The organism is Pseudooceanicola aestuarii, from assembly GCF_010614805.1.
Lineage (GTDB): Bacteria > Pseudomonadota > Alphaproteobacteria > Rhodobacterales > Rhodobacteraceae > Pseudooceanicola > Pseudooceanicola aestuarii.
This window is the reverse complement of record NZ_JAAFZC010000001.1, coordinates 509,058-620,320: the sequence shown is the minus strand read 5'-3', so window position 1 is coordinate 620,320 and position 111,263 is coordinate 509,058. Positions and strand designations below refer to the sequence as shown.

The window sequence follows — 111,263 nt, the reverse complement described above, 5'->3', positions numbered from 1 at the left end:
AAGCCACCGGAAAGGGTGACACGGTGGCTGATGGTCATCAGATGCAGGCTCCAGCCGGATTTGAATGGATTTGGGCGACCAATAAGGCCACCCGTCAGGTCGATGCGAACGTGGGGATGGATGGGCCTCCTAGACAACCCAAATCATGCGGCGCAACCAAGACGGACCGCAACATATAGGCATCAGATCATCTTCGCGGAATCTTCACCCCGATCCCGCGACAACCTTATCCCGATTTACACAGACTTAGTGCGTCCAGGTGGTGCGGCGGTTGGTGGCGAAGTTCTCGCCGTAGCCGCCGGGGCGGACATTGACCTTGCGGCCCTGGGGTTCGACCACGGTCGCGGTGATGCCCTTTTCCTTGGCGTAGTCCAGCGCCGCTTCCTTGGTGTCGAAGCGCAGGCGGACCTGGGCCTGCGTGTCATCGGAGGAGGTCCAGCCCATCAGCGGATCAACCTCGCGCGCCGCGTCGGCGGTAAAGTCCAGCACCCATTGCCGGGTCCGGGCGGTGCCGGACTGGGTGGCGGTCTTGGCGGGTTTGTAGATCCGGGCTGGCATCGAAATCTCCTGCTGGGCGGGTCTGTGGCACCCCGTCTGTCTAGAAATCTTCGCGCCGCCGGGCAAGGGGCAAATCGTCCCGAGCGGGTCCGCGCATGCGCGCAGTCCTGACCGCCGTCCCGCAACCCGGCGCGAGGGGCGGAGAGCCGCCGGAGAACGGCCAGGCTGGTGCGTGCACGGGCGGAGTTTTCCAATCTTTTCCGGAGGCGGCAAGCCTGAAAATGTCGCCGCCGCCTCTCGCGCGCCGGAATGAGACCCTGCGGCAGGGTCAAAATCCGACCCGTGGGACGCCTGTGGCGATGCCTCCCCTTGAACCGGAACAAAAACGGACCAAAATCTGTCCGACCGGGAGAATCACCATGGCATATTCCACCAAGACCGAACCGGGGCGCCACACGCCGGCACCCGACATCGCCGCCCGCCCCAAGCTGGAGGGCGGCAAGAAGCTGGTGATGGCCACGACATTTTCGCCCGCCGGGGACCAGCCCCGCGCCATCGAAGAGCTGACAGGCGGCCTTCACGACGGAGACCGGGACCAGGTGCTGCTGGGCGCGACCGGGACCGGCAAGACGTTTACCATGGCCAAAGTGATTGAGGAAACGCAGCGCCCCGCCATTATCCTGGCCCCGAACAAGACGCTTGCGGCGCAATTGTACGGCGAATTCAAAGGGTTTTTTCCGGATAACGCCGTTGAGTATTTCGTAAGCTACTACGATTACTATCAGCCGGAGGCCTATGTCGCGCGCTCTGACACCTATATCGAGAAGGAGTCCCAGATCAACGAACAGATCGACCGGATGCGCCACTCCGCCACGCGGGCGCTGCTGGAACGCGATGACGTGATCATCGTCGCATCGGTCTCCTGTATCTACGGGATCGGCTCGGTAGAGACGTATTCCGCCATGACCCAGGATCTGAAAGTCGGCACCGAATATGACCAGCGGCAGGTGATGGCCGACCTGGTGGCGCAGCAATATCGCCGCAATGATCAGGCCTTTGCCCGTGGCTCCTTTCGGGTGCGCGGCGATTCTCTGGAAATCTGGCCCGCCCACCTGGAAGATCGCGCGTGGCGCATGTCCTTTTTCGGGGAGGAGCTGGAAAGCATCACGGAATTCGACCCCCTCACCGGGTCCAGAACCGACAGTTTCGACCAGATCCGCGTCTATGCGAATTCGCATTACGTAACGCCGAAACCGACGATGCAACAGGCCGTTATCGGCATCAAGAAGGAGCTGCGCCAGCGGTTGGACCAATTGGTTGGCGAGGGGAAGCTGCTGGAGGCGCAGCGCCTGGAACAGCGCACCAATTTCGATATCGAGATGCTGGAAGCGACCGGCGTCTGCAACGGGATCGAGAACTATTCCCGCTACCTGACAGGGCGCGCCCCGGGAGAACCGCCGCCCACCCTGTTCGAGTTCATTCCGGACGATGCCATTGTTTTCGCGGACGAATCCCACGTTTCTGTGCCCCAGATCGGGGGCATGTACCGGGGCGACTACCGGCGCAAGTTCACGCTGGCCGAACATGGGTTCCGGCTGCCTTCCTGCATGGACAACCGTCCGCTTAAATTCGAGGAATGGGACGCCATGCGGCCCCAATCGGTCTACGTTTCCGCGACCCCCGGTTCCTGGGAGATGGAGCAGACGGGCGGCATTTTCACCGAACAGGTCATCCGTCCCACCGGTCTGCTGGACCCACAGGTGGAGATCCGGCCGGTCGACATGCAGGTTGATGACCTGTTGGACGAGGTTCGGCGCGTCGCCGCCGATGGATACCGCACCCTCGTCACCACCCTGACCAAGCGGATGGCGGAGGATCTGACCGAATATATGCACGAACAGGGCATCCGCGTGCGCTACATGCATTCGGATATCGACACGATCGAACGTATTGAGATCCTTCGAGATTTGCGTTTGGGCGCCTTTGACGTTCTAATCGGCATCAACCTCCTGCGGGAGGGGTTGGATATCCCCGAATGCGGTTTGGTCGCCATTCTGGACGCCGACAAGGAGGGGTTTCTGAGGTCGGAAACCTCGTTGATCCAGACCATTGGCCGGGCCGCGCGGAACGTCGATGGCCGGGTGATCATGTATGCCGACCGTATCACCGGCTCGATGGAGCGGGCGCTGGCCGAGACGGAGCGGCGGCGGGAGAAGCAGATCGCTTATAACGAGGCGCACGATATCACGCCCGCGACGGTCAAGAAGAACGTGGATGACATTCTGGCGGGTCTTTACCAGGGCGATGTCGACATGAACCGCGTGACCGCACAGATCGAAAAACCGATGGCGGGAGCCAATTTGCAGGCCCATCTCGATGGGTTGCGGGAAGATATGCGCAAGGCCGCCGAGAACCTTGAGTTCGAGGAGGCCGCCCGCCTGCGCGATGAGGTCAAGCGGCTGGAAGCGGTCGATCTGGCCGTGCACGACGACCCTCTGGCGCGGCAACAAGCGGTAGAAAAAGCCTCGAACGCGGCAGTCAAGGGGCGCGGGCGTTCTACCGCTGGGCGACCGGGGCAGCGCGGTGGCAACGTGCAACGGCGCAAGCGGGGGGGCGGTTGACTCAATCGCAGGCTCGCCCGCCCAGCACCAGAAGAGCCAGAGCACGATCCAGCGCCGCGACGAGAATGGCCGCGCTTCCCCCCGCAGCCGGTGCGCCGATTCCGAACGTAGCAATCAACAGGGGCGTGGCGACGGCCCACGCGATACCCAGAAGAACATGCAGCCCTCGGTTGCGACCTTTCGCGGTGCGGAAAGGCTGCCCGCCAGCAGGCCGTTCATCGCAAGACTCGCGCCCATCGCAACGCCGACAACGTTCCGGACCTCTTCCATGAAAGCCTCCGAAAACCTGTAGGCGGGGCGCTGGCGTGCCTCCGCGGCGCCTCAATCGAAGTCGAAAATCTCGCTCAGCAGACTTTTGCGCTTTTTCTTGCGATAATATTTGCCGTCATGCCTGCGCCGGTCGTCGTCACGATACCCGCGTGGATCGGGGCGGTAGCTCTGGGCGGCCGCATCCGCGTGTTGGTGCATCGGGCGCGGCGGGGCGGCGTGGGCGGTTTCGCTCAACTGACGTTCGATGATTTTGTCGAGCTCCCCCCGGTCCAGCCAGACGCCTCGACATTTCGGACAATAGTCGATCTCGACCCCTTGTCGATCCGTCATCAGAAGTTCGGTGCCGTCTACCGGGCATTGCATCGCTGATCCTCCGTTAACCTTGTTCCAAGATGGGGACGGTCGGGATCGCGTGCAAGTTCGCCGCGTTAACCTCTCCTTAGCCGTTTCTTAACTTCGCTGCGCCACCCTGAGGGAAACCGAAAGGAGGGTGCCATGCGGTTCATACTGATCCTGATTTCGATGCTGCTTGCCAGCCAGGCTGTGGCGGGCCCCTGGCCTCGGGGCGCGGGGCAGACGTTTTTTGCGGCCTCTGTTCGGATGCAACAGAACGTGGACGGCGAATACAAGCCGAACATCGCCTATTACCATGAAACCGGTATCAGCCGGCGGCTGACCTTTGGTGCCGATATCGGCGGATCCATCGCCGGGCTAGACAAGGCAGTAGCCTTCCTGTCGACGCACCTGCCGACAACTGGCGCCTGGGCCATCGGGTTGGACATGGGGGGCGGCATGATATCGGAGGAGCCAGTGGTGCGCCCCGGCTTCTCGTTCGGGCGGAAACTGGCCCGCAAATCCGGCTGGTTGACCATCGAAGGTGCCGTCGAGTATTCGCCCAGGATCGCGGAAACGGACTGGAAGCTGGATCTGACCTACGGCTTTCAGCAGCGCGAGGGGCTGAAATACTACGTGCAGGTCCAAAGTGGCCAACCCCATGCACAGCCAACGTTCTTGCGGGTCGCGGGCTCTGTCACCTACCGGATCGCGCCGCGCACCTGGCTGGATGTGGGCGTGTCCAGCCGGGTGGTGAACAGCGATCCGGTACGGGTGAAATTGGGGATATGGCGGTCCTTCTGATCGGCCGAGAGCTGATCGGCCGCCGGGTCTGTCGCACGGCGGCCAGGGGGGTCACTGGAATTCGTCGATCCGAACCTTGATCGTCACTTCGCCGGTCACCGGTTTCTCCCAATTCAATAGAATCTGGTCGTTTTGCGCCCCTTGTTTCGCCTTCACATAGGGGACGCCATGGTGCGCCGCGTTCGAGGTTGTGGCGATCTTCCCGTTCATCACGATTCCTTCGACGTTTTGCGCCCAACCACCAAACGGCAGCTTCGGTGCGCAGGGGACCGTCCAGACATCAGCGGCGGTGTTTTGTTCATGCCGCAGCATTAGCGGGTTGGAGACCGAGGTTTCCACCGAGTTGAACATGTTGTCCGAAAAGGTGACGTTCTTGATCTTGTCGTAGGCCAGGTCGGAATGGCTGGTGTCGACCTTCTCCACCCGGTTGATGGAGCCGTGGATATTGCGGAAGATATTTCCCGTCACCGCCATGCCGTTGATATAATGGCCGGGACCGTGCGGCGTGACTACCAGGAAGGTGAACCAGGGCGCGACATCGCTGGACAGGAAGATATTGTCGGTCACGCTCAATCCGCTAAAGGAAAATTCCGAATTGAATTCCGGGGCGTGGTCATGCTCGTTTCCCCATTCGATAAAGCAATTGTCGATGTAATTTCCATTAATTGTGGCACGGCAATTGGTTCTGCTCAGGATGATGCCCGGTGTTCGAATGCCGTTCGTCGCATCATCGCCCTGGAAAAAGTGGTTCCCGGTAATGATCGATCCGGATCCGGCGATTACGGCGAAATGGCGCATATGCACGATACGGTTGTTGCGCAGCTTGATGTCATTGGCATTGCTGTTCAATGCGATTGATACCCGGTTCTGGCTGGACGTGCCGCTTTCATCGGACAGGAATTGGCAACGATCCACCAGCATTCCCTGACATCCGGTGCCGTGGCTGGTAATGCCGCGATCCTTGGGCCGGGTGATGAAGCAATCGCGTAGATGAAAGATCAGGCCCGAGGGCGGCAAAAGGATCGCGCTGCAATCTCCGCCACATTGGAATTCGATATCTGACATGCTGAATTTGTCCAGATGTTCGAACCCGCTGAAATCCAGCATGTAGCGGAACCGGGTAAAGGTGTAGGTTTGCGTGCCCTCGGCATCATGCAGCGGCAGCGATAGCGTCAGTTTCCCGGTCGCGTTGTTCTTTTGCTTTACATAGACCTCGCGACCTACCCCGTGGCCAGTGACCAGAGATCCGACCTCGATCGCCTCGATATTGGCGACATTGATCAAGGTATCGGAATTCGACGGGTTGTAGGTCGCTTGCGAGGTCACGATATGGCTGTCCCAGGCCGCGCCGCTTTTGCTGTCGAACTGGCCGTTGCGGATGTGGCGCCGCGTGGCATAGCTGGTCTTGTTGGCCAGGGCGGCCTGCATGTCGATCGGCTCTGTCACCGTGATGCGGCGCCCGCCGAGGTCCAGACTTTCATGATCCGAATTGTTCAGAAGCGACTGGAAGGCCTTCTTGAAAGCCAGTTCTTCGTCTCCAAAGGCGTCGATATAGGCGGGCAGGTGAAAGTCGCGGGTCAGGGACAGGATCTTGTCCACCGGCATGGTGATCTGCCCATCGAACACCACCCGGTTGTCGAAGGTCATGCTGTCGCCCAGGTAGTAGGTGCCCGGCGGCACCCGCACAACACGGCCGGCAGCGGCGGTATCCGCAGCGGCAAAGGCCGGCAGGTCGTCTGTCACCCCGTCGCCGCGCGCTCCGAAATCGCGCACATCGACAAAGCTCAGCATCTCACGCAGGAAGGCCCCGGTCACGTCCTCGATCACCAGGTCGTCGATCCGCAGGATTCCGCCATTCGGGCCGGCCAGGTCCAGGCCGAAATGGCCGTAGACCGGTTCTATTCCCCAAGCCATATCGACCCCGGTGCGATCGCCGGTCCCCACGATGGCGGAGACTTCGACAATGGCACCGTAATCCGTCAATGCAACGCTGGTGCCGATTTCGGTCAGCCCGCCGACATGCGCGTTCTGTGCATTTCCCGCCCAGCCCGCAATCCGCACTGAGGGGAGCGTGCCGCTCATCGCCTTGATGCGGGCGGTGATGCGCAGGTAGCAGCCCGGCAGGATCGGCGTCTGGCCCATGTAGCGTAATTTCTGAATTGTCTGGGATTTCAGAAGTTCCAGACATCCACCGAAATCCTGATCCGCCGGCACAAAGGCGGCGTTGGGGTCCATGGCGTAGCTGTCCGATCCCGGCGTCCCGTCGCCGCTGGACCATTGCGCCAGCCCCGCATCGAATGCGGTCGGCAGGAATGTGATGCCATCCGTGATCGCCTTGTTCATCCAGTACCCTTTCGCGGCCAGTGTCGGACCCGTCGTCCGGCGCAGAAGGGATAGGGGCGGGGCGGTTAACGCAGCCTCTGATCACCGTAACGATGGACGATCAGGCACTGACCCCCGGTCGGGTGAGCAGCGTTACGCCGTCGACCTTCCAGCCCATGTCGATCTGCACCATGCGGTAGTCCAATAGGTGGGCGACGTTCTGCGCGTCGGTGATCAAAACGCGTTGCACCAGCCGGTCACCCTCTTGGCGCAGGTCCAGAAAGGTCCAGTCGGACGGCCGCCAGACCATTGGGTATCCCTGTTCGACCATCCGGGCAAAGGCCTCGGGCGTTTGGAACATGCCTTGAATCATCGGACTGGCAAGCGCGAAAGCTCCAGCCGGATCATCGGCACGAAACTCTTGGAATTGTTCGGAAATCAAACGCTCGATGGCCCTGTCTTGGGCCGCGCCCGGTCCAGAGAGGGTCAGCGCCGTCAGTGTGGCAAGCAGCAGATGTTTCATCGTGAATCCTCCATCCATATGGAGAATCTACGGTGAAACGGGGCGATCGGTTTCCAAAAACCGCCCTGCTGGGCGTCTCAGACGTGGATCAGGTCAGTTCACCGGCCAGAGCCCGGTCGATCAGGTCCGCGGTTTCGCCGACACCGTAGAGCGCAATGAACCCGCCAAAGCGCGGCCCCTGGGAGGCGCCCAGCAGAACTTCGTACAACGCCTTGAACCAGTCGCGCAGCGGGTCGAACCGGTCGCGGCCCACGGCGTAGACCTCGCCTTGCAGCGCCTCGTCGTCCACCGGGCCGGTCCAGCCGCGCAGGCGGTCGCGCAGGTCTTCCAGCGCGTCACGCTCCAGCGCGGTGGGGGCGCGGAATGTCCGCTCGGGTTTCACGAAATCCTGAAAATACTGAACCGCGTGACCTGCGGCGGCATCCAGGTCGGGGTGGCTCTCCGGCGTCGCCTCGGGGGCGTAGCGGCGGATGAAGCCCCACAGCTGGTCTTTCTTCTCCGCCCCGGCGACCGAGGCGAGGTTCAGCAGCATGCCGAACGGCACCACCATCCGGGATTCGGGCACGTTGCCACCGTGGATGTGCCAGACCGGGTTGGCTGCCTGCGCCTTGGCGTCCTGCGTCGGAAAGGCACGCAATTGCTGGTGATATTCGTCCACCGCGCGCGGGATCACGTCAAAGAACAGCCGTTTGGCCGTCTTCGGTTTCTGGTACATGAAATAGCTCAGCGATTCCGTGCTGGCGTAGGACAACCATTCGTCGATGGAAATCCCGTTCCCCGAGGATTTGGAAATCTTCTGCCCCTGGTCGTCCAGGAACAGCTCATAGGTGAAATGCTCCGGTTTCCGACCACCCAGGATCTCGCAAATGCGGTCGTAGATCGGGGTGTTGGTGGAATGGTCCTTGCCGTACATCTCGAAGTCGACGTCCAGCGCGGCCCAGCGGGCGCCGAAATCGGGCTTCCATTGCAACTTCACGTTGCCGCCGGTGACGGGCAGGGTCCATTCCCGGCCGTCCTCGTCGTCAAAGGTGATCGTGTGGTCGGCCGCGTTGACCTCCTTCATCGGGACGTACAGCACGCGGCCTGTTTCGGGATGGATCGGCAGGAAGATCGAATAGGTCTGCGCCCGTTCGTCGCGCAGGGATTTCAGCATCACCTTCATCACGTCGTCATAGCGTTCGACGGCGCGTTTCAGCACATCGTCGAACTTGCCGGACTTGTAGAAGTCGGTTGCGGAGTAGAATTCGTAATCGAACCCGAAGGTATCCAGGAACCGGCGCAACATGGCGTTGTTGTGGTCGCCAAAGCTGTCATGGGTGCCGAACGGATCGGGCACGGCGGTCAGCGGCTTTTGCAGATGTTCGGTCAGCATTTCCCGGTTGGGGACGTTGCCGGGCACCTTGCGCATCCCGTCCATGTCGTCGGAAAAACAGATCAGCCGGGTGGGGATGTCGGAGATCACCTCGAACGCGCGGCGGATCATCGTCGTGCGCAGAACTTCGCCGAAGGTGCCGATATGCGGCAGGCCGGAGGGGCCGTAGCCGGTCTCGAACAGGACATGGCCCTTGGTGGGGGGCGTCTTCTCGTACCGCTTGGCCAGACGGCGCGCCTCTTCAAAAGGCCAGGCCTTCGACTCCAGGGCTGCGTTGCGGAACTCGGACATGTCGTACTCCATTCGGATGCCGCAGGTCTGCCCTCGGCCCCGGCTTCCTATTGCCCGCGCCGCGCAGGGTCAATATTCTCTGGTGTAACTGGACCCGCCCTGACTTTCGGGGCGCCGACCCCGGCAAAGGATACCCCATGCCCACCGATATCACCCATTCCCTGACCCCGCAGGATTGTCTTGTTGCCATGATGGTGGCCCTGTCGATCTCTGACAGTACCGTGCGCACGTCCGAGTTGTTGAAGATCGAGAACCAGGTGAACACGCTGCCCATTTTCGGCGAATACGACATCGACCGGATCAAGCAGGTGTCCAACATGGTCTTTGACCTCTTCGAGGAGGAAGACGGCATCGACGCCCTGTTCGGGCTGGTTCGGGAGAACCTGCCGGAACGTCTGAACGAGACCTGCTATGCCCTGTGCTGCGACGTGGCCGCCGCCGATGGCGCCCTGCGGGAGGCGGAGCTGCGGATGCTGGAGGAAATGCGCTTCGAGCTGGATATCGACCGTCTGCATGCCGCCGCGATCGAGCGGGGCGCGCGGGCCCGGCACTTGCACGAATAACCGCCGGAACCTCCTGAAAACGGGCGAAAAGCCGCCCGTTTTCCACAGCTTTCCGCCGCGTCATTGATTTTCGCGACGGCAGCGCCAATCTTCTGCGTATCAGATCAGACGGCCTATCCAAGGGCCGCAGTGAAGGCAGAGAGTCATGAAGCGTTGGCTATTTCTCGTCGCGGGCGTTGGCCTGCTATGTGTGCTCCCCGTTCTTGCCACCCTTGCGGAGGCGGACAATGGCAGAGCATCCACCAGCATCTACAATCCCGAAGAGGTTCTGCGCCCGGCCAGCAGATCGCACTGAGACGCCGCAGTGGCTTCACGTCGGTCCCTGCCCTGGAATGTAGATTTCTCCCGCTACAGCTGTTGCAAATATTTCGGTATAGGCAGCTATTTCTGAAACGACAGTCATACCAGATCTGACGGCCGCTTCAGAAATAACAGTCACGTCCCGTACAGCTGACCCCAGCGTTCGATCAGCGCCTGTTGCAGCCTGCGGGCACGTCCCGCCCAGGCGCGGCCACCTTCGGGCCGGTCCCGTTCGGCGCGGGTCAGGGTGGCGCGGCGGTCGACATCTGCGGATACCACCGCGAAGGCCAGGTCGCGGCCGTCCTCGGTGCGCATGTAGCCTGCCAGCCCGCTTACGAAATTCAGAGTCCCGGTCTTGGCCTCGACCTTGATCGGATGGTTGGGGTCGGGCCGGTAATCGGCACTTCGCAGCACGTAATCCTTCAATAGCGGGCGCAGCAGATCCCGGGCGCGAGGCGTGGCCAGCAGCCCGGCCAGGTCATCCATCCGCAGGCGGGATTTGTCGCCAAGCCCGGAGTGGTCCACTTGCGCCGGCGCGGCCAGGCCCAGGGTTTCCCGCCCCCAGCGGTTCATTCGCCGGGCCGATCCCGTGATGGAGGTAACGCCGGCGCCGCGCGCCATGCTGGCCGCCATCCCGATGGATTCCGCGACCAGGTTGTTGGAATATTTCAGCATCAGCTGCACGATTTCGGTCAGCGGGGCGCTGTTCAGGCTGGTCAGGACGGCCCCGCGCGGCAGGGCGGACACGGGTTTCGGCGCCTTCAGAACGATGCCGTGGGACCGGGCCAGGGTCTGGAAGACCTCGGCGGTGTAGGCGGCGGGGCGCCGGACGGGCAGCCAGCGCGACCCGCCCTTGCCAAGGGCCGAGGACGCGACAGTCCAATCGTCGGTCCCCTCCGCATCGGCATAGGTGTAGACCGGGCCCTGCCGCTGGACCACGCGCATCCGGGCGATCCGCACGTCGGGGCGGTACTTCGCCGTTCGCGCATCCATCGAGACATTCCAGGTGTCCTTGTCGCGAACCCATTGGAAATGCACGCGGTTGTAGTTCAGGTTCAAGCCCGAGACACCGGGATTGTAGCCCACGTATTCCGGTTGGGAAGGGTCGATGTCGCGTTCCTCCGGAAGCGCGCCGCCCCAGTATAGAAACCGCCCCGTCACCTCGTGAATGCCCGCGGCCTTCAGGTTCGCGGCCAGTGTGGCCAACCCGTCGGTGTCCAGCGTCGGATCACCGCTTCCGGCCAGCACCAGGTCGCCTTTCAGCCGCCCTTCGGCCACCGGTCCGGTGGCGATCAGGCGGGTTCGGAACCGGAAGTCGCCGCCCAATGTGTCCAGCGCATAGATCGCCGTCAGCGTTTTGGCCACGCTGGCCACCGGCAGGCCGATGCGGCTGTCGCGGCTTTCCAGCACCTGACCGGTTTCGGGATCGGCGACGACGAAGGCGGTGCGGCCGGTCAACCGGGCGTCGGCGATCAGCTCCTCGGCGGAGGGGACAGGGGTCTGGCCCAGGGCGGCGGGACGGGCGACGGGGCGCAGGGATCGGCCGGGGGGCTCTGCCCAAAGGGGCAGGGCGGTGCTGGCCAGCCCAGCGGTCAGAAAGGCGCGGCGGGAAAGGCGTGCGGTCATGTGGCGGACCCTAACGGATGCGCGGCGGCTCTGCCAAGGGTCGGGCGCCACAGCGCGGGCCGCGTGTCACGACGTGCCGGTGTCTGCATTCCAATCGCCTTTCTTGCGAATCATTGTTGAGGACAGGGCAACCATCGGCACATTGACAAAGCACCAGGCCGGCGCTGTCGTCCGGGCCAGCAACCGGCTTTCACGTCCGTCCAGCCGCGCATGACGATACAGCCGCGCCGGCCGCGACAGACGGGCCGCGATCCGGTCGCCGGGGCGGGCCAGCACGCCGACGGGGACGTTGTTCATGATCCATTGCCATTCCTGCCAACGGTCGAATTGCGACAGGTTGTCCGCCCCCATCAGCCAGACAAAGCGCACGCCGGGATACAGGTGTTGCAGCTTGCGGATCGTGCGCGCGGTGTAGCGGGTGCCGATCCGCGCCTCGATATCCGTGACGGTGACGCGGGGATCTCGCAACAGCGCCCGGCTGGCGGCGAGGCGACGGTCCATCGGCGCGGGGCCGCGCGTTTTCAGCGGATTTCCGGGAGAGACCAGCCACCACACCCGGTCCAGCCCGAACCGGCGCAGCGCCTGGTTGGTGATATGGACATGGCCGGCATGGGGCGGATCAAAGGATCCGCCCAGCAGGCCGATGGTCATGGGCGCGCGGGCCACGGGGCGCTGAAAGCTCACGGTCTTCTCCGCAGGGGGCGTTTGCGCGAACTCTCCCTGCCTGCGCGGGAAAGTCAACGTGCGGGGTGTCGGGCGCTGCCTGGTATTGTGCCACCACCTAGCCGATCACGCCGGGCCGCGGGGGGCCGGGCGTGTCGGTGCGGTCCTCCGACCGGTGCTCGGGGGGCGGCATCACCTCTCGCTCGGACCGCCGGGCAGCGGCTCCGGACGGTCCCGGCTCCCGCAGGCGTCCCCGCGTCTCGCCGTCCAGAAACAGGCCGATGGCCTTCAGCCCGGGCACATAATCGCAGATCACCTTGACGAAGACCAGGAACGGCACCGCCATCAACGCCCCGGCGACACCCCACAGCCAGGCCCAGAAGATCACCGCGACAAAGATCGCGGCCGCGTTCAGCCGCAGGTGCCGCCCGACCAGCCAGGGGGTCACCATCTGTCCCTCGATCGAGGTCAGGATCAGGTAGACGAGGGGCACCACCAGCGCCTGGCCCAGCGTGGCAAAGGTCACCATCGCAACTGCCGCCACGGCGACGGCACCGACCATGGCACCCAGGTAGGGCAGGTAGTTCAACAGAAACGCGGCCACCCCCCAGATATGCGCATAGGGCATGTCCAGCAGGTACATCGATACGCCCACCGCCAGCCCCAGTGCCGCGTTGATTACCGTGATCGCGGCCAGATACCGGGAGATCTGGCGCTCCACGTCATGGGTGATCCGCAGGGCGCGTTTCTTGTCGCCGATCCGGGGGAAGCTCTGCACCAGCTTGCGTTGGAACATGTCACCGGAGGCCAGCAGGAACATCGCTAGGATCAGCGCGATCACCAGCGCCGTGCCGGTCCCGGCAAGGGAGGAGATTGCCGTATCCACGATGCTGGCCCGGTCCATCACCACGGTGGTCTTCGCGTCGGCGCCTCCGCCTGCCATGTCCTCCATCTGCTCTGACGCTTCGCGAACCTGTTTCACCTGCGTGGCCAGGCTGCCCAGCTTCTCCCGCAGATCGTCCTGCATCGCGGGGATAGAGCGCATCAATTGCTCCGCCGGGCCGCGCAGCATGTAAAGGCCAGTGACCGTGGACAGCCCGATCGCCCCGATCAGGACCACGGCGGTGACGCCCACGGGCACCCCGCGCTTGGCGATCCAGCGGGTCGGCGCGCTGAGGGTCAGCGCGATCAGGAACCCCAACACGATCGGCAGCATCACGACCTTGGCCAGGGAAATCGACCAGAAGAAGAACAGAACCAGCAGCCCGCCCAACAGATATTCGATCCGATGCAACGAGGCGAGGCGCGCCTCTGCCCGTTCTGCGTGCCGGTCCTCGGTCTGGTGGTGGGGCACGGGCGGGTCTCCTTTGCGCTGGCGCCCGATCAACGCCCTGCCTTGCGTCGAAGTTCCGCACCGGTGGCACCGCCGTGCCGGGGGCGGCGGGCCGCATCACACCCGTCATGCGGATTGCTACCCGACCGGTGTTTCTGTATCTGGGGCCAACTTCTCATTCAGCGACGGAGCCACCCCATGGCCGCCTACCAATATGTCTATCACATGTCCGGCGTCTCCAAGACCTATCCGGGCGGCAAGAAGACGTTCGAGAACATTCACCTGAATTTCCTGCCCGGCGTGAAGATCGGCGTCGTCGGCGTGAACGGCGCGGGTAAATCCACCCTGCTGAAGATCATGGCCGGCATGGACAAGGACTTCCAGGGGGAGGCCTGGGCGGCCGAGGGCGCCAATGTCGGCTACCTGCCGCAGGAACCCGCGCTGGACCCCGATCTGGACGTGCGCGGCAACGTCATGCTGGGCGTGGCCGAAAAGAAGGGCAAGCTGGATCGGTTCAACGAATTGGCGATGAACTATTCCGACGAGACGGCGGACGAGATGGCCGCCCTCCAGGACGAGATCGACAGCAACGACCTGTGGGATCTGGACAGCCAGATCGACGTCGCGATGGAGGCCCTGCGCTGCCCCCCGGACGACGCCGACGTGGCCACCCTGTCGGGGGGGGAGAAACGCCGCGTCGCATTGTGCAAGCTGCTGCTCGAACAGCCCGACATGCTGCTGCTGGACGAACCGACCAACCACCTGGACGCGGAAACCATCGCCTGGCTGCAACAGCACCTGATCGACTACAAGGGCACGATCCTGATCGTTACCCATGACCGTTATTTCCTGGACGATATCACCGGCTGGATTCTTGAACTCGACCGCGGTCGCGGCGTCCCCTACGAGGGCAACTACTCCGCCTGGCTGGAGCAGAAAGCCAAGCGTCTGCAACAGGAAGCCCGCGACGACAAGTCCAAGCAGAAGACCCTGGAACGCGAACTGGAGTGGATGCGCCAATCCCCCAAGGCCCGGCAGGCCAAGTCAAAGGCGCGGATCAATGCCTACAATGAACTCGCCAACCAATCGGAGCGGGAAAAGCTGTCGCGCGCCCAGATCATCATCCCCAACGGTCCGCGCCTTGGCTCCAAGGTGATCGAGGTCGAGGGCCTGCGCAAGGCGATGGGCGACAAGCTGTTGATCGAGGATCTCAGCTTCTCCCTGCCGCCGGGCGGGATCGTGGGCGTGATCGGGCCGAACGGCGCCGGTAAATCCACCCTGTTCAAGATGCTGACCGGACAGGAGCAGCCCGATGCCGGCACCATCGAATATGGTGACACGGTGGATCTGTCCTATGTCGACCAGTCCCGCGACGATCTGAAGGACGACGAAAACGTCTGGGAGGCCATCGCCGACGGCCAGGACATCATCAAGCTCGGCGATGCCGAGGTGAACGCCCGCGCCTATTGCTCGGCCTTCAACTTCAAGGGCGGCGACCAGCAGAAGAAGGTCTCGCTGCTCTCGGGGGGGGAACGCAACCGGGTCCACATGGCGCGGTTGCTGCGCTCGGGTGGCAACGTGCTGCTGTTGGATGAACCGACCAACGACCTGGACGTCGAGACCCTGCGCGCCCTGGAAGACGCGCTGGTGGATTTCGCCGGTTGTGCCGTGGTCATCTCGCACGACCGGTTCTTCCTGGATCGGATCTGCACCCACATGCTGGCTTTCGAGGGCGACGCCCACGTGGAATGGTTCGAGGGCAATTTCGCAGATTACGAAGAAGACAAGAAGCGGCGCCTGGGCCCCGATGCGCTGGAACCCAAGCGGATCAAGTACAAGAAGTTCACCCGCTAGCTCCGGCACAGACATAGGCCCGGCGGCTGCGGCTGCCGGACCACCGGCCCGGTGCCGGACGGCCCGAGTGGTGAAAAACCGCCCGGGCCGCCAACATGTCTTCACAACGGCTGCGAATCCTGTCATGGTGCGGGTGCGTTACGACCTCTACCGACTCTGCTGTTTCTCTTCACCGGCTACAGTCTTCGTTAGACACTAGTTTGCCGAGCCGCCGCACTTCCGCGGGCGGCAATTGAGATACAGGAGACCACGGAATGGCCACTGGCACCGTGAAATGGTTCAACACCACCAAAGGCTACGGCTTCATCGCACCCGAAGGCGGCAGCAAGGACATTTTTGTCCACATCTCCGCCGTTGAGCGTTCGGGCCTGACCGGCCTTCAGGATGGCGCAAAGGTCAGCTTTGACCTGGAATCCGGCCGTGACGGCCGTGAGAGCGCGACCAACCTGGCGCTGCTCTGACCCGGGGTCCGGTGGCCTGACGTCGCCGGAACAACGCAAAAGATACGAAAGGGCGGGCCATCAGGTCCGCCCTTTTCGCATGCTTCGGCCACCCGTTCTGGCATTGTGCCGCCCCGTGGCTCCTCCGCGACAGGGCTACGTCTCAGTCCTTTGAGGGCGAATCCGGCGCGCAGAAAAGGCGGTAGAGCAGGGCAATCACCTCGGACGAGGCCTGGTCGGACAGGGAATAGTAAACCACCTTGCCCTCTCGCCGGGCGCGCACCAGCCCGTCCTCCCGCAGCCGGGCCAGCATCTGGCTGACCGCCGCCTGCCGTGTGTCCAGCAATGCCTCCAGCTCCGAGACAGAGCGTTCTCCCCCTTCCAGATGGCACAGGATCATCAGCCGTCCTTCATGTGCCAGGGATTTCAGGAATCCCGCGGCACGGGCCGCATTGGCGGCCATCTCCGCCTGCGCGAGAGAGCGGTCGTCGGTATCGTTCAATATACGGTCCTCGGGCGGGTCACGGGCAGCGCGTCGCGGTAAAGCATCGGGGCGGGATCGCGGCCTGATATCACGTCCGCCCCCAAAAGACCAAGTCCCGGACGCGCAGGGTCAGCCTTGATCCGGGGGCGCCCCGCCGAGAAAGGCATTGGGCGCGTCGTAGCGGCATGGCGCCTCCTGCATCTCCAGGTGCAGCGCCGTGCCCGTATAGGGATGCGCGCGGGCCAGGTCTTCGTTCACCTCGATCCCCAGGCCGGGCGCGTCGCCGGGGCGGACATGGCCGTTCTCCACGGTAATCGCCCCCTTGATCAGGTCGTGGTGAAATGGGGTCTCGATGGTTTCGATCATCAACAGGTTGGGACAGGTTGCGGCCAGCTGCACATTCGCCGCCCATTCCACCGGTCCGGCATAGAGATGCGGGGCGATCTGGGCGCCGAAGGCTTCGGCCAGAGTGGCAATCTTGCGCCCTTGCCACAGCCCGCCCGCTCGGCCAAGCGCGGGCTGCACGATCGCCGCCCCGGACTGAAGCGCGGCGCGGAATTCGGCCATTGTGGTCAGCCGCTCGCCCGTGGCGACCGGGATCGACGACCCCGCCGCGACCTGGGCCAGCCCCTCCAGATCGTCGGGCGGCACTGGTTCCTCGAACCACAGGGGATCATAGGCGGCAATCGCAGACGCCATGCGCAGCGCCCCCGCCCCGGTGAATTGCCCGTGCGTCCCGAACAGCAGATCCGCCCGCGTGTTCACCGCGCCCCGGATCGCGGCGCAGAACCGGGCCGACAGGTCCAGGTCCGACAAGGCGGGCATGTGCCCGCCACGGATCGTGTAGGGCCCCGCCGGATCGAATTTCAGCGCGGTATAGCCCTGATCGGCAAAGGAAATCGCGCATTCAGCGGCCAACTCGGGATCGGACCAGAACCCGTTCAGATCGTGATGGGGAAGCGGATAGAGGTAGGTATAGGCGCGCAACCGGTCATTCAGCCGCCCACCCAGAAGCGCATGAACCGGACGGTCCAGCGCCTTGCCCAGGATATCCCAGCAGGCCATTTCCAACCCCGAAAAGGCGCCGATAACCGTAGGGTCGGGCCGCTGGGTGAAGCCGGACGAATAGGCGCGGCGGAACATCAGTTCCACCTGGTCGGGCGCGGTGCCCTGCATATGACGGGCAAAGACGTCGTGGATCACCGCCTCCATCGCCGCAGGCCCGACAGAGCTGGCGTAGCATTCGCCCCAGCCCGTGATGCCGCAGGCGGTCGTCACCTTCACCAGGATCCAGTAGCGCCCGCCCCACCCCGGAGCGGGTGGGGCGGTAACGATTATATCGAGATCGGACAGCTTCATTTCATCATGATCACGTTGCGGCGGGCGGCGCCGGATTTCGTGTCCTCGATTGCCTCGTTGATCTGATCCAGCGTCCAGCGGCCGGAAATCAGCTCGTCCAGCTTCAGCCGGCCCTGGCGGTACATGTCCACGATCCAGGGAATATCCCGCTTGATCACCATGTTGCCCATCTTGGAGCCGACGATGCCCTGACCGGCATCCGCCATGATCAGCGGCGAATAGCTGGAAACCTTGTCGCCATGCGGCATCCCCACCATGATCACGCGACCGCCCCAGGCCAGATAGCGCGGCGCCTTGTCGTAGACCTCCGCCACGCCGACCGTGACCAGCACCGCATCGGCGCCCCGGCCCAGGATCTTCTTGACCTCCGCCCAGGGCTTGCCCTCGGCCAGCACGGTGTCGGTGGCGCCGAAATCGCGGGCGACCTGCAACTTGTCCTCCAGCACGTCGACAGCGACGATACGCCGGGCACCCGCGATCCGCGCGCCCTGGATGGCGTTCAGCCCGACGCCGCCCGCCCCGATGACCACCACGTCCTGCCCGACCTGCAATTCGGCGGCAAAGACGGCGGCGCCCACCCCGGTGATCACCCCGCAAGAGATGAGAGAGGCGACATCCTTGCCCACATCATCGGGAATCACGCAGATCTGGCTGTGATCCACCACGACCTTTTCGGCAAACGCCCCGGCAGCCATGGCCTGCGCCACCGGCGTCCCATCGGCTGTGCGCAGCGGGCTTTGCGCCAGATTATCGCGCGGGGTCTCGCAGATCGTCGGTTTGCCGGATTGGCAGGTGGTGCAATGGCCGCAGGCGTTGATCAGCGTCACGCAGACGGAATCGCCCACCGCGATCCCCTGAACCGCGTCGCCCACCGCCGTGACCGTCCCTGCGGCCTCGTGCCCGTAGACGGCGGGCAGCGGACCGCCGAAACCGCCCTGCTGAAAGGAGATGTCTGAATGGCAGACCGCCACCGCTTCGATCTCGACTTCCACTTCGTTCATGTCCGGTGCGCGCAGCTCCAGCTCCTCGATCACGAGGGGGGCGTTGAACTCGTGGCACACGGCGGCCTTGATTTTCTGCATGATGGTCTTCTCCCTGGTTGGAAAGAAGCCTTCAACGCCAGCGCGGCTGACGCAAGGGCGAATCTGACGGGCCTTCCCGCGACGTCAGGTCGCTGTCCGCGGGCGGGCCCGCAGGTAGAGAAGGATCGCCGGGATGACCAGCAGCACCGACAGGGCAAAGGGCGCCCCTGGCAGAAAAACCGGTGCGGCATCGGCGGTGAAGGCGCGAAAAACACCGGTATAGGCCAGCGGCGACAGGATCATCGCCAACGCGGTGACCGACGACAGCACCCCTTGCAATTCGCCCTGGGCATTGTCCGGTACGGATTTCGACAGCACCCCCTGAAGCGCCGGAACGGTCACGCCTCCCACCGCGGCCAGCGGCGTCAGCAGCAGTGCCAGCGCGCCGTTGGTGATGATCACCAGAAGCCCGTAGATCCCGATGTCCCAGGCAAAGCCCGCGATGACCGTGCGCGATTCACCCAGGTGGCGCAGCGCCGGCCGGATCAGCCCTGCCTGCACCGCCACATGAGCCAGCCCGTAAAACGCCAACGACACCCCCACCAGCCGCACGTCCCATTCGAATCGCGCCTGGGTGAAATAGGCCCAGATCACCGGGTACACCTCGGTCGCGACGTGATAGAGCAGGTAGACCCCGATCAGCGCCCCCATCCCCGGCAACCGGCCCAGATTGCGCAGTGCCCCGAACGGGTTGGCCCGGCTCCAGCGGAACGGGCGGCGCAGCGTTTCCGTCACCGTTTCGCGCAGGAACACCGCCACGAAAACCAGGTTGCAGGCCGCGATGGCGGCGGCCACCCAGAACGGAGCGCGGGTGCCCAGGTCGCCCAGCAGACCGCCCAGCAGCGGACCGACGATGAAGCCTGCGCCGAACGCGGCGTGAAACAGTCCGAAATTCGCGGATTTCTCGGTGTCTCTGCTGATATCGGCGATATAGGCCATGGCGGTGGCATGGGTCGCCGCCGCGATGCCGCCGATCATCCGCCCGACCAGCAGCATCCAGACCGATCCGGCCAGCGCCATGATCGTGTAATTCACCACCATCACCGCCAGCGATATCAACAGCACCGGCCGCCGTCCGAAGGCATCTGACAGCGCTCCGACCACAGGGCCAAAGAGGAACTGCATCGCCGCAAAGGCCGAGATCAGGATGCCGCCCCAGATTGCCGCTTCGGACAGGTCCGAGCCCATGACCTCCCGCAGGAGATCGGGCACCACGGGAAAGATCAGGCCGATCCCCATGGATTCGACAACCACGGTGAACAGAATGACGGTCATCGGAAGACGTTTCGACATGATTGGCCCTCGGGACAGCGGCGCCCCGGCAGGCGCCCGCGATACAACCGTGACCCGCCGCCGCTGTCAACGGCCGGCCGCCGGGCAAGAAATGACCTTCACCAAGTGAGCCGGCATCATCACCAAGGACGCCCGTCCGCGCGGTACGGGCGAGGTCCCGCTTCGGGAGGCGCTGGAACAGCACGTCACGCAGGCGCTCGATCCGCGCCAGCGGAAGATCAGCGAGGAGGCGGCTGCCGGATATGCCTCGGTCAAGCGTCGCCACGTCCCGCGCTGGCTCGACATGCCGATCTCGGACATCACACGGCAGAGATGGTCAACGAGAAGATCAAGGCGATGTCCAACATCCCAACGACGGCCAGTTCGCTGTTGCGGACGCTCTCCGCGATCTATGGCATCCAACTTGCCTGTCGGGACGAATGACCAAAAGCGCACCTTCCCGCTGTCGGATATCGCGGTCGATGTGTTCCACCGGACTCCGCGCGCCGACTGTGTTGCACAACTCAACTGCAGGCCGGACGGCCCCTTTCCCCGGACAGACTCATCCCTCTGCTTCCGTGACAGGTATGCCGAGCGCGGTGAGCCGTTCAGTACGGCGACACGGCTCTGGAACTCGGCGACCTGACGGTCGAGGTCCCGGGCGGTCAGGCGCTGTCCCAGCAGCTTCACACAATGCATTTGGTCTCGACGCGGCTTCGGCGGTGGTTTCCGCTCCATCGTATCCAGATCGTCCGGCCGAAGCGTTTCGACGCGCGCAGCGCCTCGTACCGTGCGATTGCTCCGGCAGTGTCGGGCTTCCAAGGCCTTGCGTTTGGGCAGGGGGTATGGGTCTGCTCATACCATCCAGATACCACGCTGGATTCACAAGATGAATCCCGCACGGGATTTGTGCAGCAGAGCCGGGAATCGCAAGCTTAGTCCAACAAATTGACCTTGTGCAGCAGAACGAAGCTTTATGCTGAAAGCAAATTCAAGGTGCAGGATATGTTGAGGAAGTCGGTTGAAATTCCGTTTTTCGAGCCGCTCTTGTTCTGATTTATTGGTATAAATCAAGGGGCTATCTGGAAAATGTGGCTGGGATGGTAGGATTCGAACCTACGGTACACTGTACCAAAAACAGTTGCCTTACCACTTGGCTACATCCCAACGTGGGGGCCTATTTACGGCCTTGAACGGGAAGGCGCAAGACCCGGCGGCGCAAAAAACTGCGACTTTCCCCGAGGTTTCGCGCGCCGGCAGATCCCTGCCGGGGGCCTTATTCGGTGGGGGCGTCGCGGGTCAGCAGATCCTTGTCGGCGGTTTCGCGGCGTTCCGCATCGATGATGGCGGACAGCTCGTCCTCGGAATGGGCATCGACATCGCCGACATCGGCGGGTGCGGTGGTCTGCGGGGCAGGGCGGGCGTGGGTTTCGGGCTGCGCGACGTCCAGCCCGTCGGCCACCGCGCCGGTCAAGCCGGGGGTCAGCAGGCGGTAGGTCGGCTCCGGCATGGCGATCCCGGCCTGCGACAATGCGGCCATGCAGAGGCGAATTGCCTCGCCGCGCGCGGCCAGAAGGCCGGTGGCGCGCTGGTCGATCCAACCGGCCAGCCGCAGTGTCACGGTGCTGTCGCCGATCCCGTCGATCCAGGCATCCACCGCCGGACGATCAACGGTGAACGGCAGGTCGGCCAACGTCCGTTGCGCGACCCGCTGGGCCAGCGCCAGGTCGGCGTCCGGCGCGATGCCGATGTCGAAGACGAATCGCCGCTCCGCATTGCGGGAATAGTTGACGATGCGGCTTTTGAACACTGTCGCGTTGGGGATGCGGATATGGTTGCCATCCCAGCTGAGCAGGATCGTCGCGCGCGAGGTCAGGCGGATCACCTTGCCTTCGTCGCCGTTGATCTCCACCGCGTCATTGGGCCGAAAGGGCTGGCGCACGGACAGCATCAGGGAAGCGATGAAATTCTCCACCGTGTCGCGCACGGCAAAGCCGATGGCCAGCCCGATGATCCCGGCGGCGCCCAGGATGGTGGACAACAGGGCCGTGGCGTTCAGGATATCGAGACCGATCACCACCCCCGCGATGACAAAGACCAACCGCAGGATCTGCCGGTAGATGTCGGCGATGAAGGCATTGGGCGCAATCCGGTCCCAGGGCTGTCGCATCCGGGCCAGCAACACCCCCACCGTGACAATCGCCGCAGCCACCAGCAGGGCGATGGCGAACAGCGGCAGATAGGCGATGACCTGCGCCAGCCGGTCCATCATCCGACCCACCGCAGGGTCCAGGCGGCGGGCCACATCAGTGGTTTCGGCGACCTCGTTGCGGATGGCCACCACCCCTTCGACCCGTGCGGCCAGATCGGTCAGCGCGGCGGCGGTGGCGGCGTCCAGCGTGGTGCCCCGTAGCGTCACGATGCCGGAGGACACCGCGACCGTCACATCGCCGTAGCCGTCCAGCTCGGCCAGGATGGCGCGGATGCGGCTGGCGATGGCGGCGTCGCGCGTGGCGTCGTCGGCTACGGTGATTGTGCCACCGGGCTGGCTGCCGTCCTGTGCGGACAGGGGAAGGGCAGGCAGGATCAGCGCAAGCGCCAGCAGCAGGGCAGGCGCCGTGCGGCGCAGAAGGGAAAAGATCACGTCAAAGGCGTCCGAATGGCTGAAACGAATGCCTTACCTTAACGCGCCATGGTGCTGCGGCAAGCGCAGGGTCAGTCGCGGAGTTCCTCGGCCCCGACGCCCCAAAGCGCCTCTTTGGGCGTCCAGCCGCGATAGCCGCCGGCGGTCAGGCGGCACCATCGGGCCACGCATTCACCCAGCCGGGCGACGACACCGGTTTCCAGCCGCGCGGTGACCGGCGCCTTGGAATCCGGGCGGAATTGCAGATCCGCCTGTTGCGAGGTCACGATCGCCGTGCGGGTGCCCGACAGCAACGAGTAATGCACCCAGCCGCCCATGCCGTCCCGGTCGCGGACGCGGCGCCAATGGCCATGCTCGGCCACGATTTGCAGCGGCATGTCACGGCGCACGAACACCCAGTCGATGCGGTGGGTCAGGCTGGGACCGCGCCGGACATTGGCCTTGCTGGCCTTCATCGAGACATAGCGCGGCAGCGGCAGGCCGGTCACCGGGCCGCGGGTGCGGGCGATGTTGCGGGCCTTGGGCGTGGGGGCGGCGGATGCGGCCACCGCCAGCGCAACGCCAGCCGGCGGGGCGGCGGCGGGCTCTATGGAGGTCGCGCTGTCGTCGGTCGCGGCAAGGGTCGCGGTACCGAACATCAGCATCAGCGCCACGGCGCTCAGCATCGGGTGGCTCATCGTTTTGCCTCTGTTCCTGCCTTCGGTCCACCGGGGTTCTTGTGCCCCGGCCTATTCTCGTACACTTTGCCCCCAACTGTGCCGCGTTGGAAGAAGCCGGAGGGGGAGCATGCCATCTCAACGTCTGAGTGTTGTCGTTACGCGACGCCTGCCTGAACGGGTCGAGGCGCGGCTGAGCGAGCTGTTCGACGTGACGCTGGGGCCGGATGACCGCCCCATGTCGCGCGAGAACCTGGTCCAGGCCGTGCGCAATGCGGATATATTGGTGCCCACGCTGCGTGACCAGATCGATCAGGCGCTGTTGGCGCAGGCCGGTCCGCAGCTGAAGCTGATCGCGAATTACGGCGCGGGGGTCGATCATATCGACGTTGCGACATGTCGCCAACGCGGCATCCTGGTATCGAACACGCCCGACGTTGTGACAGAGGATACCGCCGACATGACCATGGCGCTGATTCTCGCGGTGACGCGCCGCATTCCCGAAGGTCTGGCCCAGATGCAGGCCGACGATTGGGAGGGCTGGTCCCCCAATGCCATGCTGGGCGGGCGCATTGCCGGGCGGCGGCTGGGCATTCTGGGCATGGGCCGGATCGGGCGGGCCGTGGCGCGCCGGGCCAGTGCCTTTGGCATGCAGGTGCATTACCACAACCGCCATCGCCTGCGCGCCGAGATCGAGGAAGAATACCAGGCCCGCTACTGGGAATCGCTGGATCAGATGATCGCGCGGATGGACGTCGTGTCGGTCAATTGTCCGCATACACCGTCGACCTTCCACCTGCTGAACGCGCGGCGACTGAAGCTGATGAAGCCCGACGCGGTGGTGGTGAACACCTCCCGCGGGGAGGTCATCGACGAGAACGCCCTGACCCGGATGTTGCGCGCCGGTGAACTGGCGGGCGCGGGTCTGGACGTCTACCAATACGGGCGCGACGGCAATCCCCGCCTGAGGGAGTTGAAGAACGTCGTTCTGCTGCCGCATATGGGGTCTGCCACCCGCGAGGGCCGGATCGAGATGGGGGAAAAGGTGATCATCAACATCAAGACCTTCGCCGATGGCCACAGGCCGCCGGATCAGGTCTTGACCGGCATGGTATGACCCGATGAACAGGGCCACCCGATCCGCCTTGTCGCTGATCGCGGCCCTGTTCTGCCTTTGGCTGGCGGTGACGCCACGGGTGAACCCGCTGGTCGGCACCGCCGAACGGTTCCAGCGCGACATCGCCATCGCCACCGGCACCACCTATATCTCCCTGCGCGCGATCAACGCCGCCCTGTCCTTTGCCCAGGAGGCCGAGGTGGGCGGTTCGGTCGTTGTCACCGGCACGATCCAGCCCCTGAAATGGCTGGAGCCGGTGGATGACACCGTCGAACGCGTCTCGGCGCTGGTGTTCGGGATCGCAGTGATCACGGCAATCCTGTCGATGTCGCTGGCCCCCGTGGCGGCGACCGGGTTCGTCCTGATGGCGATCGCGCTGGCCGGACGCTGTACCTGCGAAATGCACCGCCATGGCTGGCCCGGCGCGCCGCCCGGCCTGCGCCGTGTGGTGCATGGGGTGGGAACGCTGGGGCTGGCCTTTGCGCTGGGGCTTCCGGCGGCCTCGGCGCTGGGGGTCTGGGCGGGCGACCTGCTGACCCACGCGGCGGCGGCAGAGGCCAACGCCACCATCACCGCCATTTCCGAGCAGGCGCTGGCTCTTGTCGGCCAGGGGGAGGACCGGGGCTGGCGCGAAACCTACGAGGCCTACAAGGGCGCCGCCGGAGCGTTCTGGAATTCCGCCGACGACCTGCTGGCGGCCTCGCTGTCGCTGACCGGGATTTTCGTGCTGCGGATGATCGTGTTGCCGACCCTGATTTTGCTGGTTTTCGTCGCCCTTCTGCGGCAGGCGGCCGCGCGGGTCTGACGCGATGCGCACGTTCCTGGCCATCGACCTGCCCGACGGGCTGAAGGACCAGCTGGCCGCGCGTCAGGACGATCTGAAGATCGGTCGCCATGTCCCGCCGGAGAACCTGCACCTGACGCTGGCGTTTCTGGACGATCAGCCGGTGGCTGCCTTGCAGGAGCTGAACGATGCGCTGGAAACATTGCGCGCCGATCCCTTTGCCCTTCAGATCGAGGGGTTCGCCACTTTCGGGCGCGCCGCGCCGCGCGTCGTCTTTGCCGACCTGGTGGACACCGGCCCGCTATTGGACCTGCACCGCCGGATCCGCAGCCGTTGCCATGGCGCGGGGATCGTGTTGCCCCGCGAACGGTTCCGCCCGCATGTGACCATCGCGCGGTTCGGCACTGGCGCGGGGCCGGACGAGACGCGGCGCCTGGCACGGTTCCTGGAGGGCAACGCCGGCTTTCGCCCCTGGCCCGTTCCCGTGGAGGAGGTGGTTCTGTTCCAATCGATCCTGTCGGGGGCGGCACCGGTCTACGAGGCGCTCAGCCGCTACCGGCTGGACGGGCGGCCGGTCTACGATCCCGACTGAAGCGGCGGCAGTTGCTTCGCCGCCCCCCCCCGGATCAGACCAGCCGGCCCCACAGGTCGTATTCGCCGGCCTCGTCAACCTCTACCGTGACGATCTGGCCCGGTTGCAGATGCGCGGCGCCCTCGTCGATGAACAGGTTGCCGTCGATCTCCGGCGCGTCGGCCTTGGTCCGGCAGGTGGCGATGCCGTCTTCGTCCACGTCATCGACGATCACGTCCTGACGGCTGCCGACCTTGGCTTCCAGCTTCGCCTCCGAAATCGCCTGCGCCTTCTCCATGAAGCGGTTCCAGCGGTCCTGCTTGACCTCCTCCGCCACATGATCCGGCAGGGCGTTGGAGCGGGCGCCAGCGACGTTTTCGTATTGAAAGCATCCCACGCGATCCAGCTGCGCCTCGTCCATCCAGTCCAGCAGGTGCTGGAACTCCGCCTCCGTCTCTCCGGGGTATCCCACGATGAAGGTCGAGCGCAGAGTGATGTCCGGGCAATCCCGGCGCCAGGCCGCGATCTCGTCCAGCGTGCGTTCGGCAGCCGCCGGGCGTGCCATGCGGCGCAGCGTGTCGGGATGGGCGTGCTGGAACGGGATGTCCAGATAGGGGAGGATCTTGCCATCGGCCATCAGGGGAATGGCGTCGCGCACATGGGGGTAGGGATAGACGTAGTGCATCCGCACCCAGACGCCCAGCTCCCCCAGATCGCGGGCCAGGTCAAGGAAGGGAAACTTGCTGTCCCGATCCTTCCAATCCGTCCCGTAGGCCGATGTATCCTGCGAGATCACCAGCAGCTCCTGCACACCGGCCTCCACCAGCTTTTCGGCTTCGCGCAATACCGCACGGGCGGGGCGCGACTGCAGGCGGCCGCGCATGTCGGGGATGATGCAGAACTTGCACTTGTGATTGCAGCCCTCCGCGATCTTCAGGTAGCTGTAGTGCCGGGGCGTTAGGCTGACCCCGGAGGCGGGCAGCAGATCGACAAACGGATCGGGATCGGGCGGCACGGCGGCATGGACCGCGTCCAGCACCTGTTCGTATTGATGCGGCCCGGTGACGGCCAGAACCTTGGGGTGGGCGCCGGTGATGAACTTGGGCTCGGCCCCCAGACACCCGGTGACGATCACCCTGCCATTCGCCGTCAGTGCCTCGCCGATGGCATCCAGGCTTTCGGCCTTCGCGGAATCCAGGAACCCGCAGGTGTTCACGATCACCGCATCCGCCCCGGTGTAATCGGGCGAGATAGCGTATCCCTCGGCGCGCAGCCGGGTCAAAATCCGTTCGCTGTCCACCAGGGCCTTGGGACAGCCAAGGGAGACCATTCCGATGGCGGGCTGGCCGGGGCGGCGGGTGTCGCCGAAACGCGGCGCGGGGGCAAGGTCGGGGCGAAGCTCGGGGGGGTTCTGCGTCATGATGGAGCGCCCTATACAGGAATGCCCGGCGCTGGGGAATGCCATGCTTGAGCCGCGTGGCGACCGCGCCTAGGGTTGGGAAACAGGTGATGGGGGTAGGGAATGGGACTGATCCGCTGGATGTTCCGGATCGTGGTGGTGGCGGTGATCGCCATCATGCTGATCGTGGGGGCTGCGTTTTTCCTGGTGCCCGGTCAACGGGTTGCCCAGGTGGCCGCCGACAGGCTGGGCGCCGCCACCGGCCGCAAGGTCGAAATCCTGGGCGAGACGTCCTTTACCGTCTACCCGGTCTTGGGGGTCAGCACCGGCGGGCTGCGTATCGCCAATGCGGAATGGTCGCGCAACGGGCCGATGGTGCAGGCCGAATCGGTGCAGATCGGGGTCGACCTGATGGCGCTGATCGGCGGCGATATCCGCCTGACCCGGGTCGAGGCGGTCAAGCCCGAGATCCTGCTGGAAATCTCTGCCGAGGGGGCGCCCAATTGGCAGCTGGACGGGCTGTCGGGGGGCGCAGACGCGGCACCCGGCACCGGAGCGGCCTCGGGCAGCGGTACACCCCGTGCCATCGGGCTGGACAATCTGCGGGTGACAGGTGCGGCGCTGCATCTGGTGGATCACCGCGCCGGCACCAGCGAGAGTTTCGGCCCGCTGGATCTGACCCTGCAATTGCCAGACCTCGCCGGGCCCGCCACGCTGACCGCCAGCCTGGTCCGGGGCGGTCCGCCCCTGGCTCTGACCGCCCGCGCCGCGCAGGTGGCGCAGTTGCTGGAAGGCGGGATCAGCGACATCAGCCTGGAACTGACCAGCGCCGACGGACGGCTGGGGTTCGAGGGACGCGCCGGGCTGGCGCCGGAAGCCCAGGGGCGGCTTGAGGTCGACCTGTCCGACACCGCGGGTTTTGTCGCGGCGCTTGGTCTGGCGGCGCCGGATCTGCCGCAGGGGCTGGGCCGTGCGGCGACGCTGGAGGGGGATGTCACCTATACCCGTGACGGGCTGCTCACTCTGCGGGACGGGGTGTTGACGCTGGACGGCAACCGTCTGACAGCGGCGGCGGATATCACCCCCGGCACGGTCACGCAGGTCAGAGCGCAACTGACGGGCGGTGATCTGGATTTCAGCGCGATGATGGCGGGCGATAGCGGCCCCGCAGCCCCGGCCGCCGCTGGTTGGTCCACCGCGCCCATCGACGCTTCCCCCCTCTCCCTTGTGGAGGGGGAAATCGCGCTTGCCGCAGGCTCCGTCGATCTGGGCATCACACGGCTGGGCCCCGTCCGGCTGCGCACGACGATCGAGCGTAGCCGCGCCGTCACCCGGCTGAGCGAAGTTTCGGCCTTTGGCGGGACGCTTTCCGGGGAATTCGTGGTCAACAACCGCGCGGGATTGTCGGTCGGCGGCGACCTTTCGGCGCAGGAGGTCGGGTTGCAGCCGATGCTGTCGGATCTGGCGGGCGTCACACGGTTCACCGGCGCGGCGCAGGCACAGGTGGATTTCCTGGCCTCCGGCCAGTCTCTGGCGGCGATGATGCAGTCGCTGTCGGGGACCGGCCGGTTGGAGACCGGGCGCGGCACGATCGAGGGGATCGATCTGGACCGGCTGATGCGCAGCGGCGACGCCACCGGCGGAACCACGATCTTTGATGCGACAGAGGCGACATTCACCATCACCGACGGTCTGCTGCGCAACGAGGACCTCGTGATGCAGCTGGCCGGCATCCGGGCAGAGGGTCGCGGCGATGTCGATCTGGCCGGGCAGTCGATCGACTACCTGTTCACGCCGATCTCTCTGAAAGCGCGGGATGGACGCGGGTTGGCGATCCCGGTGCGCATTCGCGGCCCCTGGTCCGGCCCACGCATCACCGCCGACCTGGAGCAGGCCATCCAGCTGAATTTCGAAGAGGAAAAGAAAGAGCTGGAACAAAAGGCCCGGCAGGAGGTCGACGGCAAGGTGCGCAATGCCCTGGGCATCGAGGCCCAGGAAGGCGACGACCTTGAAGACAGCCTGAAACGCGAACTGGAAGACCAGGCCAAGCGCGGTCTTCTCAAGCTGTTCAACCGCTGATCGGGTTGCTGGAAAGGGGCGCGGATCGGAAGGTCCGGCGCCCCTTCTTTCTGGTGCAACGCAGGCTGAGGGCAGGCCCGGCGCCCCGAAGGCGGCCGCGCCCCCGGAAAGGCCCGCAGTCCGGCCGTCAGATCAACGCTTGCGGTCGCGGCGCGAGGACATCGGCTGGAACGCGACGCCGACATGGGCTTCGCAATAGGGTTTCCCGGCCTGAACGGGCAGTCCGCAGAACCAGAATTCGTCAGTGGCGGGATCGCCTACGGGCCATTTGCAGGTCCGCTCTGTCAGCTCCATCAGGGTCAGCCGTTTGGCCTTCTTCTCGATCTCGCTGACCTTGGCCAGGGCCTCGGGGGAAATCTCGTTCGCCGAAGGTTGCGGCGGCAGGGGTTGGCCTGCGGGGATGATCTGCTTGCGCGCCGGGGTGGCGGCGGGCTGCGGCTGGGCCGGTTCCGGCGCCGCCGCCGTGGCATCGGTGGCGGCGGGCTGCGACTCCCGCCGGGGGGCGGGCTTGGCCTTTGGCTCCGGCTTGGCCGCGGCGGGCTGTTGGGCCGGTGCCGCGGCGGGCGCCGCAGTGGCGCCTCCGGCGCCGCCGCCGCCGGATCGGTTCGACAGGCCCAGGCGATGGACCTTGCCGATCACGGCGTTGCGGGTCACACCGCCCAATTCCTTGGCGATCTGGCTGGCCGACTGGCCCTCGCCCCACATCTTTTTCAGCAGTTCGACGCGTTCGTCGGTCCAGGACATGAAGGTCCTCCTTGGGTGCGAGGCGCGGCACGTTCCGGCCCCGTGGAATTCGGCAGGCCCCTATACTAGTCACCGGCGGGCCGGTTACAAGGCCGCGACCGCCTTTACGCGATCATACGCCAAGGCACCAGCGCATCACGGCCTTCTGGGCGTGCAACCTGTTCTCCGCCTCGTCGAAAATGACCGATTGCGGTCCGTCCATCACGTCCGAGGTTACTTCTTCCTCGCGATGCGCGGGCAGGCAATGCATGAACACCGCCTGATCACCGGCGGCCTGCATCAGCGCGGCATTCACCTGGTAGGGGCGCAGCAGGTTGTGGCGACGTTCCCGCGTGCTCTGCTTGTCATGCATGGAGACCCAGGTATCGGCGATGATCACGTCGGCGCCCTTCACCGCGCGGGTGGCGTCGCGGTCGATGTCGACATGGGCGCCATGGGCGCGGGCGAATTCCATCGCGGCGGCGGGCGGGTCCAACTGTTCGGGTCCGGTGTAGGTCATGTCAAAGCCGAATTGCCCGGCGGCGTGCAGCCAGGAGGCGCAGACATTGTTGCCGTCCCCGGTCCAGACCGCCTTTTTCCCGGCGATGGGACCGCGATGTTCCTCGAAGGTCAGGATATCGGCCATGATCTGGCAGGGGTGGCTGTTGTCGGTCAGCCCGTTGATCACCGGCACGGTGGCGTGATCGGCCATTTCCTTCAATACCGATTCGTCGAAGGTGCGGATCATGATCAGATCGACATAGCGCGACAGCACCCGGGCGGTATCGGCGATGGTTTCGCCATGGCCCAGCTGCATGTCCTGCCCCGACAGCACCATGGTCTGCCCGCCCATCTGGCGGGTGCCCACGTCAAAGGACACGCGGGTCCGGGTCGAGGGTTTCTCGAAGATCAACGCGACCATGCGCCCGGCCAGCGGCTGTTCGTCATCAGGCGCGCCGCGCGGGCGACCCTGGCGGGCGGTCTTCATGGCACGGGCGCCGTCGATCATCTGCCGCAGGTCGGCCGGATCTGTGGTATGGATGTCCAGGAAATGGTTCATGTCTTTCGGTCCCTTTGCGGGCGGAGGTCACGACGCGCGCCGCGACCCCCTAGGCAGGTGAAAGGCAAAGATGGGCAGGCGCCACATCTCAGCCGCCGGAAACGGCCTTGGCCGCGCGGTCGAGGCGGGCGACGGCTTCGCCGATCTCCGCCTCGGTCAGGTTCAGCGGCGGCAGCAGGCGCACCACGTTGTCGGCGGCAGGTACGGTCAGCACCTCGACGCCGTAGGCAGCCTTGACCACGTCGATATTGGCGGCCTTGCATAGCAGGCCCAGCATCATGCCGCTGCCGCGCACCCCGGCGAAAACCTGCGGATTGTCGGCCACCAGCCCCTCCAGGCGCTGGCGCAGCAGCCCGGCGCGGCGGTTCACATCGGCCAGGAAGGCCGGATCGGCGACTTCCTTCATTACCGCATTGCCCACGGCACAGCCCAGCGGGTTGCCGCCATAGGTCGACCCGTGGGTGCCCGCGCCCATGCCCGAGGCGGCGTTCTCCGTGGCCAGCACCGCGCCCAGCGGGAAGCCACCGCCGATGCCCTTGGCCACCATCATGATGTCGGGGGCGATCCCGGCCCATTCATGAGCGAACAGGCGCCCGGTCCGGCCCATGCCGCATTGGACCTCGTCCAGGATCAGCAGGGTGCCGGTTTCGTCGCAGAGCCCGCGCAGCGCCCGCATCTGGTCGTCTTCCAGCGGGCGGATGCCGCCCTCTCCCTGCACCGGCTCTACCAGGATGGCGGCGACCGTGTCGTCCAGCGCGGCTTTCACCGCGTCGATATCGCCCCAGGGCAGGTGGATGAAACCGGGCAGCAGCGGGCCAAAGCCCTTGGTCATCTTTTCCGATCCCGCGGCGGCGATCCCGGCGGAGGACCGGCCGTGAAACGACCCTTCGAAGGCAATGATCCCGGTGCGGTCGGGCGCGCCCTTTTCGTACCAGTATTTCCGCGCCATCTTCACCGCCAGCTCGCAGCTTTCGGTGCCGGAATTGGTAAAGAAGACGGTATCGGCAAAGGTCGCCTCTACCAGCCGCTGCGCCAGCTCTTCCTGCTGCGGGATTTCGTAGAGGTTCGACACATGCCACAGCGCCTGTGCCTGTTCGGTCAGCGCTGCGACCAGCGGCGGATGGGCATGGCCCAGAACGTTCACCGCGATGCCGGAGCCGAGGTCCAGGAAACGTCGGCCATCCGCTTCGATCAGCCAGGCGCCTTCGCCCTTCACGAAATGAAGAGGGGTGCGGGAATAGGTCGGCAGAACGGCAGGGATCATGGGATATCCTCGGATTTGGAGGCCCTGACAGAGCATGTGCTCAAAGGCCAAGTCAAGGTTCTCTGGGGAAGGGAAGCCGCGGCATAAGCGCGGCGATGACCGAAGCGGCACCCCCGGAGGTCCGGGGGCGGTGGATCAGGTGCGTCGGCGTCGACGCTGGATCACGGGCAATGCGGTCATGGCAGCGTCTATAGCGGGCGTCGCGACGCAGGGGAACCCCTGTTGCGCAGGTGCACGGATTTTGCTGTGCGGCAGGCATCGCCGGCGCGTTCGGGGCTGGGAGAGGCCGCGCGGGGCGGACCGGGTGGATCAGTCGTGAAAGCCCCTCAGCATTTCCTCGGCCGCCAGGGTGGGCGTCTTGCGGCCCTGCGCGACCTCCTCCGCCAGGGCGGCCATGCGGGCGCGGGCAGGGTCCGTCTCCAGTTGGGCCAGCAGGCCGTGCTTCACGTCTTCGGCGAACCAGTATCGGGCCTGTGCGGCGCGGGCGCCGTCGAAATGTCCGGCCTCACGGCGCCAGTCGACCAGCGCCTGCATCTCCACCCAGGCGTCGGTCAGCCCCGAGGCCTCCACCGCGGAGACCATCATCGCCTTGGGGAAACCCTCGGGATCCTGGGGGCGCTTGCGCAGCAGCCGCAGGGCGCCGGCGTAGTCGCTGCAAGTCCGGGTCGCGGCGGGTTTCAGATCGCCGTCGGCCTTGTTGACGAGGATCATGTCGGCCATCTCCATGATGCCGCGCTTGACCCCCTGCAACTCGTCCCCGCCCGCCGGCGCCAGCAGCAGCACGAAGAGGTCCGAAATCTCCGACACCACGGTTTCGGACTGGCCCACGCCCACGGTTTCCACCAGCACCACGTCGAAGCCGGCGGCCTCGCACAGGGCCACCGCCTCGCGGGAACGGCGGGCGATGCCGCCCAGGTGCGATTGCGACGGCGACGGCCGGATAAAGGCGTTGGGATCGCGCGACAGCAGCGTCATCCGCGTCTTGTCGCCCAGGATCGACCCGCCCGACCGGGTGGAGGACGGATCGACCGCCAGCACCGCGACCCGCAGGCCCTGGCCCGTCAACATGCGGCCAAACGCCTCGATGAAGGTCGACTTGCCGACCCCCGGCGTGCCCGACAACCCGACCCGGACCGCCTGCCGCCCGGTGCCGCGCAGCGTCTCGATCAGGGTGACGGCCTGGTCACGGTGATCGGCGCGGCGGCTTTCCACCAGCGTGATGGCCCGCGACAGGGCGCGTCGGTCGCCCGCGATGATCTTCCCGGCCAGCTCTTCGATATTCATCGGCACCTCCCAGCGTGCCCGGTTTATGCCTGTCCGTCGCAGCAGGGTCCAGACCACCCGCCGCCGCCGAAGGAACGCAGGCAGGGCGCGCGCCTGCCCGCCCGCCTTTCCGGCTCTGTCGCGGGGATCGCCGCTCGGGAGGGATCGCGCCCCCCATGGACCTTGCCCCCCGCGCCCCGCATATAAAGGGGCATGACCACGCCGTTTTCCCTGTCCTCCCTTCCCGCCCTTCCCATCGACGCGGCGCTGCCCGACCTGCTGACCGCCCTGCGCGACCGGGGGCGGGCGGTGTTGCAGGCGCCGCCCGGCGCCGGGAAAACCACGCGCGTGCCGCTGGCGTTGCTTGCGGCCGGCCTGGCGCCGGGGCGCATCCTGATGCTGGAACCGCGCCGTCTGGCCGCCCGCGCCGCCGCCACCCGCATGGCCGAAACGCTGGGCGAGGCGCCGGGCCAGACCATCGGCTACCGCGTGCGGGGGGAGGCAAAGACCGGCCCCTCCACCCGCGTGGAGGTGGTGACCGAGGGCATCCTGACCCGCATGATCCAGTCCGATCCCGAGTTGACGGGGATCGGCGCTGTCATCTTCGATGAATTCCATGAACGTTCCCTGAACGCTGATCTGGGCCTGGCGCTTTGCCTCGAAATCGCCGGCGCCCTGCGGGAGGACCTGATCCTGCTGGCCATGTCCGCCACGCTGGACGCTGCGCCGGTGGCCGCGTTGATGGGCGACGTGCCGGTGATCACCTCCGAAGGCCGTGCCTTCCCGGTGGAGATCCGGCACCGCGACACGCCTCTGCCCAAGGCGCGCGCCCGTTGGGGCGCTGTGGCCGACATGGTCGCACAGGCGGCGCGGGACCATGCGGGCGGGATCCTGGTCTTCCTGCCAGGTGCCGGAGAAATCGGACAGGTGGAGGCGGCGCTGAAGGGGCGATTGCCGGGTGATTGCCATATCCGGCCGCTTTATGGTGCGATGAAATTCGCCGATCAGCAGGCCGCCCTGCGCCCGCCGGCCACCGGGCGCAACGTGGTGTTGGCGACTTCCATCGCCGAGACGTCGCTGACCATTCCCGAGGTGCGCGTGGTGGTCGATGCGGGCCTGTCCCGCCGGGCGCGGTTCGATCCGGGGTCGGGCATGTCGCGGTTGGTGACGGAACGGGTGTCGCGGGCAGAGGCGGCGCAGCGCGCGGGCCGTGCCGGGCGCGTCGCCGCCGGCACCTGCCTGCGTGCCTGGACCAGGGGGGAGGAGGGCGCCCTCCCGGCCTTTCCCCCGGCGGAGATCGAGGCGGCGGACCTGTCCGGGCTGGCGCTGGAACTGGCGCTGTGGGGCGCGGGAGAGGGGGATCTGGCCTTTCTCACACCGCCGCCGGAGGGCGCGCTGGCGGAGGCGCGGGCGCTGTTGCGGATGCTGGGCGCGCTGGACCGCCAGGACCGGATCACCACCCATGGCCGGGCGCTTTCGGCGCTGCCGCTGCATCCGCGCCTGGCCCATGTGCTGGCCCGCGCCGGGCAGGCCGCCGCGCCGCTGGCCGCGCTGCTGGCCGACCGCGATCCGATGCCGCGTGGCGCGCCCGTGGACCTGTCGCTGCGCCTTGCCGCGCTGAAGGGACAGGACAGCCGCGCCGACCGGGGCGCGGTGGCGCGCATCACGCAGGAGGCCAGGCGCCTGGCCCGGCAGGCGCCGAAGACCACGCCCGCCCTTGGCCCGGCCGAGATGGCGGCGTTGGCCTATCCGGACCGCATCGGGCTGCGCCGCAAGGGCGATGCCCCGCGCTACCTGCTGTCGGGAGGCAAGGGCGCGGTGCTGCCCGACGACGACCCCTTGGCGCAGGCCCGGCTGATCGTCGTCACCGACACCGATGGTAACCCGCGCGAGGCCCGCATCCGTCAGGCCATCCAGATCACCGAAGGAGAGCTGCGGGCCCTTTTTCCAGACGACATCGCGGAGGTCGCGACCTGCGATTGGTCCCGCCGTGACCGGCGCGTCACCGCCCGGTTGCAGGACCGGCTGGGCGCGCTGCCGCTGACCGATCGCATCTGGAAAGACCCGGACCCGGATGCCCTGGCCGGCGCCATGCTGGACGGCATCCGCGACCTGGGCCTGACCCCTGCAAAAAGCGCCGCTGCCCGCCGGTTTGTCGCGCGGGTCCAGATGGTCGCCGAGACGCCGCAGGGCGCCGGCCTGCCCGACATGTCCGACGCCGCGCTGCTGGAGACGGCGGAGCATTGGCTGTTGCCGCATCTGGGGGGGCTGCGCAGCGCCGAGGATTGGAAGCGTTTTGACCTGCTGCCCGCATTGCGCGCCATGCTGGACTATCCGCAGATGCAGTTGCTGGACCGGGAGACACCGGCGCATTTCGAAACCCCGCTGGGCCGACGCATTCCCATCGATTATTCGGACGACACCCCCGGCATCGCGCTACGCCTTCAGGAGATGTTCGGCCAGACCCGCCACCCGGTGGTCGCGGGGCGGGCGCTTGTGGTCACATTGCTGTCGCCTGCCGGCCGCCCGGTGCAGGTCACGCGCGACATTCCGGGGTTCTGGGACAGCTCCTATGCCGATGTGCGCAAGGACATGCGCGGACGCTATCCCCGGCACCCCTGGCCGGAGAACCCGCGCGAGGCCGATCCCACCCTGCGCGCCAAGCGACGGGGGCAGGGCGATCGCACTTGACCCCCCGCGGCGAAGGGCCTATAGCCACGCGACGAGATTCCGGGCGCCGCCGTCGCGGTGCCCCTATGCTTTACCGGCGGGCGCGACCCGCCCTTTTGACCAGACGAGGAAAGAGCCATGTCGCGCCGCTGCGAACTGACCGGGAAAGGCCCGATGACGGGCAACAACGTGAGCCACGCCCACAACAAGACCCGCCGCCGCTTCCTGCCGAACCTGAACGACGTGTCCCTGCGCTCCGAAGCCCTGGGCCGCAACATCAAGCTGCGGATTTCCGCACATGCCCTGCGGTCCGTCGACCACCGCGGTGGCCTGGACAAGTTCCTGGCCAAGGCGAAGGATGTTGAACTTTCGGACAACGCGCTGAAAGTGAAGAAAGAAATCCAAAAAGCGCTGATCTCCGCCGAGGCGTAAGCCCCCGCGAACCAGTTGTTTCACCGCCTCCCTCGGGGCGGGTGCCAGCCTCACCTTTCGGTGGGGCTGAACGCGTTTGCGGGACATGACGCGGCGCCTGCCAGCCGGACCTGCGCCGGGACGTGGCAGGCCGGGGTGCATGGGCGGGGGACGGCCCAGCCCCACGGCGGCCCCTTGGAACCTGCGGGGGTGGGGCCTATGTCCCGAGGGCGCGGGCCGATCCGGCTGCGCCGGTGACGGAGGACGCGATGTTGCGAAAACTCGGGCTGGGGGGAATCGCCCTGCTGTTGTCGGTACCAGTGGTCAGCGAATTGGCCCTGGGCGGCTGGCAACCGTTCGACCGCGCCACCGCCCTGGTCTCGGCACGTCCGCTGACCGCCAAGCTGACGCGCGACTTCGCCGCCCTGACGCCGGAACGTCCGCGCCTTCCGCCCGGCTGGCACGACAGGGCGCTCTGAACCACCGGATCAGCCCGCGACGGGGGCCAGCAGAAGGCTGGACTGGCTGTTGCGGACGCCGGGCACGTCGCGGATATCGCGCAGCACCCGGTCGAAACTGACCAGCGAATCAGTTCGGATTTCCACCACAAGATCCCAGGCGCCGTTGGTCGCGTGAATGGTGGAGACCTCGGCGATCCGCGTCAGTGTTCGGATCACGTTACGCGACAGGCTGCCCTCCAGCTCCACCAGGGTGATCGCGCGCACCTCGCCCTCTGCATCCACATCCGTCTCGACGGTGAAGCGGCGGATCCGCCCCTCGGTCACCAGCCCCTCCAGCCGGGCGCGGGCGGTGGTGCGCGAGGTGCCGACAATCTGTGCCAGCTGCGTGACGGACATACGGGCATCGGCACGCAGGGCGGCGATGATCCGGCGGTCGATATCGGTGAGGGGCTGCATGTTGTCCAATTCGGTAAATTTCTCTTTTCGAATTGATAGATATTTTCGATATATTGGTCAATTTTTTGGTCGAATGGTATCGCATTCCCGCGTCACAATGGTCTCGAATACCCCTGACCCGTGCGGAGGACACATGCCCCCATCCCGAAGCTGCACCCTGATCGGCGCCCCGGTGGAGACCGGTGCGGCCCAGCCCGGTTGCCTGATGGGGCCGGCGGCGCTGCGCACGGCCGGGCTGGGTCGGGCCGTGACCTCATTGAATTGGGATCTGCGCGATGCGGGCGATCTGTCGATCCCGGCGCAGCGCCCGCTGGCCCATCCGAACGCAGCAATCCACGGGCTGGCTGAAACCTGCAACTGGATCGAGGTGCTGGAACAGGCGGCCTTTGACACCGCGGGCGCATGCGATCTGCCGATCTTCATGGGTGGGGACCATTCCCTGTCCGCCGGCACGGTCGCCGGGATCGCGCGTTATGCGGCAATGCAGGCGCGGCCGCTGTTCGTGCTGTGGCTGGACGCCCATCCGGATCTGCATAGCCTCGACACCACGACATCCGGCAACCTGCACGGCACGCCCGTGGCCTATGTCACCGGGCAGCCGGGCTGCGAGGCCTATCCGCCGCTGACCGCACCAGTCGATCCGGGAAACCTGTGCATGATGGGCATCCGGTCTGTCGACGGGCCGGAGGGCGCGCGCATCCGCGATCAGGGGTTCGCCGTTCACGACATGCGCGCCCTCGACGAAACCGGCGTTCTGGCTCCGCTGCGTGCTTTTCTCGGGCGGGTCATGGCGGCGAACGGGCTGCTGCATGTCTCGCTGGACGTGGATTTTCTGGACCCGGCCATCGCGCCCGCCGTGGGCACCACCGTGCCCGGCGGCGCCACCTTCCGGGAGGCTCACCTGATCATGGAGGTGCTGGGCGATTCGGGCCTGGTGACCTCGCTCGACCTGGTGGAACTGAACCCCTTTCTCGATGAACGCGGGCGCACCGCCTCCCTGATGGTGGATCTTGCCGCCTCTCTCCTGGGGCGCCGCGTTCTGGACCGACCCACACGGAGCTTTGCCGCATGACCCTACCCCACACCCGCCCCGAACCCTCCGCCCTGGCCTATGTGCCGTTCGTTTCGGTGGACAACATGATGCGCATGGTGAACGCGATCGGCGCGGAGACTTTCATCACCGGGCTGGTCGAGTACATCGAAAGCGACTTTCGCCGCTGGCCCGAATTCGACAAGACACCGCGCGTCGCCAGCCATTCCCGCGACGGCGTGATCGAACTGATGCCCGCCGCCGATGCAGAGAATTATGGCTTCAAATACGTCAACGGCCATCCCGCGAACATGCGCGAGGGGTATCAGACCGTCACGGCCTTCGGCGTGCTGTCCTCGGTCGCCAATGGCTATCCGCTGCTGCTGTCGGAGATGACGGTGCTGACAGCCCTGCGCACGGCGGCCACCTCGGCCCTTGCGGCACGGTTCCTGGCCCCACGCGATGCGCAGGTCATGGCCATGATCGGCAACGGCGCGCAATGCGAATTCCAGGCGCTGGCCTTTCGCGCGATCTGCGGGATCACCCGGCTGCGCCTGTATGACATCGACGGCAAGGCGACGGAAAAGGCAGCGCGTAATCTGCGCGCCCAGGGCTTTGACGTCACCGCCTGTTCCACAGGACAGGAGGCGGTCGAGGGCGCCCAGATCATCACCACCTGCACGGCGGACAAGCAATATGCCACGATCCTGACCGACAACATGGTCGGCGAGGGTGTGCATATCAACGCAATCGGCGGCGATTGTCCGGGCAAGACGGAACTGCACCGCGACATCCTGCTGCGCGCCGGGATCTTCGTGGAATATCCGCCCCAGACCCGGATCGAGGGCGAGATCCAGCAGCTGGACGACGATCACCCGGTGACCGAGTTGTGGCAGGTCATGACCGGCGCGGCCGAGGGGCGGCGCGATGCGAAACAGATCACCCTGTTCGACAGCGTCGGCTTCGCGATCGAGGATTTCAGCGCCCTGCGCTTTGTCCACGACCGGCTGAAGGACACAGGTCACTACGTCGATCTGGACCTGCTGGCCGACCCGGATGATCCGCGCGATCTGTTCGGAATGCTGATGCGGGCCGGCGGCGGCGCGGGTTAACCCAGCAGCCCGTCCACCCAGGCGGGCACCGTCTCTGTCGCCGGGCCGCGGATCGCGGTATCGAAATCCGACACGGTGGCAGAGGCATCCAGGTTGATTTCCACGCAATGGGCGCCGGCCTCGGCGGCGATCTGGACAAAGCCCGCCGCCGGGTAGACCTGGCCGGAGGTGCCGATCGCGGCAAACAGCGTGGCCTGCGACAGCGCGCCGATAATCTCTTCCATGTGGTAGGGCATTTCCCCGAACCAGACGATATCGGGCCGCGCCGTGGGGGCGGCACAGGCGGGGCAGACCTCTCCGGCGCGCATCTCCTGCGGCGCGGACCAGCGGTGGTCGCAGGTCGCGCAGAGCGCCCCGGCCAGCGCGCCATGCATGTGGATCACCGGGTCGGATCCGGCGGCCTCGTGCAGGGCATCGACATTCTGGGTGATCAGCGTAACGCGGCCGGGGTGGTCGCGTTGCAATAGGGCCAGCGCGTGATGCGCGTCATTGGGCTGTGCCTCGGCGGCATGGGCGCGGCGCATGTTGTAGAACCGCTGCACCAATGCGGGATCGGCGGCGAATCCTTCGGGGGTGGCGACCTGCTCCACCGGGTATTCCTCCCACAGGCCCCCCTTGTCGCGAAAGGTGCCCAGCCCGCTTTCGGCGGAGACACCGGCGCCGGTCAGGATAACGATATGGTCAGCGGGGGATGGAGGTTGGCCAGTCATGGCGCCATCCTGTCACGGTGCGGTGGCTTGCGGAAGATGCGCGATGAGATGGCGGAACTTCTCCCCCTGCACCGCGACGTGATCGCGCAGCAATTGGCCGGCCTGATCCGCCGCACCGCGCGCGATGGCCGCGACAATTGCATCATGCTCCGCCATCGATTGCGCCAGCCGCCCGCGCAGGTGCAATTGCATCCGGCGATAAGGTTTCAGGCGCCGGTGCAGGCGCCCGGCCTCCTCCGCCAGAAAGGTATTGCCGGATTGCGCGTAGATCAGGTGGTGAAACTGGCCGTTTCGCTCGTAGTAAAGATCCGCGTTGCCGGTGGCATGGGCGTCGCGGCAGGCCTCGTTCACTGCGCGCAGACGGGTGATCGCGGCCTCGGTCGCACGGGTCGCCGCAAGGCGCCCGCACACCGCCTCCAGCTCTGCCATGACCTCGAACATCTCCAGCATGTCGCGGGGGGAGGGGGCGCGGACAAAGACGCCGCGCCGGGGTTGCTGGGTGACCAGCCCGGACTGGGCCAGCCGGTGAAACGCTTCCCGGATCGGTGTGCGCGAAACGCCGTGCTCCTCGGCCAGGCGCACCTCGTCCAGGCGGGCGCCGGGGGCAAAGCGGCCGGTCAGGATCTGGTCCTCCAGCGCCGCGGCGATCTGATCCGACCGGGAGCGGCCGTCAGGGTGTTGCGTTTCGCTCGACATGGTGTTTTGTATACAATCTGAATTGCAATGTACGCAAGCATGGCCTTTCTGTCGGGGCCTTCAGGGTTGGGGAGTCCAGGAACATGAGCCTTCTGTCAGATGTGCTTGCCAGTGTTTTCACCCGCAACGCGCGTCGCGCGCTGCCACCGCCCGATGATGCGCGCAGCACCGAGGCGCTGATCGCGGACCTGCTGTCTTCCAACGCCGAGGTGTCGGGGATGACGACGGCGGCGCAGATCCTGGACCGCTATGCCGGGTTCGACGATGCGGCCCGGATCGCGTTCTTCGACCACCTGGCCAGTGACCTGGGCGTCGATTTCGCCACCACGCGCAGCGCGCTCGACGCGTTCGAGGCCGATCCCGGCCCGCGCAGCTATGGCGCCTTCCTGAAAGCGGCCGAACCCGCGCGACAGGAACTGGCCCGGCGGCTGAACCGGGTGCCCGGCGCCACGCCGCAGCTGGTGGCGATGCGTGCCGATCTGTTGCGCCTGATCCCGCGCCAGGACGCCCGCGCGCGGATCGACCTGGATTTCCGGCATCTCTTTGCTTCCTGGTTCAATCGCGGCTTCCTGGTGCTGCGCCGCATCAACTGGGAGAGCCCGGCGCAGGTGCTGGAAAAGATCATCGAATACGAGGCGGTACATGCCATCGATTCCTGGGACGACTTGCGCCGTCGGGTGCAGCCCACCGATCGCCGCTGCTTTGCCTTCTTTCACCCGGCGATGCCGGACGAGCCGCTGATCTTTGTCGAGGTCGCACTGACCAAGGGCATTCCCGGATCGGTCCAGCGCCTGCTGGCGGAAGACCGCGCCCCCCTCGCAGCGGAGGAGGCGGACACGGCGGTCTTCTACTCGATCTCCAATTGCCAGGACGGGCTGGCGGGCATCTCCTTTGGCAATTCGCTGATCAAGCAGGTGGCGGAGGATCTCGCCGCTGAACTGCCCGACCTGAAGACCTTTGTCACCCTGTCGCCGATCCCGCTGCTGACCCGCTGGCTGCAAGAAGAGGGGACCGACCCCACAACCCTGGACGACGCCGGTCTGCGCGCCGCCGCCGCGCGGTTCCTGCTGACCGCGAAACGCGCCGATGGCCTGCCATATGATCCGGTGTCGCGGTTCCACCTGGGCAACGGCGCCTATGTGCACGCAGTCCATTCGGGCGCAGATACCTCGGCCAAGGGGATGGCCGAAAGTGCGGGCGCCATGGTGAATTACCGTTACGACCCCGAGACCTTTGCCGAGAACCACGAACGTTTTGCCCGTGCGCAGGAGGTTGTCGCCTCCCGCGAGGTGCGGGCGCTGCTGAAAACACCCGCGCCGGCCTGAGCGCGACCAGAGGGAGCCGATACCATGGCCAATCCGCTATTTGACACCTTGTTCGCCCCGCTTGCCACGCGCGCGACGCCGTTCCTGACCATGGCGGATGGCACCGTGCTGACCGGGCGCGATTTCCTGGTCCTGGCCCAGGCCCAGGCGGGCGTGCTGGTCGAGGCCGGGTTGACCCCGGGCGACCGACTGGCCGCACAGGTGGAAAAATCCCCCGAGGCGCTGGCGCTATATGCTGCCTGTGTGCTGACCGGGGTGGTGTTCCTGCCACTCAACACCGGCTACCAGGCGGATGAGCTGGAGTATTTCATCACCGATAGCGGCGCGCGCCTGGTGGTCTGCGACCCCCGCGCCGAGGGCCGGCTACGCGCCATTGCGCCAGATGCCACGGTTCTGACGCTGGACGCCGCCGGTCAGGGCAGCCTGAGTACACGCGCCGCCGGGCGCACCGATCCCGTTTCCCCCGCCGACCGGGCAGAGGATGACCTGGCCGCGCTTCTTTATACGTCCGGCACGACGGGCCGGTCCAAGGGCGCGATGCTGAGCCAGGGCAACCTGTTGTCCAACGCGCTGGTGCTGGCCGACCTGTGGAAATTCACCGCCGATGACGTGCTGCTGCACGCGCTGCCGATCTTTCACACCCATGGTCTGTTCGTGGCCACGAACACGGTGCTGGCCTCCGGTGGGGCGATGATCTTCCTGCCGAAATTCGACCTTGACCAGGTGCTGGGCTTGCTGCCGCAGGCGACCAGCATGATGGGCGTTCCGACCTTCTACACCCGATTGCTGAGCGATGCCCGGTTTGACCGTGACGTGGTGGCACGTATGCGGCTGTTCACCTCCGGCTCGGCGCCGCTGCTGGCGGAAACGCACCGCGCTTTCGAGGACCGGACCGGCCATCGCATCCTGGAACGCTACGGAATGACGGAGACGAACATGAATACCTCCAATCCCTATGACGGCGATCGCCGCGCCGGCACTGTCGGTTTGCCGATGCCGGGGGTGGAGCTGAAGATCACCGATGCCGACAGCGGGGCGGAACTGCTACAGGGCGAGGCCGGGATCATCGAGGTGCGCGGCGCCAACGTCTTCCAGGGCTATTGGCAGATGCCGGAGAAGACGGCGGCCGAACTGCGGGAAGACGGGTTCTTCATCACCGGCGATATCGGGCGGGTGGATGCGGACGGCTATGTGCATATCGTCGGCCGGGCGAAGGATCTGATCATCTCGGGCGGCTACAACATCTACCCCAAGGAGGTGGAGCTGATCCTGGATGAACAGGATGGCGTGCTGGAAAGCGCAGTGATTGGCGTGCCGCATCCCGATTTCGGCGAAGGCGTGGTCGCGATCCTGGTCGCGGCCCCCGGCGCCACCCCGGACCTTCAGGCGATCCGCGCCGATGTCGCCGGCCGTCTGGCCAGGTTCAAGCAGCCGAAACATTACGAGATTGTCCCCGAACTGCCGCGCAACACCATGGGCAAGGTCCAGAAAAATGTCCTGCGCGATGATTGGGGTGATGTCTTCAAATAGCCGTCGCACGCGCCGGGGGCCGCAAACGCGGTCCCAGCTTTAGCGATATTCGCACCATCACATGACCCGCCGATGCAGGGCGCGCAACATTCCGCCAGGTGCCCTGCACGGTCGCGCCACGTCCGCAGGAAGGGGATGCCCCCCTCCATGGCGCCGGGGCGTTCACCTCATCTCCGGCGTGATCCCGGAACGACGCAGGGTGCCTTCAGGAGCACTGGGCGGCGGCAGCCTGGCCGAAAGCCTTGTATTTCAGCCAGAAGGCTTCGTGATTGAGGTTGTCGGACATCCGTACCTTCTGCGCCTGGTCGGGATCCTTGAAGAACCGCGCCGCCATGCGCTGGTCCGACCAGCTGAGCATCCCATTGGCCACGTGCTGGATGCAGCCGCACAAGGCCGTAGAGCCGGCCCGATCCGAGGCAAGACAGGCGCGTGAAATGGGCCCGGCCTGCGCCGTGGGGATGGAAAGAAGGAGTATAGCCGCTGCTGCGGCCAGACTGACCCTGGTCATTATGTTGCCTCTGTCCGTTACGTGGCCGGGGATTCGTTTTTATGCTCCGACCATCTGCTTAGGCAAAATCCTGCCGGAAACGGGCCAAAAATTCAATCTGCGGACAGGGGACCGGCGGCGCGCCGCCGATCCGGGAATTCTGGCGCCCGCACCGGTGGAACCGCTGCGGGCGTTGGGGTCAGCCATGCGCGGCGTCGTCGTACCAGGGGCCCAGCCGCACTTCGGTTGCGGCGCCGGTCTGGCCGAGCAGGCGGGCGAACTCCTGCGGGTCGCTGTCGCGGTAGTGATAGGGGTAGACATAGCTGGGCGCGAAATCCGCTACCGCATCCGCCGCCTGGGTCACATCCATCGTGTAGGGCAGGTTCATCGGCACGAAGGCCAGGGTGATATCCTGCATCGCGCGCAACTCTGGTGTGCCCTCGGTGTCGCCGGCGATGTAGATCCGGGTTCCGTCGATCGTCAGGACATAGCCGTTATCACGGCCCGGCGGGTGATACTTCAGCCGCTCCTCCGTCAGGTTGTAGGCCGGCACGGCATCGACCGTCATCCCCTTCCAGTCGTGATTGTCGCCATTTGCCATGACATGGGCCTTGGCCTTCAGCGCCTCCGGCAATTGCTCATGCACGGTTGGGTTCACGATCAGGTCGGTCTTGTCAGCGACGATGGCAGCGAGGGTCTCGGCATCGAAGTGGTCGCCGTGGTGGTGGGTGATGATCACCAGATCCGGCGCGTCAAAATCGGTATAGAGCGCGGCGCCTCCGACGGGATCATTGTAGATCACCCTCATCGGCGTGGTCATGACAAAGGAGGCATGGCTGACCGGATGCACCGTGATCTCGCCCCCTCCGGCGGTGGCGAAGACATCGCCCGAATGGGCGGCAGCTCGGGCGGCATAGGGCAGGATGACCGGCAGGCTGGATGCGGCAAGGCCGGTTGAGAGGGCAGTGGACAGGAAGGTGCGGCGTTTCATGTTCGGAACTCCATGACAGGTGAGTCGCGTGAAACCCTAGGACGCGGGGCGGCTACGTCATCTCACGTTTGCGTTAATCGGCGCCGGTTGCCGGCGCGCCTGTCGGGCCACGGTGCTTCAGATCGGACGGGCGGCATGGCGTGACCCATTGACGGGGCGTTGAAACCCTCGCATATCACGCCAATGACCGACCTGAAGCACATCCGCAACTTCTCCATTGTCGCCCATATCGACCACGGGAAATCCACCCTGGCCGACCGGCTGATCCAATCGACGAACACCGTTTCGGAACGGGAGATGAAGGAGCAGCTTCTTGATGCCATGGACATCGAGAGGGAGCGCGGGATCACCATCAAGGCCAACACGGTGCGCATCGAATACCGGGCGCAGGATGGTGACGTCTATGTGCTGAACCTGATCGACACGCCCGGCCATGTCGATTTCGCCTACGAGGTCTCGCGCTCAATGCGCGCGGTCGAGGGATCGCTGCTGGTGGTGGACAGCACTCAGGGCGTCGAAGCGCAGACCCTGGCCAATGTCTATCAGGCGATCGATGCGGATCACGAGATCGTCCCGGTGCTGAACAAGATCGACCTGCCCGCCTCCGAACCGGACCGGGTCCGGGAGCAGATCGAGGACGTAATCGGCATCGACGCCTCGGAGGCGCTGCTGGTTTCGGCCAAGTCGGGCCTGGGCATCGAGGACACGCTGGAGGCGATCATCCATCGTCTGCCGGCGCCGCAAGGCGATGCGGATGCGCCGCTGAAGGCGATGCTGGTGGATAGCTGGTACGATCCCTACCTGGGCGTGGTGGTCCTGGTGCGGATCATGGACGGCATCCTGAAGAAGGGCGATCAGGTCAAGATGATGCAGACCGGCGCGAAATATTCCGTCGACCGTATCGGCGTCTTCCGCCCGGCGATGCAGAACGTCGACTGCCTGGGGCCGGGGGAGATCGGATTTCTCACCGCCCAGATCAAGCAGGTCCGCGATACGCGCGTCGGCGACACGATCACCACAGAGAAGAAGGGCTGCGAGACGCCATTGCCCGGCTTCAAGCCGTCGATCCCGGTGGTGTTCTGTGGTCTTTTCCCGGTGGACAGTGCCGAGTTCGAGGATCTGCGGGACGCGATCGAGAAGCTGGCCCTGAACGATGCGAGCTTCTCCTACGAGATGGAGACCTCAGCGGCGCTCGGTTTCGGGTTTCGCTGCGGGTTCCTGGGGCTGCTTCATCTCGAAGTTATCCGTGACCGGATCGAACGCGAATACGATATCGAATTGATCACCACCGCACCCAGCGTGATTTATCACGTCTACATGCGGGATGGTGAGAAGATCGACCTGCACAATCCCGCCGACATGCCGGACATGACCCATGTCGACCATGTGGAGGAGCCCCGGATCAAGGCGACGATCCTGGTGCCGGACGAATATCTGGGCGACGTGCTGAAGCTGTGCCAGGACCGCCGGGGGATTCAGCAGGATCTGACATATGCGGGGTCGCGGGCGCTGGTTGTTTATGACCTCCCTCTCAATGAAGTGGTGTTCGATTTCTACGATCGCCTGAAATCGGTAACAAAAGGTTACGCCAGCTTCGACTATCAGGTGATTGGTTACCGACAGGATAACCTGGTCAAGATGCAGATCCTGGTGAATGACGAGCCGGTCGACGCCCTGTCGATGATGGTGCACCGCGACCGCGCTGAGATGCGGGGCCGGGCCATGTGCGAGAAGCTGAAGGACCTGATCCCGCGCCACATGTTCAAGATCCCGATTCAGGCGGCCATCGGGGGCAAGGTGATTGCCCGCGAGACCCTGGCCGCCCTGCGCAAGGACGTGACTGCGAAATGCTACGGTGGCGACGCCACGCGGAAACGCAAACTGCTGGACAAGCAGAAGGCGGGCAAGAAGAAGATGCGTCAGTTCGGCAAGGTCGAAATCCCGCAGCAGGCCTTCATTTCCGCGTTGAAAATGGATGATTGAGGCGATTCCCGCCGCCTCTTAACCTGGTCTAAACACATCGTCCGGCAGACTGGCCCCAATTCGAAACCTGGGGACACGTCATGGACGTTGCGATCTGGATCATCTTGAACGGCCTGTGCTGGGCGGCAGGGGGGCGTGCCCTCTCCGCCTTCAGGCGTCCATCTTCAGGAAATGGGCCACTGCGGCTTCGAATTCGCGCGGTTTTTCCGCGTGTAGCCAATGGCCGGCCCCGGGTATTCCGGCGAATCGTGCCGCAGGGAAGAGGGCCTTGATCCCTGGCCGATGCGCCACCTGGACGTAGTCGCTGTCCCCCCCGGCAAGAAACAGGGCAGGTCCATCGAAACTTGCCGATACCTCGGGGAAGGACAGGATTTTGGGCATCTCGGCCTCCAGCACATCCAGGTTCAGGCGCCATTGCCGGGCCCCCACGTCCAGCGACTGGGTGAAGAAGGAGCGCAAGGCGGGCTCCACGCCCGCTTCGGCCAGTTGCGCCTCGGCGTCGGAGCGCCGTTCGACCTGCCCCAGATTCACGCGGCGCATGGCGTCGATGAATTGCTGCTGGCTGTGGCCGTAACTGACCGGCGCGATATCGGCGATGATCAGGCGGCCCACCAGCTCGGGACGCGTGAGGGCCAGCATCATGGCGGCTTTGCCGCCCATGGAATGGCCCAGCACGTCCATCGGCGCGCCTTCGGATTCGATCACGGCGGCAAGGTCGGCAGCCAGGTCGGGATAGCCGTGGCTATCCGCCCAGGGGGAGGAGCCATGATTGCGCATGTCTACCGCCAGGACGGGCCGCTCTGCCGCGAGGCGGCGGGCGATCACCCCCCAGTTCCGCCCGGAACCGAACAGGCCGTGGGCGATCAGCAGGGGGCGGGCGTCGGGGCCGTCGTGGCGTATGAGGTTCAGCATGCCTGAGAAGTAGCCAAGCTGAGCGGCGGCGGCCAGAGGGATTGACGCAACTGCGTGGCGAATTACCTTGGCCGGGCCGGGAGGACATGCCGCATCGGATCGGCAGGTGGACCTCTCGGGCGGGGGTGCATCGGGTGGGGGCCATGTTCGACAATAATCTGTTCGAGAGGCGTCTTGCCAAGGTGGAGGTGGCGCTGCGGCGCAAATTTCGCCAGTCGGAGGGCGACCTGGAGGATCTGATGCGGCACGCCGGGCGGCGTCTGCCGCGCGCCGCCCACGAGGCTGCGCAGGGGCTGGTGCAGACCCGTCTTCAGGCCGGACATCCGAAGCTGGCGCCGCAGATTGACGCCGGCCGCGTGGACCGCCAGTTCCGAACGGTGGAGGCAGCCATTGCCGCCCACGATCCGGCGGAGGCGCGCAAGCGGCGCTGGATTGGCGCGGGGGCCTCCCTGGCATTCAACCTGCTGCTGTTCTTTGGACTGGTGATGGGGTTCGCCCTGTGGCGCGGCTGGATCTAACCTTGGCTGGGATCGAACGGCGCCCGGCGCAGCGCGTCGCGAAATACCAGTGTCACCGTGGTGAAGCTGACGAAGATCAGCAGGTACCATGACCCGATGAGGGACCAGCGCACCGGTTCCCAGCCGCTCTGCCCCGGATAGGCCCAGGTGCCGGTCAGCGTGCCGATGTTCTCTGCCACCCAAAGCCCGAGGGAAGCGAGGAACACCGCCAGCGGAAAGGGCACCCAGATCCACCGCGTGCCCAACCGCAGCCAGGCGCGGCTGCGCCAGAACAGGAAGATCGTAGCAGCGAACAGGACCAGCCGGATGTCGGGCAGGTAATGGTGGGTGATGAAATTGCCGTAGATGGCCACCGCCAGTGCGACGCAGGCGGCATAGGACGGGAAGGGCGCGAATACCATGTCGAACCCGCGGATCACCCGCGCAATATAGGAGCCGACGGAAGCATACATGAACCCGGTGAACAGCGGCACGTCGAAGAGTTTCAGCACCCCCGGTTCGGGATAGCCCCAGCTGCCGGCGCCGACCTTGAACCATTCCATCGCGGTGCCCGTCAGGTGGAACAGGACGATCACACGGGCCTCGTCCCAGGTTTCCAGTTTCAGGGCCAGCATCAGCGCCTGAAGGGACACGGCGATCAGGACCAGCGCGTCGTAGCGGGCCAATGCCCAATCGGGCTGCCATATCGCGCGGGTCAGCAGGATGGCGGCAAGAATCAGTACGCCGAACAGCGCGGCGTGAAGCTGTTTGCCCACCACCCAAAGGGCGGTGCGCAGCACGGGCCAGCGGCGCGGGCCGGGATCAGCGGGAGGGGATGCGTTCGGGTCGGTCATGCCGCCCTATCGGCTGTCGAGCGGCCGCTGTCCAGCGGGGATGGGTTGTCCGGGCCGATGTTCGCCCCGCAGGTGCGGGATCAGTCGAACTTGGCAGAGGGTGCCAACACCGTGGCCTCGCCCACCAGTACCTTCTTGCCGTCCACCATGCAGCGGCAATCCAGTTGCACGCGCCGTTTCTTGTGGTCGATGGCGATGACCTCGACCTCGGCCGTCACCATGTCACCGGGGCGCACGGGGGCCAGGAACCGCAGGGACTGGCCCATGTAGACGGTGCCATGTCCCGGCAATTGCTCGCCGATAACGGCGGAGATCAGGCCGGCCGTCAGCATTCCGTGCGCGATCCGCCCTTCGAAGATGGTGTCCTGCGCATAGGCATCGTCCAGGTGCACGGGGTTCCGGTCGGTGGAGACCTGGGCGAACATCTCGATATCGGCGTCGGTCACCACCTTTCGCAGGTGGCGGGTCATGCCCATTTCGATATCCTCGATGCAGATCGTGCCGCGTGGGAAATTGTCCAACATCTGCCCCTCCGTCTCCTGGTATATTGCCGCCGTGTGAAATATTGTGACCAATGCGATCGCATTGCTGCAACTTAATTACTTCGCACGCGCAGAAAATCAAGAGGAAATGCGCTTACCGCAGAAAGCCGATCGTGTAGGTCGGGTCGTATTGCTCTTTCTCCAGGAACCGGGTCAGCGCGGCTTCCTCGGGCGTGGCACGCGCGTGATCACGGGTATCGGTGCGCGTCTCCCGCGCGGCCAATCCGCCGGTGATGAACAGGCAGTCCAGCTCCTCGCCGAAGGCGCCCTTGATGTCGGTGATGATGCCGTCGCCGATGGCCAGGATCCGGTCGTCCGGCACATCGCGGCCAAGCGCGCGCAGCCGCATCCGTGCGAGGTCGTAGATCGGCGGATGCGGTTTGCCGAAATACAGGCTTTCCCCGCCCATCTCGGTATAGAGCGCGGCAATCGCGCCGGCGCACCATTCCCGCCGTTCGCCGCGATCCACCACGATATCGGGGTTGGCGCAAAGCAGTTTCAGCCCCCGCTGCTTGGCCATCAGCAATTGCGGGCGCAGCGTGGCAGGATCGGCCATCGGGTCGAACGGGCCCAGGCAGACGATCCCTTCGGCCGCGTCAAGGGGCACCAGCTCGATCGCCAGCGGGTCTTCCTGGATATGCAGAGGTTCGAAGAAACCGCTTTTTTCGGCGGCGTTGCCGATGAAAAAGAGTTTCTGGCCCACGACGCCGCGAAACATTGCGGCGCGGGCGCTGTCACCGGAGGTGGTGATCGTGTCCCAGGCGTCTTCCGGCACGCCGAACCCTTTCAGCTGGTGCTCCACGGGGGCGCGGGCGCGGGGCGAATTGGTGACCAGAACGACGGTGCCGCCACGCTTGCGATAGGCCTGAAGGGCCGCCACGGCATGGGGCAGGGCTGTCACACCGTCATGGACGCAGCCCCACAGATCGACGAACAGCGCGTCGTAGGGGGCGGAAATCTCGGCAAGGGACTGGATGATCCGGGTCATGGGGCACTCCTGAACGCGTTGCTTCGGGTATGCCGCATCGCGGCGCCCCAGACCAGCCCGTTCCCGCGATCGGGTGAGTGGTCCTGCCAGATCAGGCCGGGCGCGACACTTCGATCAGGTTGCCGTCCGGGTCGGTGAAGTAGAGCGACAGGATCGGCCCCGTCGCGCCGGATTTCTCCACCGGCCCTTCCAGGATCTCCACCCCGCTGTCGGCCAGATGCGCGGCCACCTGATCCAGTGGCCAGTCGGCGATCAGGCAAAGATCTCCCGATCCGATGGCGGCGCGGTTGCGCCGCTCCATCCCGAGGGTTTGCAGGTTGATCTTCTGCGAGCCGAAGGCCAGCGCCCGCCGTGTCCCTCCGGCAAAGGTGACCGGCGTCATCCCAAGAACCCGCGCGTAGAACGCCTGCGCCGCCTCGATATCGGTGACCGTCAGCACCAGGTGATCAATGTGAGAGATCATCGCCGCCCTCCCTCCCTGTCCTTGCCCGGTCGGCATCCTGCCACATCCCGGACCCATGCGACAGCGCCGCGCGGTCTCCCGGCGCGGCGCGTCCTCAGCTTTGGCCGATACGAATATCCCCGGCTGCGGTGAAGGCCGGCGCCGGGACCGGCGATCAGACCTTGAGGCTGGGGATGATCTGCTTTTTCCGGGACATGACGCCGGGCAGGACCACCAGGTCGCCCGCCACCTGCGCGCCAAAGCTCTTCTCTGCCACGTCCTTGACCAGGGCGTTGGGTACGAAGAGGGTCGCCTCTTCGTTCAGGATGTCGATCACGAACAGCAGCACCTGGTCCACTCCGTCCTCCGCGGCCACTGTGCCGAGGGAGGCCATCAGGCTGTCCTTGCGGTCCAGGACGATCTGCGGCGCGGTGGTTTCCAGCACGGAGACGCGGAACTTGGTCCCGTCGACGGCGTATTCCTTGCTGTCCATGCGGATCAGCTCTCCATCGGAAAAGGCGGAGACGTCGGATTTCGCCGCGAACATCTCGGCCGCATAGGCGGAGAGGTCGATGCCCAGTTCACCGGCCAGCTGTTCGGCAAGGTCACGGTCCTGCTGCGTCGTGGTCGGAGAGCGGAATTCCAGCGTGTCCGACAGGATGCATGACAGCATCAGCCCCTTGATCGGGTCGGGCATCTTGTCGGCGTTGGGGCCCATCAGATTGTGCATAATGGTGGCGGTGCAGGCCAGCGGCTTGATCGTGATGTCGATCGGACCGCGGGTTTCCAGCCCGCCGGTCAGCTTGTGGTGGTCGATGATCTGGACCACGTTCGCCTGATTGATTCCAGCGGGCAATTCGGCGGGGTTGTTGGTGTCGACCACGACGCAGCTGTCGTCGGCGGTGACATCGGCGATGATCTCCGGCTGGTCAAAGCCCCATGTCTTAAGGACAAAGCTCGCCTCCGTATTCGGGGTGCCCAGCAGCTTGGCCTGTGCGGGCTGGTTGCGGATCTCGCTCAGATACCAGGCCCAGATCAGCGGCGATCCGGTGCTATCGGTGTCGGGGGAAGTGTGGCCGAAAACCTTGAGGGTCATGGATCTCTCCGTTCCAGGTGGCGGATGTCGTTTCGCGCGCCCTTATAGGAGCGGCGCAATGCCTTGTCACCCGCCCGAAACCAGCCCGGGCGCTACGGTGCGATCGGGAGATTTCGGCCTGGCGGCAAGGGCGGGGGCAGCCGTGTCCTCCCGTGGCAGGGCGCGCACTTCGGGCCCGGCGCCAAGGGGGGCGGCCCTCGGCCCCTTCCTGTTCCGGGCGCGCCGGGCTAGGGTTCGGGTCATGGCCACGTTTCGCGAAACCGATCTCTACCCGCCGGTAAAGGCGCTGCTTCAGGCGCAGGGCTACGACGTCAAGGCCGAGATCGCGGGCGCCGACGTGGTGGCCCTGCGCCCCGACGATCCCGACCCGGTGATCGTGGAGATGAAGACCGGACTGACCCTGCCGCTGATCCACCAGTGTATCGCGCGCCAATCCGTGACTGACTGGGTCTACCTGGCCGTTCCTCCGCCCAAGGGCCGCAAGGCGCGGGCGCGGGCGCTGTCGCTGTGTCGCCGGCTGGGGCTGGGGCTGATCCTGGTGCGGCCGGCCGCGCCGGGGGACGGCACGGGCAGTGCAGAGATCGCCTGCGATCCCGCCCCCTATGCCCCGCGCAAGGTCAAGGCGCGGGCAGGTCGGCTGCTGCGCGAATTTCACCATCGGGTGGGCGATCCGAACACCGGCGGATCGACCCGTGTCACCCTGGTGACGGCCTATCGCCAGGACGCTTTGCGCTGTGCCGTGCACCTGTCCGGGGCGGGGCCCTGCCGCGGCGCCGTGGTGGCGGGTGCCACCGGTGTGGAGCGGGCCACGCGGATCATGCGGGACGATCACTACGGCTGGTTCGAGCGGGTGGCCACGGGCACCTACGCCCTGACCCCCAAGGGGCAGGCGGCGCTGTCGGACGGGGCGGCCGAAGGGCTGTCGGCCCCGGAGGCCCCCGCGACTGCCGAAGCGCGCGCCCCCGGCGCGCCGGCCCCCATGACCAGTTGATTGCCCCCGCCAGCCCTGGCGCCGGTCAGGCCGGGGCCTGCTGATGCTGCACCAACCGCCACGCGCCGTCGATGTCGCGCCAGCTGGAGGTGCAGATCGCCATGCAGGGCGCGTCCCCGTCCCGCAGCGCCCGCGCGCAATAGGCCAGCACCGCAAGGTCGCCGGCATCGTGGCGGCGGCGTTCGCTCATCGCGACTTCGCTCCACCTTGGGGCCTGCATCAGGCTTTCCATGATCGCCTCTCCTTGCAGAATGCCCATGCCGGGAAAGGCCACGAGGCAACCGGGCGCCAATCGACGCCGAATGGCATCCGTGGCGCCGGTCCACAGGGTTTCCTCGATCTTCCACAAGGCGGTTGGGTCTTCGGTGGCGGGCGGGGTGGGGTTCTTGGGTTGCAGGGTCATGGCGGATTTCCTCTGGTCGACCGGTGGCGGGGCAGCGTTCCGGCCCCGAGGGGTTGCATCCCGGCGCCCCGACTTGCAGAGGTAGCGCATGAACCCGCGCCCTGGTTCCCCTGTGCTGTCACGGAAGGGTGAAAAATACCGCTCGGGGTTTCTTGACAGGTTGCCGCCACCTCCTTACCTACACGTCGTTAGCACTCAGCAAGGTCGAGTGCTAAATGCTCGCTCCGGCGGGCATCGAGGGAGAAACTTTGAGCCAAGGAGCCTCAGAGATGGCATTTACACCGCTGCATGACCGCGTTCTCGTGAAACGCGTTGAGAGCGAAGAGAAAACCTCCGGCGGGCTGATCATTCCCGACAGCGCCAAGGAAAAGCCCGCAGAAGGCGAGATCGTCGCCGTGGGTGCAGGCGCACGTGACGAGGACGGTGATCGCATCGCCCTGGACGTCAAGGTCGGCGACCGCATTCTCTTCGGCAAATGGTCCGGGACCGAGGTCACGCTGGACGGTCAGGAACTCCTGATCATGAAAGAATCCGACATCATGGGCATCATCGGCGCCTGAACCGGCTGCTGATCGACCCTATCAACGATATCAAACGGAGAAACTGACATGCCTGCAAAGGACGTGAAGTTCGATACCGACGCCCGCAACAAGATGCTGAAAGGCGTGAACATCCTGGCCGACGCGGTCAAGGTCACGCTGGGCCCCAAGGGCCGGAACGTTGTTCTGGACAAATCCTTTGGCGCGCCGCGCATCACCAAGGACGGTGTTTCTGTCGCCAAAGAGATCGAACTGGAAGACAAGTTCGAGAACATGGGCGCCCAGATGGTGAAGGAAGTTGCTTCCCGCACCAATGACGAAGCCGGTGACGGCACCACCACCGCAACGGTTCTGGCCCAGGCCATCGTGCGCGAAGGCTCCAAATCCGTGGCCGCCGGCATGAACCCGATGGACCTGAAGCGCGGCATCGACCTGGCGACCTCCAAGGTCGTGGCACATATCCGTGCCGCTGCCCGCCCCGTCGACAATTCCGATGAAGTTGCCCAGGTCGGCACCATCTCTGCCAATGGCGAGGCCGAAATCGGCCGTCAGATCGCCGACGCGATGCAGAAAGTCGGCAACGAAGGCGTCATCACGGTTGAAGAGAACAAGGGTCTCGAAACCGAAACCGACGTCGTCGAAGGTATGCAGTTCGATCGCGGCTACCTGTCCCCCTACTTCGTGACCAATGCCGACAAGATGCTGGCAGAGCTCGAAGATTGCATGATCCTGCTGCACGAGAAGAAACTCTCCTCGCTGCAACCGATGGTGCCGCTGCTGGAATCCGTGATCCAGTCGCAGAAACCGCTGCTGATCATCGCCGAAGACGTCGAAGGCGAAGCGCTGGCCACCCTGGTGGTGAACAAGCTGCGCGGCGGCCTGAAAATCGCGGCGGTCAAGGCACCGGGCTTCGGCGATCGCCGCAAGTCCATGCTTCAGGACATCGCGATCCTGACCGGCGGTCAGGTCATCTCCGAAGATCTGGGGATGAAGCTGGAAAACGTCACCATGGACATGCTTGGCACCGCCAAGAAGGTCACCATCTCCAAGGATGAGACCACCATCGTCGATGGCGCAGGCGAGAAGGCCGAGATCGAGGCACGCGTGGCCCAGATCCGCAACCAGATCGAAGAGACGACCTCCGACTACGATCGCGAGAAGCTTCAGGAACGTGTGGCCAAGCTGGCAGGCGGCGTTGCCGTCATCCGCGTTGGCGGCATGACCGAAGTCGAAGTGAAAGAGCGCAAGGACCGCGTCGATGACGCTCTGAACGCCACCCGCGCGGCCGTGCAGGAAGGCATCGTCGTCGGCGGCGGTGTTGCTCTGGTCCAGGGCGCCAAGGCGCTGGACGGTCTGGAAGGCGCCAATGCCGACCAGAACGCCGGGATCACCATCGTGCGCAAGGCCCTCGAAGCGCCGCTGCGCCAGATCGCCGAGAACGCGGGCGTCGACGGCTCTGTTGTGGCTGGCAAGATCCGCGAAAGCGAAGATCTGAAGTTCGGCTACAACGCCCAGACCGACGAATATGGCGACATGTTCAAGTTCGGCGTGATCGACCCCGCGAAGGTCGTGCGTACCGCGCTTGAGGATGCGGCGTCCATCGCCGGTCTGCTGATCACCACCGAAGCCATGGTCGCCGACAAGCCGTCCAAGGACGGCGGCGGGGCCGCAGGTGGCGGCATGCCCGACATGGGCGGCATGGGCGGCATGATGTAATCTGCCGATCCATCCGGATTGAGAAAAGGGGGCCTTCGGGTCCCCTTTTTGCTGCGCGGGGCAGATTTCGGGCGGGCGAATGAAGGTGTGTCGCCCAGATTTCATGCAGATGGCGCAGGGTTGCGCGGAAAACCGGCCAGCGCGCCCCTCGTGGCGCTGCAATTGGCGGCCGGGTGATTACAATCGGTCGGACCGATGACGGGGAGGGAAAAGAGCCATGGCGCGACGGGCACAGGTGGATATTCGCAAGGCGCGGCCCGAGGACGAGTCGCGCGTGCAGACGATCCTGACAGAGGCTTTCGGCGGCCCGGCCGAGGCCCGGCTGGTCACGGCCCTGCGGCGCGACCGTGACCTGACGGTCGAGCGCGTGGCCATTATCGATGGCCAGGTCGCAGGCTACATCGGTTTTTCCCTGCACCGCAGCCCGCGCGACTGGATGTGCCTGGCCCCGGTTGCCGTCCTGCCCGCACAGCAGGGGCGTGGCATCGGTGCCGAGCTGGTCCGATATGGTCTGGACGCGGCGCGGCGCAAGGGCGCGCGGGCGATCACGGTGCTGGGCGACGGGCGGTTCTACCGGCGTTTCGGCTTTACCTATGCGGCGGCGGAAAACCTGGGCACGCCCTATGACCCGGCGCATACGCTGCTTTATCCGATCGCGCCGGGAACCGCCTTTGCGGCGGAACGGCTGAGCTACGCCGCGGCCTTCGACAGCTGACTTTCCAGCGGCGCCCTCGCAGGGTAGATCCCGGATCATGACGCGGGATTTTCATATCACCGGGGCAGATGTCCTGTGGCACGGCGCGATCACCGACAAGGCGCTGTCGGTGGCTGGTGGGCTGCTGACCGAGGCGCCGGCAGGCGTGCGGATCGACCTGCCCGGTACGCTGATCCTGCCGGGCATCGTCGATCCCCATGGTGACGGGTTCGAGCGTCACCTGGCACCGCGCCGGGGCGCCTTGCCGGATCTGGGCGATGCGCTGGCCATGGTCGGGGCGGAGCTGGCGGCCAATGGCATCACCACCGCCATGCTGGCGCAATTCTACAGCTGGGAGGGGGGGATGCGCGGCCCCGCCTTCGCCGCCCGGATGCTGGCCGCCCATGCCGCGCAGGTGGCTGATCAGCCGGTGGACATGCGTGTGCAGCTGCGCCTGGAGACGCATCTGCTGGACGATTTCGCCGCCTTTGACGCCTTGGCCGCGCAATATGACGTGGGCTATGTCGTGTTCAACGATCACATCCCCCATGCCGCGCTGGACAAGGGCAAGCGCCCGCCCCGCCTGACCGGGCAGGCTTTGAAATCCGGCCGCTCTCCGGAGGCGCATCTGGCATTTCTGAAATCCCTGCACGCGCGGAAATCCGAGGTGCCGGCGGCGTTGGATGGGCTGATCGCCGCGCTTTCCGGGCGGGGGGTATTGCTTGGAAGTCACGACGATGCCACGGCTCGGGACCGGGAGGTCTGGCGCGCGCGCGGGGTCGGAATTTCCGAGTTTCCCGAAACGACTGATGCTGCGGAAAGCGCAGAAAAGGCTGGCGAGGCGATCGTACTCGGCGGGCCCAACGTGGTGCGTGGCGGATCCCATGCAGGCAAAGTGTCGGCCGAAGGGCTGATCGCGAGAGGGCTGTGCCGGGCGCTGGCGTCGGATTACCACTATCCGGCGCCGCGACAGGCTGCGTGGAAACTGGCGGCCACGATGGGTCTGCCCGCCGCCTGGGCACTGGTGTCCGAAGGCCCGGCCGGGATGCTGGGCCTGGCCGATCGGGGGCGGCTGGCCGCCGGGTTGCGCGCGGACTTCATCGTGGTGGACCCGGCGAACGGGCGTCCGCTGGCGACCTTTGCCGCCGGGCGCCCGGCCTGGCTGGGCCCCCGCGTGGCGCAGGCGCTGCTGGCGGGTTGGGGACGGCCGGGCGCGCTCAGCCCTTCAGCGCGCTGACCCGGTTCACATGCCCCATCTTGCGCCCCGGCTTGGCCTCGGCCTTGCCATAGAGATGTAGCGCAACGCCGGGGGCCCGTGCCAGATCGGCCACGCGGTCCATGTCGGCGCCGATCAGGTTCTCCATCACCACGTCGGAATGGCGTTGCCCGTCGCCCAGCGGCCAGCCGGCCACGGCGCGGACATGTTGTTCGAACTGATCCACGGCACAGCCGTTCTGCGTCCAGTGTCCCGAATTATGCACCCGTGGCGCGATCTCGTTCACCACCAGCCCGGCGGGGGTAACAAAAAACTCCACCCCCAGCACGCCGACATAATCCAGCGCGTTCAGGACCCGCGCGGCGACCAGGACCGCATCGGTGCGCAGGCTGGCGGGGATCGGCGCGGGGATCGTGGTACTGCGCAGGATGCCGTCCTGGTGCACATTGGCGCCGGGGTCGAAGCAGGCCACCGCGCCATCCAGCCCCCGCGCGGCAATCACCGAAATCTCCGAGGTGAAATCGACGAACCCTTCAAGAATCGCGGGCTGGCCGTCGATTCCGGCCAGGGCGTCCGGCGCTGCGGCGGCCTCCGCGATCCGGGCCTGCCCCTTGCCGTCATAGCCAAAGCGCCGGGTCTTCAGGATTGCGGGCGCGCCGATCCGCGCCAGTGCCGTCTTCAGCGCGGCGGCGTCGGGCACGTCGGCATAAGGCGCCGTGGCAATGCCCAGGCCGGACAGGAAATCCTTTTCCGTCAGGCGGTCCTGGCTGATGCGCAGAGCCTCCCGGCCGGGACGGATCGGGCACAGGGTCTCCAGCCGATCCAGCGCGGCGGTCGGGATGTTCTCGAACTCGTAGGTGACGACATCGACAGCCGCGGCGAAACGTTCCAGCGCAGCGGTATCATCGTAATCGGCCTGGATATGGCGATCGGCGACATGGCTGGCCGGACAATCGGCGCCCGGTTCGAACACACAGGTTTTCAGGCCCAAGCGGCTGGCGGCCACGGCCAGCATCCGGCCCAATTGCCCGCCGCCGAGGATGCCGATGGTACGAATGTCATTCATCGCGGGGCGCCTCCGGGATGGAATTGGACAGTGCCTCTCGCCAGGCGTCGACCCGTTCGGCCAGCCCGGCGTCGTGGATCGCCAGGATCTGCGCCGCCATCAGCCCGGCATTGGCCGCGCCCGCCGCGCCGATCGCCATGGTGGCGACGGGGAATCCCTTGGGCATCTGCACGATGGAATAGAGCGAATCGACCCCTGACAGCGCCCGCGTCTGCACCGGCACGCCGATCACCGGCACCCGCGTCTTGGACGCCATCATGCCGGGCAGATGCGCCGCGCCCCCCGCGCCCGCGATGATCACCTGAAGCCCGCGCTCCACCGCCGATTTGCCGTATGACCACAGCCGGTCCGGGGTCCGGTGGGCCGACACGATCCGCGTCTCGTAACCGACGCGCAGTTCGTCCAGAAGGGTTGCCGCCTCTTTCATCGTGGGCCAGTCCGACTGGCTGCCCATGATGATGCCTACCTTGGGTTGGGTCATCGTATGCTCCCGCAGGGTTGAGACCTCGGGCTTATACGGGAATGGGCCGGACGTGCAATTGCCGCGCGGACATGGCGCTCAGGCGATGATGTCGGGCAACAGCCGGTCCTCGATCTGGGCGATCCGGTCCTTCAGCTGCAATTTCTTCTTCTTCAGCCGCTGCAAGGTCAGCGGATCGGCCCGGCCGGTCAGTTGCAGCGCGCGGATCGCCTCGTCCAGGTCGCGATGCTCGTGGCGGAAGACCTCCAACTCATAGCGCAGCACGTCGTCGGTCTTCATCGACAGGTCGGATTGATCATTCATGGCGGGGAAGTTGTGATGGCTGGTGCGCTGGCATGGCTGATTCGCTGAATGGCCCAAGAGAGCCCGAAGGATAGCCCCATCACGCTCGTGGGCAAAGCCCTTGCGCGGCTCTCGCCTGCTCACCATATTATTGGCAAGGGTCCGCCGCATATCGGGGGCCCGGTGCAAGACGTCGCTTTGATGCAAGGACGGTGAGATGACGAAATTATCCTTGGGGTCGCACCCCTACCTGCTGGGGTTCGAACAGCTGGAGCGGCTGCTGGAGCGCAGCGCCAAGGCCGGGAACGAGGGCTATCCCCCGTTCAATATCGAACAGACCTCGGAGATGTCCTACCGGATCACGCTGGCCGTGGCCGGGTTCGCCGAAAAGGATCTGGCGATCACGTTGGAGGACCGGCAGCTGGTCATTCGCGGTCGTCAGGCGGATGAGGCCGAGGACCGGATCTATCTGCATCGCGGCATCGCGGGCCGGCAGTTCCAACGCAGCTTTGTCTTGGCCGAAGGGGTCGAGGTCGGAGATGCGATCATGGAAAACGGTCTGTTGCACGTCGATCTGAACCGGGCGCAGCCCGAACGCGTTGTACAGACTATCGCTATCAGGAAAGGGTAGGACATGGACACTATTCAAGATTGGGACGCCGTTGCCGAAGGGACCGTCTATATCCGGGCGGTCGATGTCGCCGACCTGCCCGAGGAATTGCGCGAACAGGTTCCCGGTGCGACGCAGCTCTATGCTGTGCACAATGCCGAAGGGGAACGGCTGGCGCTGGTGAAAGACCGCGATCTGGCATTTGTTCTGGCGCGACAGAATGATCTGGCGCCTGTGACGGTTCACTGAGAATGCGGGCGGCGCGGCACCTCTGCGGGGCCGCCGCCGCCCTTCTGGCCGCCTGGGGCGCTGCGTTGCCCGTTCTGGCGCAGCCGGTGGAGGTAGCCACCGGCCCCGATCTTCCGGCGGAAGAGGCGCTGATGCTGCGCCGCGCGCTACAGAAAGCGCAATTGTTTCTGAAATCAGAGATAGGCGGCGGGGATGACCCCGATTACGCGGGCCTGCGGGTGTTGGGCAGCCACGATCCCGACTGGCTGACCGCCCGTCTGGCAGAGGAGCGCCTGGCCAGGACGGATGCCACCCGTCTGGCGACGGACGCCTGTACCGGCGGTGTGGCGCGCATTTCGGGCCGGGCCGGGCCGGGGTGGATATTGCTGTGCTGGCCGGGGCATGAAATGGGCCTGCCCCGGGTTGCCCTGCGGGTCGAGGACCGGCTGGCGCCCATGGCGGTGCATGAATTGACCCATGCGGTACAGCAGGCCCATGCCGGCGCCCGCGCCGGGGTGGCGCGTGATCTTCCAATCTGGTTCATCGAGGGCGTGGCGGAGGATCTCGAGCAACGTTTCGATACGCGGTCGCCGCGCACCGCGCGCCGCAGCCTGTCCCAGGCGGCGCGGCAGCTGGAACATCTGGGCAGCAGCCTGACGGAAATGTCCGGGGGCGCCCTGACGGCGGAGGATTACGACGTCGCCGCGCTGGCCCTTCGGGTTCTGGTCGCGCGCCACGGTGGCGACCCGATGGAGGTCTGGCGTCTGATCGGACAGGGGCAGGATGCAATGGCGGCGTTCGAGGCGGTGTTTGACGCCGATCCGCAGGATTTCGCCCGCCTGTTCGAGGCGGCGCGCCGCGATCCCGACGCGCTTCTGGCGCTGGCCGACGGGGCGTAGGGGCGGGGGCGGCGGTCCAGCCCGCCATGCCCCACAGACTGGTCCCGTCCCCCAGTCCCGAAGTCCGGGCGCGCAACAGGCCCCTGCGGTCCGATCCGCACCCCTTTCAGCTATACGCGTGACCCTGCTCTGCGCCGCCTCTTGCGCGGCCCATGGCCCCCCGTCACCGGGCCGCGTGGGTCAGGCGTCTTGCGGTTCGTCCGCCGCGACGCCTTCGCCCTCGGGTGCGCCATAGCCCAGGGGCAGCGTCTCGTCCTTGCCGGTCTGCTCTCCCTGTTCCGCCAGGAACCGTTCGGCATCCAGCGCCGCCATGCAGCCCATCCCGGCCGAGGTCACGGCCTGACGGTACTTGTGATCGGTCAGGTCGCCCGCAGCGAACACGCCGGGGATCGAGGTTTCCGTGCTGCCGGGCGTGACCTTGACATATCCGCCGTGGTGCAGCTCCAGCGTGTCCTTGACCAGCTCGTTCGCCGGGGCATGGCCGATGGCGATGAATACACCCTTGGCCGGGATCTCGGAAATCTCGCCGGTGTCGACATGTTTCACCCGCACGGCACTGACGCCCTTGGGGTTGTCCTCGCCCACCACTTCTTCAAGCGTATGGTGCCACAGGGTTTCGACTTTGGGGTGCTTCAGCAGGCGGTCTTGCAGGATCTTCTCGGCGCGCAGCTCGTTCCGGCGATGGATCAACGTCACCTTGGAGGCGAAGTTGGTCAGGAACAGCGCCTCTTCCACGGCGGTGTTGCCGCCGCCGATCACCACGATTTCCTGACCCCGGTAGAAGAACCCGTCGCAGGTCGCGCAGGCGGACACACCAAAGCCCTTGAACGCCTCCTCGCTGTCCAGGCCCAGCCACTTGGCGCGGGCGCCGGTGGCCAGGATCACGGCGTCGGCCTCGTAGGTGGTGCCGCTGTCGCCGCGCGCGATGAACGGACGGCTGGACAGATCCAGATCGGTGATGATATCGCCCACGATCTCGCAGCCCATCGCCTTGGCATGGGCTTCCATCCGCACCATCAGGTCAGGGCCCTGCACCTCGGTGTCGCCGGGCCAGTTTTCCACCTCCGTGGTGGTGGTCAGTTGGCCGCCGGGTTCGATACCCTGAACCAGGATCGGATCCAGCATGGCGCGGGCGCCGTAGACCCCGGCGGTGTATCCTGCGGGGCCGGAGCCAATGATGAGAAGTCTGGTCTTGCGCTGCGTGTCCATTCCGGCCCCCGAGGTCTCTGTCGCGTTCGTCCTATCTAGGCCTCCGCGCAGGGTGCTGCAAGGCGGCGGGGCCAGCGGGGTGCGGCGGCCGCAAAATCGCGGTGGGGCGAAGAAACGGGCATTTCCGCCGATCGGCACGACAATAAATTGCGGGCTGGCGAAACATTATTGCGTGCCCGTCGGGCGCTGCTATAAGAAACGAAATTCTGGAGGGCTGACATGCCGGGAACCCGTCTTGATCCCATTGACCGAAAAATACTGGCCGAATTGCAGGCGGACGGGCGCATGACCAATGTCGAACTGGCCCGCCGGGTCGGAATTTCCGCCCCCCCCTGCCTGCGCCGCGTGCGCACGCTGGAGGAGGCCGGGTATATCAAAGGGTATCACGCCCAGGTCGACGCTCGCGAATTGGGGTTCGAAGTGCAGGTCTTTGCCATGGTCGGATTGCAAAGCCAGGCGGAAAGCGACCTGTCCGCATTCGAGGCGCGGTGCCGCGACTGGCCGTTGGTCCGCGAATGCCACATGCTGAACGGGGAGGTCGATTTCATCCTGAAATGCGTGGCGCCCGATCTCTCGACCTTTCAGAGCTTTCTCACCGGGGAACTGACCGCGGCCGATAATGTCGCCAGCGTCAAGACGTCCCTGGTGATCCGCGGCGCCAAGGATGATCCCGGCGTGCCCTTCGACGTGCTGGAAGACCGGCTGAGCAAGACGGCCTGAAATGTGCCGTCCGCCCCGCCTGCCCGGTCTGCCGGCCCGGCGCGGGGTCAGTCCTCGTAAAGGGTCCGCACAGCCTTGCGGGTCATGCGCGGATGCGACAGCACCCCGAAATCCGCCGGCGTCTCAAGGTGCGGGAACAGCCGCATGAAGGCTTTCAACAGGTTCGGCCCCATCAATTCGGTCAGCCCGTAGCCGGGGTGGAACGTCTCTACCTCCAGCCCGCCGGCGATGACGGTGGCGTGGCGTTCGGTCATCAGATGATAAACCTCGATCGGGCTTTGCGGTTTCACGGAAATCACGCTGTCCCCGTCCACGAAATCGCGCGCCGGAGAGAAGATCGCCCCCTGGCCGCCGGCGCCGCGCAGCGCCTCGGGCCGGTTCAGGATCCGCGCGCCGGGACCGGCGACCAGATCGGGAAAGGGGCGGGCGGGGCCGAACCGTTCGCTGGTGATCCGCGTCATCCGCGATTGCACAGGATCGGCGGCCCGCGCGTTGGGCAGCATGGTCATGGACCCCAGCCAACTGACCATCATCGGCCCGTGCTCGACCGTGTTGACCTGCATGCCGGGGCGCAGGTCTTCGATGGCGACCGGGCCGTTCGGCGTGGCGATCAGCGTGCCACGGGCGAAACCGCCGCAGGCGTTTTCAAACGCGGAATGCACCGGGCCGGTCACCTGCGCCCGCTCGGTTACGCCGGATTTCGCCATGTAGGAGACGAAATAGCTGCGCGTCGCGATCGGAAGCGGCGAGGTCAGGCGTTGGGTCGTGTTCAGTCGGCCGCCCTTGCGCAGGGCGATAGAGGGAATTGTCACGTCGGTTCACCCTAATCTGGGTGTCCCACCGGGCCGGCCCCCACCGACAACCGCAGAAGGACATCTGCTTTGCGAATGGGCGGAATATGATCGGAGTTGCGGGCTGCGTCAAAGAAATACGGAAAATTCGTATCAGAATGAAGCGAAGCCGCATCAATCCTGACGCGGCTTCGATCATTGTTCACGAAGTGACGGAAAATACTGCCACATTTCTGCCCAAATCTCCCGAATCACCGGGATTGGTTCCGGATTGGAACCCCGGCCCCGGTGCCGTTCAGGCGACCGCCCGGCGCCGGGACCGCAGCTGTTGCAGCCGGGCGGAGGCCGGGGTGCCGGCCGCGCGCAGATGCGGCAGGGGCTGTGCCTCCAGCTGTTGCGCGGTGACAAGAAGGGAGGAGACCCATTTTTTCTGTTTGCTCGACATGATGTGCCCTTTTCGGTCTGGCCCCGTGGCTTGCCGGGGCTCTGTGCCTGTTACCGGGTCTGTTTCGCCGGGTAATCGGGCGATCCTGAGACAAAATGCGACTTTTCCGCGAATTGTTGCGAAATTAGATGCGAATGGCGGAGATCAGACGGCCGTAATCCGCCTCTCCCGCGTGGGTGGTCCGGCGGTAGGAGAAGAACCGCGCCGGATCGGAATAGGTGCAATGCCGGGTCCATTCGGCATGGCCCACCCCCGCGCGGCGCAGCCGGTGCAGGCCATAGCCAGGCAGATCGAACTGGTAGCGGCCGTCGCGGCCAGTGGCGAAGAACCGGGTGTTGTCAGTGTCCTCGGCCAGGAAATCGTCAAGGAATTCAGGCCCGACCTCGTAGGCGGATTGCGAAATTGACGGGCCGATGATGGCGGCGATGTCCGCGCGGTGGGCGCCCAGATGCTCCATCGCGTCCAGCGTGGCCTCCAGCACGCCGTCCAGCGCGCCGCGCCAGCCCGCATGGGCGGCGCCGATCACCCCGGCGGTGGCGTCGGCGAACAGGACCGGCTGGCAATCGGCGGTCAGGATGCCAAGGGCCAGTCCAGGCCGATCCGTCACCAGCGCGTCGGCACGGGGCCGGTCGGTCACCGGGGCGTCGACGGTGACGGCGGTGGCGGAATGCACCTGGTGCACCCCGGCGAGGTGGTCGGGAGCGACATCCAGCGCCGCGGCGACGCGGGCGCGGTTGATCGCCACGATTTCCGATTGGTCCGATGAGCCCGCGCCGCAGTTCAGCCCCGCGAACACGCCCGAAGACGCCCCGCCCCGCCGGGTAAAGAAGCCGTGGCGAAACGGGGACAGCGCGTCGGAGGTGAGGATTTCCAGGGTCATGATACAGCAGCAGGTTCGAGCCCGGGCGGGGGGCGGTGATCGGGGGAATAAAGGGCAAGCGCCTTGAAGAGCGTTCCCATTTCCTGCGGGTGGGTCAAGCGTCGATGTGCGGCCACATGATCCTCCAACGCTCTGCCGTCCAGCGATGCGGCAAGGGTTCGGGCGCGGGTGGTGATGCCCAGCCGCTCCAGCAGGACGCCCTGTGGCGTCAGCAGGCTGTGGGCGGCGGGGGTGGCGGCGCGGGCGACCTGTTCGAAATCCACATGGGCGGTCAGGTCGGCTTGTCCGGGTTCGGCCAGCGGGTCGGCGGGCGCATGATGGCGCAGCGCCTGCAAGGTATCCCCCAGCGACCGCCAGTCGCCGTAATCCACGAACAGGGCCGTGCCGCCCCGCGTGGCGAGGCGCTGCCCCAACTCCGCGGCGATGGCAGAGGCGGCGGGAGCCAGCTCCACGATGTCACCGGGGCGGGTGTCCTCCAGCCGGTGGTCCAGCGCGGCGGGCCGGGTCGGACCGCTCAGCCCCAGGGTCAGGGTGCCGTCCTGCTGTCCGACCATCCGTTCGCGCCAATGGTCGTCCGCGCGCTGGAACTGGCGCACGGGCAGCGCGTCCAGAAACTCGTTCGCGATCAGGAACAGCGGCAGGTCGGGCAGGTCGGTCACGCCTTCGACCCAATGGGGAGCATATCCGTCCAGCGCACGGGCCTGGGCCGCGCGCAGGGGTGGGGAGGCCTCCACCAGCACCAGCCGCATCGCGTCGTGAAACCCGGGCACCGCCCGCGTCGCGCGCAACATGTCGGCCATCAACGTCCCCCGGCCGGGGCCCAGTTCGGCCAGGCAAAAAGGTGCCGGGGCACCCTGGTCCAGCCAGCATTGCGCCAGCGACAGGCCCAGCAACTCGCCGAACATCTGGGATATTTCGGGGGCGGTGGTGAAATCGCCACCAGCGCCCAGAGGGTCGCCGGTGGTATAGTAGCCGTGCTGGGGATGCAGCAGGCAGTCGGCCATGTAGTCGGCCAGCGTGATCGGACCGGAGCGGACGATCCGCGCCACCAGTTGATCGCGCAGCGCCGTCATGCCGAGTGCGGCCCACGCCGCCGCGCCGCCCAAAGGATCAGCGCCAGTCCGACGATCACCATCGGAAGGGACAACATCTGCCCCATGGTCACGCCGATCGTGTCCGTCAGGCGCAGCACATGGCCATGCGGATTGCCGGGGGTGATGAATTGCGCATCCGCCAGGCGGAAGAATTCCACCACGAACCGCGCCGCGCCATAGCCCGCGACAAACACTCCGGTCAGCAGGCCGGGCCGTTTCAACGCCCCGGTGCCGAAGGCCAGCGCGATCAGCAGCGCCCCCAGGATCAACCCTTCCAGTCCGGCTTCGTACACTTGCGAGGGGTGGCGGGCGCAAGCCGTCCCGTCGGGGCAAAGCGCGCCCTGGCCCGGAAACACCACGCCCCAGGGCGCATCGGTCGGCCGGCCCCAGAGTTCGGCGTTGATGAAATTGGCGATCCGGCCCAGCAGCAGGCCGGGCGGGGTGCCCAAGGCCAGCACATCCGCCGCCGACAGGGTCGGAATGCGGTGCAGCCGGGCAAAGATCAACAGCGCCACCAATACACCCAAGGCGCCGCCGTGAAAGGCCATGCCGCCTTCCCAGATGCGCAGAATCTCCAGGGGGTGGGACAGGTAATAGGCCGGCTGGTAAAACAGGGTATAGCCCAGGCGCCCGCCCAGTATGATGCCCAGGATCAGCCAGGTCAGCAGATCGTCCAGCTGCGCCTGGCGCATCGGCGGCGTATTTCCCGGCCACAGCGTGACCCGGCGCAACGCGGTGCGGGCCAGCTGCCAGCCCAGCACGATGCCGACGAGATAGGCCATCGCGTACCAGCGCAGGGCGAACTCCATCCCGAACAGGCGCAGGGTGAAGATCTCGGGCGAGATATCGGGGAAGGGGATCGTGGCGAGCATCGGCGTATCTGTCGTGAGCGGCGCGCGGGATGTCAAGCGGGCGGCGTCGCTTCCGCCGCGCCCGGCCGATCCGCGCGGGGTTGAGGCGGTGGGCGTCCCGGCCCATATAGGAGGGGAATGTAACATTGCGGAGGCCAGCGATGCAGACGCGGTCCAAATTCCTTGACGACATGTCGCAGCTGATGACCAACGCCATGGGCGTGGCGCAGGGCGCGCGGGACGAGGCGGAAACGGCGTTCGGCTCCATGTTCGACCGGCTGCTGGCCAGCCGGGATCTGGTCACGCGGGAAGAGTTCGACGCCGTTCGCCTGATGGCCCAGAAAGCCCGCGAGGAGAACGAATCGCTGAAGGCGCGGCTGGACGCGCTGGAGCAGGCGGCGAAGTAACCGCCGCCCGTTCCAGGCCGCAATGACGCGCTGGGGCGTCATTATTTCGGGTGTGGACTGAAAAATCCCCTCAATTCGATGCACATTGGCGTCGAATGATGTATGTTACTTGACCCAAGGTTGACCTTTGCAGCGTAATTACCCCCGGAGGACACGGGAGTATGACAATGCGGCGGCGTCCAGTTTCTGCACATCGGACCAGTTGGTCCTCGGCGCGGCAGGCTGCCCGGCGCGAGGGGATCGACCTGCCGCGCAGCTGTGCCGGTTCCGAATTTCCCCGGAACTGCGGCACGGGAGAATTGACCGCCGGTTGGTGGATTTTGCCCGGCCTCGTCTTTGGCGTCCTTTTCTACGGGGCGCTCTTCCTGATCCTGATCTGACTCCCGCGAGATGCCCTGCCAGGGGGCCGCGCCACCGTCACGGAATCGTCATTGCGGATCCCGGATCTGCCGATTGCCGCAGCTTTGTGTGGTGGGTGCGGTGAAATCCACAACTTATTGGGTTTATCCCCAACTTATGGCTTTACAGGTTTGCTGCTGCCCCTCACCATATCTGGTAAGGGACGCGGGATATCGCCCCGTTTCTAGAGCAGGCACCTAGCGCTTGGGTGCGGCCAAGCCCCTTGCGCTAGTCAAACAAGAGGTGGCGCATGGCGTTGTCTGAACACTTCCTGAGCGAAGAACTGCACCCGATCGACATCGTGGAAACCCTGGCGGAGCACCACGAATGGGATTTTGACCGCATCGGTGACGACCAGATCGCCATGGCGGTCGAAGGCCAATGGCGGACCTATTCCGTCACGCTGGCCTGGTCCGGCCATGACGAGACTCTGCGCATGGTCTGCACCTTCGAGATGGAGCCGCCGGAAGAGGCACTTCCGGGGCTGTACGAATTGCTCAATCTCGTGAACGATCAATGCTGGTCCGGCGCCTTCACCTACTGGGCAGAGCAGAAGCTGATGGTCTTCCGCTACGGGTTGGTGATGGCGGGCGGGCAATGTGTTTCCACCGAACAGGTGGACACGTTGATCACCGCCGCGGTGCGGGCCTCCGAACGCTATTACCCGGCCTTCCAGCTGAATGCCTGGGGTGGCAAGACTCCGCAGGAGGCCGTGGAGGCGGCCATTGCAGAGGCCTACGGTCGCGCGTAACACTCGCCCCCGACACGGATCACAGGTGACGGGGGCATCCGCATGGCGAATGAACGCATTTCCGGGCGTGGGCTGGTACTTCTGGGCTGCGGCAAGATGGGCGGCGCCATGCTGCAAGGCTGGCTGAACACCGGGCTGGACCCGGCCGATGTCTGGGTGATCGACCCCGCGCCGTCGGACTGGCTGCGCGGCACGGGGGTCACCATCAACGGCCAGCTGCCCGCCGATCCGGCGGTGGCCGTGGTCGCGGTGAAACCGCAGATGATGGGCGATGCGCTGCCGCAGCTGGCGGCACTGGGCGGGGGGGCGACGCTGTTCGTCTCCATCGCGGCGGGCACGCCGATCGCCGCGTTTCAGGAGGCGTTCGGCCCGCAGGCTCCGATCATTCGCGCCATGCCCAACACGCCCGCCGCCATCAGCCAGGGGATCACCGCGATCATCGGCAATGACCGCGTGGGGGAGGCCGGGCTGACCCTGGCCGAAGATCTGCTGTCCGCCGTCGGCCAGGTTGTGCGGCTGGAGAACGAAGGCCAGATGGACGCCGTCACCGGGGTCTCCGGCTCGGGCCCGGCCTATGTGTTCCACATGATCGAGGCGCTGACCGCAGCCGGGCAGGCGCAGGGGTTGGGCGCGGATCTGGCCCTGCAACTGGCCCGCGCGACCGTCGCCGGGGCTGGTGCCCTCGCGGTGCAAAGCGGGACAGACCCGGCAGAGCTGCGCCGCAACGTCACCAGCCCCAATGGCACCACCCAGGCCGGGCTGGAGGTTCTGATGCAGGCGGAGGGGGGATTGCCGCCGCTGATGGCCCGCACCGTCGACGCCGCGACCCGCAGATCGAAGGAACTGGCAAATGGCTGAAATCATGTTCGACGATTTCCTGAAGGTCGATATTCGCGCCGGCCGCGTGCTGCGCGCCGAACCCTTTCCCGAGGCCCGCAAGCCGGCGATCAAGCTCTGGGTCGATTTTGGGCCTGAGATCGGAGAAAAGAAAACCTCCGCTCAGTTGACCGCGCATTACACCCCCGACAGCCTGGCGGGCCGCATGGTCATGGGCGTGGTCAACTTCCCGCCGCGCCAGATCGGGCCGTTCATGTCCGAGTTCCTGGTGCTGGGCGTCGCCGACCCTGATGGCGGCATAGTCCTGTTGGCCCCCGATCAGGAGGTGCAACCGGGGGAGCGGATGCAGTGAAACGTGTTCTCCTCTCCCGCCCGATGCCCGACGCCACGATCAAGGCCGCGCAGGCGCTGTTCGATATCGAGGTACGGGACAGCATCCTGCCGATGACGGCCGCGGAATTGCGCGCGGGCTTTGCCCTCTATGACGGGATGATGGTGACGCTGGGCGACTGCATCACCAAGGATATCCTGCATGATTTCGGCCGCCCGCGTTGCCGGATGGTGGCCAATTTCGGCGTCGGCTACAATCATATCGACGTAGAGGCCGCGCGTGGCCGGGGCGTTGCGGTGACCAACACGCCCGGCGCCGTGACCGACGCCACCGCCGATATCGCCATGACCCTGATCCTGATGGCCTGCCGCCGCGCGGGCGAGGGCGAGCGGCTGACCCGTTCGGGCAGGTGGGGCGGCTGGCATCCGACGCAGATGCTGGGCCTTCACGTAACCGGGCGGCGCGTCGGTATTCTGGGCTTTGGCCGTATCGGAGAGGCCGTCGCCCGGCGCTGTCACCACGGCTTTGGCATGGAGGTCGGCTATTGGAACCGGTCGGAGAAATCCGCCGATTTCCCCATCGCCCGACAGGATACGCCGCGCGCATTGGCCGAATGGGCGGACATCCTGGTCGTGGCCCTGCCGGGCGGGGCAGAGACCCGGCACCTGGTGGATGCCGCCGTGATCGGGGCGATGCAGCCGCATGCCATCCTGGTCAACATCGCACGTGGTGACATCGTGGAGGAGACGGCCCTGATCGCCGCGCTGGAGGCAGGGCAGATCGGCGGTGCCGGCCTTGATGTCTACGCGAACGAGCCTGAGGTGCCCGAGGCTTTGCGCGCGCTGGAGAATGCGACCCTGTTGCCGCATCTGGGCACCGCCTCGCTGGATGTGCGCGAAGCGATGGGCGCGCTGGCGGTAGAGAACCTGCGCGCCTATTTCGCCGGAGAGACGCCGCCGAACCTGGTGAACTGACCCGCGCGGGTGGGACAGGGTCAGGCGGCGCACGGGGATCCGGTCCGGCCGTCAGGTTTTTGGCCAGCCGCGACGTGGCGGCCGGCGGCCCTCAGCCCGGATCGCCCATTTCCTCTCGCCAGTGACGGCGGCAGAGGGAAACATAGGTTTCATTCCCGCCGATCTGCACCTGGGCCCCTTCGCGCAGGGCCTGCCCGTCGGGGCCGCGCCGCACCACCATCGTGGCCTTCTTGCCGCAATGGCAGATGGTACGGACCTCGCGCATTTCGTCGGCCAGCGCCAGCAGCGCGGCAGAGCCTTCGAACAGTTCTCCCAGAAAGTCCACGCGCAGGCCGTAGCACATGATCGGCACGCCCAGGTCGTCCACCGCGCGGGCCAGTTGCCAGACCTGGCGGCGGGTCAGGAATTGGGCTTCGTCGATGAACACGCAGGCGCAGGGCCCCGCCGCCAGCCGGGCCGCGATCCGGGCCAGCAGGTCATCCGCGTCGGTAAAGGTGTCGGCCGCGGCGCTGATGCCGATGCGCGAGGCCACGCGCCCCGGCCCGGCCCGGTCGTCCAGCCGCGCGGTCAGCAGATAGGTCTGCATCCCGCGTTCGATGTAATTGTGCGAGGCCTGAAGCAACACGGTCGATTTGCCCGCGTTCATCGTGGAATAATGAAAGTAGAGCTTGGCCATCGCCGCCCCTCCTGCGGGCAGGGCGCGGAACGGGGCCGGACAGGGCCGGCCCCGCGCGCGGTCAGATGATCGGGATCAGCGGCGATCCGCAGGCCGCCACTGCCATCAGCGGGATCAGCAGGGCAAGCCGAAGGGCGGTTCTGCGGGTCATCGGATCATCCTTGCAGGGCGTTGACGGCCAGTTCGCCTTCTTCGCGAGCCTCGATGGCGCGGGCGGCGGCCATGGCCCCGGCGGCGGTGGTGAAGTAGGGGATCTTGTCATACAACGCCACGGACCGGATTTCCCGGCTGTCGGACACCGATTGCGCGCCCTCGGTCGTGTTCAGGACCAGTGCGATCTGCCCGTCCTTCAGCTGATCCACGATATTGGGCCGGCCTTCGTAGACCTTGTTCACCAATTCGCAATCCAGCGCCGCCGTGCGGAGCCAATCGGCGGTGCCGCGCGTGGCCACGATGGTGAACCCCAGCCGGATCAGGCGCTGCGCCGCGTCGCGCATTCCGTCGGTCTTGTCCTCGTCGCGGATCGACAGGAAGACGCGGCCATCGCGCGGCAGATCGTTGCCCGCGCCCATCTGTGCCTTCAGGAACGCCCGGGCGAAAGTCTTGTCATAGCCCATGACCTCCCCGGTGGAGCGCATCTCCGGCCCCAGGATCGTGTCGACGCCGGGGAACCGGGCGAAGGGCAGCACGGCCTCCTTGACGGCGTAGCCCTCGATCTGGGGATCCACCAGGTCGAAGGTCGCCAGTTTTTCCCCCGCCATGACGCGCGCGGCGATGGAGGCGATGGGCGAATTCACCGCCTTGGCCACGAAGGGCACGGTGCGGGAAGCGCGGGGGTTGACCTCGATCAGGAAGATCTCTTCGACCCCTTCGGGGGTCTTCTTGACCGCAAATTGCACGTTCATCAGGCCGACGACGCCCAGTTCCAGCGCCAGCGCGCGCGACTGGGCCTTCAGCGCGTCGATGATCGGTTGGCTCAGCGAATGGGGGGGCAGGGAACAGGCGCTGTCGCCGGAATGCACGCCGGCCTCCTCGATATGTTCCATGATGCCGGCGACATGCACGTCGGTGCCGTCGCACAGCGCATCGACATCGACTTCGACCGCGCCGGACAGGTAGCTGTCCAACAGCACCGGGCTGTCGCCGGACACCACCACGGCGTCACGGATGTAGCGTTTCAGCCCGTCCATGTCGCGCACGATCTCCATCGCGCGGCCGCCCAGGACGTAGGACGGGCGGATCACCAGCGGGAAGCCGATTTCCAACGCGATATCCAGCGCCTCGGCATCTGAATGGGCAATGCCGTTGCGGGGCTGTTTCAGCCCCAGCCGGTTCACCAGGTCCTGGAACCGCTCCCGGTCTTCGGCCAGGTCGATGGCGTCGGGGGTGGTGCCCAGGATGGGGATCCCGGCCTCTTCCAGCTGGTTGGCCAGCTTCAGGGGGGTCTGCCCGCCGAATTGAACGATCACGCCATGCAGCGTGCCCTTGGATTGTTCGATCCGCAGGATTTCCATCACGTGTTCAAAGGTCAGCGGTTCGAAATACAGCCGGTCCGACGTGTCGTAATCCGTGGACACGGTTTCCGGGTTGCAGTTGACCATGATGGTTTCATAGCCCGCATCGGTCAGCGCGAAACAGGCGTGGCAGCAGCAATAGTCAAACTCGATCCCCTGGCCGATCCGGTTCGGACCACCGCCCAGAATGACCACCTTCTTGCGGTCGGTGGGGCGCGATTCGTCCTCCACCTCGCCCATCATGGGCGCCTCGTAGGTGGAATACATATAGGGGGTCTGGGCCTCGAACTCGGCGGCGCAGGTGTCGATCCGCTTGAACACGGCGGTCACGCCCAGGTTGGAACGGGCGCGGCGCACGTTGTCCTCGTCCCGGCCGGTCAGCTGACCCAGCCGCGCATCGGTAAAGCCCATCATCTTGAGCCGGCGGATGCCGTCCTCGGTCACCGGCAGGCCATTGGCGCGGATCTCTTCCTCGGCATCGACGATTTCGCGCAGGCGCGACAGGAACCACGGGTCAAACGAGGTGGCGCCCTGAATTTCCAGGTCCGACAGGCCATGGCGCATGGCCTGGGCGATGACGCGGATCCGGTCCGGCGTCTGGGCCGACAGCGCCTTGATCAGGGCGGCGGGATCGGGCGCGCCCTCGATTTCGATCTCGTCCAGCCCGGTCAGGCCGGTTTCCATGGAAGCCAGCGCCTTTTGCAGCGATTCGTGGAAGCTGCGGCCGATGGCCATGACCTCGCCCACGGATTTCATCGCGGTGGTCAGGTGCGGTTCGGAGCCGGGGAACTTCTCGAAGGCAAAGCGCGGGATCTTCGTCACGACATAGTCGATGGTCGGTTCGAAGCTGGCTGGCGTGACCTTGGTGATGTCATTGTCCAGCTCGTCCAGCGTGTAACCCACGGCGAGTTTTGCCGCGATCTTGGCAATGGGAAAGCCCGTCGCCTTGGAGGCCAGCGCGGAGGAGCGGGAGACGCGGGGGTTCATCTCGATCACGACCATGCGGCCGTCTTCGGGGTTGATCGCCCATTGCACGTTGGAGCCGCCGGTCTCCACCCCGATTTCGCGCAGCACGGCGATGGAGCCGTTGCGCATCGCCTGATATTCCTTGTCCGTCAGGGTCAGCGCCGGGGCCACGGTGATCGAATCGCCGGTGTGCACGCCCATCGGATCGACGTTTTCGATGGCACAGACGATGATGGCGTTGTCGGCGCGGTCGCGCACGACTTCCATCTCGAATTCCTTCCAGCCCAGCAGCGATTCATCCACCAGGATCTGCCCGACCGGCGAGGCCTCCATGCCGGTGCGGCAATAATATTCGTAATCGTCGCGGTTGTAGGCCACGCCGCCGCCGGTTCCGCCCAGGGTAAAGGCGGGGCGGATGATTGCGGGCAGGCCGATGTCTTCCAGCGCGTCCATCGCCTGTTGCAGCCCATGGGCGATGTCGAACTTGCCGGTGTCGCGTTTCGGCGCGGCGACGATGGTGGCCTTGGGGTTTTCGATGCCCAGCCGGTCCATCGCCTCCCGGAACAGCTTCCGGTCTTCGGCCATTTCAATGGCTTCGCGCTTGGCGCCGATCATTTCCACGCCGTATTTCTCCAGCACGCCCATGTCGGCCAGCGCGAGAGAGGTGTTCAGCCCGGTCTGGCCGCCCATGGTGGGCAGCAGCGCGTCGGGGCGCTCCTTCTCGATGATGCGGGCGACGGCTTCGGGGGTGATCGGTTCGATATAGGTGGCGTCGGCCAGGCCCGGATCGGTCATGATGGTCGCGGGGTTCGAATTCACGAGGATGACGCGGTAGCCTTCCTCCCGCAGGGCCTTGCAGGCCTGGGCGCCGGAATAATCGAACTCGCAGGCCTGGCCGATGATGATGGGCCCCGCGCCGATAATCATGATGGAGGAGATATCGGTTCTTTTGGGCATCGCGGCAACCTTCGATATGGGCAAGCGGAAAGGCGCCCGAGAGGGGGCGCAAATTGCCGTGCGTTATATCTGTGGTGGCCCTGCGTGCAAGACCCGGTTTGCCGCATGCGCCACCGGTCGCCTCCCGGCGCGTCGCTATTGCGCGGCCTGGGCGGTCGGATGGGACTCGGCGGGCAGCAGGTAATCGCGGGTCAACGGCACCGCATCCTGCCGCCGCGCGATCTGGATTTGAAAAACAACCTGCGTCGACAGGCGAAACGTCAGCTCGCTTGCCAAAAGGTAGAGGCGCCACATCCGGCAGAACCTGTCGTCATAAAGCGCGCGCGCGGCGTCGATATTGGCCATGAACCGGTCATGCCAGACCTTCAGGGTTTCGGCGTAATGCAGGCGCCAGATCTCGATATCGGTGGCAAATAGCTCCTGGCGCTCCACCGCGGCCATCGTCTCGGACAGGGCCGGCACGTAGCCGCCGGGAAAAATGTACTTGCGGATGAAATCGTTCGTCGTCCCCGGTGGAGAAGCCCGCCCGATGGTATGGATCAGCGCCACCCCATCCGGGGCCAGAAAGTCATGCACATGGCGGAAATACTCGCGGTAATGCGGCGTGCCCACATGTTCGAACATCCCGACCGAGACGACGCGATCGAACTGCTGGTCCAGCTGGCGGTAATCCTGAAGGCGGATGTCCACGCGGTCTTCCAGCCCGGCGTCGCGCACGCGGGCGGTGGCGATCTGGTGCTGTTCGCGCGACAGTGTGACGCCAGTGACGCGCAGGCCGTAATCGCGCGCCAGGGTCAGGGCCATGCCGCCCCAGCCACAGCCGATATCCAGCACCCGCAGATCGGGGCGCAGCAGCAGCTTGCGCGCGATATGATGTTTCTTGGCCTCCTGGGCTTGCTCCAGCGTCATGCCGGGGCGGGGCCAATAGGCGCAGGAATACTGCCGGTCGCTGTCGAGAAACAGATCGTACAACGCGCCGGACAGGTCATAATGATGCGCCACGTTGTCCTGCGCCCGCCCGACCGGATTCCACTGCGCCACCCGCCGCAGGGCGCGGCGCAGCGCGGCCAGCGGGCGTTGCCATTCCATGCCGTCGCGGCGCAGGCGGTTGGACAGCGCCAGGGTCAGCAGGCCGCGCAGGTCATCGCCGTCGATCAGCAGGCGTTCGTCCATGTAGGCTTCGCAGGTGGCCAGTTCGAGATTCATCACCAGCTTGCGTGGCAGATCCGCGTCGCGCAGCGTGATCGCCACATCCGGCCCCGTCGCCGGATCACCGAACGGCCGCCGCGTCCCGTCGGCCAGGGTCACGGTCAGGCGGCCGGTTCGGATGCCCGCATCCAGAAATCGGAACAGAAGATTTTTCCACATGTGCACCACCCCTGAATTGGGGGGCCGCCGGAGATTCAGCGGTTGGTCGGCATCTGGTCCTGTCAGATCGCCGACAAAAGGCGGCGGACCCCGTAGAATTGGATCACGGCGATATTAAATGGCCCTGCGCAAAGGGCAAGTTTCCGATCCGCCCCCACGCTTTGCTTCGACGCCCTGTTCGCTATCCCGGCGCTCCGAGCCGGCCCAGCCGCATCCCCGGATTGCGCCGACGCCGCGCGGCGCGCGCCACATGCACGAACAGCGCCCCGTACATCGCCACCCCCAGAACCGAGGGCCACATCAGCCAGGCGCTGTGCTCCCGCAACAGCCCGAAGACCTGGGTGGAGCCGCCAATCCCCACCGCCAGCACCCACAGCCAGGCCGCCCGCCGCGTCAACACGATGAACAGCGCCGGCAGCAGCAGCGCGACCTGCACAAAATAATGCGACCACGACAGCGGCCCCAGCATCGGCACCGCGATAGACAGCAGCAGGAATTGCACCGGCAGCCGTTCATCGCGGGGCAGGTGGCGGGTCAGGGTCAGGCTGGCCAGCAGCGACGCCGCCAGCAGCGCCTTGAACAAAACGCCCGACCATGCCGGTTCGGCCAGCCGGTAGACCTGCGGGATCCGGCCGTCATGGGTGGCACCGCGCCACAGCTCCAACAGCTGGTGCAGCACCGCCTCCGGCGACAGGTTCACCGCGTTCAACAGCGCCAGGTCACTGACCTCGGCCGCGCGGGCCAGGAAGGTCATGTTCAGCTGCCACCCCGCCAGCAGCAAAGAGGCCAGGCCGAAGCCGCCCGACACCACCACCATGGCCGCCAGCGCGCGCCAGTTGCGATCGGCCAGCAGGATCACCACCAGCACCACGGGCGACACTTTCAGCGCCGCTGCCAGCCCCAGGGCCGCACCGCCCAGCACCGCACGCCCCGACGCCACCGCCCAAAGCGACGCGACCGTCAGGAACATCACGGTGATCTGCGGCTGGTTGTGCATCAGCGACAGGAACACCGGAGAGGACGTCATCAGGATCGCCACCAGTGCCGCGCCCCAGTGCCGCAATGGCGGAGCGTGCAGGCGACAGGCATCCCAGGCCATCCAGCCCGCCGCGACGATCATCGCCAGGTGCATCGCCAGTACCCCCTGGTGCCAGGCCTGCGGAGCCATCCATCCGGTCACCGGCGACAGCAGCACCGCCCAGATCGGCGGGTAGACAAAAGGCAGCAGGGTCTGCCCCTCCACCCCCTGAGCGCGGGCCATGTCGTACCATTCCGCCGGCACCCCTTCGGCAAAGATCCGGCCGGGGGCGGAATAGACGAGGTCGGGCCGCCCGTCCGCCCAGGCGGTGGCGGCCATCCACAATGCCGACAGATCCGCCGGCCAGACCCCGTGAAACCGCCAGAAGGTCAACACCGCCCAGGCGGCGCCTATCGCCAGGAAAAGGGCAAGGTTGCCGTTTCGTGTCATCTGCTGCCCCGCCTGTCCTGTCTGCCTGCCGCCGCAATCGCCGTCTCTGCCTGTCCCGGGGCCTCCGATCCGGGTCACGGGCGGCATGTGCCGCCGGGCGCCCCCTTCGATGCCCATGCGAAATCGGCCCGGTTGGCCCCGGCTCCCTTGACTTTCGCGGCGCGGCAATGTTCACCACGCAAGCCCGTTATACCGGAAGGATTCCAGGAAATGCACCTCTATCGCACCCATACTTGCGCCGACCTCGACACCTCCAACGTCGGTGATACGGTTCGCCTGTCCGGCTGGGTGCACCGGGTGCGTGATCACGGCGGCGTCCTGTTCATCGACCTGCGCGACCATTACGGCGTGACGCAGGTGCTGTGCGACCCCGACAGCCCCGTCTTTGCCGAGGTGGAGAAGGTCCGCTCCGAATGGTGCATCCGCATCGACGGCGTGGTCAAGGCGCGCGACGAAAGCCTGGTGAACCCCAAGCTGCCGACCGGCGCGATCGAAGTGTTCATCCGTGACATCGAGGTTCTGGGCGCCGCGAAGGAACTGCCGCTGATGGTCTTCGGCGATCAGGAATACCCCGAGGAAACGCGCCTGCGCTATCGCTATCTGGACCTGCGCCGGGAGGCGATGCAGCGCAACATGACCCTGCGGTCGGACGTCGTCGCCTCCATGCGGCAGCGCATGTGGGGGCAGGGGTTCCGCGAATACCAGACGCCGATCATTACCGCCTCCTCTCCCGAGGGCGCACGCGATTTCCTGGTTCCCTCGCGTTTGCATCCGGGCAAGTTCTACGCCCTGCCGCAGGCACCCCAGCAGTTCAAGCAGCTGCTGATGGTCTCGGGCTTTGACAAGTATTTCCAGATCGCGCCGTGTTTCCGCGACGAAGACCCCCGCGCCGACCGCTCCCCCACGGATTTCTACCAGCTGGACATGGAAATGTCCTTTGTCACCCAGCAGGACGTGTTCGACACGATCCAGCCGGTGCTGCGCGGCATCTTCGAGGAATTCGGCGGTGACAAGACCGTCGATGCAGAATGGCCGCAGATCTCCTACAAGGACGCGGCGCTGAAATACGGCAGCGACAAGCCCGACCTGCGCAACCCGATCGAAATGCAGATCGTATCGGACCATTTCCGCGGCTCCGGCTTTGCCATCTTTGCCAAGCTGCTGGAGCAGGACGGCACCGAGATCCGCGCCATCCCCGCGCCCACCGGCGGGTCGCGCAAGTTCTGCGACCGCATGAACGCCTTTGCCCAGAAGGAAGGGCTGCCCGGCATGGGCTATATCTTCTGGCGGGAGAAGGATGGCGAGATGGAGGCCGCAGGCCCGCTGGCCAAGAACATCGGCCCGGAGCGGACGGAGGCGATCCGCCAGCAGCTGGGGCTGGGCGTCGGCGACGCGGCGTTCTTCCTGGGGGGTAAACCCTCCAGTTTCGAGGCGGTGGCCGGGCGCGCACGCAATGTCATCGGCGAGGAACTGGGTCTGACGGACAAGAACCGCTTTGCCTTTGCCTGGATCGTGGATTTCCCGATCTACGAACAGGACGAGGAAACCGGCAAGATCGACTTTGAACACAATCCCTTCTCCATGCCGCAGGGCGGGATGGAGGCGCTGGAGGGCGATCCGCTGAAGGTTCTGGGCTTTCAGTATGACCTGGCCTGCAACGGCTACGAGCTGGTGTCCGGTGCGATCCGGAACCACAAGCCGGAGATCATGTTCAAGGCGTTTGAAATCGCGGGCTACCCCAAGGAAGAAGTCACCAAGCGGTTCGGCGGCATGGTCAACGCGTTCCAATACGGCGCCCCGCCGCACGGCGGTTGCGCGGCAGGTGTGGACCGGATCGTCATGCTGCTGGCGGAAGAGGACAACATCCGCGAAGTCATGCTGTTCCCGATGAACCAGCGGGCAGAAGATCTGATGATGGACGCCCCGTCGGAACCCAGCAGCGACCAGCTGATGGAGCTGAACCTGCGCGTCATCCCGCAGGAATAACCGCGCGATGCACTGGCCCGCGATCCGCGACGGCCGGGCCCGCATCGTCGAAACGGCGCCCCCGAAAGGGAGGCGCCGTTTTTCTTGACGCGGCCCGCGATGCGGGCGCGGTTGGATGTGGGGTCGGACACCGCAGGGGGGATCACAAGGGAGGAGACGGTCACGTCCGCCCGAACGCGCCGCCCCCAACCGACCCAGGTCGCGCCGTCAGGCGCTGCCACGCCCGTAGACGGGCACCCGGATCAAGCGTTTGACCTTTCGGTCAATCCTCCAGCGCATCTTCGCGCTTTTCCTCGATCAACTCGCCTTCGCGGGCCTTGCGCTTCAGGAAGCGGGCGCCAAAGGCATCGGTGTCGTCCACGTCGATCACCTTCTGGGCACGGGCAAAGACCTCGTCTTCTTCCTCTTCCATGTGGTGTTCGTAATCGTGTTTCAGCTGCTTGAACGTGGTCAGCCAGGCGGGGGAGGACATGTCCGTCTCCCGCAGCTTTTCCATCTGTTCGTCCATCTGCTCATGCTCATGCACCGAATGGCGCGCGGAATCCTGACCCCAGGTTTCCGACATCAGCTTGGAATAGAAGGTCTCTTCCTCGGCTGCGGCATGGGCCTTCACGTCGTGGTAGAATTCGTCCCAGGCCCGGCGCCGGTCGGCGCTGTCACCTTGGGTATCGGCAATTGCGTCCAGAAGTTCCCGGTGGCGGTCATGGTCCTTGCGGATCGCATCGTAGATCGAGGTCATGAATGGCTTCCTTCAAACAGGCTCTGCCATCCAACGCCCTGTAGCAGGCGCGGTTCCCTTGTCGATCCGCGAAAGTCGGGACGCCGTCCGGTCAGGCGCGGTGCGCGCCCTCGGTCAGCCCGCGCACGAAATCCAGGACCTCCGCCACCGGCGCGCCGGATGCGATCTGATCCACGATGGCCGATCCCACCACGCAGCCATCCGCGATGGAGGCGATCGCCTGCGCGGTTTCCGGTGTCCGCACCCCGAAGCCGACGATGACCGGCAGGTCGGTAGAGGCCTTGATCCGCGCGACCTCGGGCGCGACGGCATCGGCCTGCGCCTCCGCGGCACCGGTAATCCCGGTAATCGACACGTAATAGACAAAGCCAGAGGTATTTTGCAGCACCCGGGGCAGGCGCTTGTCATCCGTGGTCGGGGTCGCCAGCCGGATGAAGTTCAGCCCGGCCGCCTGCGCGGGCAGGCAGAGTTCGTCGTCTTCCTCGGGCGGCAGGTCGACCACGATCAGCCCGTCGATCCCGGCCGCCTTCGCGTCGTCCAGGAACCGGGCGACGCCGCGATTGTAGATCGGGTTGTAATAGCCCATCAGCACGATCGGCGTGGTGTCGTCCTCCTCGCGGAAGGCACGGGCCATGGCCAGGGTCTTGTCCAGGGTCATGCCGGCCGCCAGCGCCCGCTGGCCGGCGCGCTGGATGGTGGGGCCATCGGCCATGGGATCGGTGAAGGGCAGGCCCATCTCGATCACGTCGACCCCGGCGCCGGGCAGGCCGCGCATCACCTCAAGGCACCGCGCCTCGTCGGGGTCACCGGCCATAAGGTAGGCGACGAAGGCCTTGCGGTTCTCTGCCCGCAGGGCGGCGAATTTGGCGTCGATGCGGCTCATGTCATGGTCCCCGTTTGGTCGCATCGGGTTTGGCGGAATTGACCCCGCGTGGCAAGCCCCGGCCCCGTCATCTTTCCCGAAATACGCAAGGCGCGCTGCCGGGATCTCACGACCGGTGCAAGGGGCGGCAACTGCCTGCGCGCCCTGTCGGTCCCGCATCGATCCGCGTGCTGGGCGCTACGGCCCCTTGCGGCGGCGCCAGCCCTTGCCTACAAGGCGTCGGACTTCAGTCAGGGGATGCAGACATGGGTTTCAGAATGGGCATCGTCGGATTGCCGAACGTGGGCAAATCGACGCTTTTCAACGCGCTGACGAAAACCGCCGCCGCGCAGGCCGCGAACTTTCCCTTTTGCACCATCGAACCCAATGTCGGAGAGGTCAACGTGCCCGACGCGCGGCTGGACCGCTTGGCGGAGATCGCCAAATCCGCCAGCATCATCCCGGCGCGCATGACGTTTGTCGATATCGCGGGGCTGGTCAAAGGCGCCTCCAGGGGGGAGGGTCTGGGCAACCAGTTCCTGGCCAATATCCGCGAAACCGACGCCGTGGCCCACGTGCTGCGCTGCTTCGAGGATGACGACATCACCCATGTCGACGGCCGGGTCGATCCTGTCGCCGATGCGGAGGTGATCGAGACCGAATTGATGCTGGCTGATCTGGAAAGCATCGAGAAACGCCGCGCCAACCTGGTCCGCAAGCTCAAGGGCAACGACAAGGAAGCACAGCAGCAGGAGCGCCTGCTGGCCGCCGCCCAGGCCGCGATCGAGGATGGCCGCCCCGCCCGCGTGGTCGAGGTGGACGCCGAGGATGCGAAGGCCTGGAAAGGCCTGCAATTGCTGTCGACGAAACCGGTGCTCTATGTCTGCAACGTGGCTGAGGACGAGGCCGCCGAGGGCAATGCCCATTCCGCCCGCGTCGCGGAGATGGCCGCCGCGCAGGGCAATTCCCATGTCATCATCTCAGCCCGGATCGAGGAGGAGATCGCCCAGCTCGACGCCGAGGAGGCAGAGATGTTCCTGGGCGAAATGGGGCTGGAGGAACCCGGCCTCGACCGGCTGATCCGCGCCGGCTACGATCTGCTGCACCTTGAGACCTATTTCACGGTCGGTCCCAAGGAAGCCCGCGCCTGGACCATCCGCACCGGTACCATGGCGCCCCAGGCCGCAGGCGTGATCCACGGCGATTTCGAGAAGGGCTTCATCCGGGCCGAAACCGTGGCCTATGATGATTTCGTCGCCAATGGCGGAGAGGCCGGCGCCAAGGAGGCCGGGAAAATGCGGGCCGAGGGCAAGGGTTACACCGTGCGCGACGGCGACGTAATGCATTTCCTGTTCAACACCTGAGCCACAGCAATCGCGCGCGCGCCGCGCCGTGACAACATCGGCGACATGATGAAAGGCCCGCCGGATCAGGCGGGCCTTTCGCATTTCGGGTCCCCTCCAGGCCTTGGGCCAGATCAGGGATCTCGTTTCAGGTTCTGTGTGCCCTGTTACCGGACCACCTGCACCACGGTGCGGTCGGCGTTCACCACGGCGGGCACGCCGTTCACGGTGACATACCGGTAGTCGCTGTCCGGCACGGGGGTCAATTCCACGCCCTCGGGAATGCCGGCGCCGGCGACCACCTCCCCATCCAGGTAGACCGTTTCGACCGGGTTGTCCTGGATGTAGGTCACGGTGTCCTCGGGCACCGAGGCCTCGCCCAGGATGCTGCCGGTCGCGGTGCCCAGAACCAATGCGCCGGCGATTGTGGCCGGGCCTCCGGCCAGCGCCGCGGCCACGCCCCCGGCCGACAGGCCGCCCACGGCGGCGCCGGTATTGGCGGCGGCCTGCTTGTCGTAGGTTTCGATCTTCAGGGTGCCGGTGTTCTCGTAGACGGTGACCGTCTCTCCGCCCTCAAGAGAGGCGGTCAGGTAGGGGCTGTAGGCCCAGCCCTCGGTCCCGTTGAAGCTGACGGCGCACCATTGGCTGTCGGCGATACATTGATCCACGGTGACGTCGCCCTCGAACGGGATGACGTCCACGATCTCCGACTGCGGGCTGGGGCCGGCGCGCAGGTTCAGATCTGTGGTGGCAGTGGCGTTGGTCGCGGCCATCAGGCTGGTGCCCGACAACAGGACAGCGGCGGCGCCCAGGCCGGTGAGTCTGGATGCGTTGGAAAACATGGATCGTCTCCTTGCGTGATCTTGTCGAACGGGCGGGTGCCCATCCGTTCCTGTAGGCGGCAACACGGGGACGGGCGGGGTTGTTCCGCCCTCTCGTCGGATCAGGCGGGTCATTGCCACGGGTGGGGGCATCTTTCGGGGGCGGGGCAGGTGCCGCACGGGCCAGAGCCCACCGCCGCCCGGTCCGGCGCTGCGAGGTTGGTCAGCCAGGGTCGCGAAGGTCGGGAAATCCCGTCAGCCGGGCGATCAGGTCGGCTGTGCCGCGCGCGGAGAGCTTTTGCATCATGCGGCCGCGATGGGCCTCTACGGTACGGTGCGACAAGGACAGGCGGCGGGCGATTTCCTTGGCGGTCAGCCCCTCCACCATCAGCATGGCAACCTGGCGTTCACGCACCGTCAGATCGACCACCGGGCGCTGCGCCGACAGGTCGGAGAAGCACCAGATGCAGCGGGCAAACGGATCCTGCGGCGTCAGGGTCCGCCCCTGCGCCCGGCACCAGAACAGGCTGTCATCGGCGCGTTTCATGATCCGTTCGTCATGATGCACCCCGGTCTCCCGGATCTGCGGCAGCACGATTTCCCCGATCTCCGCATATTCGCGCGCCGACGGGTACAGTCGCGCCATCGAACGACCCTCCAGCGCGCCGGCGGCATAGCCGAACAGCGCCGTGAATGCCCCGTTGCAGCGGTCGATTTGCCGGTGCCGCGTCAGGGCCAGCCCGATGGGTGCCTGTTCAAAGGCCTCGGCGGCCAGGTCGTCCATGATGATCCTCTTGCGGCCCGATAGGGTAGTTGCCCCAATATGCAGCGCCGCGTGGCCAAGGCATAGTCCCCGGGACAGAGGAGGATAGATCATGACCGACGCACAGATCGTGGGCTGGGGCCATACGCCCTTTGGCCGGCACAAGGACATGGACATGCAGGACCTGGTGGTCGCCGCCGCGCGCGAGGCGATCGACCATTCCGGCGTCGACGCCGCGCGGATCGACGGCATCTGGATGGGGCATTTCAACTCCGGGCTGGTGGGTGACGGCTTCCCGTCCTCCCTCGCGCTGGAAGTCGACGAGGCCCTGCGCTTCACCCCCGCCACGCGGGTGGAAAACGCCTGCGCCTCCGGTTCCGCCGCGATCCACGCGGCCCGCAACGCGATCCTGGCCGGGGAATGCAAGGTCGCGCTGGTGATCGGTGCCGAGAAGATGACCGCCCGCGACACTGCCGGCGTGGGCGAGGCGCTGGGCGGTGCTTCCTATCAGCGCGAAGAGGCCGGCGTGACTTTCCCGCAGGTGTTTTCCCGCTTTGCCCAGGCCTATTTCCAGCAGCACGGCGACCAATCCGACGTGCTGGCCCGGATCGCGTCCAAGAACCACGCCAACGCCATGGCCAACCCGCTGGCCCATATGCAAAAGGATGTCGGTTTCGATTTTTGCAATACGATCAGCGACAAGAACCCGGTTGTCGCGGCGCCGCTGAAAGTCACCGATTGCTCGCTCATTTCCGACGGGGCGGCGGCGGTGATCCTGGCCGCCGATGATGTCGCGGCGGATTTCGCCAACGCGGTCGCATTCCGCGCGGCGGTGCAGGTGAACGATTACCTGCCGATGTCCCGGCGCGAGATCCTGAAGTTCGAAGGCCCCGCCACCGCCATCGCCCGCGCCTATGATCGCGCCGGGATCACGGTGGAGGATCTGAATTTCGCCGAAGTACACGATTGCTTTACGATTGCCGAGCTATTGATCTACGAGGCGATGGGCCTGGCGCCGCAGGGCCGCGGCCGGGCGGCGATCGACAGCGGGCGCGTGGTCAGGGGCGGGGCCCTGCCCGTGAACCTGTCCGGCGGCCTGAAGGCCAAAGGCCACCCGGTGGGCGCGACCGGCGTGTCCATGCATGTCATCGCCGCACGTCAGCTGACCGGGCAGGCGGGGGATATGCAAGTGCCCGACGCGGGGCTGGGCATGGTGTTCAACATGGGCGGATCGGGCGTGGCCAATTACTGCTCCATCCTCGAACCGGTGCGGAGCGGCGCGTGACCCCGGCCCTTTGGCTGGCCCGGACGGCGGAAGCGATGCCCGACCGTCCGGCGCTGTTCCTGGGCACCCGGCAGATCTGCCACTACGCGGGGCTGGCGGCGCGGGTCGCGCAGCTGGCGGGCGGGTTGGCGGCGCTGGGCGTGCGGCCGGGGGACCGGGTCGCCGTCTTCTGCCCCAACGGGGTCGAGGTTCTGCCGCTGATGCATGCGATCTGGTGGGCGGGCGCCGCCGCCGTGCCGATCAACGCCAAGCTGCACGCGGCGGAGGCAGGGTGGATGCTGGACGATTCCGGCGCCTGCCTGGCCTTTGACACCCGCGGTGATCTGGTCGCCCATGCGCCGGCGGATTGCCCGGTGATCACGCTGGACGATGCCGGGTGGCGGGCGCTGGACGACGCGCCGCCGATGGTCGCGCCGGTACCGGTAGCGGGTGGCGACCTGTGCTGGCTGTTCTACACTTCCGGCACCACGGGCCGACCCAAGGGGGTGATGCTGACCAATGACAACATCCAGTCCATGGTGCTGAGCTATTTTACCGATGTGGACGAGGTGGAGACCGGGGATGCGACGCTTTATGCCGCGCCGATGAGCCATGGCGCCGGGCTGTATGCCTTCATGCACGTGATTCGGGGCGCGCGGCATGTGGTGCCCGAAAGCGGCGGGTTCGATCCGGCGGAAATCGAGGGGCTGGCCCGCCATTTCGGCGCATTGCACCTGTTTGCCGCACCCACCATGGTCCGCCGCATGGTGGTTCACGCTCGGCAGACCGGCTGGGACGGCACCGGGTTGAAGACCGTCGTCTATGGCGGCGGCCCGATGTATGTCGCCGATATCGTCGAGGCGGTCGAGATTCTGGGCCCGCGCTTTGCCCAGATCTACGGTCAGGGCGAAAGCCCGATGACCATCACCGCCATGCGCAAGGCCGAGGTCGCGGACCGCAGCCACCCGGATTGGCGCGCGCGGCTGGGATCGGTGGGGCGGGCGCAATCCTCCGTCGCGCTGCGGATCAAGGGCGCGCAGACTCCCGGCGCGGTGGGGGAGGTTCTGGTGCGCGGCACGCCCGTCATGGCCGGCTATTGGCGCAACCCGCAGGCCAGTGCGGAGACCTTGCAGGACGGCTGGCTGCATACCGGCGATGTCGGGCGGCTGGACGCCGCGGGGTTCCTGACGTTGCAGGACCGGTCGAAGGACGTGATCATCTCGGGCGGGACGAACATCTACCCGCGCGAGGTCGAAGAGGCGCTGTTGACCCATCCCGGTGTCGCGGAATGTTCGGTGATCGGCCATCCCGATCCCGAATGGGGGGAAGTCGTGGTGGCCTTCGTCGTTTGTGACGGCCTGGCAGAGAGGGAGATGAATGACCATCTCACCCGCTCCATCGCGCGGTTCAAACGGCCCAAGCGCTACGTCCTGGTGCCCGAGCTGCCCAAGAACGCCTATGGCAAGGTGCTGAAGACCGAATTGCGCGCCCGGCTCGATCCGGCGCAATAGGCCCGCCTGGCCCCGCCGTATCCGCGCCGCCGCCCCGACGCTTTACCGCGCGGGGCGGGCGCGGTATCCTTGGCCGTCCCGCCCCGGCCCTGCCGGGTGACGGGACGCGGGACGACCGCCCGAAGAGGCGGCGCCGGGCAGAGGCGAGGGTGACAGGCATGACCACGGGTATCCGCGGCACATACGTGATTTCATGGTCCCAGACCGAGATCGACGGGCTGAGAGGCGCCCCCCCGGCGGCGATGGCCACGGGGTCGGCCTGGTGCTGGCACGGTCAGGCCTTGCGCGTCGACGGTCCGCCGGATCTGCTGCGCCTGGCCGGTGCAGTGGGGGAGGCGGGGCTGCGCCGCTGCGCCGCCCGCAACGCGCGCCGCCTGCTGGGCCAATCGCGCCGGGCGCCACATCCGGACGACACGGCGCCGACTGACAGGACCATGACCGCCTTCGATCCGACGAACTCTTCCCCCCTCGGCTCTGACCTTGGCCCGGCGCGGGGCGATCCCGCACTGGCCGCATCCGCACCGTTCGAAGAAGGGTTCGTTCTGACTGACGGCCACAGCTGCCATTCCGCCACCCTGATCCGCACCGATGACCGCTCAACCCCGCTGTTGATGTTCACCGGCGCCTTGCCTCCGGCCGGCCAGGATCTGTGGGTGGTCGAACATGTCATCTCCCATCGCCCGCCACGCGCCACGCCGGGGCCGGGCGGCGGGGTCATCTGCTTTACCCCCGGCACCAGGATTTCCACCCCCGACGGCCCGCGCCTTGTGGAAACACTGGCCGAAGGGGACCGCGTCCTGACCAAGGACAACGGCCCGCAGGATATCCTGTGGATCGGGGGGCGCCGGCTGTCCGGCGCGCGGCTGCACCTGATGCCGGAACTGCGTCCGGTACGGATCAGCGCCGGGGCCTTCGGGATCGAACGGCCAGAGGAAGGTTTCCTGGTCTCGCCCGATCACCGCCTTCTGGTGCAGGGCCTTGTCGCGCAACGGTTGTTCAACACACCCGAGGTTCTGGTCGCCGCGCGCGACCTGGTCAACGGCCACAACATTCGCCGCGCCACGGCCCTGCGGGAGGTGCACTATGTCCACCTGCTGTTGCCGGCGCACCAGGTGGTTTGGGCCAATGGCGTGGAAACAGAGAGCTTTCACCCTGCCAGCGCCTCTCTCGCGGCGCTGTCGGAGGCGGATCGCGCGCGGCTGCTGGCGGGATGGCCGGGGCTGGCTGGCGATCCGGGCAGCTACGGCGCGCAGGCGCGGCGCAATCTGTCCGCGCCCGAAGCTGCGATCCTGCGACACGAGGCTGCCTGACACCCCCCCCTGCCGCCTGGGCCCCCTTCCGCCGGGCGTGGGGTCAGTCCAGCGACACCAGCAGTTCGGCGACGCGTCGGGGGGCGTATTTCGGCTGACCCTGCTGGCCCAGGGGCAGGCGCAGGCAGGGGATGCCATGGCGATCGGTGACGCGGGCGCAGTCCCGCGCATCCCGTGACAGGTCGCAGATGACATGGCTGATGAAGGTGTCGGCCGGCAGATCGTGGCCGGCATCGGCGCGCAGCGGCGCCAGAAGGGCGGCCACCTGATCGGACAGGTCATGGCCCAGGGCCTCCGGGTCGGTGCCAAGGCCGGGCAGGTAGACCTTGGGCACCTGGCGCGCGGCGATGGCACGGCCGACCCCGGCGGGAACCAGGTTCACCGCGACACTGCTGTACAGGCTGCCCGGCGGATAGCAGATCACGTCCGCGCGACCGATCAGCTTGCGGTTACGCTTGGGCAGGGGGGCCAGGGCCGGCGGTACTTCACGGATCCCGTCGGACAGAAAGATCCGGGTGATGGGGCTGTCGATCGGCGCGGCTTCCTTGCCGCTGACCAGCCGTTGCGACTGGATCCGGCGGCCGTCGCGCAGGTCCACCCCCATTTGCAGGTTCTCGTCGACCACGGCACGGACGGTGCCGCGCACGTCGACCATCTTGGACATCAGGAACAGCACCGGTTCCAGTGCGCGGTCGTTGGACAGGTATCCCCCGGCCAGGATCAGGTTGCCGATGCTGGCGTTGCGGAAATCGAACTCATCGGGAACCGCGTCCAGAAAGTTCTGGAACAAGCTGTGGATCAAGTGCCGCATCGGTTTGGAAATCGCGGACAGCAGCGGATGCGCCCCGTCCTTCAGCTGCGTAACCTCGGAGCGCAGGGCCTTGGGCGTGGCGTCGCGGGGCAGGCGGTAGTTGAACAGCGCGTAGATGTCAGGCTGGCCCAGCACGGTCTCGTCCGCCAGCGCCATCAGCCGGCTGCGCAGATCGCCCACGGCAGGCATGTCGAAGGCCGCGCGCAGCATCTGCGAACTGCCGCCGCTGTCGAAGGGCGTGATCAGGTGGATGGAGTTGAAGCTGTAGTGCTTCAGCTGTCGCGAAATCCCGTTCAGCGCGCTGCCGCCCGAGAAGAACAGGATGCGTGGCCCCAGATGCGGCGCACTGCGCGCCCGCGCCACACGCAGATCATCGGGCAGGGCGATTTCGCGTGCAATCCGGATCCGTGTCATCGCGGCCTCGTGCGGGGGACGGATCCGTCGGACTTCCGTCTTTGAATTGTTATGATCCGCGGTGCATAAGGCCGCCATGACGTCACGCCCCCTGATACGATCCTTTGCCGCGCTTGTCACCCGCATGGGGTTGGTTCGGGCCGATCCGGCAAGGGGCGACACATGGTAAAGCTGCCCGATGCGGTGGACGAGAACATGTCCTTTCTGCTGGCGGAGCTGGATGGCCAGCTGGCCCGGCTGATCGGCTTTTTCGAAGACCCCGGCGCGCCTCGGGCGGAGGCGCTGATCAGCCGGGCGGGCTATTCGCACAACCTGTCGGTGCGGGTGCGCAAGGCGTGCCTGGCGGCGACGCTGCGCGGCAAGCGCGGGCAGGCGCAGGATCAGCACCTGCAAGGCGTCGACACCATCGCGCGCAACCTGGACCTTATATCCCGTCTGGCGCGCCGCGCCGTAGGCCATGCGATGCAGATCGCCCGCCCCCGGCTGATGCGCGCCGACACCTATGTCGCCCCGCTTCGGGAAGTGCGCAAGACGCTGGCGGGCGTACAGGCGGCGCTGCGCAGCCGCGACAGCGCACAGGCGGCGGAAATCGGCCGGCGGCGAGCGGTGCTCGACAGTTTTCACGACCGGCTGTTCCGCACCTATACCCGCGACATGGCAAGCTCCAAACAGACCGAGGATCTGGCCCATGCCTTGCTGGCGCTGAACGAAATCAATCGCTTGGGCGAGGCGCTGGAGGCGATTTCCGCGGCGCTGCTGTCGATCAACATTGGCCAGACGGTGAAGTTCGAACGCTATTTCACCCTGCGCAGCGTGCTGGACGGGCTGGCCGGCGATGACGAGAAGATTACGCTTCAGCCCTTGGCCGAAACCCGCTCAGGCAGTGCGATTTCCAGCGTCTCCACCCGCGACAGCAAGGGCCGGTCGGTGGCGGCGGTGTTCAAGGATGGCGACCGCCGCAAGCTGAAGGAAGAGCGTGTCGGCGTCAAAAGCTGGAACTCCGTCTATCCCGGCCTGGTGCCCGAGATCCTGTCCTACGAGAAACACGGAAAATCCGCCGCGCTGCTGATCGAACATCTGGATGGCCACACCTTCGAGGATATCGTGCTGGGCGGATCGGATGCGGAACTGGCCCGTGCCCAGGCCGCGCTGCACCGTACCGTGCGCGACATCTGGCGCCAGACCCGCACCGAAGACCCGGCGGCGATGGGCGCCATGGACCAGCTGGCCCGGCGGATGCAGGACAGCTATCGCCTGCATCCCCGGTTCAATCGCGGCACCCAGCGGATCAACGGGCTGACGGTGGACAGCCTGGAAACCCTGATCGCCGCCGCCGCCCAACGCGAAGCGACGATGATCGCACCGTTTTCCGTCTATATTCACGGCGATTTCAACCTGGACAACGTGATCTACGATCCGGCGGCGGGGAAGATCCGGTTCATCGATCTGCACCGCTCCCGCTACATGGATTACGTGCAGGACGTGTCGGTCTTCATGGTGTCGAACTATCGCTTGCAGGTGGTCGATGCCGCCACGCGGGTGCGGATCGCCGGGGTCGTGACCGACATGCACCAGGTGGCGGCCAAATTCGCCCGGCGGCAGAAGGATCCCGGTTTCGAATACCGGCTGGCCCTGGGGCTGGCGCGGTCCTTTGCCAGCTCAACCCGCTTTGTGCTGGACCGCGATCACGCGGGCCGCATGATGCTGCGCGCGCGCTATATCCTGGAAAAGGCCCTTGCGGTGCCGCCGGGCAAGGAGGCGCGATTCAAACTTCCCATAAGGATGCTGTTCAGTGACTGAAAAGGTCGGGGTCATCGGAACCCCCGGAAAATGGTCGACCGAGGCACTGGCCGATGCGGTGGCGGCCCGTACCGGCTGTCGTCAGGTGATCGACATGTCCCGCGCGGTTCTGGACCTGGAGGCCGGCACGCTGGTCTGCGACGGTGTCGATCTGGGTGCGATGGATGCCCTGATCCTCAAGAAGGTGGCGGAGGAATACAGCCCCGATGCGCTGGACCGGCTGGAAATGTTGCGCGTTGCGGAGGCCCGTGGCGTGCGGATCTTCAGCCCGGCGGTCAACGTGCTGCGGCTGATGGATCGGCTGGCCTGCACGGTGACCCTGCGCGGCGCCGATATTCCGATGCCGCCCACCGTGATCACCGAAGACCGGCAGGCCGCCCGCGCTGCACTGGACCGATACGGCGCGGCGGTGTTCAAGCCGCTGTTCTCCACCAAGGCGCGGGGCATGATGCTGCTGGACCACGATGCCCCGGACGCCGAGGCGCGGATCGCCGCGTTCAGTGCCGACAACCCGGTGATGTATATCCAGAAAAAGGCCGATCTGTCGGGCGCCGACCTGGGAATGGTCTTTCTGGGCGGCGACTATATCTGCACCTATGCGCGGGTCAGCCAGGGCGACAGCTGGAACACCACGATCCATTCCGGCGGCAAATATGCGCCCTTCGAGCCCACCCCCGAGCTGATCGCGCTGGGGCGCCGGGCGCAGGCGCCCTTCGGGCTGACCTTTACCACGGTGGACATCGCCCTGACCCCGGACGGCCCCATCGTGTTCGAGGTTTCGGCCTTTGGCGGCTATTCCGGCGCGCAGCAGGGCTGCGGCATCGACGCCGCCGCGCTGGTGGCCGATCATGTCCTGCGGGAGATCCGGGGATGAGGGTCGCCGAAATCCTTGACCGGCTGGACCTGGCCCCTGCGCGGCAGGCGGTGCCGTTTCATCTGGCGATCGGGCCGGTGGGGATCACCGTGCTGTGCCCCGGCCCGCTGCGCGCGACCCTGACCGCCTATTTCGCCGAGGCGATGAGCGATAAGCCCGGCGCCATTTCCGTGCATCTGTTGCCGGATCAGGCCCTGTCCCCCGCCCCCCGCTGGACCGACTGGGCCCGGGAGGAAGGCAAGACCGGCCGCAAGGATGCGGTCTGCGATCTGGAGGACGGCCGGTTGGTGCGCAAGGTTCGCAGCGGCGTGACCTTCGTCCAGGCGCCGGGCGTGGCGGTTGCCCTTGGCCCGCTGACCGACAGCGTCAGCACGGTGATCAACTTCATCAACACGCAGGTGCTGAGCGACCGGATGCGCGCCGGCTGGCAACTGGCCCATGCGGCGGCGGTGACCCATGGCGACCAGGGGCTGGCGATCTCCGGCCTGTCGGGGGGGGGGAAATCGACCTCCGCCCTGCGGATGATGGATATCGCGGGCACGCGCTTTGTCTCCAACGACCGTGTGCTGCTGAAGAACGGGCAGGCGCTGGGCATCCCCAAGCATCCGCGCATCAACCCCGGCACCATCCTGGGCAACCCGCGCCTGCACGATCTGCTGACCGCCTCCCGTCGGGCTGAGCTGGCGGCCCTGCCGCCTGCCGACCTGTGGGATCTGGAGGACAAGCACGACCTTATGATCAGCAAGACCTACGGGCCGGGCCGGGTGCAATATGCCGCGCCGCTGACGGAGTTCTGGGTGCTGAACTGGTCGCGCGCCGCCGCCGCGCCGATGCGCCTGGCCACCGTCACCCTGGCCGAGCGTCCCGATCTGCTGGGCGCGATCATGAAAAGCCCCGGCCCCTTCCATCAGGCGCCTGACGGGCGGTTCGAACCCGATGGCACGCGCCCGGATCCGGCGCCCTACCTGGCGGCGCTGCGCGGTGTGACCCTGCGCGAGGTCGCGGGCCGGGTCGATTTCGACGCGCTGGCGGCGCGCGGCCGGGCCCTGTTCGCCGGGCAGTTGGCCGATGGCTGACAGCGGGGCAGGGACCGGACCGGGCCGGCGCGTGGCGATGCAGATCCAGCCCGCGCAGCCGGGCGCGGGTGCGGGGCCGGCCTATGTCGCCTTTCTGCGGCACGGCGCCTACCGGCAGCGGGCCGATGCGCCGTCTGCCCGCCAGCCGTTTCCCCTGACGGAGGAGGGCCTTGCGCAGGCTCGTGCCGGGGCGGATCGGCTGGCCGCGATGCTGGCCGCGCGGGGGCTTGTTCCGGCGCCCGTGATCCATTCCTCCTGCCAGCTGCGGGCCTGGCAAACGGCGGAAGCTGTGCGCCTGCGGCTGGGTGCCCAGGTGCGGACGCTGCGCCAGACCTCTGCCCTGGCAGAGCGGGGGCTGGGATCGGCCGCCAACCTGACCGTCGCGGAGATCGAGGCGGTGCTGGCCGCCGATCCGCGCCATCCCGCCCCGCCACCGGGCTGGAAATCCGACCGCGACTACCGTCTGCCGCTGGAGGGTGCCGAAAGCCTGGCAGAGGCGGGCGCCCGCGTCGCCGCCCACCTTCAGGCCACGTTGCAATCGGGCCGGGTGGTGGTGCATGTTGGGCACGGTGCCGCCTTTCGCCATGCCTGCTGCCACCTGGGCTTGCTGGCCCCGGAAAGAATCGCCGCGCTCTCCATGTATCACGCAGAACCGTTACTGTTCTGTTACCAGCCGCATGGTAGCTGGCGGCACTTGGCGGGTCAGTGGAAAGTCAGGGCCCCGAAAGAGGAACCAATCGACTGATCCGGGCATTGTCGATCGAGGCCCCGATGACCCAGATCCTGCACGATATTCCTGTTGGCCAGCTGATGCCGCCGATCTCGGCGGGGGATGCCCGCAGGTTCGACCTGCCGCGCGAAGTCGCTCCCTGGCCCGGCGCCACCGGCCAGCCGCAGATCGAGGCCTGTCTTGAACGCGCCCGCCGGCATGGTGGCTGGCACTGGCCCCGGCGGCCGGTCATCTTCGTCTCCGACCCTCATGCCGACGCGGAGGGGTTCCTGCGGTCGCTGATCGCGGCGGGCGCGGTGCGGCGGATGGCCGGGCGGATCACGCTGACCGCCTTCGGCCGCACCGCGCGGATCGTGCTGGGGGGCGATTCGTTCGACAAGGGGCCCAGCAACCTGGCGCTGCTGGATGCGTTGGCACAGGTGCGCGCGCAGGGTGCCGACCTGCAAATCCTGGCCGGCAACCACGATCTGCGGATGCGCATGGCGGTGGATGCGATCTGTGGCCCGCGCACGGCCGCCACCGAACATCTGTTCGTCCGCATGGGCCGCAAGATCCTGCCCGCCCTGCGGGAGGTCCGCGACAGGTTCGTCACCGCCGAAGACCTTGCCGCCCTGCCGGACGAAGCCGCCTGTGCCGCACGGCTGCGCCCCGGCGCCGACTGGGCGCTGCGCTTTGCGCAGGTCGCCCGCGCCGACCTGTCTCGCCGCGCCATCGCCAAGGAAATCATCAAGCTGAACGAGAAGCTGGCCAAGCTGGACCGGGAGATGACCCGCGCCGGGCTGAGCCATCGCGACACGCTGGCCGCCGTGCTGAAGTGTCAGGAGATCTTCTTTGACCCCGGAGGGCCGTATTTCTGGTTCTACGACAAGATGGACGTGGTGGCGCGGATCGGCTCGTTGCTGTTCGTGCACGCCGGGCTGTGCGACGCCACCTGCGAGCTGCTGGCCACCCAGGGCCCCGCGGCCGTCAACGCCCGCTACCGCACCGCCGGCCAGCGCGCGACGCTGGGGTTCTATTTCGGGCCACTGGCCAACCTGGTGCGGACCAAATACCGGCCCACCGATTGCGCGTTGACCGAACAGGGGGTGCTGCAATTGCATCGGGCGGGCATCCACATGGTTGTGCAGGGCCACGTAAACCGCCACGATGGCCAGCATCTTCTGGCCAAGTGCGGGCTGTTGCACCTGGAGGGCGACGTGACGCTGGACCGCGCGTCGCGTCGGCTGGAAGGGTTGAGGGGAATTGGGGCCGGGGCGACCCTGATCTATCCTTCCGGCGACGTGATCGGGCTAAGCCGGGATTACCCGCGCGCGAAACATTTTGCGCCTGACCGGACCTTGTGACACCCGTGGGACGACAGGCAACGAAAGGCAGGCAGATGGGCACTTCGGACCGGCAGTTCCTTCATGAATCGCTTCAGGACGCCAAGACGGTGAAGACATTGCTGACCGCGCTGGCCAAGGGGTTCTCCAACAAGGAGATCACGCTGGGCGACGATACGGATGAGCTGGTGATGACGACCGCCGACCTGATGACCGTGCGGATCAAGGCCGATCGCCAGGGCCCCGATTGCCAGGTCAGCCTGCGCGTGTCCTGGACCGACCCGACGGAGCGCAAGCCCGAAACCGGCGCCCCCCGTATCTCCGGGTGAGGCCTACCCCAGCGAGCCGCCACCGGGCCATCGTGCCACCGACCGCCGCAACTGACCGCCGCAACCGGTTGACACCGGGGCCGGGCCGCGTATAAGCGCGCCTTCATTGGTGTTGGTGGCCCCCGCGAGGGGATGCCTGTCGGGCCTCGGCCAGAGGACAACGCCCTTCATCCGCCGCAGATCGGTGCGGCCCACAACTGAAGGAGATCAGCCGTGACGAAACGCACGTCTGCCAAGTACAAAATCGACCGTCGCATGGGCGAGAACATCTGGGGCCGCGCCAAATCCCCGGTGAACCGCCGCGAATACGGCCCCGGCCAGCACGGCCAGCGCCGCAAGGGCAAGATGTCCGACTTCGGCCTGCAATTGCGCGCCAAGCAGAAGCTGAAAGGCTATTACGGCGACCTGACCGAGAAACAGTTCCGCCGCATCTACGGTGAGGCCGAGCGCCGCAAGGGCGACACCGGCGAGCTGCTGATCGGTCTGCTGGAACGCCGCCTGGACGCCGTCGTCTACCGCGCGAAATTCGTGCCGACCATCTTCGCCGCACGCCAGTTCGTGAACCACGGCCATGTGCTGGTTAACGGCCGTCGCGTGAACATCCCCTCCTACCGGGTGAAAGAAGGCGACGTCATCGAAGTGCGCGAGAAATCCCGCCAGATGGCTGCGATCCTCGAAGCGACCCAGCTGCCGGAACGTGACGTGCCCGATTACATGGAAGTCGACCATTCCAAGCTGACGGCAACCTTCGTCCGCACCCCCGGCCTGAGCGACGTGCCCTATGCCGTCGTGATGGAACCGAACCTGGTCATCGAATATTACGCGCAGAACTAAGGTTCCGCGCCACCGGATTTGCGAAGGGCCGCGCCACGGGCGTGGCCCTTTTGCGTTTCCGGCCCCTTCGCGGTTCGGGCGCGGGCATGGACGCCCTGCCCGGACGCGCTAGACTGACCCCGACAGCCCAGAGGAGAATTCGCAGATGTCCCACCCTGTCCATGCCCGTATCGACGGCCCCGTGATCCTGATCGGCTTCGGCTCCATCGGGCGGGGGACGCTGCCCCTGATCGAGCGGCATTTCGACTTTGACCGGGACAAGCTGGTGATCGTGGATCCCGATCCCGCGCTGGCCGACGACATCGCCGCGCGCGGCATCCGCCATGTGCCGCAGGCCCTGACCCCGGCCAATTTCCGCGAGGTTCTGGGCGGGTTGATGGAGCCGGGGACCGGCTTTGTCGTCAACCTCAGCGTCGATACCTCCTCGCTGGACCTGATGCGCTTCTGTCGGGAGCAGGGGGTGCTCTATATTGATACTGTGGTAGAGCCCTGGGCCGGGTTCTATTTCGACACGCAGGACAATGCCGACCGCACCAATTATGCCCTGCGCCAGGCGGTCCGGGACGAGAAAGCCGCCAATCCTGGTGGCACCACCGCCGTCAGCTGCTGCGGCGCCAACCCCGGCATGGTGTCCTGGTTCGTGAAGGATGCGCTGCTGAAACTGGCCGCCGACACCGGCCGAGACGCCACCGCGCCTGCCGATCGCGCGGGCTGGGCCAGCCTGATGCAGGATCTGGGCGTGGCGGGCGTGCATATCGCGGAACGCGACACCCAGGTGCGCCTGGCTCCGCGCGATCCGGGGGTCTTCGTCAATACCTGGTCGGTGGAAGGGTTCATCGCCGAAGGGTTCCAGCCCGCCGAACTGGGGTGGGGCACCGCCGAGACATGGATGCCCGAGGACGCCCACCGTCAGGACCGCGGCTGCATGTCCGGCATCTGGCTGGATCGTCCGGGCGCCAATACCCGCGTGCGCACCTGGTGCCCCACGCCTGGCCCGCAATTCGGGTTCCTCGTCACCCATAACGAGGCGATTTCCATCGCCGACTACTACACCGTCGGCAGCCCCGCCGATCCCGAGTACCGCCCCACCTGCCACTACGCCTATCATCCCTGCGACGATGCGGTCCTGTCCCTGCACGAGATGTTCGGCTCGGAACAAATCCAGGACGTGCATCACATTCTCGACGTGAACGAGATCGACAGCGGTATCGATGAGCTGGGCGTGCTGCTCTACGGTCACGAGAAGAACGCGCTCTGGTACGGCTCCCGCCTGTCGAACGAAGAGACCAAGGCGCTGGCCCCCGATCAGAACGCGACCGGGCTGCAAGTGTCCTCTGCCGTGCTGGCCGGCATGGTCTGGGCGCTGGAAAACCCCCGTGCCGGCATCGTGGAGACGGACGAGATTGACCACGCCCGCTGCCTGGAGATCCAGAAGCCCTACCTTGGCCCGGTGGAGGGGCATTACACCGACTGGACCCCGCTCACCAACCGCCAGACCCAGTTCCCCGAGGAGCTGGACGAGGAAAACCCCTGGGCCTTCCGCAACACGCTGGCGGGGTAGAGGATAGTGATGACGGGCGTGATTTAATCAACGGTGACAGTTTTCAGCAGGTTCGCTAACCTTGCTGTATGGGGGACGTCGACCAAACGCCTGCAATCTACCGGGATCTCCTCCAATGCATGGAGGAGGTCTTGCACGATTTGACAATGGCCGTGCCTCCGCCGAAAGCAGTGCCGATCCCAGATGGGTTCGTTTACCAGTTCGCCGAGCAAACGATTCACCAAGCCATAGTGCAAAAGCTGGCGCGCCTCGTCAGCGCCCTGCACGCCGCCGATCTGGCGATGTCAGCATAGCGTGTTGGTCGGCCTTCGTTTTGCCGAAAATGGCTAATATCGCCCCTTCAGGCCCACTGGAGGAGCACTATGCACAAGACCGCCTTCGCAGAACTCGTCTCAAGTCTCCGGGCGCTGACACCGCAGCAGCTCGCCCAACTCGGCACAGCTGTGACAGACTCCCAACGCCGCGTCGAGGCCGTGCTCGCTCTCGATGCTCGCTGCGGGGAGGAGGCCGACCAAGGTTGTCCGCGCTGCGCCTCGTCGAAGCGGTGTCGGTGGGGCCATACCCGGACTGGCGCGCAACGCTGGAGATGCGATGACTGCGGCGCCACCTGGTCAGGGCTGACCGGAACGCCAATCGCTGGCATCCGCAGGCCGGATCTCTTCATCGACCTCGTGCGGAACATGATGGAGGCCGAGAAACCCTGGTCGTGTCGCAAGGCTGCCGAAAAGCTGGGAATCTCACGGCACACGGCCTGGCGCTGGCGCATGGCGATCATCCGTCTCCTGCCTGCGGAACGGACCGGAGTGATGTCAGGCATCGTCGAAGCCGATGAAGCCCGACAGCGCGAAAGCAGAAAGGCGTCGCGGGAATGGGTGCGATATCAGGCAGATCCCCTGAATGTGCCGCGTCCGCCGAGGGAGCCGTGGCGCTACTACAAAAGCCGGAACGCCACCGTGAAGGCGCCTCCCGGTGGTTGGCTGGCGTGGAACAAGAACTTGGTGGCCGTTACCGACAGGGGCGGACATCGCGCGATGGAGGCAGTGAACAAGGTGACCGAACAGGAGGTCTCTGGGGCGCTGCTGCCTACGATGGCGCCGGACGCCGTGCTCTGCACCGATGGCCACGTGACCTACGAGGCGATCGCAAAGACCACGCGCATCACCCACTTCGCGCTGAACGGTGGGAAGCGGTCGCGCCGCACGCCGAAGACCCATCACATCAATACCGTGAATGCCCTGATCAGCCGCTACCGGGACTTCATCCGCCCATTCTGTGGGCCGGCATCGCAGAACCTCAAGGCCTATGGCCGTTGGCACGCAGCCCGAGAAAACGGAGATCGCGATTACCTCGCGATCTTCAAGACGTTCCTCGACACGCCGCGACCGACCAACACGCTATGCTGACATCGCCGCCGATCTCTTGCTGAACGCTGGCTTTCTTCAGGAGTTGGGCGCCCTAATACGGCAAATTGAGGAAACTTGCGAAGATATCGTCTTTCTTTATTTGGGAACGCGTGAGGAAACCTTGCCACCGCTGCATGAGCGATTCCTGGCGGCTTTTTATGGCCAAGAACTTGTAGAGGGCGCCCCCACTGGAAGACCGGATCTGAAAAAGGGCGAAGTGCCGCGGAAAAAGGTTCGCGCGTATTTAGATCGAATGGGTGGTACACATTCCGATCGAAATACGTGGTCCAGCACTGGGCTTGTGCTGCAAAAGGCCTTTTCCGGTTTCGTCCACGGATCATCATTGACAATTATGGAGATGTGCGGCGGATGCGATCCAAAATTTTATGTGCGCGGATTAAGCGAAACAAGTCATCAAAACAAATTCGCGGCAGCGATGCCTGGATATTCTTATAAATCTCTGATGGCCACTTTCCTTGCGGTTTCCGCTTTTGGAAAACAACCGTCACCCAAGATGGAAGAGTTTCTCGAACAATTCGAGCGGTTGACCACCGTCAACGCCGCGAACTAGCCCCCCTCACACCCGCCGGAAGGTCAGGTAATGCGGGGTGCGGTCCTCGCGCAGGGCCTTTTGTTCGTAGCGGGTGGAAATCCAGTCGTCCCAGGGGCGGCGCCAGTCATCGGGCGCTTCGGCCAGCCAGTCGAAACCGTGGCGCGGCAGCTGTTGCAGGGTCTGGCGCACGTAGTCGGGGATATCGGTCGCCACGCGGAAGATCGCGCCGGGTTTCAGCACGCGGGCCAGCGGCTCCAGATGTTCGGGGGTGACGAACCTGCGGCGGTGGTGGCGTTTCTTGGGCCAGGGGTCGGGGTACAGCAGAAAAGCGCGGGAGATGCTGGCATCGGGCAGCACGTCGAACAGGTCGCGCGCATCGCCGGGATGGATGGCCAGATTGTCCACCTGCGCCGTGCGGATCTTGCCCAGCAGCATCGCGACGCCATTGATATAGGGTTCCGCCCCGATGATACCCACGCCGGGGTTCTGCTGCGCCTGGTGCACCAGGTGCTCTCCGCCGCCAAAGCCGATTTCCAGCCAGATGTCTCGACCGCCAAACAACGTCGGCAGGTCCAGCGGCGCGCGGTCGGGATTTTCCTCCCAGCCGACGGCGCCGGGGGAGAGTTGGGCCAGATCCTCGTCCAGATAGGCTTCCTGCGACTTGCGCAGGCCCTTGCCCTTGAACCGGCCGTAGAAATTGCGCCACGGGGCGCCGGAGGGGTGTTGATCGCTCATCCCGGGGGATTAGCCGCCACAGCGCGGCGGTGCAACGGTCCAGCGGCGGCGCCAAGTGCCTGCCGGGGTGACGCAAGGGCGCTATCTCGCGTTGCAAAAGTGTTTTTTCATTGTCGCAGAAGCGTCATGCTGCTTCTCTAGGGCGCAGGGGAAACCGAGGAGTCAGACCTGATGACCATCAAGCCCACCTTTCTTGCCGCAACGATCGCCCTGTCCGCCGGGCTGTGCACGCCCGCGCTGGCCGATACCGTCCTGCGCATCGGCATGCAGCAGGAGCCGACCGTGCTGGACCCGACGGCGGATGCCACCGCGTCCATCGACGGGATGCTGGCCCATAACGTCTACGAATCGCTGACCACGGTGGACGAAAGCGGCGCGGTCCTGCCCAACCTGGCGACGGATTGGACGATCTCCGAGGACGGTCTGACCTATACCTTTACCCTGGTGGAAGGCGCGAGCTACCACGACGGCACCGCGTTCGACGCCGAGGATGTGAAATTCACCTTTGACCGCGCCATGGGCGCGGACAGCACCAACCCGTCCAAGGGGATCTTCGAGCCGATCGACAGCGTCGAGGTGGTGGACCCGCAGACGGTGAAGATCACCCTGAACCGCAAGGACGCCTTCCTGCTGTTCAACCTGGCGCAGGGCGATGCCTCCATCATCGCCTCCGAAAGCGTCGAGGCGAACAAGACCACGCCCGTGGGCACCGGGCCCTTCCGCTTTGCCGACTGGACGCGCGGCGACCGGCTGGTTCTGGAGAAATTCGCCGAGTATCGCGATGCCGCCGACGTGGCTGTGGATCGTGTCGAATTCCGCTTCGTCTCCGATCCGGCGGCGGCCTCCGCCGCGCTGATGGCCGGAGAGCTGGATGCCTTTCCCGGCTTCCCCGCCCCCGAGATGATGGACCAGTTCGAGGCCGACCCCCGGTTCAACGTGGTCGTCGGCTCAACCATGGGTGAAGTCATCCTGGCGATGAACAATTCCAAGCCGCCATTCGACACCCTGGCCGTCCGCCAGGCCGTCAGCCATGCCATCGACCGGCAGGAGATCATCGATGGCGCCATGTACGGCCGCGCCGAACCCATCGGCAGCTTCTACCCGCCGCATGGCCCCGCCTATGTGGACCTGATCGACACTTACCCGCATGACAGCGAGAAGGCCGCCGCCCTGTTCCAGGAGGCCGGCGTCAACGAAGAGATCATCATCCGCGTTCCGCCCTTCCCCTATGCGACCCGCACTGGTGAAATCGTGCAGGCCCAGCTGGCCGAGGCCGGCGTGAAGGCCAAGGTGGAGAACGTGGAATGGGGTTTCTGGCTGGACGAGGTCTACAAGAAGAAGAACTACCACATGACCGTGATCGCCCATACCTCGCCCAACGATCTCAGCAATTTTGCGCGGGGTGCGGATTATTTCTACGGCTATCAGTCGGATGAGTTCGACACCCTGTGGAACGACATCAAGACCGAAGCCGATCCCGAGGCGCGCATCGCGCTGGAACAGCAGGCGCAGCGCTTCCTGACGGAGAACGCCATTCACGGGTTCCTCTTCCAGCTGCCGAAACTGGGGGTCTACACCACAAATGTCGACGGGTTCTGGGCGAACTCGCCAGTGCTGTTCGCGCCGCTGGCCGGTGTCACCATCCAGTAAGGGGCCAAATAGGCAGGCGGCGGCGGGGTCGGATGACTCCGCCGCCCGGCGTTTTACAGATGCAGATATTCCTCCTTCGCCGCACCTTCGGGTTTCTCGCCACGCTTCTGGCCGTTTCGCTGATCGTCTTCCTGACGATGAACGTTCTGCCCGGCGATCCCGCCCTGACCATCCTGGGCCTTGACGCGACCGAGGATGCCCGCGCCGCCCTGCGCGCCGAGCTGGGGCTGGATGCTCCGCTGTGGCAGCGCTATGTCGAATGGATCCTGGGCGCGCTTCGGGGCGATTTCGGAGAAAGCTACTCCTTCGGCGTTCCTGTCTCCGGCCTGATCGCGGAACGCCTGCCGCTGACCCTGTCGCTGGCCGCCGGGGGCATGCTGGTGACCCTGTCGCTGGCCCTGGTGCTGGGCGTGGCAGCGGCCGCGAACCACGGGCGCGGCGGGGATTGGGCCGTGATGGTCCTGTCGCAGCTGGGCATCGCCATTCCTGCCTTCTGGCTGTCGATCCTGCTGGTCATGTTGTTTGCGGTGAACCTGCGCTGGTTGCCGCCCGGCGGCTTCCCCGGCTGGGAGGAGCCGGTACTGGCCCTGCGGTCGCTGATCCTGCCGGTCACGGCGCTGGCGCTGGTGCAATCGGCGGTGCTGGCGCGAGTCACGCGCTCCTCCGCGCTGGAGGTTCTGCGGCTGGATTTCGTGCGCACCGCACGGGCCACCGGGTTGGGACGGCGGCGCATCCTGTGGCGGCATGTGCTGCCAAATGCGCTGGTGCCCATCGTGACCATCGTGGGGATGCAATTCGCCAGCGTCGTCACCGGCACCATCGTGATCGAAAACGTGTTCTACCTGCCGGGTCTGGGGCGCCTGATCTTCCAGGCCATCGCCAACCGTGACCTGTTCACCGTGCAGGCCCTGGTGGTGATGTTCGCCGCCGTGGTGGTCACGGCGAATTTCCTGGTCGATATCGCCTATGTGCTGATCGACCCGCGATTGAGGGCCCGATTGGCATGAGCGAGCAGATTGGCGTGAAACAGCGGAGGGGCCTGTTCGGGCGGCGGGGCATGGCCGGCGGCACCGGCCCGGAGGCGCCTTCCCCGCCTGCGGGCAAGACCGCCGCCGCCCGACGCCCCGTGAACTTGTGGCTGGGCGGCGGGCTGGTGGCGCTGGTGCTGCTGGCGGCCGGGCTGTCGCTGCTCTGGACGCCGCATCCGCATGCGGTTCTGGCGGTGTCGAACAAGTTCGCCGCCCCCTCCGCCAGCCATTGGCTGGGCACCGATCAGTTGGGCCGCGACGTGGTGAGCCAGCTGATGGTGGCGGCGCGCAATTCGATGACCGTGGCGCTGGTGGCGGTGCTGCTGGGCGGCTCTATCGGGACGGTGCTGGGCCTTGCGGCCAGTGCCTTTGGCGGCTGGGTGGAAACGCTGGTGATGCGGTTCGCCGATCTCAGCTTTGCCTTTCCGGCGCTGCTGTTCGCGATCATGCTGGCGGCGGCCTTCGGGCCGTCTTTGTCGAACGCGGTGTTGGCCATCGCCTTCATCAACATCCCGATCTTTGCCCGCGTGGCGCGGGGAGCGGCCAACGTGGTCTGGACCCGCGACTACGTGCTCGCAGGCCGCGCCGCCGGGTTCGGCGCCGTGCGGCTGACCCGCGATCACATTCTGCCCAACATCGCCGCGCCGCTGATCGTGCAGGCAACCATCGAATTTGCCGTGGCCATCCTGGCGGAGGCGGCGCTATCCTACCTGGGTCTGGGCGCGCAGCCGCCGATGCCCTCCTGGGGGCGGATGCTGTCGGAGGCGCAGACATTGATGTACCTGGCGCCGCAACTGGCGGTCTACCCCGGTCTGTGCATCGTCGCCGCCGTCCTGGGCTTTGGCCTGCTGGGCGACGGGCTGCGCGATGTCACCGACCCCCGGCTGGTGAGGGCCCGCACATGATCGAGGCTAATGATATCACCGTCAGCTTCGGTCCCGCGCAGGCGTTGCGTGGGGTGGATTTCAACCTGACGCGCGGCGCCCGTGTCGGTGTGGTGGGCGAAAGCGGATCGGGCAAGTCGATGCTGGGTCTGGTCTTGATGGGCATGTTGCCCGATGCGGCGCGCCTGTCGGGCCGAATCGCGCTGGACGGGCAGGACATGGGCCAGTCCGGGGAACGCGCATGGCAGGCACTGCGGGCACGGCGCATCGCCATGATCTTTCAGGAACCGATGACCGCGCTGAACCCGCTGCGCCGCGTCGGGGACACCGTGGCCGAACCGCTGCGCCTGCACATGGGCCTGACCCGCCGCGCCGCCCGCCTCCGCGCGCTGGAGCTGTTCCAGGAGGTCGGCATCGCCGAGCCGGAGGCCAAGCTGCGCCAGTATCCGCATGAATTGTCGGGCGGACAGCGTCAGCGGGTTCTGATCGCGCTGGCGCTGGCCTGCGATCCCGAACTGCTGATCGCGGACGAACCGACGACCGCACTGGACGCCCATGTCGCGCTGCGCATCACTGATCTGCTGGTCCGCCTGGCGGAGGATCGTGGCATGGCGCTGATGTTCATCAGTCACGATCTGGCCGCCGTGACCCGCACCACGCGGGAGATCGCTGTGATGTATGGCGGAGAGATCGTCGAACGCGGTCCGACCGCGCGCGTCCTGTCGCAGCCCGCGCATCCCTATACCCGTGGCCTGCTGGCGGCGCGGCCGGATCTGGATGCCGACGGGCTGCGCCGCCGACTTCCGGTGATCCCCGGCCACGTCCCCGCGCTGGAGGATCTGCCGCAGGGCTGCCGGTTCGCAGGGCGTTGCGATGCGGAGCTGCCGCGCTGCGCCGCCACTCGCCCGGCAGAGGTCACGACCGGCGTCAACAGCCGCGCCGCCTGTCACCTCTTGCCTGCGGAGGTTCCCGCATGAGCACCCCCCTTCTGTCCGTCGAAGGCGTCACCCGTCGCTATCCCCGCCCACGCCGCAGCCTGTTGCGGGCCCAGCCGCCGCTGGTGGCGGTGGATGGCATCTCCTTCATTCTGAAGGCCGGGCGCACCATGGGCATCGTCGGAGAAAGCGGGTCGGGCAAATCCACCCTCGCCCGTATGGTCATGGGGTTCGAAGCCCCCGATGCCGGCCGTGTCCTGATCGACGGCCAGGATATCCACGCCCTGCGCGGGGCGGCGTTGCGCGCGCTGCGGCCGCGATTCCAGATGATCTTTCAGGATCCGTTCGGCTCGCTCGATCCGCGCCGCCCGGTGGGATGGTCCATCGCCCAGCCGCTGCGCGGCGCCGGCCAGCCTGCCACCGGCGAGGCCATCGCCAACGCGCTGACCCAGGTCGGGTTGCGACCGGCGGATGCGGACAAGTACCCGCATGAATTCTCTGGCGGACAGCGCCAGCGCATTGCCATCGCCCGCGCCGTCATCACCAAACCCGCGCTGATCGTCGCGGACGAGGCTGTCTCGGCGCTTGATGTCTCTGTGCGGGCGCAGATCCTGAACCTGCTGATGGATCTGCAAGAGGCGATGGGCGTCGGCATCCTGTTCATCAGCCACGATCTGGCGGTGGTGGCCAGCCTCTGTGACGATCTGCTGGTCATGCGGCGCGGGCGGGTTGAGGAACAGGGCCGTGCCGGGGCCATCCTGCGCGACCCGCAGGCCGAATACACCCGGTCCCTGCTCGCCGCCGCACGGCTGGCCCCGCGGACCGAAGGCCCCGGCGGCGCATCCGGTGACGCCGCCACGGCCACCCTGGCCACGGTGCGCGCACCCGCCTGATGCGAGCCGCCTGATCATACCTTGCCGGCCCCCGCCGTCAGACCCTTGACGGGCGCCACCCGCGCGTCCCTTGCCATTCCGAAGGAGAGCCTGAATGACCCGCTTCATCCACCTGACCGACCTGCATGTCAGCGCCCCGCAGACCGAGGACCCCGGACGCCAGACCGACACAGCCGCCACCCTGGCCCGCGTGATCGACACCGCCAACGGCCTGTCCCCCCGGCCCGATTTCGCCATCGTCTCGGGGGACATGACGAATATCGGCGATCAGCCCAGCTATGAGCTGGTGGCGCAGCTTTTGGACCGGCTGGAGATGCCGGTGCTGATGACCCTGGGCAACCACGACCGCCGGGCGCCCTTCCACGCCGCCTTTGCCGGGCAGGCGGGGGCGCCTGACGGGCCGGTGGACCACGACGCGGTGATCGCCGGGCTGCATGTGATCCTGCTGGACAGTTCGGTGCCGGGGCGTGTCGCCGGGGCGCTGGACGCGGGGCAGTTCGACTTCCTCGCGCAGGCGCTTGCGCGGCATCCCGAAGTGCCCAAGCTGCTGGTGCTGCATCATCCGCCGCGTGTCGACCCCGATGACAATGCCGCCTGGGCCAGCCTGAACACCGAAGACACCGCCCGCCTGGGCGCGGCGTTGGCCGGTCACGACATCCGCGGCATCCTGTCGGGGCATGTGCATTTCAACCGGGTTACCATGTGGAACGGCATTCCCAGCATCGTCACCACCGGGCTGCAATCCACCGTGGACCTGACCCGGCGGGATGCGCTGGCCGTGGTGGAGGGCACGGGCTTTGCCCTGTGCCGGATGATCGGCGGCGGGCTCTCCACCACCTTTGTCCCGACCGAGCCGCCCCGCGTGATCAAGGAGATCCCGGCCGAACGTCTGCGGGCCTTCGCCTGAGGGGCGGCCATCCTGTCTGTGCATGGGCGCACGGTGGTTGCGGGGAAACGGTGAATTCACGGGACGGCGCAGGGCGGGTATCCCTGCGCCGGAACTCCAGTCACAAGGACCGTGAACATGAACCTGACCGCATTCAAATACGCAGCACCCGTGGGCCGTGTCCTGCTGGCGCTGATCTTCATCCTGTCCGGCGCACAGAAGATCACCGGTTATGCCGGCACACAGGGCTACATGGCGGCGATGGGCGTGCCCGGCGGCCTGTTGCCTCTGGTCATCCTGGTGGAACTGGGTGGCGGCCTGATGCTGGCCCTGGGCTGGCAGGCACGGCTGGCGGCGCTGGCGCTGGCGGGGTTCTCCATCCTGTCGGGCCTGCTGTTCCATCTGGTTCCCGGAATGTCGATGGAGGGAATGGAAGCGCAGATGCAGACCATCAGCTTCATGAAGAACCTGTCCATCGCCGGCGGCATGCTGATGGTCGCGGCCATGGGGCCGGGGCCCTATTCGCTGGGCGCCAAGCCGAGGGCGTGACCCCGTGGCCCGATCAGGGACGTCGAAACGAAACAGGCGGCGGCCCCTCGGGACCGCCGCCTTTTCCTTGTGCCGCGTCCCGAAGGGGCAGGGCGTCAGATCGCCTTTTTCAGCGCCTCCACCAGGTCCGTCCGCTCCCAGGAAAAGCCGCCATCGGCTTCGGGCTCCCGCCCGAAATGGCCATAGGCGGCGGTGCGCTGGTAGATCGGACGGTTCAGCGACAGATGCTCCCGGATGCCGCGCGGGGTCAGGTCCATGACGCGGGCGACAGCCTGTTCGATCGCGGCTTCGTCCACCTCGCCCGTGCCATAGGTATCGGCATAGATCGACAGCGGGCGGGAGATCCCGATGGCGTAGGACAGCTGGATCGAGCATTTCTTAGCCAATCCCGCCGCCACCACGTTCTTGGCCAGGTAGCGCGCGGCATAGGCGGCCGAGCGGTCCACCTTGGTCGGATCCTTGCCGGAGAAGGCGCCGCCGCCATGCGGCGCGGCCCCGCCGTAGGTGTCAACGATGATCTTGCGCCCCGTCAGCCCGGCATCGCCATCCGGCCCGCCGATGACGAATTTGCCCGTCGGGTTGACCCACCATTCGGTGCGATCGGTCAGCCAGCCATCGGGAAGCACTTCGCGGATATAGGGTTCGACGATGGCGCGGATATCGGCAGAGCTTTGCCCCTCGTCCGCGTGCTGGGTGGATAGCACCAGCTGCATCACCTCGACCGGCTGGCCGTTCTCGTAGCGCAGGGACAGCTGGCTTTTCGCATCCGGGCGCAGAGTCGGGGCGGCGCCGGATTTGCGCGCCTCCGCCAGGCGGCGCAGGATCTTGTGGGCGAACTGGATCGGCGCAGGCATAAGGGCGTCGGTCTCGTCCGTGGCGTAGCCGAACATGATCCCCTGGTCGCCGGCGCCTTCCTCCTTGTTGGCGGCGGCATCCACGCCCTGGGCGATATGGGCCGATTGCCCGTGCAGCAGGTTGGTGATCTCCACCGTCTGGTGGTGGAACTCGTCCTGTTCATAGCCGATGTCGCGGATGCAATCGCGCGCGATGGCGTCGATCTTGTCCATGTAGCGCGCCAGGCGGTCCTGATCGCTCAGGCCGATTTCTCCGCCGATGACCACGCGGTTGGTGGTGGCGAAGGTCTCGCAGGCGACGCGGGCCTCCGGCTCTTCGGCGATCAATGCGTCCAGGACGGCGTCGGAGATCCGGTCGCAGACCTTGTCCGGGTGCCCCTCCGAGACGGACTCGGACGTGAAGATGTAGTTCTGACGTGTCATGAAGGTGCTCCGCTGAAACAGACCACCCCGTCAGGAAGCCGTTGGGGCGGCGATGCTTCTGCGATACGTCCGGGCGGCGGTCAGGTCAACGCGATTGTGCCGCCGCGGGCCGGATGCGGCGCGGTCGCCACAGGGCGGCCCCCCCCAGCAGAAGCAATGCCAGCGCCAACGCCGGACTGTCGCCGATCCGGGAATAGAGGGTCGGCGGTGCGGCGGGTGGTAGCGGCAGATCCAGGAAGCCGGCGGTGTTCAGCGCAAGCTGCCCCGTGATCGTGCCGCCTGCGTCGATCATGGCGGAAATGCCGGTATTGGCCACGCGTACCATGGGCAGGCCGAATTCCACCGCCCGCAGCCGGGCCTGGGCCAGGTGCTGGTAGGGGCCGGACAGGCGGCCGAACCAGGCGTCGTTGGTCACCATCAACAGCAGCGCGGGGCGGTCGGGCGCGGCATGGATGTTGCGCGGGAACACGCCTTCGTAGCAGATCAGCGGCAGGGCGGCGCCGATGCCCGGCAGGTCCACCAGCCTGGGGCCCGGCCCGGCGGTGTAGCCATTGCCCTGTCGCGCGGCAAAGGCGCCGATGCCGATGCGGGCCAGCAGGTCGCCGGCGGGCATGTATTCGCCAAAGGGGACCAGGTGATGCTTGTCATAGGTCGCGGTGACCGCGCCGTCGGGGGCGATCACGGCCAGCGAATTGAAGACGCGTGACCCCTGTGCCCGTTGCACGCCCAGCACCACGGGCGCGCCCTGCGCGGCGCCGGCGATGCGCGCGGTCAGCGGGCGGCCCTCGTTCAGCAGCCAGGGCACGGCGGTTTCGGGCCAGACGACCAGATCGGGCCGGGGCGGGGTGGCCGAGAAATCGAGCAGCCGGTTGAAATGGATCGGGATCATCTCGGGATCCCACTTGTCGCGCTGCCGGGCGTTGGGCTGGACCAGCCGGATCACCGGCGCTTTGGTCCCGGGTCCGGGTCCGGGATCGGGCAGGGCGGGGGCGGCCAGCGGGGCCAGCAGCGCGCTGCCGCCCAGCAGCAGAAGCGCCCCGGCGGCCGGCGTGGTGGCGGCACGCAGCGGACCGGTGCGCGTGCCCAGGCGGTGCAGCGTCAGCCCCAGCCCGGCGGCGGCGGTCAGCAACAGCAACGTCAGCCCCGGCGTGCCCAGCCAGGCGGCCAGCGACAGGAAGGGGGAGGCGATGAACCCATGCCCCACCGCCGCCCAGGGGAAGCCGGTGAAGATCCAGCCGCGCAGCGCCTCCGCCAGCGCCATCGCGGCGACCAGGGCCAGCGCACGGGCCGGATGGCCGGGTCGGGGGGCAAGGCGAGTTGCGCCCCATGCCGCCGCCGCCCAGAACAGCGCCAGGCCTCCAGCCAGCAGGATCAGCGCAAAGGGGGCCAGCCAGACATGGCGCCAGACATCCACCAGGAACGGTTCGACGATCCAGTTCAGCGACAGCAGGAAATAGCCGGTGCCAAAGCCCCAGCCGGTCCAGCCCGCGCGCCGACCGTCCGGCGCGGCAAGCACCAGCGCCACCAGCGCCGCGAAGCCAAGCACTGCCAGCGGCCAGAGCGAAAGCGGCGCCTGCGCCGAGGCCGCGACCAG

At 66.2% G+C, this 111,263-nt stretch carries 106 protein-coding genes, 1 tRNA gene, 3 pseudogenes and 1 riboswitch (2 of these 111 cut by a window edge); of the genes and pseudogenes, 55 read left to right on the top strand and 55 right to left on the bottom strand.

Features of this window, described 5'->3' with window-relative positions; all coding sequences use genetic code 11:
* Together G5A46_RS02850 and G5A46_RS02845 are read right to left on the bottom strand one after the other, a co-directional pair.
* Positions 1 to 38, bottom strand: a pseudogene (locus G5A46_RS02850) (MYG1 family protein); its annotated part reaches 281 nt to the left of the window's first position; the annotation flags it as partial.
* Positions 39 to 246: 208 nt separating this feature from the next.
* Complete coding sequence (locus G5A46_RS02845) at positions 247 to 558, bottom strand: ETC complex I subunit (RefSeq protein ID WP_163847136.1); 312 nt, start codon at positions 556 to 558, stop codon at positions 247 to 249.
* A 359-nt stretch (positions 559 to 917) separates the two neighbouring features.
* Here G5A46_RS02845 and uvrB point away from each other — a divergent pair, with 359 nt between their 5' ends.
* Positions 918 to 3,119, top strand: a complete 2,202-nt coding sequence (uvrB, locus tag G5A46_RS02840; protein ID WP_420821343.1) for an excinuclease ABC subunit UvrB — start codon at positions 918 to 920, stop codon at positions 3,117 to 3,119.
* A 321-nt stretch (positions 3,120 to 3,440) separates the two neighbouring features.
* On the opposite strand, the gene G5A46_RS02835 is transcribed toward uvrB, so the two are convergent.
* On the bottom strand, positions 3,441 to 3,752 hold the full coding sequence (locus G5A46_RS02835; protein WP_163847134.1) for a TFIIB-type zinc ribbon-containing protein: 312 nt from the start codon (positions 3,750 to 3,752) through the stop codon (positions 3,441 to 3,443).
* A 132-nt stretch (positions 3,753 to 3,884) separates the two neighbouring features.
* Between G5A46_RS02835 and G5A46_RS02830 the strand changes: the two genes are divergently transcribed.
* A complete protein-coding gene (locus G5A46_RS02830; protein ID WP_163847132.1) occupies positions 3,885 to 4,526 on the top strand; it encodes a hypothetical protein in 642 nt (213 codons plus the stop codon).
* Between the two features lie 51 nt (positions 4,527 to 4,577).
* On the opposite strand, the gene G5A46_RS02825 is transcribed toward G5A46_RS02830, so the two are convergent.
* The 3 genes from G5A46_RS02825 to G5A46_RS02815 all read right to left on the bottom strand — a co-directional run bounded on the left by G5A46_RS02825 (position 4,578) and on the right by G5A46_RS02815 (position 9,034).
* Positions 4,578 to 6,869 (bottom strand): glycosyl hydrolase family 28-related protein, encoded by a 2,292-nt coding sequence (locus G5A46_RS02825; RefSeq protein ID WP_163847130.1) that lies wholly within the window; start codon positions 6,867 to 6,869, stop codon positions 4,578 to 4,580.
* Between the two features lie 100 nt (positions 6,870 to 6,969).
* The gene (locus G5A46_RS02820) at positions 6,970 to 7,371 is read right to left on the bottom strand and encodes a DUF4864 domain-containing protein (RefSeq protein ID WP_163847128.1); all 402 of its coding nucleotides are present in this window, start codon (positions 7,369 to 7,371) and stop codon (positions 6,970 to 6,972) included.
* 88 nt (positions 7,372 to 7,459) lie between these two features.
* Positions 7,460 to 9,034, bottom strand: a complete 1,575-nt coding sequence (locus tag G5A46_RS02815) for a lysine--tRNA ligase (protein ID WP_163847126.1) — start codon at positions 9,032 to 9,034, stop codon at positions 7,460 to 7,462.
* Between the two features lie 137 nt (positions 9,035 to 9,171).
* Between G5A46_RS02815 and G5A46_RS02810 the strand changes: the two genes are divergently transcribed.
* Both G5A46_RS02810 and G5A46_RS02805 read left to right on the top strand, forming a co-directional pair.
* The gene (locus G5A46_RS02810) at positions 9,172 to 9,597 is read left to right on the top strand and encodes a tellurite resistance TerB family protein (RefSeq protein ID WP_163847124.1); all 426 of its coding nucleotides are present in this window, start codon (positions 9,172 to 9,174) and stop codon (positions 9,595 to 9,597) included.
* A gap of 145 nt (positions 9,598 to 9,742) precedes the next feature.
* Positions 9,743 to 9,892 carry a hypothetical protein gene (locus G5A46_RS02805; protein ID WP_163847123.1) on the top strand — a complete coding sequence of 50 codons (150 nt, stop codon included), beginning with the start codon at positions 9,743 to 9,745 and terminating at the stop codon, positions 9,890 to 9,892.
* Positions 9,893 to 10,032: 140 nt separating this feature from the next.
* Here the strand turns inward: G5A46_RS02805 and dacB are convergent, their stop codons facing one another.
* The 3 genes from dacB to G5A46_RS02790 form a co-directional block, all read right to left on the bottom strand.
* Complete coding sequence (gene dacB / locus G5A46_RS02800; RefSeq protein WP_163847121.1) at positions 10,033 to 11,523, bottom strand: D-alanyl-D-alanine carboxypeptidase/D-alanyl-D-alanine endopeptidase; 1,491 nt, start codon at positions 11,521 to 11,523, stop codon at positions 10,033 to 10,035.
* A gap of 66 nt (positions 11,524 to 11,589) precedes the next feature.
* Positions 11,590 to 12,207 carry a nicotinate-nucleotide adenylyltransferase gene (locus G5A46_RS02795; RefSeq protein WP_275585252.1) on the bottom strand — a complete coding sequence of 206 codons (618 nt, stop codon included), beginning with the start codon at positions 12,205 to 12,207 and terminating at the stop codon, positions 11,590 to 11,592.
* Between the two features lie 97 nt (positions 12,208 to 12,304).
* Positions 12,305 to 13,540 (bottom strand): AI-2E family transporter, encoded by a 1,236-nt coding sequence (locus G5A46_RS02790; protein WP_239520585.1) that lies wholly within the window; start codon positions 13,538 to 13,540, stop codon positions 12,305 to 12,307.
* 177 nt (positions 13,541 to 13,717) lie between these two features.
* Between G5A46_RS02790 and ettA the strand changes: the two genes are divergently transcribed.
* Together ettA and G5A46_RS02780 are read left to right on the top strand one after the other, a co-directional pair.
* Positions 13,718 to 15,373 carry an energy-dependent translational throttle protein EttA gene (gene ettA, locus G5A46_RS02785; protein WP_163847119.1) on the top strand — a complete coding sequence of 552 codons (1,656 nt, stop codon included), beginning with the start codon at positions 13,718 to 13,720 and terminating at the stop codon, positions 15,371 to 15,373.
* Between the two features lie 254 nt (positions 15,374 to 15,627).
* Positions 15,628 to 15,834: a cold-shock protein gene (locus tag G5A46_RS02780; protein ID WP_163847118.1), complete on the top strand. Its 207-nt coding sequence runs from the start codon at positions 15,628 to 15,630 to the stop codon at positions 15,832 to 15,834.
* A gap of 142 nt (positions 15,835 to 15,976) precedes the next feature.
* Here the strand turns inward: G5A46_RS02780 and G5A46_RS02775 are convergent, their stop codons facing one another.
* From G5A46_RS02775 to G5A46_RS02740, 8 genes and pseudogenes are all read right to left on the bottom strand, one after another.
* The gene (locus G5A46_RS02775; protein WP_163849849.1) at positions 15,977 to 16,276 is read right to left on the bottom strand and encodes an ArsR/SmtB family transcription factor; all 300 of its coding nucleotides are present in this window, start codon (positions 16,274 to 16,276) and stop codon (positions 15,977 to 15,979) included.
* A 150-nt stretch (positions 16,277 to 16,426) separates the two neighbouring features.
* The gene (locus G5A46_RS02770) at positions 16,427 to 17,656 is read right to left on the bottom strand and encodes a mandelate racemase/muconate lactonizing enzyme family protein (RefSeq protein ID WP_163847116.1); all 1,230 of its coding nucleotides are present in this window, start codon (positions 17,654 to 17,656) and stop codon (positions 16,427 to 16,429) included.
* A complete protein-coding gene (locus tag G5A46_RS02765) occupies positions 17,653 to 18,738 on the bottom strand; it encodes an alcohol dehydrogenase catalytic domain-containing protein (protein ID WP_163847114.1) in 1,086 nt (361 codons plus the stop codon). The genes G5A46_RS02770 and G5A46_RS02765 overlap by 4 nt, the downstream gene beginning before the upstream one ends.
* A gap of 84 nt (positions 18,739 to 18,822) precedes the next feature.
* Positions 18,823 to 20,031: an MFS transporter gene (locus G5A46_RS02760; protein ID WP_163847112.1), complete on the bottom strand. Its 1,209-nt coding sequence runs from the start codon at positions 20,029 to 20,031 to the stop codon at positions 18,823 to 18,825.
* 541 nt (positions 20,032 to 20,572) lie between these two features.
* A pseudogene (locus tag G5A46_RS02755) lies at positions 20,573 to 20,852 on the bottom strand (IS5/IS1182 family transposase); the annotation flags it as partial.
* Positions 20,853 to 21,102: 250 nt separating this feature from the next.
* Positions 21,103 to 21,177, bottom strand: a tRNA-Gln gene (locus tag G5A46_RS02750).
* A gap of 109 nt (positions 21,178 to 21,286) precedes the next feature.
* A complete protein-coding gene (locus G5A46_RS02745) occupies positions 21,287 to 22,654 on the bottom strand; it encodes a mechanosensitive ion channel family protein (RefSeq protein ID WP_239520584.1) in 1,368 nt (455 codons plus the stop codon).
* A gap of 71 nt (positions 22,655 to 22,725) precedes the next feature.
* Positions 22,726 to 23,331 carry an SH3 domain-containing protein gene (locus G5A46_RS02740; RefSeq protein WP_163847109.1) on the bottom strand — a complete coding sequence of 202 codons (606 nt, stop codon included), beginning with the start codon at positions 23,329 to 23,331 and terminating at the stop codon, positions 22,726 to 22,728.
* Between the two features lie 109 nt (positions 23,332 to 23,440).
* Here G5A46_RS02740 and G5A46_RS02735 point away from each other — a divergent pair, with 109 nt between their 5' ends.
* The 3 genes from G5A46_RS02735 to thpR are packed head-to-tail and all read left to right on the top strand — an operon-like array spanning position 23,441 to position 25,803.
* Complete coding sequence (locus tag G5A46_RS02735) at positions 23,441 to 24,427, top strand: 2-hydroxyacid dehydrogenase (RefSeq protein ID WP_163847107.1); 987 nt, start codon at positions 23,441 to 23,443, stop codon at positions 24,425 to 24,427.
* A gap of 4 nt (positions 24,428 to 24,431) precedes the next feature.
* On the top strand, positions 24,432 to 25,232 hold the full coding sequence (locus G5A46_RS02730) for a hypothetical protein (RefSeq protein WP_163847105.1): 801 nt from the start codon (positions 24,432 to 24,434) through the stop codon (positions 25,230 to 25,232).
* A gap of 4 nt (positions 25,233 to 25,236) precedes the next feature.
* Positions 25,237 to 25,803, top strand: a complete 567-nt coding sequence (gene thpR, locus G5A46_RS02725; RefSeq protein ID WP_163847102.1) for an RNA 2',3'-cyclic phosphodiesterase — start codon at positions 25,237 to 25,239, stop codon at positions 25,801 to 25,803.
* Positions 25,804 to 25,837: 34 nt separating this feature from the next.
* On the opposite strand, the gene rimO is transcribed toward thpR, so the two are convergent.
* Entirely contained in the window at positions 25,838 to 27,202 is a 1,365-nt protein-coding gene (gene rimO, locus G5A46_RS02720) for a 30S ribosomal protein S12 methylthiotransferase RimO (protein ID WP_163847100.1), read from the bottom strand.
* A gap of 102 nt (positions 27,203 to 27,304) precedes the next feature.
* On the opposite strand from rimO, the pseudogene G5A46_RS02715 reads away from it, so the two are divergent.
* Positions 27,305 to 28,879, top strand: a pseudogene (locus G5A46_RS02715) (AsmA family protein); the annotation flags it as partial.
* A 513-nt stretch (positions 28,880 to 29,392) separates the two neighbouring features.
* Here the strand turns inward: G5A46_RS02715 and G5A46_RS02710 are convergent.
* The 4 genes from G5A46_RS02710 to meaB all read right to left on the bottom strand — a co-directional run bounded on the left by G5A46_RS02710 (position 29,393) and on the right by meaB (position 33,591).
* Entirely contained in the window at positions 29,393 to 30,004 is a 612-nt protein-coding gene (locus tag G5A46_RS02710) for a GcrA family cell cycle regulator (protein WP_163847097.1), read from the bottom strand.
* Positions 30,005 to 30,116: 112 nt separating this feature from the next.
* Positions 30,117 to 31,043, bottom strand: a complete 927-nt coding sequence (gene argF, locus G5A46_RS02705; RefSeq protein ID WP_163847095.1) for an ornithine carbamoyltransferase — start codon at positions 31,041 to 31,043, stop codon at positions 30,117 to 30,119.
* Between the two features lie 88 nt (positions 31,044 to 31,131).
* Positions 31,132 to 32,307, bottom strand: a complete 1,176-nt coding sequence (locus G5A46_RS02700; RefSeq protein WP_163847093.1) for an aspartate aminotransferase family protein — start codon at positions 32,305 to 32,307, stop codon at positions 31,132 to 31,134.
* 309 nt (positions 32,308 to 32,616) lie between these two features.
* Entirely contained in the window at positions 32,617 to 33,591 is a 975-nt protein-coding gene (meaB, locus tag G5A46_RS02695) for a methylmalonyl Co-A mutase-associated GTPase MeaB (RefSeq protein WP_163847091.1), read from the bottom strand.
* A 192-nt stretch (positions 33,592 to 33,783) separates the two neighbouring features.
* Here meaB and hrpB point away from each other — a divergent pair, with 192 nt between their 5' ends.
* The 3 genes from hrpB to G5A46_RS02680 all read left to right on the top strand — a co-directional run bounded on the left by hrpB (position 33,784) and on the right by G5A46_RS02680 (position 37,130).
* Positions 33,784 to 36,261, top strand: a complete 2,478-nt coding sequence (gene hrpB, locus G5A46_RS02690; protein ID WP_163847089.1) for an ATP-dependent helicase HrpB — start codon at positions 33,784 to 33,786, stop codon at positions 36,259 to 36,261.
* Between the two features lie 117 nt (positions 36,262 to 36,378).
* A complete protein-coding gene (gene rpmB, locus G5A46_RS02685) occupies positions 36,379 to 36,672 on the top strand; it encodes a 50S ribosomal protein L28 (protein WP_163847087.1) in 294 nt (97 codons plus the stop codon).
* A 248-nt stretch (positions 36,673 to 36,920) separates the two neighbouring features.
* Complete coding sequence (locus tag G5A46_RS02680) at positions 36,921 to 37,130, top strand: hypothetical protein (RefSeq protein WP_163847085.1); 210 nt, start codon at positions 36,921 to 36,923, stop codon at positions 37,128 to 37,130.
* 9 nt (positions 37,131 to 37,139) lie between these two features.
* Here G5A46_RS02680 and G5A46_RS02675 read toward each other — a convergent pair whose 3' ends face one another.
* Positions 37,140 to 37,568, bottom strand: coding sequence for an Lrp/AsnC family transcriptional regulator (locus tag G5A46_RS02675; RefSeq protein ID WP_163847083.1), 429 nt, complete (start codon positions 37,566 to 37,568; stop codon positions 37,140 to 37,142).
* A 133-nt stretch (positions 37,569 to 37,701) separates the two neighbouring features.
* On the opposite strand from G5A46_RS02675, the gene rocF reads away from it, so the two are divergent.
* Both rocF and G5A46_RS02665 read left to right on the top strand, forming a co-directional pair.
* Entirely contained in the window at positions 37,702 to 38,640 is a 939-nt protein-coding gene (gene rocF / locus G5A46_RS02670) for an arginase (protein ID WP_163847081.1), read from the top strand.
* The gene (locus G5A46_RS02665) at positions 38,637 to 39,710 is read left to right on the top strand and encodes an ornithine cyclodeaminase (RefSeq protein WP_163847079.1); all 1,074 of its coding nucleotides are present in this window, start codon (positions 38,637 to 38,639) and stop codon (positions 39,708 to 39,710) included. The genes rocF and G5A46_RS02665 overlap by 4 nt, the downstream gene beginning before the upstream one ends.
* On the opposite strand, the gene G5A46_RS02660 is transcribed toward G5A46_RS02665, so the two are convergent.
* Positions 39,707 to 40,420, bottom strand: a complete 714-nt coding sequence (locus G5A46_RS02660; RefSeq protein ID WP_163847077.1) for an NAD-dependent deacylase — start codon at positions 40,418 to 40,420, stop codon at positions 39,707 to 39,709. The genes G5A46_RS02665 and G5A46_RS02660 overlap by 4 nt on opposite strands.
* Before the next feature lie 12 nt (positions 40,421 to 40,432).
* Positions 40,433 to 41,116, bottom strand: coding sequence for a GntR family transcriptional regulator (locus tag G5A46_RS02655; RefSeq protein WP_163847075.1), 684 nt, complete (start codon positions 41,114 to 41,116; stop codon positions 40,433 to 40,435).
* 83 nt (positions 41,117 to 41,199) lie between these two features.
* Between G5A46_RS02655 and G5A46_RS02650 the strand changes: the two genes are divergently transcribed.
* Together G5A46_RS02650 and G5A46_RS02645 are read left to right on the top strand one after the other, a co-directional pair.
* On the top strand, positions 41,200 to 42,441 hold the full coding sequence (locus tag G5A46_RS02650) for a malonyl-CoA decarboxylase (protein ID WP_163847072.1): 1,242 nt from the start codon (positions 41,200 to 41,202) through the stop codon (positions 42,439 to 42,441).
* Positions 42,442 to 42,465: 24 nt separating this feature from the next.
* Positions 42,466 to 43,971 carry a malonate--CoA ligase gene (locus tag G5A46_RS02645; RefSeq protein WP_163847069.1) on the top strand — a complete coding sequence of 502 codons (1,506 nt, stop codon included), beginning with the start codon at positions 42,466 to 42,468 and terminating at the stop codon, positions 43,969 to 43,971.
* A gap of 205 nt (positions 43,972 to 44,176) precedes the next feature.
* Here the strand turns inward: G5A46_RS02645 and G5A46_RS02640 are convergent, their stop codons facing one another.
* Together G5A46_RS02640 and G5A46_RS02635 are read right to left on the bottom strand one after the other, a co-directional pair.
* Positions 44,177 to 44,479, bottom strand: a complete 303-nt coding sequence (locus G5A46_RS02640; protein WP_163847067.1) for a hypothetical protein — start codon at positions 44,477 to 44,479, stop codon at positions 44,177 to 44,179.
* A gap of 178 nt (positions 44,480 to 44,657) precedes the next feature.
* On the bottom strand, positions 44,658 to 45,449 hold the full coding sequence (locus G5A46_RS02635) for an MBL fold metallo-hydrolase (RefSeq protein ID WP_163847065.1): 792 nt from the start codon (positions 45,447 to 45,449) through the stop codon (positions 44,658 to 44,660).
* 183 nt (positions 45,450 to 45,632) lie between these two features.
* On the opposite strand from G5A46_RS02635, the gene lepA reads away from it, so the two are divergent.
* Positions 45,633 to 47,432 (top strand): translation elongation factor 4, encoded by a 1,800-nt coding sequence (gene lepA / locus G5A46_RS02630; protein WP_163847063.1) that lies wholly within the window; start codon positions 45,633 to 45,635, stop codon positions 47,430 to 47,432.
* 150 nt (positions 47,433 to 47,582) lie between these two features.
* On the opposite strand, the gene G5A46_RS02625 is transcribed toward lepA, so the two are convergent.
* A complete protein-coding gene (locus G5A46_RS02625; protein ID WP_163847061.1) occupies positions 47,583 to 48,344 on the bottom strand; it encodes an alpha/beta fold hydrolase in 762 nt (253 codons plus the stop codon).
* A gap of 143 nt (positions 48,345 to 48,487) precedes the next feature.
* Here G5A46_RS02625 and G5A46_RS02620 point away from each other — a divergent pair, with 143 nt between their 5' ends.
* Complete coding sequence (locus G5A46_RS02620) at positions 48,488 to 48,862, top strand: hypothetical protein (RefSeq protein ID WP_163847059.1); 375 nt, start codon at positions 48,488 to 48,490, stop codon at positions 48,860 to 48,862.
* Here the strand turns inward: G5A46_RS02620 and G5A46_RS02615 are convergent.
* The 5 genes from G5A46_RS02615 to G5A46_RS02595 form a co-directional block, all read right to left on the bottom strand.
* Entirely contained in the window at positions 48,859 to 49,695 is an 837-nt protein-coding gene (locus tag G5A46_RS02615; RefSeq protein ID WP_163847057.1) for a DUF817 domain-containing protein, read from the bottom strand. The two genes, G5A46_RS02620 and G5A46_RS02615, sit on opposite strands and share 4 nt — an antisense overlap.
* A gap of 80 nt (positions 49,696 to 49,775) precedes the next feature.
* Positions 49,776 to 50,219, bottom strand: a complete 444-nt coding sequence (locus G5A46_RS02610; protein WP_163847055.1) for a MaoC family dehydratase — start codon at positions 50,217 to 50,219, stop codon at positions 49,776 to 49,778.
* A 112-nt stretch (positions 50,220 to 50,331) separates the two neighbouring features.
* Complete coding sequence (locus tag G5A46_RS02605; protein WP_163847054.1) at positions 50,332 to 51,225, bottom strand: TIGR01459 family HAD-type hydrolase; 894 nt, start codon at positions 51,223 to 51,225, stop codon at positions 50,332 to 50,334.
* Positions 51,226 to 51,316: 91 nt separating this feature from the next.
* Positions 51,317 to 51,688, bottom strand: coding sequence for a VOC family protein (locus tag G5A46_RS02600; RefSeq protein WP_163847052.1), 372 nt, complete (start codon positions 51,686 to 51,688; stop codon positions 51,317 to 51,319).
* A gap of 154 nt (positions 51,689 to 51,842) precedes the next feature.
* Positions 51,843 to 52,763, bottom strand: coding sequence for a manganese-dependent inorganic pyrophosphatase (locus G5A46_RS02595; protein ID WP_163847050.1), 921 nt, complete (start codon positions 52,761 to 52,763; stop codon positions 51,843 to 51,845).
* A gap of 241 nt (positions 52,764 to 53,004) precedes the next feature.
* Here G5A46_RS02595 and G5A46_RS02590 point away from each other — a divergent pair, with 241 nt between their 5' ends.
* Positions 53,005 to 53,754, top strand: coding sequence for a DUF2161 domain-containing phosphodiesterase (locus G5A46_RS02590; protein ID WP_163847046.1), 750 nt, complete (start codon positions 53,005 to 53,007; stop codon positions 53,752 to 53,754).
* A gap of 25 nt (positions 53,755 to 53,779) precedes the next feature.
* Here G5A46_RS02590 and G5A46_RS02585 read toward each other — a convergent pair whose 3' ends face one another.
* Positions 53,780 to 54,157: a nuclear transport factor 2 family protein gene (locus G5A46_RS02585; protein ID WP_163847044.1), complete on the bottom strand. Its 378-nt coding sequence runs from the start codon at positions 54,155 to 54,157 to the stop codon at positions 53,780 to 53,782.
* A 269-nt stretch (positions 54,158 to 54,426) separates the two neighbouring features.
* Between G5A46_RS02585 and groES the strand changes: the two genes are divergently transcribed.
* The 4 genes from groES (at position 54,427) to G5A46_RS02565 (ending at position 58,343) form a co-directional block, all read left to right on the top strand.
* On the top strand, positions 54,427 to 54,717 hold the full coding sequence (gene groES / locus G5A46_RS02580; protein ID WP_163847042.1) for a co-chaperone GroES: 291 nt from the start codon (positions 54,427 to 54,429) through the stop codon (positions 54,715 to 54,717).
* A gap of 48 nt (positions 54,718 to 54,765) precedes the next feature.
* The gene (gene groL, locus G5A46_RS02575) at positions 54,766 to 56,412 is read left to right on the top strand and encodes a chaperonin GroEL (RefSeq protein ID WP_163847040.1); all 1,647 of its coding nucleotides are present in this window, start codon (positions 54,766 to 54,768) and stop codon (positions 56,410 to 56,412) included.
* A gap of 217 nt (positions 56,413 to 56,629) precedes the next feature.
* The gene (locus tag G5A46_RS02570; protein ID WP_163847038.1) at positions 56,630 to 57,127 is read left to right on the top strand and encodes a GNAT family N-acetyltransferase; all 498 of its coding nucleotides are present in this window, start codon (positions 56,630 to 56,632) and stop codon (positions 57,125 to 57,127) included.
* Positions 57,128 to 57,164: 37 nt separating this feature from the next.
* Positions 57,165 to 58,343 (top strand): alpha-D-ribose 1-methylphosphonate 5-triphosphate diphosphatase, encoded by a 1,179-nt coding sequence (locus G5A46_RS02565; protein ID WP_163847036.1) that lies wholly within the window; start codon positions 57,165 to 57,167, stop codon positions 58,341 to 58,343.
* Here G5A46_RS02565 and G5A46_RS02560 read toward each other — a convergent pair.
* The 3 genes from G5A46_RS02560 to G5A46_RS02550 form a co-directional block, all read right to left on the bottom strand.
* Positions 58,324 to 59,388: a 5-(carboxyamino)imidazole ribonucleotide synthase gene (locus G5A46_RS02560; protein ID WP_163847034.1), complete on the bottom strand. Its 1,065-nt coding sequence runs from the start codon at positions 59,386 to 59,388 to the stop codon at positions 58,324 to 58,326. The genes G5A46_RS02565 and G5A46_RS02560 overlap by 20 nt on opposite strands.
* On the bottom strand, positions 59,381 to 59,869 hold the full coding sequence (gene purE / locus G5A46_RS02555; RefSeq protein WP_163847032.1) for a 5-(carboxyamino)imidazole ribonucleotide mutase: 489 nt from the start codon (positions 59,867 to 59,869) through the stop codon (positions 59,381 to 59,383). The genes G5A46_RS02560 and purE overlap by 8 nt, the downstream gene beginning before the upstream one ends.
* A 78-nt stretch (positions 59,870 to 59,947) precedes the next feature.
* Positions 59,948 to 60,172, bottom strand: coding sequence for a YdcH family protein (locus G5A46_RS02550; protein WP_163847030.1), 225 nt, complete (start codon positions 60,170 to 60,172; stop codon positions 59,948 to 59,950).
* Between the two features lie 196 nt (positions 60,173 to 60,368).
* Here G5A46_RS02550 and G5A46_RS02545 point away from each other — a divergent pair, with 196 nt between their 5' ends.
* Genes G5A46_RS02545 through G5A46_RS02535 form a run of 3 tightly spaced genes read left to right on the top strand, consistent with a single transcriptional unit; the run spans position 60,369 to position 61,888 of the window.
* Positions 60,369 to 60,782: an Hsp20 family protein gene (locus G5A46_RS02545; protein ID WP_163847028.1), complete on the top strand. Its 414-nt coding sequence runs from the start codon at positions 60,369 to 60,371 to the stop codon at positions 60,780 to 60,782.
* A 3-nt stretch (positions 60,783 to 60,785) separates the two neighbouring features.
* Positions 60,786 to 61,010: a DUF1150 family protein gene (locus G5A46_RS02540; protein WP_163847026.1), complete on the top strand. Its 225-nt coding sequence runs from the start codon at positions 60,786 to 60,788 to the stop codon at positions 61,008 to 61,010.
* Between the two features lie 2 nt (positions 61,011 to 61,012).
* The gene (locus tag G5A46_RS02535; RefSeq protein ID WP_163847024.1) at positions 61,013 to 61,888 is read left to right on the top strand and encodes a hypothetical protein; all 876 of its coding nucleotides are present in this window, start codon (positions 61,013 to 61,015) and stop codon (positions 61,886 to 61,888) included.
* A gap of 180 nt (positions 61,889 to 62,068) precedes the next feature.
* Here G5A46_RS02535 and trxB read toward each other — a convergent pair whose 3' ends face one another.
* On the bottom strand, positions 62,069 to 63,097 hold the full coding sequence (trxB, locus tag G5A46_RS02530) for a thioredoxin-disulfide reductase (RefSeq protein ID WP_163847022.1): 1,029 nt from the start codon (positions 63,095 to 63,097) through the stop codon (positions 62,069 to 62,071).
* Between the two features lie 219 nt (positions 63,098 to 63,316).
* On the opposite strand from trxB, the gene G5A46_RS02525 reads away from it, so the two are divergent.
* Positions 63,317 to 63,817 (top strand): Lrp/AsnC family transcriptional regulator, encoded by a 501-nt coding sequence (locus tag G5A46_RS02525; protein WP_163847020.1) that lies wholly within the window; start codon positions 63,317 to 63,319, stop codon positions 63,815 to 63,817.
* A 47-nt stretch (positions 63,818 to 63,864) separates the two neighbouring features.
* Here the strand turns inward: G5A46_RS02525 and G5A46_RS02520 are convergent, their stop codons facing one another.
* The 5 genes from G5A46_RS02520 to lgt all read right to left on the bottom strand — a co-directional run bounded on the left by G5A46_RS02520 (position 63,865) and on the right by lgt (position 67,899).
* Positions 63,865 to 64,629: a Hint domain-containing protein gene (locus G5A46_RS02520; RefSeq protein ID WP_163847018.1), complete on the bottom strand. Its 765-nt coding sequence runs from the start codon at positions 64,627 to 64,629 to the stop codon at positions 63,865 to 63,867.
* Between the two features lie 274 nt (positions 64,630 to 64,903).
* Positions 64,904 to 65,053: a hypothetical protein gene (locus tag G5A46_RS02515; RefSeq protein ID WP_163847016.1), complete on the bottom strand. Its 150-nt coding sequence runs from the start codon at positions 65,051 to 65,053 to the stop codon at positions 64,904 to 64,906.
* A 124-nt stretch (positions 65,054 to 65,177) separates the two neighbouring features.
* Positions 65,178 to 65,933 carry a peptidoglycan editing factor PgeF gene (pgeF, locus tag G5A46_RS02510; RefSeq protein WP_163847014.1) on the bottom strand — a complete coding sequence of 252 codons (756 nt, stop codon included), beginning with the start codon at positions 65,931 to 65,933 and terminating at the stop codon, positions 65,178 to 65,180.
* Complete coding sequence (locus G5A46_RS02505; RefSeq protein WP_163847013.1) at positions 65,930 to 67,006, bottom strand: class I SAM-dependent methyltransferase; 1,077 nt, start codon at positions 67,004 to 67,006, stop codon at positions 65,930 to 65,932. The genes pgeF and G5A46_RS02505 overlap by 4 nt, the downstream gene beginning before the upstream one ends.
* On the bottom strand, positions 67,003 to 67,899 hold the full coding sequence (lgt, locus tag G5A46_RS02500; protein WP_163847011.1) for a prolipoprotein diacylglyceryl transferase: 897 nt from the start codon (positions 67,897 to 67,899) through the stop codon (positions 67,003 to 67,005). Before lgt ends, G5A46_RS02505 begins: the two co-directional genes overlap by 4 nt.
* 140 nt (positions 67,900 to 68,039) lie before the next feature.
* On the opposite strand from lgt, the gene G5A46_RS02495 reads away from it, so the two are divergent.
* The 5 genes from G5A46_RS02495 (at position 68,040) to G5A46_RS02475 (ending at position 71,577) form a co-directional block, all read left to right on the top strand.
* Entirely contained in the window at positions 68,040 to 68,285 is a 246-nt protein-coding gene (locus tag G5A46_RS02495; protein WP_163847009.1) for an accessory factor UbiK family protein, read from the top strand.
* A gap of 649 nt (positions 68,286 to 68,934) precedes the next feature.
* A complete protein-coding gene (locus tag G5A46_RS02490) occupies positions 68,935 to 69,435 on the top strand; it encodes a type III secretion system chaperone family protein (RefSeq protein ID WP_163847007.1) in 501 nt (166 codons plus the stop codon).
* A gap of 42 nt (positions 69,436 to 69,477) precedes the next feature.
* Positions 69,478 to 70,293: a pyrroline-5-carboxylate reductase gene (gene proC / locus G5A46_RS02485; RefSeq protein ID WP_163847005.1), complete on the top strand. Its 816-nt coding sequence runs from the start codon at positions 69,478 to 69,480 to the stop codon at positions 70,291 to 70,293.
* Positions 70,286 to 70,624, top strand: a complete 339-nt coding sequence (locus G5A46_RS02480; protein ID WP_163847003.1) for a tRNA-binding protein — start codon at positions 70,286 to 70,288, stop codon at positions 70,622 to 70,624. The genes proC and G5A46_RS02480 overlap by 8 nt, the downstream gene beginning before the upstream one ends.
* On the top strand, positions 70,621 to 71,577 hold the full coding sequence (locus tag G5A46_RS02475; RefSeq protein ID WP_163847001.1) for a 2-hydroxyacid dehydrogenase: 957 nt from the start codon (positions 70,621 to 70,623) through the stop codon (positions 71,575 to 71,577). Before G5A46_RS02480 ends, G5A46_RS02475 begins: the two co-directional genes overlap by 4 nt.
* A gap of 91 nt (positions 71,578 to 71,668) precedes the next feature.
* Here the strand turns inward: G5A46_RS02475 and G5A46_RS02470 are convergent, their stop codons facing one another.
* From G5A46_RS02470 to G5A46_RS02455, 4 genes are all read right to left on the bottom strand, one after another.
* On the bottom strand, positions 71,669 to 72,253 hold the full coding sequence (locus tag G5A46_RS02470) for a thymidine kinase (protein WP_163846999.1): 585 nt from the start codon (positions 72,251 to 72,253) through the stop codon (positions 71,669 to 71,671).
* Between the two features lie 155 nt (positions 72,254 to 72,408).
* A complete protein-coding gene (gene carB / locus G5A46_RS02465; RefSeq protein ID WP_163846997.1) occupies positions 72,409 to 75,690 on the bottom strand; it encodes a carbamoyl-phosphate synthase large subunit in 3,282 nt (1,093 codons plus the stop codon).
* A 135-nt stretch (positions 75,691 to 75,825) separates the two neighbouring features.
* On the bottom strand, positions 75,826 to 77,058 hold the full coding sequence (locus tag G5A46_RS02460) for an SAM-dependent methyltransferase (protein WP_163846988.1): 1,233 nt from the start codon (positions 77,056 to 77,058) through the stop codon (positions 75,826 to 75,828).
* A gap of 181 nt (positions 77,059 to 77,239) precedes the next feature.
* Complete coding sequence (locus G5A46_RS02455; RefSeq protein WP_163846985.1) at positions 77,240 to 78,526, bottom strand: glycosyltransferase family 87 protein; 1,287 nt, start codon at positions 78,524 to 78,526, stop codon at positions 77,240 to 77,242.
* Between the two features lie 210 nt (positions 78,527 to 78,736).
* Between G5A46_RS02455 and aspS the strand changes: the two genes are divergently transcribed.
* Positions 78,737 to 80,512 carry an aspartate--tRNA ligase gene (gene aspS, locus G5A46_RS02450; RefSeq protein ID WP_163846983.1) on the top strand — a complete coding sequence of 592 codons (1,776 nt, stop codon included), beginning with the start codon at positions 78,737 to 78,739 and terminating at the stop codon, positions 80,510 to 80,512.
* Positions 80,513 to 80,774: 262 nt separating this feature from the next.
* Here the strand turns inward: aspS and G5A46_RS02445 are convergent, their stop codons facing one another.
* Together G5A46_RS02445 and trpA are read right to left on the bottom strand one after the other, a co-directional pair.
* Complete coding sequence (locus tag G5A46_RS02445; RefSeq protein WP_163846981.1) at positions 80,775 to 81,251, bottom strand: hemerythrin domain-containing protein; 477 nt, start codon at positions 81,249 to 81,251, stop codon at positions 80,775 to 80,777.
* 91 nt (positions 81,252 to 81,342) lie between these two features.
* Positions 81,343 to 82,134 carry a tryptophan synthase subunit alpha gene (trpA, locus tag G5A46_RS02440; RefSeq protein ID WP_163846979.1) on the bottom strand — a complete coding sequence of 264 codons (792 nt, stop codon included), beginning with the start codon at positions 82,132 to 82,134 and terminating at the stop codon, positions 81,343 to 81,345.
* A 245-nt stretch (positions 82,135 to 82,379) separates the two neighbouring features.
* Between trpA and ychF the strand changes: the two genes are divergently transcribed.
* Positions 82,380 to 83,477, top strand: coding sequence for a redox-regulated ATPase YchF (gene ychF, locus G5A46_RS02435; RefSeq protein ID WP_163846976.1), 1,098 nt, complete (start codon positions 82,380 to 82,382; stop codon positions 83,475 to 83,477).
* Between the two features lie 146 nt (positions 83,478 to 83,623).
* On the opposite strand, the gene G5A46_RS02430 is transcribed toward ychF, so the two are convergent.
* On the bottom strand, positions 83,624 to 84,298 hold the full coding sequence (locus tag G5A46_RS02430; protein WP_163846974.1) for an SH3 domain-containing protein: 675 nt from the start codon (positions 84,296 to 84,298) through the stop codon (positions 83,624 to 83,626).
* 202 nt (positions 84,299 to 84,500) lie between these two features.
* Positions 84,501 to 85,061, bottom strand: a complete 561-nt coding sequence (locus G5A46_RS02425) for a PAS and helix-turn-helix domain-containing protein (RefSeq protein WP_163846972.1) — start codon at positions 85,059 to 85,061, stop codon at positions 84,501 to 84,503.
* A gap of 91 nt (positions 85,062 to 85,152) precedes the next feature.
* Between G5A46_RS02425 and G5A46_RS02420 the strand changes: the two genes are divergently transcribed.
* From G5A46_RS02420 to G5A46_RS02410, 3 genes are all read left to right on the top strand, one after another.
* A complete protein-coding gene (locus tag G5A46_RS02420; RefSeq protein ID WP_163846970.1) occupies positions 85,153 to 86,325 on the top strand; it encodes an acetyl-CoA acetyltransferase in 1,173 nt (390 codons plus the stop codon).
* The gene (locus G5A46_RS02415; RefSeq protein ID WP_163846962.1) at positions 86,322 to 87,815 is read left to right on the top strand and encodes an AMP-binding protein; all 1,494 of its coding nucleotides are present in this window, start codon (positions 86,322 to 86,324) and stop codon (positions 87,813 to 87,815) included. The genes G5A46_RS02420 and G5A46_RS02415 overlap by 4 nt, the downstream gene beginning before the upstream one ends.
* Before the next feature lie 158 nt (positions 87,816 to 87,973).
* A complete protein-coding gene (locus G5A46_RS02410) occupies positions 87,974 to 89,125 on the top strand; it encodes a Hint domain-containing protein (protein ID WP_163846960.1) in 1,152 nt (383 codons plus the stop codon).
* A 43-nt stretch (positions 89,126 to 89,168) separates the two neighbouring features.
* Here G5A46_RS02410 and G5A46_RS02405 read toward each other — a convergent pair whose 3' ends face one another.
* Positions 89,169 to 90,350: a GAK system CofD-like protein gene (locus G5A46_RS02405; RefSeq protein ID WP_163846958.1), complete on the bottom strand. Its 1,182-nt coding sequence runs from the start codon at positions 90,348 to 90,350 to the stop codon at positions 89,169 to 89,171.
* Between the two features lie 162 nt (positions 90,351 to 90,512).
* On the opposite strand from G5A46_RS02405, the gene G5A46_RS02400 reads away from it, so the two are divergent.
* From G5A46_RS02400 to G5A46_RS02350, 10 genes are all read left to right on the top strand, one after another.
* Entirely contained in the window at positions 90,513 to 92,150 is a 1,638-nt protein-coding gene (locus G5A46_RS02400) for an aminoglycoside phosphotransferase family protein (RefSeq protein ID WP_163846956.1), read from the top strand.
* On the top strand, positions 92,143 to 93,024 hold the full coding sequence (locus G5A46_RS02395; protein ID WP_163846954.1) for a GAK system ATP-grasp enzyme: 882 nt from the start codon (positions 92,143 to 92,145) through the stop codon (positions 93,022 to 93,024). The genes G5A46_RS02400 and G5A46_RS02395 overlap by 8 nt, the downstream gene beginning before the upstream one ends.
* Complete coding sequence (locus G5A46_RS02390; protein WP_163846952.1) at positions 93,021 to 94,100, top strand: HprK-related kinase B; 1,080 nt, start codon at positions 93,021 to 93,023, stop codon at positions 94,098 to 94,100. The genes G5A46_RS02395 and G5A46_RS02390 overlap by 4 nt, the downstream gene beginning before the upstream one ends.
* Positions 94,093 to 94,845, top strand: coding sequence for a histidine phosphatase family protein (locus G5A46_RS02385; RefSeq protein ID WP_163846950.1), 753 nt, complete (start codon positions 94,093 to 94,095; stop codon positions 94,843 to 94,845). The genes G5A46_RS02390 and G5A46_RS02385 overlap by 8 nt, the downstream gene beginning before the upstream one ends.
* A gap of 26 nt (positions 94,846 to 94,871) precedes the next feature.
* Positions 94,872 to 96,173: a metallophosphoesterase gene (locus G5A46_RS02380; RefSeq protein ID WP_239520583.1), complete on the top strand. Its 1,302-nt coding sequence runs from the start codon at positions 94,872 to 94,874 to the stop codon at positions 96,171 to 96,173.
* A gap of 35 nt (positions 96,174 to 96,208) precedes the next feature.
* Positions 96,209 to 96,481, top strand: a complete 273-nt coding sequence (locus G5A46_RS02375) for an amphi-Trp domain-containing protein (protein WP_163846948.1) — start codon at positions 96,209 to 96,211, stop codon at positions 96,479 to 96,481.
* Between the two features lie 213 nt (positions 96,482 to 96,694).
* Entirely contained in the window at positions 96,695 to 97,315 is a 621-nt protein-coding gene (gene rpsD / locus G5A46_RS02370) for a 30S ribosomal protein S4 (protein ID WP_163846946.1), read from the top strand.
* A 145-nt stretch (positions 97,316 to 97,460) separates the two neighbouring features.
* Positions 97,461 to 98,876, top strand: coding sequence for a homospermidine synthase (locus tag G5A46_RS02365; RefSeq protein WP_163846944.1), 1,416 nt, complete (start codon positions 97,461 to 97,463; stop codon positions 98,874 to 98,876).
* 362 nt (positions 98,877 to 99,238) lie between these two features.
* A complete protein-coding gene (locus G5A46_RS02355; protein ID WP_163846940.1) occupies positions 99,239 to 100,279 on the top strand; it encodes an IS1595 family transposase in 1,041 nt (346 codons plus the stop codon).
* Positions 100,179 to 100,850, top strand: a complete 672-nt coding sequence (locus G5A46_RS02350; RefSeq protein ID WP_163846107.1) for a hypothetical protein — start codon at positions 100,179 to 100,181, stop codon at positions 100,848 to 100,850. The genes G5A46_RS02355 and G5A46_RS02350 overlap by 101 nt, the downstream gene beginning before the upstream one ends.
* Positions 100,851 to 100,856: 6 nt before the next feature.
* On the opposite strand, the gene trmB is transcribed toward G5A46_RS02350, so the two are convergent.
* Entirely contained in the window at positions 100,857 to 101,567 is a 711-nt protein-coding gene (gene trmB / locus G5A46_RS02345; RefSeq protein WP_163846937.1) for a tRNA (guanosine(46)-N7)-methyltransferase TrmB, read from the bottom strand.
* 171 nt (positions 101,568 to 101,738) lie between these two features.
* Between trmB and G5A46_RS02340 the strand changes: the two genes are divergently transcribed.
* From G5A46_RS02340 to G5A46_RS02310, 7 genes are all read left to right on the top strand, one after another.
* A complete protein-coding gene (locus G5A46_RS02340; protein ID WP_163846935.1) occupies positions 101,739 to 103,217 on the top strand; it encodes an ABC transporter substrate-binding protein in 1,479 nt (492 codons plus the stop codon).
* 59 nt (positions 103,218 to 103,276) lie between these two features.
* Positions 103,277 to 104,224, top strand: a complete 948-nt coding sequence (locus G5A46_RS02335; protein WP_163846933.1) for an ABC transporter permease — start codon at positions 103,277 to 103,279, stop codon at positions 104,222 to 104,224.
* Positions 104,221 to 105,150, top strand: a complete 930-nt coding sequence (locus G5A46_RS02330) for an ABC transporter permease (RefSeq protein ID WP_239520582.1) — start codon at positions 104,221 to 104,223, stop codon at positions 105,148 to 105,150. The genes G5A46_RS02335 and G5A46_RS02330 overlap by 4 nt, the downstream gene beginning before the upstream one ends.
* A complete protein-coding gene (locus G5A46_RS02325) occupies positions 105,147 to 106,106 on the top strand; it encodes an ABC transporter ATP-binding protein (RefSeq protein WP_163846931.1) in 960 nt (319 codons plus the stop codon). Before G5A46_RS02330 ends, G5A46_RS02325 begins: the two co-directional genes overlap by 4 nt.
* A complete protein-coding gene (locus G5A46_RS02320; RefSeq protein WP_163846929.1) occupies positions 106,103 to 106,957 on the top strand; it encodes an ATP-binding cassette domain-containing protein in 855 nt (284 codons plus the stop codon). The genes G5A46_RS02325 and G5A46_RS02320 overlap by 4 nt, the downstream gene beginning before the upstream one ends.
* A 94-nt stretch (positions 106,958 to 107,051) precedes the next feature.
* Positions 107,052 to 107,864 (top strand): metallophosphoesterase, encoded by an 813-nt coding sequence (locus G5A46_RS02315; protein WP_163846926.1) that lies wholly within the window; start codon positions 107,052 to 107,054, stop codon positions 107,862 to 107,864.
* A gap of 117 nt (positions 107,865 to 107,981) precedes the next feature.
* Positions 107,982 to 108,392, top strand: coding sequence for a DoxX family protein (locus tag G5A46_RS02310; RefSeq protein ID WP_163846924.1), 411 nt, complete (start codon positions 107,982 to 107,984; stop codon positions 108,390 to 108,392).
* Positions 108,393 to 108,487: 95 nt separating this feature from the next.
* Here G5A46_RS02310 and metK read toward each other — a convergent pair whose 3' ends face one another.
* Both metK and lnt read right to left on the bottom strand, forming a co-directional pair.
* Positions 108,488 to 109,669, bottom strand: coding sequence for a methionine adenosyltransferase (metK, locus tag G5A46_RS02305; protein WP_163846922.1), 1,182 nt, complete (start codon positions 109,667 to 109,669; stop codon positions 108,488 to 108,490).
* Between the two features lie 5 nt (positions 109,670 to 109,674).
* Positions 109,675 to 109,722, bottom strand: a riboswitch (SAM-SAH riboswitch).
* A 32-nt stretch (positions 109,723 to 109,754) separates the two neighbouring features.
* Positions 109,755 to 111,263: the 3' portion of an apolipoprotein N-acyltransferase gene (gene lnt, locus G5A46_RS02300; RefSeq protein ID WP_163846920.1), read on the bottom strand. It continues 108 nt past the right edge of the window; the window shows 1,509 of its 1,617 coding nt (coding positions 109–1,617); its start codon lies off the right edge, out of view — the gene reads right to left on this strand; it ends in the stop codon at positions 109,755 to 109,757.

Excerpts from the sequence above, each read along its gene's own strand:
- G5A46_RS02845 (WP_163847136.1), bottom strand. The coding sequence starts at position 558 with ATGCCAGCCCGGATCTACAAACCCGCCAAGACCGCCACCCAGTCCGGC.
- uvrB (WP_420821343.1), top strand. The coding sequence starts at position 918 with ATGGCATATTCCACCAAGACCGAACCGGGGCGCCACACGCCGGCACCC.
- G5A46_RS02835 (WP_163847134.1), bottom strand. The coding sequence starts at position 3,752 with ATGCAATGCCCGGTAGACGGCACCGAACTTCTGATGACGGATCGACAA.
- G5A46_RS02830 (WP_163847132.1), top strand. The coding sequence starts at position 3,885 with ATGCGGTTCATACTGATCCTGATTTCGATGCTGCTTGCCAGCCAGGCT.
- G5A46_RS02825 (WP_163847130.1), bottom strand. The coding sequence starts at position 6,869 with ATGAACAAGGCGATCACGGATGGCATCACATTCCTGCCGACCGCATTC.
- G5A46_RS02820 (WP_163847128.1), bottom strand. The coding sequence starts at position 7,371 with ATGAAACATCTGCTGCTTGCCACACTGACGGCGCTGACCCTCTCTGGA.
- G5A46_RS02815 (WP_163847126.1), bottom strand. The coding sequence starts at position 9,034 with ATGTCCGAGTTCCGCAACGCAGCCCTGGAGTCGAAGGCCTGGCCTTTT.
- G5A46_RS02810 (WP_163847124.1), top strand. The coding sequence starts at position 9,172 with ATGCCCACCGATATCACCCATTCCCTGACCCCGCAGGATTGTCTTGTT.
- G5A46_RS02805 (WP_163847123.1), top strand. The coding sequence starts at position 9,743 with ATGAAGCGTTGGCTATTTCTCGTCGCGGGCGTTGGCCTGCTATGTGTG.
- dacB (WP_163847121.1), bottom strand. The coding sequence starts at position 11,523 with ATGACCGCACGCCTTTCCCGCCGCGCCTTTCTGACCGCTGGGCTGGCC.
- ettA (WP_163847119.1), top strand. The coding sequence starts at position 13,718 with ATGGCCGCCTACCAATATGTCTATCACATGTCCGGCGTCTCCAAGACC.
- G5A46_RS02780 (WP_163847118.1), top strand. The coding sequence starts at position 15,628 with ATGGCCACTGGCACCGTGAAATGGTTCAACACCACCAAAGGCTACGGC.
- G5A46_RS02775 (WP_163849849.1), bottom strand. The coding sequence starts at position 16,276 with ATGGCCGCCAATGCGGCCCGTGCCGCGGGATTCCTGAAATCCCTGGCA.
- G5A46_RS02770 (WP_163847116.1), bottom strand. The coding sequence starts at position 17,656 with ATGAAGCTGTCCGATCTCGATATAATCGTTACCGCCCCACCCGCTCCG.
- G5A46_RS02765 (WP_163847114.1), bottom strand. The coding sequence starts at position 18,738 with ATGCAGAAAATCAAGGCCGCCGTGTGCCACGAGTTCAACGCCCCCCTC.
- G5A46_RS02760 (WP_163847112.1), bottom strand. The coding sequence starts at position 20,031 with ATGTCGAAACGTCTTCCGATGACCGTCATTCTGTTCACCGTGGTTGTC.
- G5A46_RS02740 (WP_163847109.1), bottom strand. The coding sequence starts at position 23,331 with ATGAGCCACCCGATGCTGAGCGCCGTGGCGCTGATGCTGATGTTCGGT.
- G5A46_RS02735 (WP_163847107.1), top strand. The coding sequence starts at position 23,441 with ATGCCATCTCAACGTCTGAGTGTTGTCGTTACGCGACGCCTGCCTGAA.
- G5A46_RS02730 (WP_163847105.1), top strand. The coding sequence starts at position 24,432 with ATGAACAGGGCCACCCGATCCGCCTTGTCGCTGATCGCGGCCCTGTTC.
- thpR (WP_163847102.1), top strand. The coding sequence starts at position 25,237 with ATGCGCACGTTCCTGGCCATCGACCTGCCCGACGGGCTGAAGGACCAG.
- rimO (WP_163847100.1), bottom strand. The coding sequence starts at position 27,202 with ATGACGCAGAACCCCCCCGAGCTTCGCCCCGACCTTGCCCCCGCGCCG.
- G5A46_RS02710 (WP_163847097.1), bottom strand. The coding sequence starts at position 30,004 with ATGTCCTGGACCGACGAACGCGTCGAACTGCTGAAAAAGATGTGGGGC.
- argF (WP_163847095.1), bottom strand. The coding sequence starts at position 31,043 with ATGAACCATTTCCTGGACATCCATACCACAGATCCGGCCGACCTGCGG.
- G5A46_RS02700 (WP_163847093.1), bottom strand. The coding sequence starts at position 32,307 with ATGATCCCTGCCGTTCTGCCGACCTATTCCCGCACCCCTCTTCATTTC.
- meaB (WP_163847091.1), bottom strand. The coding sequence starts at position 33,591 with ATGAATATCGAAGAGCTGGCCGGGAAGATCATCGCGGGCGACCGACGC.
- hrpB (WP_163847089.1), top strand. The coding sequence starts at position 33,784 with ATGACCACGCCGTTTTCCCTGTCCTCCCTTCCCGCCCTTCCCATCGAC.
- rpmB (WP_163847087.1), top strand. The coding sequence starts at position 36,379 with ATGTCGCGCCGCTGCGAACTGACCGGGAAAGGCCCGATGACGGGCAAC.
- G5A46_RS02680 (WP_163847085.1), top strand. The coding sequence starts at position 36,921 with ATGTTGCGAAAACTCGGGCTGGGGGGAATCGCCCTGCTGTTGTCGGTA.
- G5A46_RS02675 (WP_163847083.1), bottom strand. The coding sequence starts at position 37,568 with ATGCAGCCCCTCACCGATATCGACCGCCGGATCATCGCCGCCCTGCGT.
- rocF (WP_163847081.1), top strand. The coding sequence starts at position 37,702 with ATGCCCCCATCCCGAAGCTGCACCCTGATCGGCGCCCCGGTGGAGACC.
- G5A46_RS02665 (WP_163847079.1), top strand. The coding sequence starts at position 38,637 with ATGACCCTACCCCACACCCGCCCCGAACCCTCCGCCCTGGCCTATGTG.
- G5A46_RS02660 (WP_163847077.1), bottom strand. The coding sequence starts at position 40,420 with ATGACTGGCCAACCTCCATCCCCCGCTGACCATATCGTTATCCTGACC.
- G5A46_RS02655 (WP_163847075.1), bottom strand. The coding sequence starts at position 41,116 with ATGTCGAGCGAAACGCAACACCCTGACGGCCGCTCCCGGTCGGATCAG.
- G5A46_RS02650 (WP_163847072.1), top strand. The coding sequence starts at position 41,200 with ATGAGCCTTCTGTCAGATGTGCTTGCCAGTGTTTTCACCCGCAACGCG.
- G5A46_RS02645 (WP_163847069.1), top strand. The coding sequence starts at position 42,466 with ATGGCCAATCCGCTATTTGACACCTTGTTCGCCCCGCTTGCCACGCGC.
- G5A46_RS02640 (WP_163847067.1), bottom strand. The coding sequence starts at position 44,479 with ATGACCAGGGTCAGTCTGGCCGCAGCAGCGGCTATACTCCTTCTTTCC.
- G5A46_RS02635 (WP_163847065.1), bottom strand. The coding sequence starts at position 45,449 with ATGAAACGCCGCACCTTCCTGTCCACTGCCCTCTCAACCGGCCTTGCC.
- lepA (WP_163847063.1), top strand. The coding sequence starts at position 45,633 with ATGACCGACCTGAAGCACATCCGCAACTTCTCCATTGTCGCCCATATC.
- G5A46_RS02625 (WP_163847061.1), bottom strand. The coding sequence starts at position 48,344 with ATGCTGAACCTCATACGCCACGACGGCCCCGACGCCCGCCCCCTGCTG.
- G5A46_RS02620 (WP_163847059.1), top strand. The coding sequence starts at position 48,488 with ATGTTCGACAATAATCTGTTCGAGAGGCGTCTTGCCAAGGTGGAGGTG.
- G5A46_RS02615 (WP_163847057.1), bottom strand. The coding sequence starts at position 49,695 with ATGACCGACCCGAACGCATCCCCTCCCGCTGATCCCGGCCCGCGCCGC.
- G5A46_RS02610 (WP_163847055.1), bottom strand. The coding sequence starts at position 50,219 with ATGTTGGACAATTTCCCACGCGGCACGATCTGCATCGAGGATATCGAA.
- G5A46_RS02605 (WP_163847054.1), bottom strand. The coding sequence starts at position 51,225 with ATGACCCGGATCATCCAGTCCCTTGCCGAGATTTCCGCCCCCTACGAC.
- G5A46_RS02600 (WP_163847052.1), bottom strand. The coding sequence starts at position 51,688 with ATGATCTCTCACATTGATCACCTGGTGCTGACGGTCACCGATATCGAG.
- G5A46_RS02595 (WP_163847050.1), bottom strand. The coding sequence starts at position 52,763 with ATGACCCTCAAGGTTTTCGGCCACACTTCCCCCGACACCGATAGCACC.
- G5A46_RS02590 (WP_163847046.1), top strand. The coding sequence starts at position 53,005 with ATGGCCACGTTTCGCGAAACCGATCTCTACCCGCCGGTAAAGGCGCTG.
- G5A46_RS02585 (WP_163847044.1), bottom strand. The coding sequence starts at position 54,157 with ATGACCCTGCAACCCAAGAACCCCACCCCGCCCGCCACCGAAGACCCA.
- groES (WP_163847042.1), top strand. The coding sequence starts at position 54,427 with ATGGCATTTACACCGCTGCATGACCGCGTTCTCGTGAAACGCGTTGAG.
- groL (WP_163847040.1), top strand. The coding sequence starts at position 54,766 with ATGCCTGCAAAGGACGTGAAGTTCGATACCGACGCCCGCAACAAGATG.
- G5A46_RS02570 (WP_163847038.1), top strand. The coding sequence starts at position 56,630 with ATGGCGCGACGGGCACAGGTGGATATTCGCAAGGCGCGGCCCGAGGAC.
- G5A46_RS02565 (WP_163847036.1), top strand. The coding sequence starts at position 57,165 with ATGACGCGGGATTTTCATATCACCGGGGCAGATGTCCTGTGGCACGGC.
- G5A46_RS02560 (WP_163847034.1), bottom strand. The coding sequence starts at position 59,388 with ATGAATGACATTCGTACCATCGGCATCCTCGGCGGCGGGCAATTGGGC.
- purE (WP_163847032.1), bottom strand. The coding sequence starts at position 59,869 with ATGACCCAACCCAAGGTAGGCATCATCATGGGCAGCCAGTCGGACTGG.
- G5A46_RS02550 (WP_163847030.1), bottom strand. The coding sequence starts at position 60,172 with ATGAATGATCAATCCGACCTGTCGATGAAGACCGACGACGTGCTGCGC.
- G5A46_RS02545 (WP_163847028.1), top strand. The coding sequence starts at position 60,369 with ATGACGAAATTATCCTTGGGGTCGCACCCCTACCTGCTGGGGTTCGAA.
- G5A46_RS02540 (WP_163847026.1), top strand. The coding sequence starts at position 60,786 with ATGGACACTATTCAAGATTGGGACGCCGTTGCCGAAGGGACCGTCTAT.
- G5A46_RS02535 (WP_163847024.1), top strand. The coding sequence starts at position 61,013 with ATGCGGGCGGCGCGGCACCTCTGCGGGGCCGCCGCCGCCCTTCTGGCC.
- trxB (WP_163847022.1), bottom strand. The coding sequence starts at position 63,097 with ATGGACACGCAGCGCAAGACCAGACTTCTCATCATTGGCTCCGGCCCC.
- G5A46_RS02525 (WP_163847020.1), top strand. The coding sequence starts at position 63,317 with ATGCCGGGAACCCGTCTTGATCCCATTGACCGAAAAATACTGGCCGAA.
- G5A46_RS02515 (WP_163847016.1), bottom strand. The coding sequence starts at position 65,053 with ATGTCGAGCAAACAGAAAAAATGGGTCTCCTCCCTTCTTGTCACCGCG.
- pgeF (WP_163847014.1), bottom strand. The coding sequence starts at position 65,933 with ATGACCCTGGAAATCCTCACCTCCGACGCGCTGTCCCCGTTTCGCCAC.
- G5A46_RS02505 (WP_163847013.1), bottom strand. The coding sequence starts at position 67,006 with ATGACGGCGCTGCGCGATCAACTGGTGGCGCGGATCGTCCGCTCCGGT.
- lgt (WP_163847011.1), bottom strand. The coding sequence starts at position 67,899 with ATGCTCGCCACGATCCCCTTCCCCGATATCTCGCCCGAGATCTTCACC.
- G5A46_RS02495 (WP_163847009.1), top strand. The coding sequence starts at position 68,040 with ATGCAGACGCGGTCCAAATTCCTTGACGACATGTCGCAGCTGATGACC.
- G5A46_RS02490 (WP_163847007.1), top strand. The coding sequence starts at position 68,935 with ATGGCGTTGTCTGAACACTTCCTGAGCGAAGAACTGCACCCGATCGAC.
- proC (WP_163847005.1), top strand. The coding sequence starts at position 69,478 with ATGGCGAATGAACGCATTTCCGGGCGTGGGCTGGTACTTCTGGGCTGC.
- G5A46_RS02480 (WP_163847003.1), top strand. The coding sequence starts at position 70,286 with ATGGCTGAAATCATGTTCGACGATTTCCTGAAGGTCGATATTCGCGCC.
- G5A46_RS02470 (WP_163846999.1), bottom strand. The coding sequence starts at position 72,253 with ATGGCCAAGCTCTACTTTCATTATTCCACGATGAACGCGGGCAAATCG.
- carB (WP_163846997.1), bottom strand. The coding sequence starts at position 75,690 with ATGCCCAAAAGAACCGATATCTCCTCCATCATGATTATCGGCGCGGGG.
- G5A46_RS02460 (WP_163846988.1), bottom strand. The coding sequence starts at position 77,058 with ATGTGGAAAAATCTTCTGTTCCGATTTCTGGATGCGGGCATCCGAACC.
- G5A46_RS02455 (WP_163846985.1), bottom strand. The coding sequence starts at position 78,526 with ATGACACGAAACGGCAACCTTGCCCTTTTCCTGGCGATAGGCGCCGCC.
- aspS (WP_163846983.1), top strand. The coding sequence starts at position 78,737 with ATGCACCTCTATCGCACCCATACTTGCGCCGACCTCGACACCTCCAAC.
- G5A46_RS02445 (WP_163846981.1), bottom strand. The coding sequence starts at position 81,251 with ATGACCTCGATCTACGATGCGATCCGCAAGGACCATGACCGCCACCGG.
- trpA (WP_163846979.1), bottom strand. The coding sequence starts at position 82,134 with ATGAGCCGCATCGACGCCAAATTCGCCGCCCTGCGGGCAGAGAACCGC.
- ychF (WP_163846976.1), top strand. The coding sequence starts at position 82,380 with ATGGGTTTCAGAATGGGCATCGTCGGATTGCCGAACGTGGGCAAATCG.
- G5A46_RS02430 (WP_163846974.1), bottom strand. The coding sequence starts at position 84,298 with ATGTTTTCCAACGCATCCAGACTCACCGGCCTGGGCGCCGCCGCTGTC.
- G5A46_RS02425 (WP_163846972.1), bottom strand. The coding sequence starts at position 85,061 with ATGGACGACCTGGCCGCCGAGGCCTTTGAACAGGCACCCATCGGGCTG.
- G5A46_RS02420 (WP_163846970.1), top strand. The coding sequence starts at position 85,153 with ATGACCGACGCACAGATCGTGGGCTGGGGCCATACGCCCTTTGGCCGG.
- G5A46_RS02410 (WP_163846960.1), top strand. The coding sequence starts at position 87,974 with ATGACCACGGGTATCCGCGGCACATACGTGATTTCATGGTCCCAGACC.
- G5A46_RS02405 (WP_163846958.1), bottom strand. The coding sequence starts at position 90,350 with ATGACACGGATCCGGATTGCACGCGAAATCGCCCTGCCCGATGATCTG.
- G5A46_RS02400 (WP_163846956.1), top strand. The coding sequence starts at position 90,513 with ATGGTAAAGCTGCCCGATGCGGTGGACGAGAACATGTCCTTTCTGCTG.
- G5A46_RS02390 (WP_163846952.1), top strand. The coding sequence starts at position 93,021 with ATGAGGGTCGCCGAAATCCTTGACCGGCTGGACCTGGCCCCTGCGCGG.
- G5A46_RS02385 (WP_163846950.1), top strand. The coding sequence starts at position 94,093 with ATGGCTGACAGCGGGGCAGGGACCGGACCGGGCCGGCGCGTGGCGATG.
- G5A46_RS02380 (WP_239520583.1), top strand. The coding sequence starts at position 94,872 with ATGACCCAGATCCTGCACGATATTCCTGTTGGCCAGCTGATGCCGCCG.
- G5A46_RS02375 (WP_163846948.1), top strand. The coding sequence starts at position 96,209 with ATGGGCACTTCGGACCGGCAGTTCCTTCATGAATCGCTTCAGGACGCC.
- G5A46_RS02365 (WP_163846944.1), top strand. The coding sequence starts at position 97,461 with ATGTCCCACCCTGTCCATGCCCGTATCGACGGCCCCGTGATCCTGATC.
- G5A46_RS02355 (WP_163846940.1), top strand. The coding sequence starts at position 99,239 with ATGCACAAGACCGCCTTCGCAGAACTCGTCTCAAGTCTCCGGGCGCTG.
- G5A46_RS02350 (WP_163846107.1), top strand. The coding sequence starts at position 100,179 with ATGGCCGTTGGCACGCAGCCCGAGAAAACGGAGATCGCGATTACCTCG.
- trmB (WP_163846937.1), bottom strand. The coding sequence starts at position 101,567 with ATGAGCGATCAACACCCCTCCGGCGCCCCGTGGCGCAATTTCTACGGC.
- G5A46_RS02340 (WP_163846935.1), top strand. The coding sequence starts at position 101,739 with ATGACCATCAAGCCCACCTTTCTTGCCGCAACGATCGCCCTGTCCGCC.
- G5A46_RS02335 (WP_163846933.1), top strand. The coding sequence starts at position 103,277 with ATGCAGATATTCCTCCTTCGCCGCACCTTCGGGTTTCTCGCCACGCTT.
- G5A46_RS02330 (WP_239520582.1), top strand. The coding sequence starts at position 104,221 with ATGAGCGAGCAGATTGGCGTGAAACAGCGGAGGGGCCTGTTCGGGCGG.
- G5A46_RS02325 (WP_163846931.1), top strand. The coding sequence starts at position 105,147 with ATGATCGAGGCTAATGATATCACCGTCAGCTTCGGTCCCGCGCAGGCG.
- G5A46_RS02320 (WP_163846929.1), top strand. The coding sequence starts at position 106,103 with ATGAGCACCCCCCTTCTGTCCGTCGAAGGCGTCACCCGTCGCTATCCC.
- G5A46_RS02315 (WP_163846926.1), top strand. The coding sequence starts at position 107,052 with ATGACCCGCTTCATCCACCTGACCGACCTGCATGTCAGCGCCCCGCAG.
- G5A46_RS02310 (WP_163846924.1), top strand. The coding sequence starts at position 107,982 with ATGAACCTGACCGCATTCAAATACGCAGCACCCGTGGGCCGTGTCCTG.
- metK (WP_163846922.1), bottom strand. The coding sequence starts at position 109,669 with ATGACACGTCAGAACTACATCTTCACGTCCGAGTCCGTCTCGGAGGGG.